The sequence below is a fragment of the Streptomyces sp. NPDC005303 genome, from assembly GCF_040607335.1.
Taxonomy (GTDB): domain Bacteria; phylum Actinomycetota; class Actinomycetes; order Streptomycetales; family Streptomycetaceae; genus Streptomyces.
Window position 1 is genome coordinate 57,672 of record NZ_JBEXGM010000012.1, and the last position, 114,207, is coordinate 171,878.

At 70.8% G+C, this 114,207-nt stretch carries 102 protein-coding genes, 1 tRNA gene and 2 pseudogenes (2 of these 105 running past the window's edge); 59 read left to right on the plus strand and 46 right to left on the minus strand.

Annotated features, from left to right (window positions below; translation table 11 throughout):
- Positions 1-279 carry the final stretch of a dienelactone hydrolase family protein gene (locus tag ABZT93_RS19105; RefSeq protein ID WP_356105855.1) on the plus strand. Its footprint begins 291 nt before the window's first position, so 279 of the gene's 570 nt are visible here — the last part of the coding sequence; its start codon lies beyond the left edge, outside the window; its stop codon occupies positions 277-279.
- Between the two features lie 43 nt (positions 280-322).
- On the opposite strand, the gene ABZT93_RS19110 is transcribed toward ABZT93_RS19105, so the two are convergent.
- The 4 genes from ABZT93_RS19110 to ABZT93_RS19125 form a co-directional block, all read right to left on the minus strand.
- Positions 323-1,978 carry an alkaline phosphatase D family protein gene (locus ABZT93_RS19110; RefSeq protein ID WP_356105857.1) on the minus strand — a complete coding sequence of 552 codons (1,656 nt, stop codon included), beginning with the start codon at positions 1,976-1,978 and terminating at the stop codon, positions 323-325.
- An 84-nt stretch (positions 1,979-2,062) separates the two neighbouring features.
- Positions 2,063-2,878 carry a thioredoxin domain-containing protein gene (locus tag ABZT93_RS19115; protein WP_356105859.1) on the minus strand — a complete coding sequence of 272 codons (816 nt, stop codon included), beginning with the start codon at positions 2,876-2,878 and terminating at the stop codon, positions 2,063-2,065.
- Positions 2,879-2,975: 97 nt separating this feature from the next.
- Positions 2,976-3,668 carry a hypothetical protein gene (locus ABZT93_RS19120; RefSeq protein ID WP_356105861.1) on the minus strand — a complete coding sequence of 231 codons (693 nt, stop codon included), beginning with the start codon at positions 3,666-3,668 and terminating at the stop codon, positions 2,976-2,978.
- Positions 3,669-3,759: 91 nt separating this feature from the next.
- On the minus strand, positions 3,760-5,085 hold the full coding sequence (locus ABZT93_RS19125; RefSeq protein ID WP_356105863.1) for a DUF2252 domain-containing protein: 1,326 nt from the start codon (positions 5,083-5,085) through the stop codon (positions 3,760-3,762).
- Between the two features lie 203 nt (positions 5,086-5,288).
- Here ABZT93_RS19125 and dnaE point away from each other — a divergent pair, with 203 nt between their 5' ends.
- On the plus strand, positions 5,289-8,828 hold the full coding sequence (gene dnaE / locus ABZT93_RS19130) for a DNA polymerase III subunit alpha (protein WP_356105865.1): 3,540 nt from the start codon (positions 5,289-5,291) through the stop codon (positions 8,826-8,828).
- A 91-nt stretch (positions 8,829-8,919) separates the two neighbouring features.
- On the opposite strand, the gene ABZT93_RS19135 is transcribed toward dnaE, so the two are convergent.
- The gene (locus ABZT93_RS19135; protein WP_356105867.1) at positions 8,920-9,084 is read right to left on the minus strand and encodes a hypothetical protein; all 165 of its coding nucleotides are present in this window, start codon (positions 9,082-9,084) and stop codon (positions 8,920-8,922) included.
- A 223-nt stretch (positions 9,085-9,307) separates the two neighbouring features.
- On the opposite strand from ABZT93_RS19135, the gene ABZT93_RS19140 reads away from it, so the two are divergent.
- The 4 genes from ABZT93_RS19140 (at position 9,308) to ABZT93_RS19155 (ending at position 13,230) form a co-directional block, all read left to right on the plus strand.
- The gene (locus ABZT93_RS19140; protein WP_356105869.1) at positions 9,308-10,525 is read left to right on the plus strand and encodes an NYN domain-containing protein; all 1,218 of its coding nucleotides are present in this window, start codon (positions 9,308-9,310) and stop codon (positions 10,523-10,525) included.
- A 105-nt stretch (positions 10,526-10,630) separates the two neighbouring features.
- Positions 10,631-11,605, plus strand: coding sequence for an ABC transporter ATP-binding protein (locus ABZT93_RS19145; protein WP_356105870.1), 975 nt, complete (start codon positions 10,631-10,633; stop codon positions 11,603-11,605).
- A gap of 73 nt (positions 11,606-11,678) precedes the next feature.
- Entirely contained in the window at positions 11,679-12,503 is an 825-nt protein-coding gene (locus ABZT93_RS19150) for an ABC transporter permease (RefSeq protein ID WP_356105872.1), read from the plus strand.
- Positions 12,504-12,537: 34 nt separating this feature from the next.
- Positions 12,538-13,230: an AAA family ATPase gene (locus tag ABZT93_RS19155; protein ID WP_356105874.1), complete on the plus strand. Its 693-nt coding sequence runs from the start codon at positions 12,538-12,540 to the stop codon at positions 13,228-13,230.
- Between the two features lie 185 nt (positions 13,231-13,415).
- On the opposite strand, the gene ybaK is transcribed toward ABZT93_RS19155, so the two are convergent.
- The 4 genes from ybaK to ABZT93_RS19175 form a co-directional block, all read right to left on the minus strand.
- Entirely contained in the window at positions 13,416-13,916 is a 501-nt protein-coding gene (gene ybaK / locus ABZT93_RS19160; RefSeq protein ID WP_356105876.1) for a Cys-tRNA(Pro) deacylase, read from the minus strand.
- 16 nt (positions 13,917-13,932) lie between these two features.
- Positions 13,933-14,673 (minus strand): LON peptidase substrate-binding domain-containing protein, encoded by a 741-nt coding sequence (locus tag ABZT93_RS19165; protein ID WP_356105878.1) that lies wholly within the window; start codon positions 14,671-14,673, stop codon positions 13,933-13,935.
- 11 nt (positions 14,674-14,684) lie between these two features.
- Positions 14,685-15,695: a hypothetical protein gene (locus ABZT93_RS19170; protein ID WP_356105880.1), complete on the minus strand. Its 1,011-nt coding sequence runs from the start codon at positions 15,693-15,695 to the stop codon at positions 14,685-14,687.
- Positions 15,696-15,858: 163 nt separating this feature from the next.
- The gene (locus ABZT93_RS19175) at positions 15,859-17,436 is read right to left on the minus strand and encodes an oxidoreductase (RefSeq protein ID WP_356105882.1); all 1,578 of its coding nucleotides are present in this window, start codon (positions 17,434-17,436) and stop codon (positions 15,859-15,861) included.
- Between the two features lie 171 nt (positions 17,437-17,607).
- Between ABZT93_RS19175 and hisD the strand changes: the two genes are divergently transcribed.
- The 8 genes from hisD to hisF are packed head-to-tail and all read left to right on the plus strand — an operon-like array spanning position 17,608 to position 23,315.
- A complete protein-coding gene (hisD, locus tag ABZT93_RS19180) occupies positions 17,608-18,933 on the plus strand; it encodes a histidinol dehydrogenase (protein WP_356105884.1) in 1,326 nt (441 codons plus the stop codon).
- The gene (locus ABZT93_RS19185) at positions 18,930-20,036 is read left to right on the plus strand and encodes a histidinol-phosphate transaminase (protein WP_356105886.1); all 1,107 of its coding nucleotides are present in this window, start codon (positions 18,930-18,932) and stop codon (positions 20,034-20,036) included. Before hisD ends, ABZT93_RS19185 begins: the two co-directional genes overlap by 4 nt.
- On the plus strand, positions 20,033-20,635 hold the full coding sequence (hisB, locus tag ABZT93_RS19190; RefSeq protein WP_356105887.1) for an imidazoleglycerol-phosphate dehydratase HisB: 603 nt from the start codon (positions 20,033-20,035) through the stop codon (positions 20,633-20,635). The genes ABZT93_RS19185 and hisB overlap by 4 nt, the downstream gene beginning before the upstream one ends.
- Positions 20,632-20,796, plus strand: a complete 165-nt coding sequence (locus ABZT93_RS19195; RefSeq protein ID WP_007381382.1) for a hypothetical protein — start codon at positions 20,632-20,634, stop codon at positions 20,794-20,796. The genes hisB and ABZT93_RS19195 overlap by 4 nt, the downstream gene beginning before the upstream one ends.
- Positions 20,793-21,434, plus strand: coding sequence for an imidazole glycerol phosphate synthase subunit HisH (gene hisH, locus ABZT93_RS19200; protein ID WP_356105889.1), 642 nt, complete (start codon positions 20,793-20,795; stop codon positions 21,432-21,434). Before ABZT93_RS19195 ends, hisH begins: the two co-directional genes overlap by 4 nt.
- Complete coding sequence (priA, locus tag ABZT93_RS19205; protein ID WP_356105891.1) at positions 21,434-22,171, plus strand: bifunctional 1-(5-phosphoribosyl)-5-((5-phosphoribosylamino)methylideneamino)imidazole-4-carboxamide isomerase/phosphoribosylanthranilate isomerase PriA; 738 nt, start codon at positions 21,434-21,436, stop codon at positions 22,169-22,171. Before hisH ends, priA begins: the two co-directional genes overlap by 1 nt.
- On the plus strand, positions 22,168-22,563 hold the full coding sequence (locus ABZT93_RS19210) for a RidA family protein (RefSeq protein WP_356105893.1): 396 nt from the start codon (positions 22,168-22,170) through the stop codon (positions 22,561-22,563). The genes priA and ABZT93_RS19210 overlap by 4 nt, the downstream gene beginning before the upstream one ends.
- Complete coding sequence (gene hisF, locus ABZT93_RS19215; RefSeq protein ID WP_356105895.1) at positions 22,560-23,315, plus strand: imidazole glycerol phosphate synthase subunit HisF; 756 nt, start codon at positions 22,560-22,562, stop codon at positions 23,313-23,315. Before ABZT93_RS19210 ends, hisF begins: the two co-directional genes overlap by 4 nt.
- A 58-nt stretch (positions 23,316-23,373) precedes the next feature.
- Here hisF and ABZT93_RS19220 read toward each other — a convergent pair whose 3' ends face one another.
- Positions 23,374-24,009 (minus strand): TIGR03085 family metal-binding protein, encoded by a 636-nt coding sequence (locus ABZT93_RS19220; protein WP_356105897.1) that lies wholly within the window; start codon positions 24,007-24,009, stop codon positions 23,374-23,376.
- A 118-nt stretch (positions 24,010-24,127) separates the two neighbouring features.
- On the opposite strand from ABZT93_RS19220, the gene hisI reads away from it, so the two are divergent.
- The 10 genes from hisI to lgt all read left to right on the plus strand — a co-directional run bounded on the left by hisI (position 24,128) and on the right by lgt (position 33,050).
- Positions 24,128-24,580, plus strand: coding sequence for a phosphoribosyl-AMP cyclohydrolase (gene hisI / locus ABZT93_RS19225; protein WP_356105899.1), 453 nt, complete (start codon positions 24,128-24,130; stop codon positions 24,578-24,580).
- An 11-nt stretch (positions 24,581-24,591) separates the two neighbouring features.
- On the plus strand, positions 24,592-26,070 hold the full coding sequence (locus tag ABZT93_RS19230) for an anthranilate synthase component I (RefSeq protein WP_356105901.1): 1,479 nt from the start codon (positions 24,592-24,594) through the stop codon (positions 26,068-26,070).
- A gap of 79 nt (positions 26,071-26,149) precedes the next feature.
- Positions 26,150-26,782: a TIGR02234 family membrane protein gene (locus ABZT93_RS19235; RefSeq protein WP_356105902.1), complete on the plus strand. Its 633-nt coding sequence runs from the start codon at positions 26,150-26,152 to the stop codon at positions 26,780-26,782.
- A 188-nt stretch (positions 26,783-26,970) separates the two neighbouring features.
- Positions 26,971-27,219, plus strand: coding sequence for an HGxxPAAW family protein (locus ABZT93_RS19240; RefSeq protein ID WP_031048141.1), 249 nt, complete (start codon positions 26,971-26,973; stop codon positions 27,217-27,219).
- A gap of 78 nt (positions 27,220-27,297) precedes the next feature.
- Positions 27,298-27,738, plus strand: coding sequence for a DUF2752 domain-containing protein (locus ABZT93_RS19245; protein ID WP_356105904.1), 441 nt, complete (start codon positions 27,298-27,300; stop codon positions 27,736-27,738).
- A gap of 137 nt (positions 27,739-27,875) precedes the next feature.
- Complete coding sequence (trpC, locus tag ABZT93_RS19250) at positions 27,876-28,685, plus strand: indole-3-glycerol phosphate synthase TrpC (protein WP_031048148.1); 810 nt, start codon at positions 27,876-27,878, stop codon at positions 28,683-28,685.
- A 297-nt stretch (positions 28,686-28,982) separates the two neighbouring features.
- On the plus strand, positions 28,983-30,269 hold the full coding sequence (gene trpB / locus ABZT93_RS19255) for a tryptophan synthase subunit beta (RefSeq protein ID WP_356105906.1): 1,287 nt from the start codon (positions 28,983-28,985) through the stop codon (positions 30,267-30,269).
- Positions 30,266-31,090 carry a tryptophan synthase subunit alpha gene (trpA, locus tag ABZT93_RS19260; protein ID WP_356105907.1) on the plus strand — a complete coding sequence of 275 codons (825 nt, stop codon included), beginning with the start codon at positions 30,266-30,268 and terminating at the stop codon, positions 31,088-31,090. Before trpB ends, trpA begins: the two co-directional genes overlap by 4 nt.
- A 105-nt stretch (positions 31,091-31,195) precedes the next feature.
- On the plus strand, positions 31,196-31,969 hold the full coding sequence (locus ABZT93_RS19265) for a thioredoxin domain-containing protein (RefSeq protein WP_356105909.1): 774 nt from the start codon (positions 31,196-31,198) through the stop codon (positions 31,967-31,969).
- A 103-nt stretch (positions 31,970-32,072) separates the two neighbouring features.
- On the plus strand, positions 32,073-33,050 hold the full coding sequence (gene lgt / locus ABZT93_RS19270; protein WP_356105910.1) for a prolipoprotein diacylglyceryl transferase: 978 nt from the start codon (positions 32,073-32,075) through the stop codon (positions 33,048-33,050).
- A gap of 57 nt (positions 33,051-33,107) precedes the next feature.
- On the opposite strand, the gene ABZT93_RS19275 is transcribed toward lgt, so the two are convergent.
- From ABZT93_RS19275 to ABZT93_RS19305, 7 genes are read right to left on the minus strand one after another with little or no spacing between them, the layout of a single operon-like run.
- A complete protein-coding gene (locus ABZT93_RS19275) occupies positions 33,108-33,938 on the minus strand; it encodes a CoA ester lyase (protein WP_356105912.1) in 831 nt (276 codons plus the stop codon).
- Positions 33,935-35,125, minus strand: coding sequence for a CoA transferase (locus tag ABZT93_RS19280; RefSeq protein WP_356105914.1), 1,191 nt, complete (start codon positions 35,123-35,125; stop codon positions 33,935-33,937). Before ABZT93_RS19280 ends, ABZT93_RS19275 begins: the two co-directional genes overlap by 4 nt.
- A complete protein-coding gene (gene rbsK / locus ABZT93_RS19285) occupies positions 35,122-36,015 on the minus strand; it encodes a ribokinase (protein ID WP_356105916.1) in 894 nt (297 codons plus the stop codon). Before rbsK ends, ABZT93_RS19280 begins: the two co-directional genes overlap by 4 nt.
- A complete protein-coding gene (locus tag ABZT93_RS19290; protein ID WP_356105918.1) occupies positions 36,012-37,370 on the minus strand; it encodes an ADP-ribosylglycohydrolase family protein in 1,359 nt (452 codons plus the stop codon). Before ABZT93_RS19290 ends, rbsK begins: the two co-directional genes overlap by 4 nt.
- A complete protein-coding gene (locus ABZT93_RS19295; protein WP_356105920.1) occupies positions 37,358-38,524 on the minus strand; it encodes an ADP-ribosylglycohydrolase family protein in 1,167 nt (388 codons plus the stop codon). The genes ABZT93_RS19290 and ABZT93_RS19295 overlap by 13 nt, the downstream gene beginning before the upstream one ends.
- Positions 38,525-38,532: 8 nt before the next feature.
- Positions 38,533-39,912, minus strand: a complete 1,380-nt coding sequence (locus ABZT93_RS19300; protein WP_356105921.1) for an ADP-ribosylglycohydrolase family protein — start codon at positions 39,910-39,912, stop codon at positions 38,533-38,535.
- Positions 39,846-40,943, minus strand: coding sequence for an ADP-ribosylglycohydrolase family protein (locus ABZT93_RS19305; RefSeq protein WP_356105923.1), 1,098 nt, complete (start codon positions 40,941-40,943; stop codon positions 39,846-39,848). Before ABZT93_RS19305 ends, ABZT93_RS19300 begins: the two co-directional genes overlap by 67 nt.
- A 281-nt stretch (positions 40,944-41,224) precedes the next feature.
- On the opposite strand from ABZT93_RS19305, the gene ABZT93_RS19310 reads away from it, so the two are divergent.
- From ABZT93_RS19310 to ABZT93_RS19320, 3 genes are all read left to right on the plus strand, one after another.
- Positions 41,225-41,956, plus strand: coding sequence for a VIT1/CCC1 transporter family protein (locus ABZT93_RS19310; protein WP_356105925.1), 732 nt, complete (start codon positions 41,225-41,227; stop codon positions 41,954-41,956).
- A 379-nt stretch (positions 41,957-42,335) separates the two neighbouring features.
- Positions 42,336-46,943 (plus strand): glutamate synthase large subunit, encoded by a 4,608-nt coding sequence (gene gltB / locus ABZT93_RS19315; protein ID WP_356105926.1) that lies wholly within the window; start codon positions 42,336-42,338, stop codon positions 46,941-46,943.
- Positions 46,936-48,396 carry a glutamate synthase subunit beta gene (locus ABZT93_RS19320; RefSeq protein ID WP_356105928.1) on the plus strand — a complete coding sequence of 487 codons (1,461 nt, stop codon included), beginning with the start codon at positions 46,936-46,938 and terminating at the stop codon, positions 48,394-48,396. Before gltB ends, ABZT93_RS19320 begins: the two co-directional genes overlap by 8 nt.
- Before the next feature lie 119 nt (positions 48,397-48,515).
- Here the strand turns inward: ABZT93_RS19320 and ABZT93_RS19325 are convergent, their stop codons facing one another.
- The 4 genes and pseudogenes from ABZT93_RS19325 to ABZT93_RS19340 form a co-directional block, all read right to left on the minus strand.
- Positions 48,516-49,445: a chitosanase gene (locus ABZT93_RS19325; RefSeq protein WP_356105930.1), complete on the minus strand. Its 930-nt coding sequence runs from the start codon at positions 49,443-49,445 to the stop codon at positions 48,516-48,518.
- Entirely contained in the window at positions 49,442-50,359 is a 918-nt protein-coding gene (locus tag ABZT93_RS19330; protein WP_356105931.1) for a rhomboid family intramembrane serine protease, read from the minus strand. The genes ABZT93_RS19325 and ABZT93_RS19330 overlap by 4 nt, the downstream gene beginning before the upstream one ends.
- A 124-nt stretch (positions 50,360-50,483) precedes the next feature.
- Positions 50,484-51,442: pseudogene (locus ABZT93_RS19335) on the minus strand (acyl-CoA dehydrogenase family protein).
- Complete coding sequence (locus ABZT93_RS19340; protein ID WP_356105933.1) at positions 51,442-52,572, minus strand: acyl-CoA dehydrogenase family protein; 1,131 nt, start codon at positions 52,570-52,572, stop codon at positions 51,442-51,444. The pseudogene ABZT93_RS19335 and the gene ABZT93_RS19340 overlap by 1 nt, the downstream one beginning before the upstream one ends.
- A gap of 48 nt (positions 52,573-52,620) precedes the next feature.
- Here ABZT93_RS19340 and ABZT93_RS19345 point away from each other — a divergent pair, with 48 nt between their 5' ends.
- Genes ABZT93_RS19345 through ABZT93_RS19355 form a run of 3 tightly spaced genes read left to right on the plus strand, consistent with a single transcriptional unit; the run spans position 52,621 to position 55,209 of the window.
- Positions 52,621-53,406: an SDR family oxidoreductase gene (locus ABZT93_RS19345; protein WP_356105935.1), complete on the plus strand. Its 786-nt coding sequence runs from the start codon at positions 52,621-52,623 to the stop codon at positions 53,404-53,406.
- Positions 53,407-53,419: 13 nt separating this feature from the next.
- Positions 53,420-54,034 (plus strand): TetR family transcriptional regulator, encoded by a 615-nt coding sequence (locus ABZT93_RS19350; RefSeq protein ID WP_037719688.1) that lies wholly within the window; start codon positions 53,420-53,422, stop codon positions 54,032-54,034.
- Between the two features lie 17 nt (positions 54,035-54,051).
- Positions 54,052-55,209 (plus strand): acetyl-CoA C-acetyltransferase, encoded by a 1,158-nt coding sequence (locus tag ABZT93_RS19355; RefSeq protein WP_356105937.1) that lies wholly within the window; start codon positions 54,052-54,054, stop codon positions 55,207-55,209.
- Between the two features lie 140 nt (positions 55,210-55,349).
- Here ABZT93_RS19355 and ABZT93_RS19360 read toward each other — a convergent pair whose 3' ends face one another.
- From ABZT93_RS19360 to ABZT93_RS19375, 4 genes are read right to left on the minus strand one after another with little or no spacing between them, the layout of a single operon-like run.
- Complete coding sequence (locus ABZT93_RS19360; protein WP_356105939.1) at positions 55,350-56,399, minus strand: nitronate monooxygenase; 1,050 nt, start codon at positions 56,397-56,399, stop codon at positions 55,350-55,352.
- Positions 56,399-57,115 carry a CoA-transferase gene (locus tag ABZT93_RS19365; RefSeq protein ID WP_356105941.1) on the minus strand — a complete coding sequence of 239 codons (717 nt, stop codon included), beginning with the start codon at positions 57,113-57,115 and terminating at the stop codon, positions 56,399-56,401. Before ABZT93_RS19365 ends, ABZT93_RS19360 begins: the two co-directional genes overlap by 1 nt.
- Entirely contained in the window at positions 57,096-57,917 is an 822-nt protein-coding gene (locus ABZT93_RS19370; protein ID WP_356105942.1) for a CoA-transferase, read from the minus strand. Before ABZT93_RS19370 ends, ABZT93_RS19365 begins: the two co-directional genes overlap by 20 nt.
- Positions 57,914-58,657, minus strand: a complete 744-nt coding sequence (locus tag ABZT93_RS19375) for an enoyl-CoA hydratase family protein (protein WP_356105944.1) — start codon at positions 58,655-58,657, stop codon at positions 57,914-57,916. The genes ABZT93_RS19370 and ABZT93_RS19375 overlap by 4 nt, the downstream gene beginning before the upstream one ends.
- Before the next feature lie 54 nt (positions 58,658-58,711).
- Between ABZT93_RS19375 and ABZT93_RS19380 the strand changes: the two genes are divergently transcribed.
- Together ABZT93_RS19380 and ABZT93_RS19385 are read left to right on the plus strand one after the other, a co-directional pair.
- Entirely contained in the window at positions 58,712-59,452 is a 741-nt protein-coding gene (locus ABZT93_RS19380) for an SDR family oxidoreductase (RefSeq protein WP_356105945.1), read from the plus strand.
- A 1-nt stretch (position 59,453) separates the two neighbouring features.
- Entirely contained in the window at positions 59,454-60,365 is a 912-nt protein-coding gene (locus ABZT93_RS19385; RefSeq protein WP_356105947.1) for an SDR family oxidoreductase, read from the plus strand.
- A gap of 147 nt (positions 60,366-60,512) precedes the next feature.
- Here ABZT93_RS19385 and ABZT93_RS19390 read toward each other — a convergent pair whose 3' ends face one another.
- On the minus strand, positions 60,513-61,400 hold the full coding sequence (locus ABZT93_RS19390; protein ID WP_356105949.1) for a hypothetical protein: 888 nt from the start codon (positions 61,398-61,400) through the stop codon (positions 60,513-60,515).
- Positions 61,401-61,453: 53 nt separating this feature from the next.
- Complete coding sequence (locus ABZT93_RS19395) at positions 61,454-63,247, minus strand: beta-galactosidase family protein (RefSeq protein WP_356105951.1); 1,794 nt, start codon at positions 63,245-63,247, stop codon at positions 61,454-61,456.
- 84 nt (positions 63,248-63,331) lie between these two features.
- On the opposite strand from ABZT93_RS19395, the gene ABZT93_RS19400 reads away from it, so the two are divergent.
- The 7 genes from ABZT93_RS19400 to ABZT93_RS19430 all read left to right on the plus strand — a co-directional run bounded on the left by ABZT93_RS19400 (position 63,332) and on the right by ABZT93_RS19430 (position 72,521).
- Positions 63,332-64,204: an AraC family transcriptional regulator gene (locus ABZT93_RS19400; protein ID WP_356105953.1), complete on the plus strand. Its 873-nt coding sequence runs from the start codon at positions 63,332-63,334 to the stop codon at positions 64,202-64,204.
- 560 nt (positions 64,205-64,764) lie between these two features.
- Positions 64,765-65,115, plus strand: a complete 351-nt coding sequence (locus tag ABZT93_RS19405) for a chorismate mutase (RefSeq protein WP_356105954.1) — start codon at positions 64,765-64,767, stop codon at positions 65,113-65,115.
- 138 nt (positions 65,116-65,253) lie between these two features.
- A complete protein-coding gene (locus tag ABZT93_RS19410; RefSeq protein ID WP_356105956.1) occupies positions 65,254-65,892 on the plus strand; it encodes a response regulator in 639 nt (212 codons plus the stop codon).
- A complete protein-coding gene (gene pepN, locus ABZT93_RS19415) occupies positions 65,880-68,366 on the plus strand; it encodes an aminopeptidase N (protein ID WP_356105958.1) in 2,487 nt (828 codons plus the stop codon). The genes ABZT93_RS19410 and pepN overlap by 13 nt, the downstream gene beginning before the upstream one ends.
- Before the next feature lie 116 nt (positions 68,367-68,482).
- Positions 68,483-69,901 (plus strand): aminotransferase class V-fold PLP-dependent enzyme, encoded by a 1,419-nt coding sequence (locus ABZT93_RS19420; RefSeq protein WP_356105959.1) that lies wholly within the window; start codon positions 68,483-68,485, stop codon positions 69,899-69,901.
- On the plus strand, positions 69,898-71,322 hold the full coding sequence (locus tag ABZT93_RS19425) for a SidA/IucD/PvdA family monooxygenase (protein WP_356105960.1): 1,425 nt from the start codon (positions 69,898-69,900) through the stop codon (positions 71,320-71,322). The genes ABZT93_RS19420 and ABZT93_RS19425 overlap by 4 nt, the downstream gene beginning before the upstream one ends.
- 50 nt (positions 71,323-71,372) lie before the next feature.
- Complete coding sequence (locus tag ABZT93_RS19430) at positions 71,373-72,521, plus strand: GDSL-type esterase/lipase family protein (RefSeq protein ID WP_356105962.1); 1,149 nt, start codon at positions 71,373-71,375, stop codon at positions 72,519-72,521.
- Here the strand turns inward: ABZT93_RS19430 and ABZT93_RS19435 are convergent.
- Positions 72,518-74,317 carry a 5'-nucleotidase C-terminal domain-containing protein gene (locus tag ABZT93_RS19435; RefSeq protein ID WP_356105963.1) on the minus strand — a complete coding sequence of 600 codons (1,800 nt, stop codon included), beginning with the start codon at positions 74,315-74,317 and terminating at the stop codon, positions 72,518-72,520. The genes ABZT93_RS19430 and ABZT93_RS19435 overlap by 4 nt on opposite strands.
- Positions 74,318-74,468: 151 nt before the next feature.
- On the opposite strand from ABZT93_RS19435, the gene ABZT93_RS19440 reads away from it, so the two are divergent.
- A complete protein-coding gene (locus ABZT93_RS19440; protein WP_356105964.1) occupies positions 74,469-75,164 on the plus strand; it encodes an SIMPL domain-containing protein in 696 nt (231 codons plus the stop codon).
- A 144-nt stretch (positions 75,165-75,308) separates the two neighbouring features.
- Positions 75,309-76,745, plus strand: coding sequence for a pyruvate kinase (gene pyk, locus ABZT93_RS19445; RefSeq protein ID WP_356105965.1), 1,437 nt, complete (start codon positions 75,309-75,311; stop codon positions 76,743-76,745).
- A gap of 6 nt (positions 76,746-76,751) precedes the next feature.
- Here pyk and ABZT93_RS19450 read toward each other — a convergent pair.
- A pseudogene (locus ABZT93_RS19450) lies at positions 76,752-77,538 on the minus strand (helix-turn-helix domain-containing protein).
- An 88-nt stretch (positions 77,539-77,626) separates the two neighbouring features.
- Positions 77,627-77,709: transfer RNA gene (locus ABZT93_RS19455), tRNA-Leu, on the minus strand.
- A gap of 101 nt (positions 77,710-77,810) precedes the next feature.
- Here ABZT93_RS19455 and ABZT93_RS19460 point away from each other — a divergent pair.
- Complete coding sequence (locus tag ABZT93_RS19460; protein WP_031041938.1) at positions 77,811-78,467, plus strand: response regulator; 657 nt, start codon at positions 77,811-77,813, stop codon at positions 78,465-78,467.
- Between the two features lie 78 nt (positions 78,468-78,545).
- Here the strand turns inward: ABZT93_RS19460 and ABZT93_RS19465 are convergent, their stop codons facing one another.
- The 8 genes from ABZT93_RS19465 to ABZT93_RS19500 form a co-directional block, all read right to left on the minus strand.
- The gene (locus tag ABZT93_RS19465; protein ID WP_352382729.1) at positions 78,546-79,262 is read right to left on the minus strand and encodes an ABC transporter ATP-binding protein; all 717 of its coding nucleotides are present in this window, start codon (positions 79,260-79,262) and stop codon (positions 78,546-78,548) included.
- The gene (locus ABZT93_RS19470; protein ID WP_356106050.1) at positions 79,259-80,071 is read right to left on the minus strand and encodes an ABC transporter ATP-binding protein; all 813 of its coding nucleotides are present in this window, start codon (positions 80,069-80,071) and stop codon (positions 79,259-79,261) included. The genes ABZT93_RS19465 and ABZT93_RS19470 overlap by 4 nt, the downstream gene beginning before the upstream one ends.
- Before the next feature lie 41 nt (positions 80,072-80,112).
- Positions 80,113-81,882, minus strand: coding sequence for a branched-chain amino acid ABC transporter permease (locus tag ABZT93_RS19475; protein WP_356105967.1), 1,770 nt, complete (start codon positions 81,880-81,882; stop codon positions 80,113-80,115).
- Between the two features lie 5 nt (positions 81,883-81,887).
- Positions 81,888-82,817 carry a branched-chain amino acid ABC transporter permease gene (locus ABZT93_RS19480; RefSeq protein ID WP_037719268.1) on the minus strand — a complete coding sequence of 310 codons (930 nt, stop codon included), beginning with the start codon at positions 82,815-82,817 and terminating at the stop codon, positions 81,888-81,890.
- A gap of 133 nt (positions 82,818-82,950) precedes the next feature.
- Positions 82,951-84,171, minus strand: a complete 1,221-nt coding sequence (locus ABZT93_RS19485; RefSeq protein WP_356106051.1) for a branched-chain amino acid ABC transporter substrate-binding protein — start codon at positions 84,169-84,171, stop codon at positions 82,951-82,953.
- Between the two features lie 226 nt (positions 84,172-84,397).
- The gene (locus ABZT93_RS19490; RefSeq protein WP_356105968.1) at positions 84,398-85,084 is read right to left on the minus strand and encodes a hypothetical protein; all 687 of its coding nucleotides are present in this window, start codon (positions 85,082-85,084) and stop codon (positions 84,398-84,400) included.
- Between the two features lie 849 nt (positions 85,085-85,933).
- On the minus strand, positions 85,934-86,395 hold the full coding sequence (locus tag ABZT93_RS19495; RefSeq protein ID WP_356105970.1) for a hotdog fold thioesterase: 462 nt from the start codon (positions 86,393-86,395) through the stop codon (positions 85,934-85,936).
- A gap of 48 nt (positions 86,396-86,443) precedes the next feature.
- The gene (locus tag ABZT93_RS19500; protein WP_356105972.1) at positions 86,444-88,723 is read right to left on the minus strand and encodes an FdhF/YdeP family oxidoreductase; all 2,280 of its coding nucleotides are present in this window, start codon (positions 88,721-88,723) and stop codon (positions 86,444-86,446) included.
- Positions 88,724-88,890: 167 nt separating this feature from the next.
- Between ABZT93_RS19500 and polA the strand changes: the two genes are divergently transcribed.
- Both polA and ABZT93_RS19510 read left to right on the plus strand, forming a co-directional pair.
- On the plus strand, positions 88,891-91,617 hold the full coding sequence (gene polA, locus ABZT93_RS19505) for a DNA polymerase I (RefSeq protein ID WP_356105974.1): 2,727 nt from the start codon (positions 88,891-88,893) through the stop codon (positions 91,615-91,617).
- Positions 91,618-92,081: 464 nt separating this feature from the next.
- Entirely contained in the window at positions 92,082-92,555 is a 474-nt protein-coding gene (locus ABZT93_RS19510) for a hypothetical protein (protein ID WP_356105975.1), read from the plus strand.
- Here the strand turns inward: ABZT93_RS19510 and ABZT93_RS19515 are convergent.
- Entirely contained in the window at positions 92,488-93,333 is an 846-nt protein-coding gene (locus ABZT93_RS19515) for a DUF4184 family protein (RefSeq protein WP_356105977.1), read from the minus strand. The genes ABZT93_RS19510 and ABZT93_RS19515 overlap by 68 nt on opposite strands.
- A 308-nt stretch (positions 93,334-93,641) precedes the next feature.
- Between ABZT93_RS19515 and ABZT93_RS19520 the strand changes: the two genes are divergently transcribed.
- The 3 genes from ABZT93_RS19520 to ABZT93_RS19530 all read left to right on the plus strand — a co-directional run bounded on the left by ABZT93_RS19520 (position 93,642) and on the right by ABZT93_RS19530 (position 96,664).
- Positions 93,642-95,378 (plus strand): lytic murein transglycosylase, encoded by a 1,737-nt coding sequence (locus ABZT93_RS19520; RefSeq protein WP_356105979.1) that lies wholly within the window; start codon positions 93,642-93,644, stop codon positions 95,376-95,378.
- A gap of 146 nt (positions 95,379-95,524) precedes the next feature.
- Positions 95,525-95,659, plus strand: a complete 135-nt coding sequence (locus ABZT93_RS19525) for an SPW_0924 family protein (RefSeq protein WP_107405601.1) — start codon at positions 95,525-95,527, stop codon at positions 95,657-95,659.
- Between the two features lie 21 nt (positions 95,660-95,680).
- On the plus strand, positions 95,681-96,664 hold the full coding sequence (locus ABZT93_RS19530; protein WP_356105981.1) for a DUF3068 domain-containing protein: 984 nt from the start codon (positions 95,681-95,683) through the stop codon (positions 96,662-96,664).
- Here ABZT93_RS19530 and hrpB read toward each other — a convergent pair.
- Both hrpB and ABZT93_RS19540 read right to left on the minus strand, forming a co-directional pair.
- Entirely contained in the window at positions 96,654-99,128 is a 2,475-nt protein-coding gene (gene hrpB, locus ABZT93_RS19535) for an ATP-dependent helicase HrpB (RefSeq protein WP_356105982.1), read from the minus strand. The genes ABZT93_RS19530 and hrpB overlap by 11 nt on opposite strands.
- Before the next feature lie 39 nt (positions 99,129-99,167).
- Positions 99,168-100,148 carry a class I SAM-dependent methyltransferase gene (locus ABZT93_RS19540; protein WP_356105984.1) on the minus strand — a complete coding sequence of 327 codons (981 nt, stop codon included), beginning with the start codon at positions 100,146-100,148 and terminating at the stop codon, positions 99,168-99,170.
- A gap of 225 nt (positions 100,149-100,373) precedes the next feature.
- On the opposite strand from ABZT93_RS19540, the gene rpsA reads away from it, so the two are divergent.
- The 4 genes from rpsA (at position 100,374) to ABZT93_RS19560 (ending at position 104,171) form a co-directional block, all read left to right on the plus strand.
- The gene (gene rpsA / locus ABZT93_RS19545) at positions 100,374-101,882 is read left to right on the plus strand and encodes a 30S ribosomal protein S1 (RefSeq protein WP_020120009.1); all 1,509 of its coding nucleotides are present in this window, start codon (positions 100,374-100,376) and stop codon (positions 101,880-101,882) included.
- 273 nt (positions 101,883-102,155) lie between these two features.
- Positions 102,156-103,094 (plus strand): PAC2 family protein, encoded by a 939-nt coding sequence (locus ABZT93_RS19550; RefSeq protein ID WP_356105986.1) that lies wholly within the window; start codon positions 102,156-102,158, stop codon positions 103,092-103,094.
- Positions 103,095-103,122: 28 nt separating this feature from the next.
- Positions 103,123-103,740 carry a dephospho-CoA kinase gene (gene coaE / locus ABZT93_RS19555; RefSeq protein WP_356105988.1) on the plus strand — a complete coding sequence of 206 codons (618 nt, stop codon included), beginning with the start codon at positions 103,123-103,125 and terminating at the stop codon, positions 103,738-103,740.
- A 50-nt stretch (positions 103,741-103,790) separates the two neighbouring features.
- Complete coding sequence (locus ABZT93_RS19560; RefSeq protein ID WP_031050570.1) at positions 103,791-104,171, plus strand: tetratricopeptide repeat protein; 381 nt, start codon at positions 103,791-103,793, stop codon at positions 104,169-104,171.
- Positions 104,172-104,184: 13 nt separating this feature from the next.
- Here ABZT93_RS19560 and ABZT93_RS19565 read toward each other — a convergent pair whose 3' ends face one another.
- Positions 104,185-104,451: a DUF6343 family protein gene (locus ABZT93_RS19565; RefSeq protein WP_356105990.1), complete on the minus strand. Its 267-nt coding sequence runs from the start codon at positions 104,449-104,451 to the stop codon at positions 104,185-104,187.
- A 77-nt stretch (positions 104,452-104,528) separates the two neighbouring features.
- Here ABZT93_RS19565 and ABZT93_RS19570 point away from each other — a divergent pair, with 77 nt between their 5' ends.
- From ABZT93_RS19570 to ABZT93_RS19580, 3 genes are all read left to right on the plus strand, one after another.
- Positions 104,529-105,428: an acyltransferase domain-containing protein gene (locus tag ABZT93_RS19570; RefSeq protein ID WP_356105992.1), complete on the plus strand. Its 900-nt coding sequence runs from the start codon at positions 104,529-104,531 to the stop codon at positions 105,426-105,428.
- Between the two features lie 74 nt (positions 105,429-105,502).
- Positions 105,503-106,186: a class I SAM-dependent methyltransferase gene (locus ABZT93_RS19575; protein ID WP_356105994.1), complete on the plus strand. Its 684-nt coding sequence runs from the start codon at positions 105,503-105,505 to the stop codon at positions 106,184-106,186.
- Positions 106,187-106,279: 93 nt separating this feature from the next.
- Positions 106,280-106,738 (plus strand): DoxX family protein, encoded by a 459-nt coding sequence (locus ABZT93_RS19580; RefSeq protein ID WP_356105996.1) that lies wholly within the window; start codon positions 106,280-106,282, stop codon positions 106,736-106,738.
- A gap of 165 nt (positions 106,739-106,903) precedes the next feature.
- Here the strand turns inward: ABZT93_RS19580 and ABZT93_RS19585 are convergent, their stop codons facing one another.
- Positions 106,904-107,740 (minus strand): RNA-binding S4 domain-containing protein, encoded by an 837-nt coding sequence (locus ABZT93_RS19585; protein WP_356105998.1) that lies wholly within the window; start codon positions 107,738-107,740, stop codon positions 106,904-106,906.
- Positions 107,741-108,040: 300 nt separating this feature from the next.
- On the opposite strand from ABZT93_RS19585, the gene ABZT93_RS19590 reads away from it, so the two are divergent.
- Positions 108,041-108,772: a uracil-DNA glycosylase gene (locus tag ABZT93_RS19590; RefSeq protein ID WP_356105999.1), complete on the plus strand. Its 732-nt coding sequence runs from the start codon at positions 108,041-108,043 to the stop codon at positions 108,770-108,772.
- Between the two features lie 179 nt (positions 108,773-108,951).
- On the opposite strand, the gene ABZT93_RS19595 is transcribed toward ABZT93_RS19590, so the two are convergent.
- Positions 108,952-109,620, minus strand: coding sequence for a GntR family transcriptional regulator (locus tag ABZT93_RS19595; protein ID WP_356106001.1), 669 nt, complete (start codon positions 109,618-109,620; stop codon positions 108,952-108,954).
- A gap of 175 nt (positions 109,621-109,795) precedes the next feature.
- Between ABZT93_RS19595 and ABZT93_RS19600 the strand changes: the two genes are divergently transcribed.
- The gene (locus tag ABZT93_RS19600; RefSeq protein WP_356106003.1) at positions 109,796-111,265 is read left to right on the plus strand and encodes an NCS1 family nucleobase:cation symporter-1; all 1,470 of its coding nucleotides are present in this window, start codon (positions 109,796-109,798) and stop codon (positions 111,263-111,265) included.
- 5 nt (positions 111,266-111,270) lie between these two features.
- The gene (locus tag ABZT93_RS19605; protein WP_356106005.1) at positions 111,271-111,993 is read left to right on the plus strand and encodes an aspartate/glutamate racemase family protein; all 723 of its coding nucleotides are present in this window, start codon (positions 111,271-111,273) and stop codon (positions 111,991-111,993) included.
- A gap of 16 nt (positions 111,994-112,009) precedes the next feature.
- On the opposite strand, the gene ABZT93_RS19610 is transcribed toward ABZT93_RS19605, so the two are convergent.
- Entirely contained in the window at positions 112,010-112,465 is a 456-nt protein-coding gene (locus tag ABZT93_RS19610) for a GNAT family N-acetyltransferase (RefSeq protein ID WP_356106007.1), read from the minus strand.
- On the minus strand, positions 112,462-112,875 hold the full coding sequence (locus tag ABZT93_RS19615) for a RidA family protein (protein ID WP_356106009.1): 414 nt from the start codon (positions 112,873-112,875) through the stop codon (positions 112,462-112,464). The genes ABZT93_RS19610 and ABZT93_RS19615 overlap by 4 nt, the downstream gene beginning before the upstream one ends.
- A gap of 170 nt (positions 112,876-113,045) precedes the next feature.
- On the opposite strand from ABZT93_RS19615, the gene ABZT93_RS19620 reads away from it, so the two are divergent.
- Together ABZT93_RS19620 and ABZT93_RS19625 are read left to right on the plus strand one after the other, a co-directional pair.
- Positions 113,046-113,819, plus strand: coding sequence for a nucleotidyltransferase domain-containing protein (locus ABZT93_RS19620; RefSeq protein ID WP_356106010.1), 774 nt, complete (start codon positions 113,046-113,048; stop codon positions 113,817-113,819).
- Between the two features lie 209 nt (positions 113,820-114,028).
- Positions 114,029-114,207: the 5' portion of an FUSC family protein gene (locus ABZT93_RS19625; RefSeq protein WP_356106052.1), read on the plus strand. Its footprint extends 1,723 nt past the window's final position; the window shows 179 of its 1,902 coding nt (coding positions 1-179); the start codon lies at positions 114,029-114,031; its stop codon lies off the right edge, out of view.

The window sequence follows — 114,207 nt, forward strand, 5'->3', positions numbered from 1 at the left end:
CGCGGACTGCTGCTCCTGCACGGCACTTCGGACATCGCGCCGAACGCGACCGCGGACGACCTGCCGGTCCAGCTGCACGTGGCCGAGCCCGACCCCTTCGAGACCGACGACTGGCTGAGCGCCTGGTATCTCCAGATGGGCCGCACCGGCGCCGACGTGGAGGTCTACCGGTACGCCGGGGCCGGCCACCTCTACACCGACCCCGGCCTGCCGGACTACGACGAGGAGGCCGCCGAGGCCACCTGGCGGGTGGCCCTCGGCTTCCTGGAGACGCTCTAGCCGGCTACTCGGAGACGCTCTGGCCCGGCTTCTTCGAGACGGTCTAGACGGGGGTGTACGTCCGCTCGACCTTCTGTGTGCCGCTCCGCGTGCGGTACGAACGCGCCCAGGACGAGGTCGCGTTGGCCTTGGTCTTGTCGGACAGCACGTAGTAGTCCATCTGCGCCCGGTCGGCCGTGATGTCCAGGACGCCGTAGCCGTGCCGGTCGGTGTCGACCCAGTGGACATGCCGGTTGGCGACCTGGATGACCGGCGCCGCGAGCGCGGTGACCGTGCCCTCGGGGACCTTCAGGAGGTCGTCGAGGTTGTCCGAGGTCACCGAGGTGACGACGAACTCCGTGGCGGCCGAGGCCGACAGCGGATAGGTACCGGCGTCCACCGGCACGTCGTTGGCCCAGGCCATGTGGATGTCGCCGGTCAGGAAGACGGTGTTGCGGATGGCGTTGGAGCGCAGGTGGGCCAGGAGTTCGCGGCGGTCGTCGGTGTAGCCGTCCCACTGGTCGGGGTTGAGGGCGAGGCCCTCCTTCGGCAGGCCCAGCAGCTCGGCGAGCGGCCTGAGCAGATCGGCGGAGAGCGAGCCGATCGCGAAGGGCGAGATCATCACGGAGTTGCCGACCAGCCGCCAGGTCGTGTCGGAGGACTTCAGCCCCGTCTTGAGCCAGTCCAGCTGGGCCCGGCCGGTGATGGTGCGGTCCGGGTCGTCGACCGAGCCGTTGCCCACGGCGACCTGCTGCGAGCGGAAGGACCGCAGGTCGAGCAGCGAGAGGTCGGCGAGCTTGCCGAAGCGCAGCCGGCGGTAGGTGGTGCCCGCGAGCGCCGGGCGCACCGGCATCCACTCGAAGTAGGCCTGCTTGGCGGCGGCCTGACGGGCCGACCAGGCACCCTCCGTGCCCTCGGTGTGGTTCTCGGCACCGCCCGACCAGGCGTCGTTGGCGAACTCGTGGTCGTCCCAGATCGCGACGACGGGGGCGACCGCGTGCAGGGCCTGGAGATCCGGGTCGGTCTTGTACTTGCCGTGCCGGATCCGGTAGTCGGCGAGGGTGAGGATCTCGTGGGTCGGCGCGTGCTGCCGTACGACGGTGTCGCGCGTGCCGTAGCCGCCGGTGCCGTACTCGTAGATGTAGTCACCCAGGTGCAGCCAGGCGTCCAGGTCGCCGCGGGCCGCGAGGTGGCGGTAGGAGGAGAAGTAACCGGCCTCCCAGTTGGCGCAGGAGACCACGCCGAAGCGGAGGTTCGTGACGGCCGCGTCCGCCGCCGGCGCGGTGCGGGTGCGCGCCGCCGGGGAGTCGGTGCCACCGGCCGAGAAGCGGAACCAGTAGTCGGTCGCGGGCGCGAGGCCGCGCACGTCCGCCTTGACCGTGTGGTCGGAGGCGGCGGTCGCGGTGACGGAACCCTTGGCGACGACGGTCGTGAAGGCCTTGTCCCTGGCGACGACCCAGCCGACCTCGGTGTCGGGGCCGAGCCCGGAACCGGGTACGGCCTCGGCGGCCGGGGTCACCCGGGTCCACAGCAGGATGCCGTCCGGGAGCGGGTCGCCGGAGGCCACACCGTGCAGGAAGGCCGGGGCCTCGACCGCGCCGGCCGGCCAGGCGGCGGCGAGCGGGGCGCCCAGGACAGCAGTGGCCGCCGCGGCCTTGACGACCGTACGGCGGCGCGGGGACGGGGAGTTGCTCCCGGCTGTGCTCTGTCTACTAGTCACGGCCGATCAGGTTACTGATCGGTATGAACGAGGGCGGGCGAACTCATGAAAGTTCGCCCGCTCTTTGCCCGAAGAGTTCGGGGATCAGCCCTTCAGCGCCGCCTCCAGCGCCGTGTTGAAGTCGGCGACCGTCATCGGTGCGCTCTTGCCGTCGGAACCGGTCAGGTTCTTGCCGTCCATCCTCAGGGTCGGAGTGCCGGTCGCGCCGTCCTTGTTGAACTTCTCGGACATGTCCAGGGCCCACTTGTCGTAGGTGCCGTTCTTCACGGCGTTCTGGAAGGTCTTGTTGTCCTTCAGCTCCGGGACGGTCTGCGCGATCTTGATGAGGTAGGCGTCGTCCTTGAACTTGTCGGGGCCGCTCTCCTCGGGGTGCCACTTCGTGGAGTACATCGCGGTCTTGTACTTCAAAAACGCCTCGGTGCTGACGTTCAGCGCCGCGCCGAGGGCGCTGAGGCCGTTCTTGGAGCCCTCGCCGCCGAGGTTGCCGTCGAGGAAGGTGGCGCCGACGTACTGGAGCTTGAACTTGCCGTCCTCGACGTCCTTGTCGACGGTCGAGCCGACGGTCTGCTCGAACTGGGCGCAGACGGGGCAGCGCGGGTCCTCGTACATGACCAGGGTCTTCTTGGCGGTGCTCTTGCCGATGACGACCGTCGTGCCGTTGGCGCCCGTGCTGTTGGCCGGCTTGACGAGCTTGTCGTTCTTGGCCTCTTCCCAGTAGCTGGGTTTGTTGTTCTGGACGACCGCGTAGCCGATGCCGCCGGCTATCGCCAGGACGCCGACGACGGAGCAGGCGACGATGACCTGCCGCTTGACCTTGTCGCGCTTGGCCTGGCGCTCGCGCTCCTGGCGCAGCCGCTCACGGGCGGCGGTCTTCGAGGCCTGGCTGTTCCGCTTGCTCATGGTGGTGTTCTCCATCAAGGGGACGCGCACACGGGGTGTGCGGGGATACGTAGGTCGGGACTGGTGGTGCGCGGCGGCTGTGGCGAGCGGGTGAGGCTCAGGCGACAGCGACCGAGCACGGCGGTCCACGCCGTCCCAGGGAGTGCACGAGGATCTCGTCGAGTACGACGGACGTACGGCGGCCGGGGCGCACCGGACGGGCAGGTTCCGGCGCCGACCGCACGGTCAGCGCGGCGGCCGCCAGCAGCAGCGGCCGGAAGGTCGTGGTGGCGACGGCCCGCAGCAGCTGGGCCAGGGCCCGCTCACCGCGGCGCAGCCAGGCGGCCGCGATCAGGCCCACGCAGACATGGGCGCCCAGCAGCAGCCAGGCGGTTTGTGGGTCGGCGTGGGCGAGCAGCCCGCCGAGCCGGCCGGGGTCGGTGCCGGTCATCCGGGCCAGCGGTGAGCCGACGCTGGTGCCGTCACCGCAGAACACGTCCCAGCCGACCGAGCGCAGCGGGCCCGCGACGGGGCCGCCCGCGGCGCCGTAGCAGACGTGCTGGCCGGTGGTGAAGACGGTGTCGGCGGCGAGCTCCAGCGGGATCAGCACGACGGCGATCCGCCCGAAGCCGCGCTCCCGGCCGGCCAGCGCGTAGCTGAGGGCGAACACGGCGGCGGCGACCGCCGCCACCGTGTTGAGCGGCAGGGGAGCCCGGGACAGCAGCACGTGCGACGCGGTGCTGAGCGTCACGACGAGTGCCGTGAACAGCGCCGCGCGGAGCGCTCGTAGCTGGGTCCCGGATATGTCCATAGCGTGGAGAGTGTGTCACGCGGGCCTGTAAGGGACCCCTAAAGAATCCCTGTGAGCGGCCCTATCGTTATCGACAGTGGTATGGGGCCTGTCACAGGCCGGGGATACGGCCGTTGCGGAACAGGTCGACGAAGGTCTGGTGGTCGGCACGCGCGCGTGCGCCGTAGCTGTGCGCGAAGTCGACCAGGAGGCCCGCGAAGCCGTCCTCGTCGGCCGCGATCGCCGCGTCGATGGCCCGCTCGGTGGAGAACGGCACCAGGGACTCGCCGGAGGTGTCGTCGGCCGCCGCGTGCATGGTGGCCGTGGCCCGGCCGAGGTCGGCGACGACCCCCGCGATCTCCTCCGGGTCGTCGATGTCGCCCCAGTCCAGATCCACCGCGTACGGCGAGATCTCCGCGACCAGCTGGCCCGCGCCGCCCAGTTCGGTCCAGCCCAGCCACGGGTCGGCGTGCTGCTGGAGGGCGCGCTGGGAGATCACCGTGCGGTGGCCCTCGTGCTGGAAGTAGTCGCGGATCGCCGGATCGGTGATGTGCCGGGAGACGGCCGGGGTCTGGGCCTGCTTGATGTAGATCACCACGTCGTTCTCCAGGGCGTCGGTGTGCCCTTCGAGAAGGATGTTGTACGACGGCAGCCCGGCCGAGCCGATGCCGATGCCGCGGCGACCGACGACGTCCTTGACGCGGTAGGAGTCCGGGCGGGACAGGGACGCCTCCGGGAGGGTCTCCAGATAGCCGTCGAAGGCCGCGAGCACCTTGTAGCGGGTGGCCGCGTCCAGCTCGATGGAGCCGCCGCCCGGCGCGAAGCGGCGCTCGAAGTCGCGGATCTCCGTCATCGACTCCAGAAGGCCGAAGCGCGTCAGCGAGCGGGCGTCGCGCAGCGCGTCCAGGAGGGGGCCCTCAGCGGTGTCCAGCGTGAAGGGCGGCACCTCGTCGCTCTTGGCGCCGGTGGCCAGGGCGTGGATCCGCTCGCGGTACGCGCCCGCGTACACCTCCACCAGCTCGGTGATCTGCTCGTCGCCGAGCGCCTTGGCGTACCCGATCAGCGCGACGGAGGCGGCGAAGCGCTTGAGGTCCCAGGTGAAGGGGCCGACGTAGGCCTCGTCGAAGTCGTTGACGTTGAAGATCAGCCGGCCGTTGGCGTCCAGGTACGTGCCGAAGTTCTCCGCGTGCAGGTCGCCGTGGATCCACACGCGCGAGGTGCGCTCGTCCAGGTACGGGCCGCCCCTCTTCTCGGCGTCGAGGTCGTGGTAGAAGAGGCACGCCGTACCGCGGTAGAACGCGAACGCCGAGGCCGCCATCTTCCGGAACTTCACGCGGAACGCGGCCGGATCGGCGGCCAGGAGCTCGCCGAAGGCGGTGTCGAAGACAGCGAGAATCTCCTCGCCGCGGTGCTCGTCCTTGAGCTGCGGAACCGACATCGCGGGGTGCCTCCTGGTACATGTGTACGACAGCGTTTCTGTCGTCTCTCCAACGGGCGGGTCCCGGCGAAAGTGCCCGCGACCCTCGTTGTGAAGGTACGCGGGGCGGCCCCTTGAGTGTCAGTGCCGAGGCATAGACTTCGACGCTGTCCCCCGAACTGTCCGCCCGTCTGTCGTCGAGTGTTTTCCATGGAGGCCACGCCGTGTCAAAGCCGCCGTTCACGCACCTGCACGTCCACACCCAGTACTCCCTGCTGGACGGTGCCGCGCGGCTCAAGGACATGTTCGACGCGTGCAACGAGATGGGCATGAGCCACATCGCCATGTCCGACCACGGCAACCTGCACGGGGCGTACGACTTCTTCCACTCGGCGAAGAAGGCCGGGGTCACCCCGATCATCGGGATCGAGGCGTACGTCGCGCCCGAGTCCCGGCGCAACAAGCGCAAGATCCAGTGGGGCCAGCCGCACCAGAAGCGGGACGACGTCTCCGGTTCGGGTGGTTACACCCACAAGACGATGTGGGCCGTGAACTCGACCGGCCTGCACAACCTCTTCCGGCTCTCCTCCGACGCCTACGCCGAGGGCTGGCTGCAGAAGTGGCCCCGGATGGACAAGGAGACGATCTCCCAGTGGTCCGAGGGGATCGTCGCCTCCACCGGCTGCCCCTCCGGCGAACTCCAGACGCGGCTGCGTCTGGGCCAGTACGACGAGGCACTGAAGGCGGCCGCCGACTACCAGGACATTTTCGGCAAGGACCGCTACTTCCTGGAGCTGATGGACCACGGCATCGAGATCGAGCACCGGGTCCGCGACGGTCTCCTGGAGATCGGCAAGAAGCTCGGCATCCCCCCGCTGGTCACCAACGACTCGCACTACACGTACGCGCACGAGTCGGTGGCCCACGACGCCCTGCTGTGCATCCAGACCGGCAAGAACCTCTCCGACCCGGACCGCTTCAAGTTCGACGGCACCGGCTACTACCTGAAGTCCACGGAGGAGATGTACGCCATCGACTCCTCGGACGCCTGGCAGGAGGGCTGCGCCAACACCCTCCTGATCGCCGAGATGGTCGACACCACCGGCATGTTCGAGGCCAAGAACCTCATGCCGAAGTTCGACATCCCCGACGGCTACACCGAGGTCACCTGGTTCAAGGAGGAGGTCCGCCGCGGCATGGAGCGCCGCTTCCCCGGCGGCATCCCCGAGGACCGCCAGCGGCAGGTCGAGTACGAGATGGACGTCATCATCCAGATGGGGTTCCCGGGCTACTTCCTCGTGGTCGCCGACTTCATCATGTGGGCCAAGAACAACGGCATCGCGGTCGGCCCCGGCCGAGGCTCCGCGGCCGGCTCGATCGTCGCCTACGCCATGGGCATCACCGACCTCGACCCGATCCCGCACGGCCTGATCTTCGAGCGGTTCCTCAACCCCGAGCGCGTCTCCATGCCCGATGTCGACATCGACTTCGACGAGCGCAGGCGCGTCGAGGTGATCCGGTACGTGACCGAGAAGTACGGCGCCGACAAGGTCGCCATGATCGGCACCTACGGCAAGATCAAGGCCAAGAACGCGATCAAGGACTCCGCGCGCGTCCTTGGCTACCCGTACGCGATGGGCGACCGCATCACCAAGGCCATGCCCGCCGACGTCCTCGGCAAGGGCATCGACCTCAACGGCATCACCGACCCCTCGCACCCCCGCTACTCGGAGGCGGGCGAGGTCCGCGGGATGTACGAGAACGAACCGGACGTGAAGAAGGTCATCGACACCGCCAAGGGCGTCGAGGGCCTGGTCCGGCAGATGGGCGTGCACGCCGCCGGCGTGATCATGTCCAGCGAGACCATCACCGAGCACGTGCCCGTCTGGGTCCGGCACACCGACGGCGTGACCATCACGCAGTGGGACTATCCGAGCTGTGAGTCGCTCGGCCTGCTGAAGATGGACTTCCTCGGCCTGCGCAACCTGACGATCATGGACGACGCCGTCAAGATGGTGAAGTCCAACAAGGGCATCGACCTGGAGCTGCTGAGCCTCCCGCTGGACGATCCGACGACCTTCGAACTCCTCCAGCGCGGCGACACCCTCGGCGTCTTCCAGTTCGACGGCGGCCCCATGCGCTCCCTGCTGCGCCTGATGAAGCCCGACAACTTCGAGGACATCTCCGCCGTCTCCGCGCTCTACCGTCCCGGCCCGATGGGCATGGACTCGCACACCAACTACGCGCTGCGCAAGAACAAGCTCCAGGAGATCACCCCCATCCACCCGGAGCTCGAAGAGCCCCTCAGGGAGGTCCTGGACGTCACCTACGGCCTGATCGTCTACCAGGAGCAGGTGCAGAAGGCCGCCCAGATCATCGCCGGCTACTCGCTCGGCGAGGCCGACATCCTGCGCCGCGTGATGGGCAAGAAGAAGCCCGACGAGCTGGCGAAGAACTTCACCATCTTCCAGGCCGGCGCCCAGAAGAACGGCTACAGCGAAGAGGCGATCAAGGCCCTGTGGGACGTGCTGGTCCCCTTCGCCGGATACGCATTCAACAAGGCGCACTCCGCCGCGTACGGACTGGTGTCGTACTGGACCGCCTATCTGAAGGCCAACTACCCGGCCGAGTACATGGCCGCCCTGCTGACCTCGGTCAAGGACGACAAGGACAAGTCGGCCGTCTACCTCAACGAGTGCCGGCGCATGGGCATCAAGGTGCTCCCGCCGAACGTCAACGAGTCGGTGCACAACTTCGCCGCCCAGGGCGACGACGTGATCCTCTTCGGCCTGGAGGCGGTGCGCAACGTCGGCACCAACGTGGTCGAGTCGATCATCAAGAGCCGCAAGGCCAAGGGGAAGTACGCCTCCTTCCCCGACTACCTCGACAAGGTCGAGGCGGTCGCCTGCAACAAGCGCACCACCGAGTCGCTGATCAAGGCGGGCGCCTTCGACACCCTCGGGCACACCCGCAAGGGCCTCACCGCGCAGTACGAACCGATGATCGACAACGTGGTCGCGGTCAAGCGCAAGGAGGCCGAGGGCCAGTTCGACCTCTTCGGCGGGATGGGCGAGGAGGAGAGCGACGAACCCGGCTTCGGACTGGACGTCCAGTTCACCGAGGACGAGTGGGACAAGACCTATCTGCTCGCCCAGGAGCGGGAGATGCTCGGTCTCTACGTCTCCGACCACCCGCTCTTCGGCCTGGAGCACGTGCTGTCCGACAAGGCCGACGCGGGCATCGCCCAACTCACCGGCGGTGAGCACGCCGACGGCGCGGTCGTCACCATCGGCGGCATCATCTCGGGCCTCCAGCGCAAGATGACCAAGCAGGGCAACGCCTGGGCGATCGCCACCGTCGAGGACCTCGCCGGTTCCATCGAGTGCATGTTCTTCCCGGCGACCTACCAGCTGGTGTCGACCCAACTCGTCGAGGACGCCGTGGTGTTCGTCAAGGGCCGTCTCGACAAGCGCGAGGACGTGCCCCGTCTCGTCGCGATGGAGCTCCAGGTCCCCGACCTGTCCAACGCGGGCACCAACGCGCCCGTGATCCTCACCATCCCGGCGCTGAAGGTCACCCCGCCGATGGTCAGCAGGCTCGGTGAGATCCTCAGCCATCACAAGGGCGACAGCGAGGTCCGCATCAGGCTTCAGGGGCCCAGCAAGACGACGGTCCTGCGGTTGGACCGGCACCGGGTGAAGCCGGACCCCGCCCTCTTCGGTGACCTGAAGGTCCTGCTCGGGCCGTCCTGTCTGGCGGGCTGACCGACCCGGGCTCGGGACAGGCGAAGGGGCGCACTCCTGACGGAGTGCGCCCCTCTGTGTGCCTGGGTCTCAACAACCCTTTATGCAGATGTCAGTTGTGGCCGAAGCTTTTCTGCCGCCCCTTGCGGGCCACGTCGCCGGGGGTCACCTGCTGGGCATGCTGCTCGGTCGGCGTCTCCATCGAGGAGTGCTGGGGCTCCTGCCCGGCGCGCTCGGTCTGCGACGGCTTACGGTTCTGCTTCTTGTTCTTGGCCATGGGGATCTGCCTCCTGGGGAGTTCTAGGGGCCAGGGCCGGGACCAGATTCACATACGCTGACAGCAGGCGCATTTCGGATAATTACCGTGTGTGACAGGGAATGTCGCCGAGCGCTGCCCCGAAACGCCACGCCGAAGATCGAGTTCGGGCCGTTAACCCACGCGTGGTCGGGCAGACTCGAAGGAAGCCCGAAGCAAACCTCCCGGAAAGAGGGTGGATCGCGTGGACCGCTGCATCGTCCTGGTGGACGCCGGGTATCTGCTGGGGGCCGCCGCCAGTCTCCTTGCCGGGGAGCCCTCCCGTTCCCGTATCACCGTCGACCACGCCGCCCTCGTCCAGGGGCTGCGCGACCGGGCCGAGTCCGACACGGAACGGCCCCTGCTGCGTATCTACTGGTTCGACGGCGCCCCCGACCGTGTCCCGCAGCCCGAGCACCGCAGACTTCGGGTGATGCCCCGGGTCACCGTCCGGCTCGGCGCCCTGACCCGCAGCGACGGGCGCTGGGCCCAGAAGGGCGTGGACGCCGCCATGCACGCCGAGCTCACCGAGCTGGCCCGCAACCGCGCCTGCTCCGACATCGTCCTCGTCACCGGCGACGGGGATCTGCTGCCGGGCATGATGGCGGCCAAGGAGCACGGGGTCGCCGTACACCTGTGGGCCGTGCAGGCCGCCGACGGGGACTACAACCAGTCGGAGGACCTGGTCGCCGAGGCGGACGAGCGGCGGGTGCTCGACCGTGTGTGGATCACCAAGGCCGTACGCGCGAAGGAGGTCGGCGGGATCTGCGCGCCGCCGCCCGTGCCGCGGCCCGAGATCGCCGCGATCCTTTCGGCGCCGCTGCCCGAGTCCTCGCTCTCACAGGCCCCCGAGCGGACCTCCGAGGACAGCGAGCACGCCCCGGCGGCCGCCTCCGAGAACGGCACGCAGGAGCGGGTGCCGGCGCCGAAGGGGGTGCCGACGCCCAAGGACCTCGCCGCGCTGCGGGCGCCCGGTGCCCAGCCCGCCCAGCACCCCGCGAGCGCGACCCTGCGCTGGTCCTCCGACAAGGGCTGGGTCGACCGGCCCGGCGGGGCCGCCGAGCCGCCCGAGGTCGCCTCCATGCCGACGCTCGCGCAGCTGACCACGGCGGAGCAGCGGTGGGCCGACCGTGAGGAGGACATCACCACGGTCGGCGGCGACCCGTTCGAGGTGGGGCAGGTCTTCGCGCGCCGGTGGATGGAGCGGCTCGGGGACCAGGCGCATCTGCAGCGGCTGTCCGGGATGTACCCGCGGGTGCCGCACCGGATCGACGGGGAGCTGCTCAGATACGCGGCCCGGTTCGGGCTGCTCGCGCACAAGGACGACCAGATCGACGAGCACGACCGCTATGCGATCCGCGCCGGGTTCTGGCGGGAGATCGATGTGCGGACGGCTGCGGAGCACGCCCCCGCCGGGGAGTGAAGGGCACATATCGCGCCCCAAGGACGAGCAAAGCTCCCCGACCCCGTAGTCTCGTCCTTTGTGAGTACGCGCGCTGCACCGGCACTTCGACACAGTGGGGACGTCGTGTGTGCGGTGCGCGGACTGACCAAGACCTATCCCGCGGTGCGCGGGCGGCGCGGGACGCCGGCGACGCCCGAGGTGCGGGCCACCGACGACGTACGGCTGGACATCCGCCGGGGTGAGATCTTCGGGCTGCTCGGGCCGAACGGCGCCGGGAAGACCACGCTCGTACGGCAGCTCACCGGACTGATGCGGCCCGACCACGGCAGCGTCGAGATCCTCGGGCACGACATCGTGCGCCACCCGGACCGGGCCTCGCGGATCCTCGCCTACCTCGGTCAGGAGTCCACCGCCCTGGACGAACTCACCGTCTCCCTGGCCGCCGAGACCACCGGTCGGCTGCGCGGCCTGGAGGCCAGGAAGGCACGGGCGGAGCGGGACGCCGTACTCGACGAGCTGGGGCTCACGCCGATCGCCGGACGGCCGCTGAAGAAGCTGTCCGGCGGGCAGCGGCGCCTGGCGTGCTTCGCGTCGGCGCTCGTCGGGGAGCGGCCGCTGCTCGTGCTCGACGAGCCGACCACCGCGATGGACCCCGTGGCACGGCGCGCGGTGTGGTCCGCCGTGGACCGGCGGCGGGCCGAGCGGGGGACCACCGTCCTTCTCGTCACCCACAACGTCATCGAGGCGGAGACGGTCCTGGACCGCGTCGCCGTCCTCGACCAGGGCCGTGTGATCGCCTGCGACACGCCTTCCGGGCTCAAGGAACAGGTCGCCGGAGAGGTCCGCGTCGACCTCGTGTGGCGCGAGGCGGCCCCGCTGCACGTCCCCGAGGTCGCCGCGCTCCAGGACCGGGCCGTGGCCGCCGGGCGCCGCTGGACGCTGCGGCTCGCTCCGGAGGAGGCCCGCGCGGTCGTCGCCACCGTCACCGGCGGGGCCGCTTTCGCCGCGCTGGACGACTTCACGCTCGCCACGCCCAGCCTGGAGGACGTCTACCTCGCGCTGGGCGGGGCCGCGCAGCAGGGACTGGTGAAGGCTTGAGCACGTTGAGTACGCGGACGGCCGTGTCCGTACGTCACAGGGCGACCGCCGGAGCGAAGAGGAGCAGAGCCACATGAGTGTCGTACCCGCCGGGGTTCTGCCGGGCGGTGCCCTGGCCGCCGAGGAGACGGACCGGGACGCGGCCGCGGAGCTCGGGCCGCGCGCGCGGCTGTGGCCGTCGCTGGCGGCCGTGTACCGGGCCCAGCTGTCCCGCGCGCGGGTCGCGCGCATCCCGCTGCTGTTCGTGGCGACCTTCCAGTCGATCGGGATCATGATCCTGATGCGGGGGGTCGTGGACGGCGGGGGCGAGGCCCGGTCCGTGGTCGCCGGGGCGTCCGTGCTGGTCGTGGCCTTCGTCGCGCTCAATCTGCTCGCCCAGTACTTCGGGCAGCTGCGGGCGAGCGGCGGGCTCGACCACTACGCCACCCTGCCGGTGCCGCCCGCCGCCGTGGTGCTCGGCGCCGCGGGCGCGTACGCCTCGTTCACCGTGCCGGGAACCGTCGTGACCGCGGTCTTCGGGTGTGTGCTGTTCGGGCTGCCGCTGGCGCACCTGTGGGTCCTGCTGGCGGTGATTCCGCTGGCGGGCGCCGCTCTGGCGGGCCTCGGCGCCGCCCTCGGGCTGCTCGCGCCCCGGCCTGAACTGGCCACCCTGCTCGGTCAGCTCGGGATGTCCGCCGCACTGCTGCTCGGGGTGCTGCCCGCCGACCGGATGCCCGAGGCGGTGCGGTTCGCCCGGGATCTGCTGCCGTCGACCTACGGCGTCGAAGCGTTCGCCCGGACCTTCGGGCCGCATCCCGACTGGGCCTTCGTACTCGGCGACCTCGCCGTGTGCGGGTGCGTGGGCGTGGTCTCGCTGGCCGTCGCCACCTGGGCCTATCGTCGGGCGGCCGTCCGGTGACGCGCCGCACAGGCGGGCCTGGCACGATGTCAGGGTGACCGCTCCGTTGACGCCTCCTCCGCCGCCGCACGAACCGTCCCCGCACGAACCGTCCCCGCACGATGCGTGGCAGGCCCCTGAAGCCGGGTACGCGGCCCCTGCCCAAGCCCCGTACGGGCAGGGCGGGCCCGGGATGAAGACCGAACTGATCGAAGGCGCAGTGATCATGGTCGCCGTGGCGCTCGGCGGAGTGCTGCTCGGGGTGCTGTGGTGGTGGCTGGCGCCGCATGTGCCGCTGGTCGGGGATGTGGACTCGCAGGGGAACTGGGTCGTCTATCTCAAGGACACCGAGGGGGAGCAGGCGGTGGGAGTGGACGGGACGCTCACTCTGCTGGCTCTGGCCTTCGGTTTCGTGAGCGCGCTCGTCGTGTTCCTGTGGCGGCGGCGGGGTGGGGTGCCGCTGGTCGTGGGGCTGGCCGTCGGGGGACTGCTGGGGTCCTTGCTCGCGTGGCGGGTGGGGACATGGCTCGGGCCCACGTCAGATGTGCTCGCCCACGCCAAGGCCGTGGGCAAGGGAGTCACCTTCTCCGCCCCGCTGAAGCTGGGGGCGAAGGGCGCGTTGCTCGCCTGGTCGTTGGCCGGGCTTGTCGTGCATCTGGGGCTCACGGCGTTGTTCGGGCCTCGGGATCCTGAGCCGGTGTACGGGCAGGCGGTGCCGAAGGACGGGTACGGGGCACCTGCGCAGTAGGGCTCCGACAGGGACCTCGTACCCCGGACACCTCGACGGACTTCAGTCACGTGGGCCGCGGGTGCCCCGCTACGCCGGGCGCCTGCCATGGTTGGAGCGGCCCTTCTTCATGCGCCACTTGCGCTTGCGTGTTTTCTTCGACATGCCCCTTCTGCTTAGTCCAGGAAGGGGCCCGCGTCGAGGGGTCACGCGCGGGCGATGGGCGCGAGGACCGCGTTCGTGAGATCGGCCAGGTCCTTCGGCGCGAGTTCCACCTCCAGGCCCCGGCGGCCGGCCGAGACGCAGATCGTGTCGTGGGTGGAGGCGGAGGCGTCGAGGACCGTGGGGAGTTTCTTGCGCTGGCCCAGGGGGGAGATGCCGCCCCGGACATAGCCCGTGGTGCGTTCCGCCAGGGTCGGGTCCGCCATGGCCGCGCGTTTGCCGCCCGCTGCCGTCGCCAGGGCCTTCAGGTCCAGGGAGCCCGCCACCGGGACCACCGCCACGGTGAGGGTGCCGTCCACGTCCGCCACCAAGGTCTTGAAGACGCGGTCCGGGGAGACCCCCATCGCCTCGGCCGCCTCCTCGCCGTAGGAGGGGTGGGAGGGGTCGTGGTCGTAGGCGTGCACCGTGAAGGGCACGCCCGCCGACGTCAGAGCCACCGTCGCCGGGGTGCCCCCCGGCTGTTGCTTCTTCGACTTCTTCGCCATCTGACGGGTTCCGGCCTCAGTTCAGACTCGTCGGGCCGAGCGTCAGGTCCGACGCCGGCAACGACGGAAGATTACGGATGATCGCCGTCTCCGCGCGCAGGAGTTTCAGTTCGTCGCGGAGACGGGACGCGGTGTCGGGGGCCTGGAGCAGGCGCTGCTTGGTGGGGGTGTCCAGCACCATCGCGGCCGCCACCAGGTACGAGACCACCGACGGTTCGTCGGGGAGGTCCGCACCCGACGACAGGGATCGCTCCCTGGCTCCCGCCAGGCGCTTCTGATACTGGCGGAAGGCCCGCAGGACACCTTCTGCCAGCGGCCCGGACTCGTCGCCCGCCTCCTCCGGCAGTTCCTCCAGCTCGGCCGTCAGATACGGGCCCGAGGCGTCGACGGACAGGAGCCGGACCCGGGTCGTCCCCGTCGCCAGCACCTCGAACGTGCCGTCCGCCCGCTCCCGTACCGTCGCCGCGTCCGCCACACAGCCGACCGCGTGGAACGCCTTGACCGGGTCGTCACCGAAGCCGGCCGCGGGGCCGCCGTCGGGCACGGCCGTGCGGTCCGGCAGGCCGGTGGCGCTGGGTGCCACCTCGTGGCCGTCGCGGATCGCCACGACGGCGAACCGGCGCGGTTCCTCCTCGGGGGTCTTCAGCAGTTCGCGCATCATGGCGCGATAGCGCTCCTCGAAGACGTTGAGAGGAAGCACGAGCCCCGGGAACAGCACGGAGTTCAGGGGGAAGAGCGGGAGCCGCACGGTGGTCACGGCGCCAAAGCCTAATGGCCCCAGGAGCGGACACGTCCCCCGTGCCCACTTCGTGGATGGATCAAGGCGTGCCGCCGGACCTCCTCACGGACCTCGAGGAAGCGGCCCAGCGGGTCCTCCGACTCCCGGCTCCACGGGAACGAGGTCGCGTACGGGCCGAGCATGCGCAGCTGCTCCAGGGCGTCCGGCCAGCGGCCGAGGCGCACCAGGACGTACACCAGCTTGTTGCGGATCTCGGCCGGCCAGGGGTCGGCCGGCGCGAACGTGGCGGACAGCTCGATGGCCCGGTCGGCCGCCGCGTCCAGCCGCTCACGAGGCACCACGTCGGAGCCGGCCTCGGTCAGACACGCGAGGGCCGCCCGCGCGGGCAGCGCCTGGATGAGAGAGCCGGGCGGGGCGTCCTGCGCGGCCCGGTCGGCGAAGTCGAAGCACTCGCGGTACGAGCCACGCCAGGAGGCCGCCAGATAGCGCAGGGCGGCGACATGGCAGCCGTAGTGCAGCGGGGCGCGCCGGAGGGCCGCCTCCCACAGCTCACCGAAGTAGGTGTGCCCGGCCTGCGAGCCGCGTGCGTGGTCCAGTGCGATCCGCCACGGCACCGGGTCGCGGTCCTCGCCGCGCGCCGCGGCCGTGATCAGCGGGCTCACCTCGCGCAGCAGCTCCGCCCGGGCCGGTGAGTCCCACACCCGGTCCACGGCGAGCTGGGCGCCGAGCAGCAGCTGGTCCGGCTCGTGGGGAGCCTCGGCGCGCCAGGTGTCGTACCACTCGGGGCGCGAGCGGGCGAAGGCGGAGAGCCGCCGTACGTACCGGTCGCGCAGCTCCCAGGCGGCGTCCTCGCGGGTCGCGCGGAGCAGCTCGGCCGCGCGCCCGTACGTGCCCTGTCCGGCGGCGACCAGCGCGGGCCCGAGCCGGTCGTCGGGCGCGTCGAGCAGTACCTCGTCGTCGGCGGGCAGACCGCCGGTGAGGTACGGGGGCACCCGTGACGCGCGGATGAAGGGGGGCAGCAGAGCCATGGTGTCGACCATTGAAAGTCGGCAGGCCGAGGCTGCGCCAGTGCGAACGTGCAATTCGTGGAAAGTTGTACGCCGCAGGGTCAAGGGACGTTAAAAAGGTGAACGTTGAACAACACTCTGACCAGCGGTCTCACCAGTCCCTCCCGGTGTCCTGCCGATTTCTTCACACCGCTCGTCAGTTCCGCCGCAGCAGTCGCGTGGCCCCCGCCGCCACCGCCGTCGCCAGGACCCAGCCGAGGAGGATCATCGCCGTGGCCAGCCACTGCCAGCCGCCGCGCAGCTGCCAGAAACCGACCTGCCCCAGGTCGATCACCGGGAGCAGCAGGTCGAGGGCGAAGAGGGCGGGACTCCAGACCGGATGGTCGCCGCCCTTGAGCGGCGGATGGCTCGCGTGTGCGAACGCCAGGGAGCCCGCCGCCCACAGCACCGCCATCCATACCGCGGCCCGGCCGGGCCGGTACCCGTAGGCGACCGTCCAGTCCTGTACGTATCCCCACAGCTTGGCGGCCGGCGGCAGGCTCTCGCGGCGCCGGCGCTGCTTGGCGAGCAGCACCTCTCGCGCGTCCTCGTCCTCGCCGCCGGCCCGCAGCACGGCGGCGAGCCGCTCGTACGGCTCCGGGTTGTACTCGGCGGTCGCGGCCGCCACCCACTCCAGCCGCTCGGCCAGGGGGAAGGGGCCGTGCGGCACGAGGTTCTCGTAGGCGAAGCCGCCCATGTGCAGATTGCCGGGCCCCGGCCAGGCGCTCGCCCGGTCCACGAGGTTGCCGACCCGCGCGCCCGACAGCACCACCTTGCCGCGCTGCGGCTTCTCGCCGAGGAAGCGCAGCTCGGGCGCCTGGATGCGGCGCAGCGACAGCTCCTGCTCGTCGGTGAAGACGAAGCGGGCCCGCTCCAGGTCCACGGCGTCCCCGAACCGCCCGTCGTCCAGCCGTACACCGCCCTGGCACTCGAAGCGCTGGATGCGCGTCCCGCGCGCGGGAGTCGCCCCGCTCAGCATGGCGGCGCCGACGCCCGCCGGCGTCAGGTACAGCGTGCGCTCGACGGTCAGCTGGGGGGCGTTCAGCGCGAGCCGGGTGTACGGGTTGTTCAGCCGGGCGCCGCGCAGGCTCAGCGACACGCCGATCGTCGCGCTGCGCAGGCTCAGCTCGCCGTGCGACTCGAGGAGTTCGACCTGGAGGTCCTGGCCCACGGTCATGCCGTCGGCGGCGATCGAGCGGCCGCTGCGGTCGCGGTAGACGATGGCCTGGTTCATCAGCAGGTCCGTGCCGATGTGCGCGTCGGTCAGCCGTACCCCGTTGTGGAAGCGGCAGCGCGGCAGATGCAGATCGCCCTCCGTGTGCACCCGAGCGGCCTCCAGGCGCGGCACCGAGCAGTCCACGAACCGCGCGGTGGTGAAGTGGGCCTCCGGCAGCAGGATCTCCCGCTCGAAACGGCAGCCCTTCATCTCCAGGTACGGCTCCACCGTGCCGCCCGCGAGGTCCAGGGTGCCGCTGATCTGCACGCCGGTGAGCTTCAGGGACGACACCCGGCCCGCGAGCGCGGGCGGACCGTCCAGGAGCAGCCAGCACACGATCCGCGCGCGTACCGTCCGGTCGGGGCCCCAGGGGTGCCCGCCGTGCGGATCGTCGACGACGGTGTCGCCGCTGCTCAGGTCGTACACGGTGCCGTTGCGGAAGGCCTGCCACATGCCGGCCTCGGCGGCGGTCAGATCGTCCGGCAGGTCTCCGTCGCGGATGCCGGCCCCCTCGGTCACGTCTCTTCCATCCCCCTCATCTACTCGCGGGTTTCGTACAACCGTTCATGCCCGCTGAGTGACGTACGGAACACTAGACGTGAAGGCGATCTTCCGGGTTCCGCCGGGGGTGCGTATCAGCCACTGGAATGCGCGGACGGGCCGTGACGGCGGTCTGAGAGAATTGACCACGTGATCTCCCGAATCGATCTGCGCGGCGACGCCCTCCCCGAGGGCCCGGCCCTGCGCGACCTGCTGCCCCGAGCCGACTTCGACGTCTCGGCCGCCCTGGAGAAGGTGCGTCCGATCTGCGAGGCCGTGCATCATCGGGGTGACGCGGCGCTGATCGACTTCGCCGAGAAGTTCGACGGGGTGCGGCTGGAGCGGGTGCGGGTGCCCGCGGAGGCTCTCACGCGCGCGTTGGAGGAGCTCGACCCGGCCGTGCGGGCGGCCCTTGAGGAGTCCATCCGCCGCGCCCGGCTCGTCCACCGCGAACAGCGCCGTACGAACCACACGACCCAGGTCGTGCCCGGCGGCAGCGTGACCGAGAAGTGGGTACCGGTCGACCGGGTCGGGCTGTACGCGCCCGGCGGCCGGTCGGTCTACCCGTCCTCCGTGATCATGAACGTGGTGCCCGCGCAGGAGGCGGGAGTCGAGTCCGTCGCGCTCGCCTCGCCCGCCCAGGCCGAGTTCGGCGGCCTCCCGCATCCGACGATCCTCGCCGCGTGCGCGCTGCTCGGCGTCGACGAGGTCTACGCCGCCGGTGGCGCGACCGCCGTCGCGATGTTCGCGTACGGCACCGAGTCCTGCCCGCCGGCCAACATGGTCACCGGCCCCGGCAACATCTGGGTCGCCGCCGCCAAGCGCTACTTCACCGGCAGGATCGGCATCGACGCCGAGGCGGGCCCGACCGAGATCGCCGTCCTGGCGGACTCCTCCGCCGACCCGGTGCACGTGGCGTCGGACCTGATCAGCCAGGCCGAGCACGACCCGCTGGCCGCGGCCGTCCTGGTCACCGACTCCGTCGAACTCGCGGACGCCGTCGAGAAGGAGCTGGAGCCGCAGGTCGCGGCCACCAGGCACATCGATGACCGGATCGTGCCCGCCCTGAAGGGCAGGCAGTCCGCGATCGTCCTCGTCGACGGCATCGAGGAGGGCCTCAGGGTCGTCGACGCGTACGGCGCCGAGCACCTGGAGATCCAGACGGCCGACGCCGCCGCGGTGGCCGACCGGGTGCGCAACGCCGGTGCGATCTTCGTCGGCCCCTGGGCCCCCGTGTCCCTCGGTGACTACGCCGCGGGGTCCAACCACGTGCTGCCGACCGGCGGCTGCGCCTGCCACTCCTCGGGCCTGTCCGTCCAGTCCTTCCTGCGTGGCATCCACATCGTCGACTACACGAAGGACGCGCTCGCGGACGTGGCGCACCACGTGGTGACCCTGGCGGAGGCGGAGGACCTGCCGGCCCACGGGGCGGCGATCAAGGCACGGTTCGACTGGAAGGTTCCCGAGAGCAAGTGACCGGCATCGACGATCTTCCCGTACGGGACGAGCTGCGCGGCAAGTCCCCCTACGGCGCGCCCCAGTTGGACGTCCCCGTACGGCTGAACACCAACGAGAACCCCTACCCGCTGCCCGAGCCGCTGGTCGAGCGCATCGCCGAGCGCGTCCGCGAGGCCGCCCGCGACCTCAACCGCTACCCGGACCGGAACGCGGTCGAGCTGCGCACCCAGCTCGCCAAGTACCTCACCGACACCTCTGGGCACGAGGTCGGCCTCGCCAACGTCTGGGCGGCCAACGGCTCCAACGAGGTCATCCAGCAGCTGCTGCAGACCTTCGGCGGACCGGGCCGCACGGCGATCGGCTTCGAGCCGTCGTACTCGATGCACGCGCTCATCGCGCGCGGCACCGGCACCGGCTGGATCTCGGGCCCCAGAAACGACGACTTCACCATCGACGTCGAGGTGGCCGCGCAGGCGATCGCCTCGCGGAAGCCGGACGTCGTCTTCATCACCACCCCCAACAACCCCACCGGCAACGCCGTCCCGCCCGAGACGGTCCTCGCGCTGTACGAGGCCGCGCAGGCGGCGAAGCCCTCCATGGTCGTGGTCGACGAGGCGTACATCGAGTTCAGCCACGGCGACTCGCTGCTGCCGCTCATCGAGGGACGCCCGAACCTCGTCGTCTCGCGGACGATGTCGAAGGCGTTCGGTGCGGCCGGCCTGCGCCTCGGCTACCTCGCCGCGCACCCGGCGGTCGTGGACGCCGTCCAGCTCGTACGGCTGCCCTACCACCTGTCGGCCGTCACCCAGGCCACCGCGCTGGCCGCCCTGGAGCACACCGGCACGCTGCTCAAGTACGTCGAGCAGCTCAAGGCCGAGCGGGACCGGCTGGTGAGCGAGCTGCGCGCGATCGGCTTCGAGGTCGTGGAGTCGGACGCGAACTTCGTGCAGTTCGGCGTCTTCGAGGACTCCCACACGGCCTGGCAGAAGATCCTCGACCAGGGTGTCCTGGTCCGGGACAACGGCATCCCGGGGTGGCTTCGGGTCAGCGCCGGAACCCCGCAGGAGAACGACGCGTTCCTCGACGCGGTACGTGAACTGAAGAAGGAGCAGAGCACATGACTCGCGAGGTCCGCATTGGAAGAGTCGAGCGGGTCACCAAGGAGACCTCGGTGCTCGTCGAGATCGATCTCGACGGGACCGGCAAGGTCGAGGTGTCGACGGGCGTCGGCTTCTACGACCACATGCTCGACCAGCTCGGCCGGCACGGTCTGTTCGACCTGACCGTGAAGACCGAGGGCGATCTGCACATCGACGCGCACCACACCATCGAGGACACCGCCCTCGCGCTCGGCGCCGCCTTCAAGCAGGCGCTCGGCGACAAGGTGGGGATCTATCGATTCGGGAACTGCACGGTTCCCCTGGACGAGTCGCTCGCCCAGGTCACCGTCGACCTCTCCGGCCGCCCCTACCTCGTGCACACCGAGCCCGAGAACATGGCGCCGATGATCGGCGAGTACGACACCACGATGACCCGCCACATCCTGGAGTCCTTCGTGGCCCAGGCGCAGATCGCCCTGCACGTGCACGTGCCCTACGGGCGCAACGCCCACCACATCGTGGAATGCCAGTTCAAGGCGCTGGCCCGGGCCCTGCGCTACGCCTCCGAGCGCGACCCGCGCGCGGCGGGCATCCTCCCCTCCACGAAGGGCGCGCTGTGACCGGCCTCTCGACCCTCCTGATCGTCGTCGGCCTCTTCCTGGCCGGCGGCATCTACTCCTTCGTCAAGCAGCAGATGCCCAAGGGTCTGATCGTGCTGCTCTCCATCGCCGCCGGGATGTGTCTCGTCGCCGGTGTCATGAGGCTGGAGGTGTGGAATTGAGCGGCTCCAGGCGAGTAGTCGTCTTCGACTACGGCTTCGGCAACGTGAGGTCCGCCGAGCGCGCTCTCGCGCGCGCGGGCGCCGATGTCGAGATCACGCGTGACTACGACAAGGCCATGAACGCCGACGGCCTGCTGGTGCCGGGCGTCGGCGCCTTCGCCGCCTGCATGAAGGGCCTGCACGAGGCTCGCGGCGACTGGATCATCGACCGCCGGCTGTCCGGCGGGCGCCCGGTCATGGGCATCTGCGTGGGCATGCAGATCCTCTTCGCGCGCGGCATCGAGCACGGCGTGGAGACCGAGGGCCTCGACGAATGGCCCGGCTCGGTCGAGCCGCTGAAGGCCGACATCGTGCCCCACATGGGCTGGAACACCGTCGACGCCCCTGCCGGCTCCCAGCTCTTCGCCGGCCTGGACGCCGACGCCCGCTTCTACTTCGTGCACTCCTACGCCGTCCACGACTGGTCGCTGGAGACGCACAACACGGCGATGACCGCGCCCAAGGTCACCTGGTCGACCCACGGCGAGCCCTTCGTGGCCGCCGTGGAGAACGGTGCCCTGTGGGCCACCCAGTTCCACCCCGAGAAGTCCGGCGACGCCGGTGCGCAGCTGCTGAACAACTGGATCGGAACCCTCTGATGCCCTCGAACCCCTCACGGCTCGAACTCCTGCCCGCCGTCGACGTCCGCGACGGCCAGGCGGTCCGGCTCGTGCACGGCGAGTCCGGCACGGAGACCTCGTACGGCTCCCCCCTGGAAGCCGCCCTGTCCTGGCAGCGGGCGGGCGCCGAGTGGCTGCACCTGGTCGACCTGGACGCGGCGTTCGGCACCGGCGACAACCGCGAGCTGGTCCGCCAGGTCACCGAGGCGATGGACATCAAGGTGGAGCTGTCCGGCGGCATCCGCGACGACGCCTCGCTGGCCGCCGCGCTCGCCACCGGCTGCACCCGGGTGAATCTCGGCACCGCCGCCCTGGAGAGCCCGGAGTGGGTCGCCAAGGTCATCGCCGAGCACGGCGACAAGATCGCGGTGGGCCTGGACGTGCGCGGTACGACCCTGAAGGGCCGCGGCTGGACCAGCGAGGGCGGCGACCTCTACGAGGCGCTGGAGCGGCTCGACAAGGAGGGCTGCGCCCGATACGTCGTCACCGACATCGCCAAGGACGGCACGCTCCAGGGCCCCAACCTGGAGCTGCTGAAGAACGTCTGCGCGGCGACCGACCGCCCGGTGGTGGCCTCGGGCGGCGTGTCCTCCCTCGACGACCTGCGGGCCATCGCCGAGCTGGTGCCCCTCGGTGTCGAGGGCTCCATCGTCGGGAAGGCGCTGTACGCGAAGGCGTTCACCCTGGAAGAGGCCTTGGAGGCGGTGGCTCAGTGAGCGATCTGCGACGCGTCACGACCGGTGCGCCCTGGGAGGACACCTTCGGGTACTCCCGCGCGGTGGAACTCCCGAACGGCCTGGTGCTGGTCTCCGGCTGCACCTCGGTGGTGGACGGCGAGATCGTCGCGGGCGATCCGTACGAGCAGACGGTCAACTCCTTCAACGTCGCCCTCGCGGCGCTGAAGGAGTTGGGGCTCGGCCGGGACGACGTGGTGCGCACGCGCCTGTACATCACCCACGCCCGGGACGTCGAGGAGGTCGGACGCGCTCACAAGGAGCTGTTCGACACCGTCCGGCCCGCCGCGTCCATGATCATCGTCTCCGGCTTCGTGGACCCCAGCCTGGTCGTCGAGGTCGAGGTGGAGGCGTTCCGAGGAGCCCCCGCATGACCCTCGCCGTACGAGTCATCCCCTGCCTGGACGTCGACAACGGCCGGGTCGTCAAGGGCGTCAACTTCCAGAACCTGCGCGACGCGGGCGACCCCGTCGAGATGGCCAAGGTGTACGACGCCGAGGGCGCCGACGAGCTGACGTTCCTGGACATCACCGCGTCCTCCGGCAACCGCGAGACGACCTACGACGTGGTGCGCCGCACCGCCGAGCAGGTCTTCATCCCGCTCACGGTCGGCGGCGGGGTCCGCACGGCCGAGGACGTGGACAAGCTGCTGCGGGCCGGCGCGGACAAGGTGGGCGTGAACACCGCGGCCATCGCCCGCCCCGACCTGATCCGCGAGATCGCCGAGCGGTTCGGCCGGCAGGTGCTGGTGCTGTCGGTGGACGCGCGCCGCACTTCTGAAGGCTCCTTCGAGGTGACCACGCACGGCGGCCGCAAGGGCACCGGCATCGACGCCGTCGAGTGGGCGCACCGGGCCGCCGAGCTGGGCGCCGGTGAGATCCTGCTCAACTCGATGGACGCGGACGGCACCAAGGACGGCTACGACCTGGAGATGATCGAGGCCGTCCGTAAACACGTGACCGTCCCGCTGATCGCCTCCGGCGGCGCGGGCAGGCTGGAGCACTTCCCCCCGGCCATCGGCGCGGGCGCGGACGCGGTACTGGCGGCCTCGGTGTTCCACTTCGGCGATCTGCGCATCGGCGAGGTGAAGCAGACGCTGCGAGGGGCGGGGCACCCGGTGCGGTAGCCGGCGACCGAGCCCCCGTCACCCGGTGACCGGGGCTCGTGCACCGGCCCGGGACCCCTCAGATCCCGAGTTCCTTCGCCTCGTGCAGCTTGGCGATCGCCTCCTTGTCGCCGTCCAGCTCCACCTTGGCCGCGCTCTGCCGCCCGTACAGGAACAGCAGCAGTTCCGAGGGCTCGCCGGTCACCGTCACGACCGGGGTGCCGCGGTGCGCGACCGCCGTCTGGCCGTCCGGGCGGCGCAGCACCAGACCGGTGGGGACACCGCGGCCCATCAGCCGGGCGGTGCGCTCCAGACGGGACCACAGGGTGTCCTGGAAGACCGGGTCCAGCTCGCGCGGCGTCCAGTCGGGGCGGGCTCGCCGGACGTCCTCCGTGTGGACGTAGAACTCCACCGTGTTCGACAGCTCCTCGACCTGCTTGAGCTGGAACGGCGAGAAGCGCGGCGGACCCGTACGAATGAGCTGGATCAGCTCCGCGTAGGGCTTCTCGGAGAACTCGGCCATCACCCGGTCCAGGCGGGACGCGAGCTGCTTGATCAGCAGACCGCCGGCGGCGTCGGGACGGCGCTCTCGCACCACCACGTGCGCCGCGAGATCGCGGGTGAGCCAGCCCTCGCAGAGGGTGGGGGCCTCCGGGCCCTCCGCCTCCAACAGGTCGGCGAGGAGAAGTCGTTCACGCTTGGCGAAAGTCGACATGCAGTCAGCCTACGGCCGCCCGGCAAGTCCGCCCAGTGGACACCCCACCCGGCTTCCCCGGGTCCGCCCAGTGGACACCGGCCCGGTTCTGTCAGTGGCGCGCGGCACAATGGCACCCATGACCAGCACGCCCCCGCCCGCCCGTCACCCGGCCACCGCCCCTCATCGAGGCGCTTCGCGCCACAGTGCTCCATCCAGTCGCCTCGCCCCCGAGATCGCCGCGCGCCTCAAGCGCAGCGACGACGGACTCGTCCCCGCCATCGCCCAGCAGTACGACACCGGTGAGGTGCTCATGCTCGGCTGGATGGACGACGAGGCGCTGCACCGCACGCTGACCACCGGCCGCTGCACCTACTGGTCGCGCAGCCGCCGGGAGTACTGGGTCAAGGGCGACACTTCCGGGCACTTCCAGTGGGTCAAGTCCGTCGCCCTGGACTGTGACGCCGACACCGTGCTGGTCAAGGTGGACCAGGTCGGCGCCGCCTGCCACACCGGCGCGCGGACCTGTTTCGACGAGGACGTACTCCTCAAGGACGGCGCTGATTCCGGTGCCGCCGCCTCGGATCAGTAAGGTCAGCCGCCATGGACATCGAGGCCTTCCGCAAGCTGGCCACCGACCGCCGTGTCATCCCCGTCACGCGCAAGCTCCTGGCCGACGGCGACACCCCGGTCGCCCTCTACCGCAAACTCGCCGCCGAGCGCCCCGGCACCTTCCTGCTGGAGTCCGCGGAGAACGGCCGCTCGTGGTCCCGCTACTCCTTCGTGGGCGTGCGCTCGGCCGCGGCCCTGACCGCGCGTGACGGACAGGCGCACTGGCTCGGCACCCCACCGGTCGGCGTCCCCGTCGACGGCGACCCGCTGGCCGCCCTGCGCGCCACCGTCGAGGCCCTGCACACCCCGCACCAGGAAGGCCTGCCGCCCTTCACCGGCGGCATGGTCGGCTATCTCGGCTACGACATCGTCCGCCGCCTGGAGAAGATCGGACCGGGGGAGCGGGACGACCTCAACCTGCCTGAGCTGACCATGCTGCTCACCAGCGACCTCGCCGTCATGGACCACTGGGAGGGCTCGGTCCTGCTGATCGCCAACGCGATCAACCACAACGACCTCGACACCGGCGTCGACGAGGCCTACGCGGACGCGGTGGCCCGCCTGGACGCCATGGAGGCGGACCTGTCCCGCGCGGTGGCCCAGCCCCCGGCGGTCCTGCCGCCCTCCGAGCTGCCCGAGTACACCGCGCTCTGGGGCGGCCCCGACTTCCAGGAGGCCGTCGAGGACATCAAGGAGCGCATCCGGGCCGGGGAGGCCTTCCAGGTCGTCCCCTCCCAGCGCTTCGAGACGCCGTGCACGGCAAGCGCGTTGGACGTCTACCGGGTCCTGCGGGCCACGAACCCCTCCCCGTACATGTACCTGTTCCGCTTCGACGGCTTCGACGTCGTGGGCTCGTCCCCCGAGGCCCTGGTCAAGGTCGAGGACGGGCACGCGATGGTGCACCCCATCGCCGGCACCCGGTGGCGCGGGGCGACCCCGCAGGAGGACCAGGCCCTCGCCGACGAGCTCCTCGCCGACCCGAAGGAGCGCGCCGAGCACCTCATGCTGGTGGACCTCGGCCGCAACGACCTGGGGCGGGTCTGCGAACCCGGCTCGGTCGAGGTCGTCGACTTCATGTCCGTCGAGCGCTACTCCCACGTGATGCACATCGTCTCCACGGTCACCGGCAAGGTCGCGCCGGACCGCACCGCCTTCGACGTCCTGACCGCCTGCTTCCCCGCGGGCACCCTCTCCGGCGCCCCCAAGCCGCGCGCGATGCAGATCATCGACGAACTGGAGCCGTCCCGGCGCGGGTTGTACGGCGGCTGCGTCGGCTACCTCGACTTCGCGGGCGACTCCGACACCGCGATCGCCATCCGTACGGCCCTCCTCCGCGACGGCACGGCCTACGTCCAGGCCGGCGCCGGCATCGTCGCCGACTCCGACCCGGTCGCCGAGGACGCCGAGTGCCGCAACAAGGCCGCGGCAGTCCTGCGGGCGGTCCACACGGCGAACCGGCTCGGCAAGTAGGGGCCTTCGGCGCCGAATGAGGCGCTTCTCACGGAACCCCGGGTCACCGTTCGCCCGGGGTTCGGGTGATAGTGGGGTAGTGACTGCTGTACCGCACCCCCGTTCCGAAGCCGCCGGACCCGCCAGGGCCGGACGTCTGAGTCTCGCCGTCGCCCTGCTGTGCGGCGCGCTCGGCGCCGCCGTGGCGCTGCTGGCCACCCGTCAGCAGTGGGCCGAGGGCACCGCGACCGTGGCCGGCGGCGCCTTTCCCCTGACCGCCAAGGGCAGCGACGTCACCAGCGTCCCCGCCGCCCTGGCCATAGTCGGCCTCGCCGCGCTCGTCGCCGTCTTCGCCGTCCGCAAGGCGGGGCGTTTCCTGGTCGCCGCGCTGCTCGCGCTCTCCGGCGCGGGAATCGTCACCGCGGCACTGGTCGGGGCGAGCGATTCGTCCGCGCTGGACGAGCAGGCGGCCAAGGCCTCCGGCGACACCTCGGCGACCGTCGCTTCCCTCTCGCACACCGCCTGGCCGTATGTCGCCCTGGTGGGCGGTGCGCTGATCCTTCTGGCCGGGCTGCTCGCTCTGCGGTACGGGCGGTTGTGGCCCGCGATGTCGGGGCGGTACGAGCGGGACGGGGCGCCCCGGGTGCGGCGCAAGGCCGCTGTGGTGGATCCCGACCGGCCCGAGGACATCTGGAAGGCGCTCGATCGCGGGGAAGATCCCACGGGGGCGTAGCGGTCGGATCGTGGCCGTGGGCCGGTGCAGGCTGGTCGCGCCCACGCGGCGGAGCCGCACCTCGATGCAGCCCCGCGCCCCTGGGGGGTGCGTGCAGGTGCCCCCCGAGCACATCGCGCCCTCGCGTGCGGAACAATGGACCCCGAGCGTCCGGCTCAGTCACGTACTTCAGCACCTAGGAGCAAGCAATGGCGGGCAGCAGCCACGGTCACACCCCGGCCGCCTGGACCGGTGTCACAATCGCCTTCATCGGTTTCTGCGTCGCGGGCGCCTTCATGGTGATGGCCCAGCCGGCGGGCTTCTGGGCCGGTATGGCGATCGTGGTCATCGGCGGTGTCGTCGGCTGGATCATGAGCGCCATGGGGATGGGCATGCCCAAGGACGCCCACAAGCCGCTCGCCACCTCGCGGCCCGAGTCGGCGGACGCCAAGAGCTGACACACGGACCACGTGAAGGGGCGGCCCGGCGAAACTGCCGGGGCCGCCCCCACGCGTTCGGGGGGAGGGCGGGGGACAATGCCGGACGTGAACGCCGACACTCAGCGTGTGCTGTCCCGAACCGGTCTGCCGGGGCGCCTGGCCGTCCCGGGCGGAATCCTCGCGGCCGTCGCCGGGGCCTTCGCGTACGTGGGGACCGTGGACCCCAACCAGCCCGGCCACTACCCCGTCTGCCCGCTCTACCGGATCACCGGCCTGTACTGCCCCGGCTGCGGCGGCCTGCGCAGCGCGCACGCGTTCATCCACGGCGACTTCCTGGGCGCCCTCCAGGACAACGCGATGGCCGTGGTGGGCTATCTGGGCTTCGCCGTGCTGTGGACCGTCTGGGTGGTCCGGGCGGCGCGCGGACGGCCGCTGAACCCAGGTCTCGGGCCGGTGCACCTGTGGACGGCGGGGGCGTTGCTGCTGGTCTTCACGGTTGTCCGGAACCTGCCGTTCGGTGGCTGGCTGCATCCTTGATCACCGGCGAACGTCCAGGTAGTGGGACCGGTGTCAACCGGATGTGAGGCCTACGCCCTCCTGCGGATACCATCGCAGTGACCACTTGTTCTCATCGGTCGCTGGAACTGTCAACCGTCTGGAAGGGGGCCGCTCGCGTGAGTGTGCTCGACGAGATCATCGACGGAGTCCGTGCCGACCTCGCGGAACGGCAGGCGCGCGTCAGCCTCGACGAGCTCAAGGAGCGCGCGGCGAAGGCTCCCGCGGCCAAGGACGGGGTGGCCGCACTGCGCGGCGACGGCGTCAAGGTCATCTGCGAGGTCAAGCGCTCCAGCCCCTCGAAGGGCGCGCTGGCCGCGATCGCCGACCCGGCGGGCCTCGCCGCCGACTACGAGGCGGGCGGCGCGGCCGTCATCTCCGTCCTCACCGAACAGCGCCGCTTCGGCGGCTCCCTGGCCGACCTGGAGGCCGTCCGCGCGCGCGTGGACATCCCGGTCCTGCGCAAGGACTTCATCGTCACGTCGTACCAGCTGTGGGAGGCCCGGGCCTACGGCGCCGACCTCGCGCTGCTCATCGTCGCGGCCCTGGAGCAGCCCGCCCTGGAGTCCCTGATCGAGCGCGCCGAGTCCATCGGCCTCACCCCGCTCGTCGAGGTCCACGACGAGGACGAGGTCGAGCGCGCGGTGGACGCCGGAGCGAAGATCATCGGCGTCAACGCGCGTAACCTCAAGACCCTCGAGGTCGACCGCGGCACGTTCGAGCGCATCGCCCCCGAGATCCCCGCCCACCTGGTCAAGGTCGCCGAGTCCGGCGTCCGCGGCCCGCACGACCTGATCGCCTACGCCAACGCCGGCGCCGACGCGGTCCTGGTGGGCGAGTCCCTGGTCACCGGCAAGGACCCGAAGACGGCGGTCTCCGACCTGGTGGCGGCCGGCGAGCATCCGGCCCTCCGCCACGGGCGCGGCTGATCTTTCGCTAGGCTTCCCCCGATGACGCTCACGACGACGACCACGGACAGGTACGCCCGCCTCGCGCGCGGATGCCGCCCCCGTGGTTGCCGTGCGCCCGCGCGGCGCGTCCATGGTCGCCGGGTGCGGTACGTCATCGGAGACGAACCCGGACAAGTGAACGGCATGCGATGGCAGCGCCCCTTCGGGGGCGCGGGGAACTGCGCGACCAGCCACTGACGGCCTGCAGTCGACCAGCAACTTCCCGCCCCCACGGCGATTAGTGCACTCAACACACACTCACCGTGAGGTTCAGCCATGCCCAGCGAGTTCTTCATCCCCGACCCCGAGGGTCAGGTCCCCAGCGCCGAGGGCTACTTCGGCGCGTTCGGCGGCAAGTTCATCCCGGAGGCCCTCGTCGCCGCCGTGGACGAGGTCGCCGTCGAGTACGACAAGGCCAAGCACGACCCCGAGTTCGCCCGCGAGCTCGACGACCTGCTCGTGCACTACACGGGCCGCCCTTCAGCGCTCACCGAGGTGCCGAGGTTCGCCGAGCACGCCGGTGGCGCCACGGTCTTCCTGAAGCGGGAGGACCTCAACCACACCGGCTCCCACAAGATCAACAACGTCCTCGGTCAGGCCCTGCTCACCAAGCGCATGGGCAAGACCCGGGTGATCGCGGAGACCGGCGCCGGCCAGCACGGCGTCGCCACCGCCACCGCCTGCGCGCTCTTCGGCCTCGAGTGCACCATCTACATGGGCGAGATCGACACCCGGCGCCAGGCCCTCAACGTGGCCCGGATGCGCATGCTCGGCGCCGAGGTCATCGCCGTGAAGTCCGGCAGCCGCACGCTGAAGGACGCCATCAACGAGGCCTTCCGCGACTGGGTCGCCAACGTCGACCGCACGCACTACCTGTTCGGCACGGTCGCGGGACCGCACCCCTTCCCGGCCATGGTTCGCGACTTCCACCGGGTCATCGGTGTCGAGGCCCGCCGCCAGCTCCTGGAGCGGGCCGGCCGGCTCCCCGACGCGGCCATCGCCTGCGTCGGCGGCGGCTCGAACGCCATCGGCCTGTTCCACGCCTTCATCCCGGACACCGGCGTACGCCTCATCGGCTGCGAGCCCGCCGGGCACGGGGTGGAGACCGGCGAGCACGCGGCGACCCTCACCGCGGGCGAGCCCGGCATCCTGCACGGCTCCCGCTCCTACGTCCTCCAGAACGAGGAGGGCCAGATCACCGAGCCCTACTCCATCTCGGCCGGTCTGGACTACCCGGGCATCGGCCCCGAGCACTCCTACCTCAAGGACTCCGGACGCGGTGAGTACCGCGCGGTCACCGACGACGCGGCCATGCAGGCGCTGCGCCTGCTGTCGCGCACCGAGGGCATCATCCCGGCCATCGAGAGCGCCCACGCGCTGGCCGGCGCCCTGGAGGTCGGCAAGGAGCTCGGCAGGGACGGGCTGATCGTCGTCAACCTGTCCGGCCGCGGCGACAAGGACATGGACACGGCCGCACGCTACTTCGGCCTGTACGACACCGACGCCGAGGTCGCCGCCGACCAGGACGCCGAGACCGCCGAGATCGAGGGGGACGCCAAGTGAGCGGGAACATTCAGCTGCTGTCCGACACCCTCGCCGCCGCCAAGGCCGAGGGCCGGTCCGCGCTCATCGCCTACCTCCCGGCCGGGTTCCCGACCGTGGACGGCGGCATCGAGGCGATCAAGGCCGCCTTCGACGGCGGCGCGGACGTCGTCGAGGTCGGTCTGCCGCACAGCGACCCCGTCCTCGACGGCCCCGTCATCCAGACCGCCGACGACATCGCCCTGCGCGGCGGCGTCAAGATCGCGGACGTCATGCGGACGGTCAAGGAGACCCACGAGGCCACCGGGAAGCCGGTGCTCGTGATGACGTACTGGAACCCCATCGACCGCTACGGCGTCGAGCGCTTCACCGCCGAGCTCGCCGAGGCGGGCGGCGCGGGCTGCATCCTGCCCGACCTGCCCGTCCAGGAGTCGGCGCTGTGGAGGGAGCACGCTCACAAGCACGGGCTCGCCACGGTCTTCGTGGTCGCGCCCAGCAGCAAGGACGCGCGGCTCGCCGAGATCACCGCGGCCGGCAGCGGATTCGTCTACGCCGCCTCGCTGATGGGCGTCACGGGCACGCGTGAGTCGGTCGGGGCGCAGGCGCAGGACCTGGTCGAGCGCACCCGGGCCGCCGGTGCCGGGGCCGATCTGCCCGTCTGTGTCGGGCTCGGTGTCTCCAACGCCGAGCAGGCCGCCGAGGTGGCCGGCTTCGCCGACGGCGTGATCGTCGGCTCGGCCTTCGTGAAGCGGATGCTGGACGCGCCGGACGACAAGGCGGGCGTCGAGGGCGTCCGCGCACTCGCGGGCGAGCTCGCGAAGGGCGTGCGCCGACAGGCGTAGGCCGGCCGTACGCCTGTCAGGGCATCACGGAAGAATTCGGTCACTCGAACGGGTGGACCTGGGGCCGGGGAGGCGCGGTGCGCCTCCCCGGTTCGTTCTGCGGGTGTGAGCGAGAAGAACCGTGAGGGAAAGCGCACCGCCCGCGAGCGGCTGGCGGAGGAGCGCGCGAAGCAGAAGTCCGCGGAGAAGCGGCGCCGGGTGCTGATCGTGGGCGCGAGTGTGGTGTGCGTCCTCGGTCTCGCGGCGGTCGTCGGCGTCGTCGCGGCCAACGCAGGCAAGGACAAGGACAGCAAATCGGGCCCGGTCGTGGCGCCCTCGGGGGCCAAGGGGCAGGACAGCCTCGCCATCCCGGTCGGCAAGGAGGGCGCCAAGTCGACGCTCGTCGTCTGGGAGGACTTCCGCTGCCCGGCCTGCAAGGCCTTCGAAGCGGCGTACCGCCCCACCGTCCATGAGCTGACCGAATCCGGGAAGCTCAAGGTCGAGTACCACCTGGCGACGATCATCGACGGCAACATGGGCGGTACCGGCTCCCGCACCGCGGCCAATGCCGCGGCCTGCGCACAGGACGCGGGGAAGTTCCCGGCGTACCACGACGTGTTGTACGAGAACCAGCCCGACGAGACCAGCGACGAGTACGCCGGCACCGAGAAACTCCTCGAACTGGCGAAGAAGGTCGACGGTCTCGACACGCCCGCCTTCCGGTCCTGCGTCGAGAAGGGCACCCACAACAGCTGGGTGGACAAGTCCGCGGCCGTCTTCCGCCACGGTGGCTTCTCCGGCACCCCGACCGTGCTGCTCGACGGCAAGAACATCTACCAGGACCGGTCGATGACCCCGGCGAAGCTGAAGCAGCAGGTGGAGGCCGCCGACAAGGGGTGAGGGCCGGTAAGGGGGCGGGCGCCTTCTCTCACCGGCCTGTTATGGACCCGTTGCCGGGCCGCCCGCCGTGGGCCCGGCCCGGCAGGGTAGCGTCGACCCTGCCATGGAACTTGCCTACATTCCCAGCCCGTCGCGCGGGGTGATCCACCTCGGTCCCATCCCGCTGCGTGGCTACGCGTTCTGCATCATCATCGGCGTCTTCGTTGCCGTCTGGCTCGGCAACAAGCGCTGGCTCGCCCGCGGCGGGCGAGCCGGCACGGTGGCCGACATCGCGGTCTGGGCCGTGCCGTTCGGACTGCTCGGCGGCCGCCTCTACCACGTGATCACGGACTACGAGCTGTACTTCAGCGAGGGCCGTGACTGGGTGGACGCCTTCAAGATCTGGGAGGGCGGTCTCGGCATCTGGGGCGCGATCGCGCTCGGTGCGGTGGGCGCGTGGATCGGCTGCCGCCGCCGGGGCATCCCGCTGCCGGCCTACGCCGACGCCATCGCCCCCGGTATCGCCCTGGCGCAGGCCATCGGGCGCTGGGGCAACTGGTTCAACCAGGAGCTGTACGGCAAGCCGACCGACCTGCCGTGGGCCCTGCACATCACGTCCTCCACGGACGGGCGGGTACCGGGCTACTACCACCCGACCTTCCTGTACGAGTCGCTGTGGTGCGTCGGCGTCGCGCTCCTCGTCATCTGGGCCGACCGCCGCTTCAAGCTCGGGCACGGACGGGCGTTCGCGCTGTATGTCGCCGCATACTGCACGGGGCGCGGCTGGATCGAGTACATGCGCATCGACGACGCCCACCACATCTTCGGGGTCCGGCTCAACGTCTGGACCGCGATCATCGTGTTCCTGCTCGCGGTGACGTACATCGTGGTGTCGGCGAAGAAGCGGCCGGGGCGTGAGGAAGTCGTCGAGCCGGGCGCGGATGCCGCCGACGACGAGGCCGAAGAGGACGCGAAGACCGAGGACGCGAAGACCGAGGACGCGAAGACCGAAGGCGCGCAGGCCGACGGCGGGAAGAAGACCGAGCCCGCCTCCGCCGAGGTGACGGACGAGGCCGAGGCCGAGTCCGCGAAGAAGACCTGACGGTCGGTCGTACGTCGACGAGGGCGCCCCGGATCGCCGGGGCGCCCTCGTCGTGTGTCAGCCGCGGTGGGCGAGGGACAGGGTCCGGTGGGCCTGGGTCACCACCGCCGCGTCGACGAAGGTGCCGTCCGGGAGGGCCTGGGCCCCCTGGTGGGCCTCCGCCGCCTTGATGATCGTCTCCGCGTGCTCGATCTCCTCCTGCGTGGGGAGGTAGGCACGTTCGATCACCGGGAGTTGGCGGGGATGGACGGCTGCCCGGCCCAGGAAGCCCAGGGCGCGGCCGTGGGCGCAGGAGGATCTCAGACCCTCCAGGTCCCGGATGTCGGGGTGGACCGACTGGGACGGGGGAGGAAGGGCCGCCGCTCTCGCCGCCACGACCACCCGGGAGCGGGACCAGTCCAGGCCTCCGTCGTGCCGTACGCCCAGGTCGGCGCGGAGGTCCGCCTCACCGAGGGCGATGCCTCGCAGGTTCGGGTGGGCGGTGGCGATGGCGTAGGCGTGCTCGACGCCCAGGGCTGATTCCAGGAGGGCGTACAGGGGTGGGGCGCCTCCCGCGGACCGGGCCGTCGTCCGTACGACGTCGATGATCTGCGCGGGGGCGGTGACCTTGGGCAGGCGCAGGCCGGAGACGCCAGGGAGGGCGGCGAGCGCTGCCAGGTCCGCTGCCGCCCAGGGGCTGTCCAGGGCGTTCACCCGGACGTGGACCGGGATCGGCTGGGGGTCGCCGAGACGTTCGGCGGTTGCCTCGCGGGCGTACCGCTTGCGGTTGGGGGCGACCGCGTCCTCCAGATCGACGACCACGACGTCGGCCCCGGCCGCCAGCGCCTTGGTGACGATCTCCGGGCTGTCACCGGGGACATAGAGCCAGGTCAGAGGGTACGGCCTCACAGGGCGCCCTCCGTGCGCAGCGCTTTCAACTCGGCCTCGGTCAGGCCCAGTTCCGTCAGGATCTCATCGGTGTCCGCGCCGTGCGGACGGCCCGCCCAGCGGATCGCGCCAGGGGTCGAGGAGAGCCGGAACAGGACGTTCTGCATGCGCAGCGGGCCGAGTTCGGGGTCGTCGACCGTGGTGACGGTGTCGAGCGCCTGGTACTGCGGGTCGGTCATCACGTCCCGGATGTCCTGGATCGGCGCGATGGCGGCCTCCGCCTTCTCGAAGGCCGCGAGGACGTCGACGCGGGTGCGTGCGGCGATCCAGGAACCGACCGCCGCGTCGAGGATGTCGGCGTGGGCGGCCCGCTGGGCGCCGGTCGCGAACCACGGTTCGTCGATCAGTTCCGGGCGGCCCACCAGGTGCATCACGCGTTCGGCGATGGACTGGGCCGAGGTGGAGACGGCGACCCAGGTGCCGTCGGCCGTGCGGTAGGTGTTGCGCGGGGCGTTGTTGGCGGAGCGGTTGCCGGTGCGCTCCTGGACGTGACCGAGCTGGTCGTACCAGGTCGGCTGGGGGCCGAGGACCGTCAGGATCGGCTCGATGATCGCCATGTCGACGACCTGGCCCTCGCCCGTGCGGTCGCGGGCCGCGAGCGCTGTCATCACCGCGTACGCCGTGGCCAGGCCCGCGATGCAGTCGGCCAGGCCGAAAGGCGGCAGGACCGGGGGTGCGTCCGGTTCGCCGGTGATCGCCGCGAAGCCGCTCATCGCCTCCGCGAGGGTGCCGAAGCCGGGGCGACGGGAGTAGGGGCCGAACTGTCCGAAGCCGGTGACGCGGGTGAGGACCAGGCGGGGGTTGACGGCGGAAAGCTCGGGCCAGCCGAGGTCCCACTTCTCCAGGGTGCCGGGGCGGAAGTTCTCGATGACCACGTCCGCCGAGGCGGCCAGCTTGAGGAATGTGGTCCGGCCGCCCGGCTTGGACAGGTCCAGGGTGATCGTGCGCTTGTTGCGGCCCAGGACCTTCCACCACAGGCCGATGCCGTCCTTGGAGGGGCCGTGGCCGCGGGAGGGGTCCGGTTTCGTGGGGTGCTCGATCTTGACGACCTCCGCGCCGAAGTCGCCGAGCAGGGTGGCGGCGAGGGGGCCGGCGAAGAGGGTGGCCGCGTCGAGCACGCGCAGGCCCTCGAGGGGGGTCTCGGTCATGACGTGTACCGGGCCTCGATCTCGGAGCGGTAGGGCATCGACGCCGAGGCGCCTTCCCGTTGGACGGAGAGCGCGGCCGCCGCGGCGGCCCAGGCCATCGCCTCCCGGATCGGCCGTTCCTCGCCCAGGGCCACGGCGAGTGCGCCCACGAACGTGTCGCCCGCACCCGTGGAGTCCACCGCGCTGACCTGCGGGGCGGGGACGACGAGGGGTTCGGCGTCCCGGGTCAGATACAGGCTGCCCGCCGCCCCCAGGGTGATCACCACGCGCGGGACCCGGTCGAGGAGGGCGGCGCCCGCGGCGAACGGGTCGGCGAGGCCGGTGAGGGTGGCCGCCTCGTGCTCGTTGGGGACCAACAGGTCGGTGGCGGCGAGGAGTTCGGGCGGCAGGGGCTGGACCGGGGCGGGGGTGAGGATCGTACGGACGCCGTGGCCGCGAGCCGTCTGCGCGCCCGCGAGGACCGCTGCCAGGGGGATCTCCAGCTGGAGGAGCAGGGCGTCCGCCGAGGCGATCAGGCCTTCGTCGCCGGGGACGAGATGGTCGACGGTGCCGTTCGCACCGGGGACGACGACGATCGCGTTGCCGCCCTCGTCGTCCACGACGATGTGCGCGGTGCCGGAGGGGCCCTCGACGGTGCGCAGGTGGTCGGTGGTGACGCCGGAGTGTTCGAGGGTGGAGCGCAGGCGGGTGCCGAAGTTGTCGTGGCCGACCGCGCCGATCATCGAGACGGTGGCGCCGGCGCGGGCCGCGGCGATCGCCTGGTTGGCGCCCTTGCCGCCGGGGATCGTACGGAACTCCCTCCCGGTGACGGTCTCCCCGAGCCGGGGTGCTTTCTCGGCGTAGGCGACCAGGTCCATGTTCGTGCTGCCGAGCACGGCGATGTGGGTCATGAGCGAGCAGCCTCCCGGTGGGTGAGGTGGGCCAGGGTGTCGAAGCCGGTGCCGTTGAAGTCGGCGACGGAGGTGGCCAGGCGGTTCTTCAGGGGGGTGGTCCAGCGGTCGGGGAGGTTGTCGGGGGCGCCGGCCAGGAGGGCGGCGATGCTGCCCGCGGTGGCGCCGTTGGAGTCGGTGTCCCAGCCGCCGCCGACCGCTCTGCGGACGGAGCCGGTGAAGTCGCCGTTCGCGTGGGTGAGGGCGGCGGCGATCAGCGCGGTGTTGGGTACGGCGTGGACCCAGTGGTGGGTCGCGGTGTGGGTGGCGTGGAGTTCGTCCACGACCGTGTCGAAGTCGTCGTGCTGTCCGGCCAGTCGGACGGCGTGGGTGATGGCTTTGGCCAGACGGGAGTTCGGGGGGATCACGGTGAGGCCGGTGCGCAGACAGGTGTGGATGTCGGGGGTCGCCGCCGCCTGGGCGATCACGGCTGCCGTGAACATCGCCGCGTAGACGCCGTTCGCCGTGTGGGTGAGGGTGGCGTCCCGGTGGGCCTGTTCGGCCGCACCCGCCGGGTCGCCGGGGTTGGTCCAGCCGTGGACGTCCGCGCGGATCAGGGCGCCGATCCATTCGCGGAAGGGGTTGCGGTGGCGGGCCGTTCTGGGGGGTTCCAGGCCCTGGAGGAGGTTGCGGTAGGCGATGCGTTCGGCGGTGAAGGTGCGGCCGGCGGGCAGTTCGTCGAGCCAGAGCCGCGCCACGTCCGTGGTGGTGAAGTGCCTGCCGTGGCGTCGGAGCAACAGCAGGTTCAGCAGGGGGTAGTTGAGGTCGTCGTCCTCGGGCATGCCGTCGATGTTCTCGGCGAGGGAGGTGGCCGCCGAGCGGCGGTTCCAGGGGTGGGCGGCGAGGAGTTCGGCGGGGACGCCCTTCGCGGTGAAGTAGGTGTTCAGGGGCCAGTTTCCGGTGGACCGGGCCAGTGCGCGGATGGCTTCGAGGGGGAGCTTCTCCACGGGTTTGCCCAGCAGGCAGCCCACGGCCCGGCCCAGCCAGGCAGCTTCCAGCCCGGCCTGGGTGAGGGGGGCCGGGGAGGCGGGCGCCGGCCAGTTCCGGCAGCGGGCCTTGATCCTCGCGAGGTCGGTGGGCTCGTCGTCCTCCAACGCGCTCGGGAGGTCCGCCAGTTCGTCCAGCAGGTCCTCCGCGAGCTGCCGCAGATACCTGGACGCGGGCTCCGCCGAGGCGCCCGCCCGGGTCGGCGCCTGTCTGCCTCCCGCCGCTCGCCACCTTGCCGCGACCGCCGACGGCTCCCTGCCGTCCTGGGCCGCCTGGCGCAGTTCGTGGCCGATTAGGTCCTCCGGCTGGACCCAGGTCAGTCGGAGCATCCCGGGCCCCCCAGTTCCGCGAAGGCCGCCTCGCGCGCCCTGCGGCGGTCCACGTCCCTCTCGAAGATCTCCCTGGTCACTGTGGTCAGCGTCGCCGCCGGTTCCCACAGGTCCAGGCGGCTCGCCTCCGAGACCGTCTTCGCCCAGTCGTCCGGGACCGGGGAGCCGAGGGCGCCCGCCATCGCACCGGCCATGGTGGCGATCGAGTCGCAGTCCCTGCCGTAGTTCACCGCGCCGAGGACCGCTTGGCGGTAGTCGCCCGCGGCCACGAGCAACATGCCCAGGGCGATGGGGAGTTCCTCGATGGTGTGGAGCCGGGAGGGGCGGCGGGCGCCGAGGGAGGGGCTGCGGTAGTCGGGGCCGACCGTGTCATAGGGAGCCACGGCGGCCCGCAGGGGTCGTAGGGCCGATTCGAAGTCCGTGTGGCGGGTGGCCACTTCGCAGACCTTCTCGATCGCCGTCCTCGTGCCGTCCTTCGCCAGCCGCAGACAGGCCGTCACGACCGAGTCCGGGGTCGCGCCCGGCTCGCACGCCGCCGCCACCGCCGCCGCGAGGACTCCCGCCGCCTCTCGGCCGTACGACGACTGGTGGGCGCCCGCGATGTCCAGGGCCTCGGTGTAGGCGGCCCGCGGGTCGGCCGCGTTGACCAGGCCGACCGGGGCCATGTACATCGCCGCACCGCAGTTGACGACATTGCCCACGCCTGCTTCCCGGGGGTCGACGTGGCCGTAGTGCAGGCGGGTGACCAGCCACTTCTCCGCGAGGAAGATGCGGTGCAGGGGGAGGGCCTCCGCCTCCAGTTCCGGGATCCAGCGCGGGTTCGTCATCAGGTCGGGGACCAGGTGGTCGGCGACCGCGTAGGCGTCGAGGTGGTCCCTGACCCGGTCGTACACGCGGATCAGCGCGTGGGTCATCAAGGTGTCGTCGGTGACGTGGCCGTCGCCCTTGTGGTACGGGGCGATGGGGCGGGCGGTGCGCCAGGCGTCGCCGTTCCAGGGGCCGACGATGCCATGGACGCGGCCGGCGTGGCGTTCGAGGATCTGGTCGGGGGAGTAGCCCTCGACGGGGCCGCCGAGGGCGTCGCCCACCGCCGCTCCGACGAGGGCTCCGGTGATGCGGTCTTCGAGACTGCTTTCTTGGCTTTTGGGCGTCATGCCCGGAATCATCCTCCTGGGAGGGGTGGTTGTGCGGCTTCCAGGAGTTCGGCGAGTTCCACGAGGTCCGTGCCGGTGAGACGGGGCAGGGCGCAGCCGGAGAGGGTGCGGCAGGAGTCCCGCCAGGCGGCGGGGATCGCGGTGGCGCCGCCGAGTGCGCCGGTCAGGGCGCCCACCAGAGCCGGGGCCGAGTCGGCCACCCGGGAGAGGCAGGCGGCCGCGGGGATCGCCTCGGCGATACGGCCCTGTGCGGCGGTTGCCAGGGCGAGGGCCACCGGGACGGTCTCGGCGGCGGCGATGCCGTAGCTGTAGACGTGGTCGACGATCTCGTGTTCCAGGGTGGGGATCAGGGCGAAGGCGGTGCCGGCGGTTCGGGCGAGGTGCAGGGCGTGCCGGGCGTTGCGGCCGATCTCCGTCTCCTCGGGGAGCTCGGTGAGGGCCGCCGTCACACAGGCGTCGACGCAGGCGCCGGCCAGCGCCATGGAGACGGCCGCGGCCATCGCTCGCGCGCCGTGCACCCCGTCTCCGTCCTGGGAGTAGCGGGCGTCGAACTCGGCCAGGTCCGCGGCGAGTTCGGGGCTGCCGGGGTGGGCGACCGCGAGGACGCAGGCCCTGATGCAGGCGGCGTCGTCGAAGTAGTGCGGGTTGTCGTGGCCGGTGGCGGGTGGGCGCAGACCGGTGGCGAGGTTGCCGAGTCCCGCTCGCACGGAGATACGGGCGCGCAGGGGGAGGACGGCGGACTCGATCTCGGGGGCCCGGCCCGCCGCGGCGGCCACTTCGGCGGCGAGGGCGTTCCAGGTGAGGTCGATGGCGGCTCTCGTACGGCGTTCTCTGGTCAGGTCGCCGAGGGCGGTGTCGTCTCCTGCCCTGAGGAGGGCCTCCGCGGTGAAGGCCGCCCATTCGGCGTCGTCGGAGGGGCCGAGGCGGAGGGGTTCGGGGGGCTGGTTGAGGGCGATGGGGACGGGGAGGGTGGTGGTGGCGTTCTGTTCGGCGAAGGTGTCCAGTTCGCGGGTGAGGCGGCGGGTCCAGTCGGGCATGCGGGCGGCTCTGTGGCGGGCGGCGGGCCAGCCGGCGGCGTCGCCTGCGGCAAGGCCCAGGAGGAGGCCGGTTACTCTCCGAACGGCCTCAGCAGCCTCGGCTTCGCCTTCGGCCTTTGTGTTCCCACCCGCACCACCCGTGCGACTTTCGTGGTCGGGTGCGGGTGGCCCCGACGGGGCGAACTCGCCGTCGGCGGACGCGGGAGCGTTCGGTTTCGCCGTGCACCCGAGATCGGCAGCACCCGACCTGTTCGTCGAGCCCTCGCCCCACGGTCCCGGCGGCCTCACCGGCCCGCCCCCGGTTCCTCGCCCGCCGCCAGGGCGAAGGCGTCCGGGTCGGGTGGGGGCCACTCCTGCGCGAGACCGGTCGTGCCCCACTTCCCGTCCTCGCCCGCCACCAGCAACTCCGCCACGTCCAGCACGTGATGGCCCGCCATGGAGGGCAGACAGCTGCCTCTCGCCGGGCCGATCGCCGCGGCCCACGCCGCCGGGATCGCCGAGGCACCCTTCGTCGCGCCGGCCAGCGCCCCCGCCACCGCAGCCGTCGTGTCCGCGTCTCTCCCCATGTTCACCGCCGTCAGCACCGCCTCGCGGAAGTCGCCGTCCGCCGCCGCGTACGCGCCGAAGGCGAGGGCCACCGCCTCCGGGGCCAGGTCGGTCCACGGATAGCCGCCGATCACCACCGCGGAGCGGACCGCCTTTTCGCCCCTGTGGGCCACCGCCACGGCGCGGCGCAGGGAGCGGGCGGTCCAGCTGTCGTCCGGGATCACCGCCAGGGCGGAGGCGACGACCGTGATCGTCGGGGCGCCCGCCATCGCCGCCGCCACTCCCGCGGCGACCGCCTGGCCGCCGTAGATGCCCTCGCCGTCGTGGCTCACCGAGCCGTCGACGGCCACCAGGCGGGCCGCCTCCGCGGGGCGGCCCGCCGCGAAGACGCCGAAGGGGGCCGCCCGCATGGCCAGGCCGTCGCTCCAGGCGTGGCGGTGCTGGGCCGAGATCGGGGCCGCCAGGCCGCGGCGGAGGTTCTCGAGGGTGCCGCGCTCGCTGAAGCCCGCCCCCCGGAAGGGGCCCTCGTCGCGGTCCGCGATCCACTCGTGCCAGGCCGCCTCCACATGGGAGGGGGCGAGGGCCGAGCCGTGGCGGGCGAGGAGCAGGCCGGAGAAGATCGCGTACTCCGTGTCGTCCGTGCCGGTCGGCTCATCCACCACGTACCCCTCGATACGGCCCCAGCGGGCGCGGATCTGCGAGGGCTTCAGGTTCTCGGCGGGGGCTCCGAGAGCGTCCCCGACCGCCAGGCCCAGCAGGGCGCCGCGGGCCCGCTCACGGAGTTCGGCGGCGTCCTGGGGCGCCGGGACCGAGGAAACGCGGGCGATCGATGTCATGCGCGGCCTCTCCGGGGAGCAGAGGAGGTTCTGCGCCGAGCGCGGAACCTTTTGCTGCATATGTCCCACCATCGGCGGTTGACCGCAGCCTCCCTGCCCTCAACGTCACCCGGTCGACATCTGAGCGCGCTCATGATCGTCTGCGCATTCGAAGGTAAAGCCGCAGGTTAGCCGAGCCTTTCCTTGCTGGCGGAGGGGAATGGGGCGACGTACTGTGGGCGTTGTTGAGAATTAGAATGTGTCCAAAGTTAGCTTTGGCTTAGCTTCCCTGGGGGACCGGAATGGCCGTCATCGACATCGAAGCGCCGCTGCACGAGGCCCACCGCGACAACCACACGCATCGGGACGTGAACGGCGGCTGGCTCAGGCCCGCCGTCTTCGGCGCCATGGACGGACTGGTCTCCAACCTCGCGCTCATGACCGGAGTCGCCGGTGGGGCCGTCGGCCAGCACACCATCGTGCTGACCGGACTCGCGGGGCTCGCCGCCGGTGCCTTCTCCATGGCCGCCGGCGAGTACACCTCCGTCGCCTCCCAGCGCGAGCTCGTCGAGGCCGAGCTGGATGTGGAGCGCCGGGAGCTGCGCAAGCACCCGCAGGACGAGGAGGCCGAGCTCGCGGCCCTGTACGAGGGGCGCGGTGTCGAGCCCGAGCTGGCGCGCGAGGTCGCCCGGCAGTTGTCGAAGGACCCCGAGCAGGCCCTTGAGATCCATGCCCGTGAGGAGCTGGGGATCGATCCGGGAGATCTGCCCTCGCCGCTCGTCGCCGCCGTGTCCAGCTTCGGGTCCTTCGCCCTGGGTGCCCTCCTCCCCCTGCTCCCGTATCTGCTCGGCGCCACCGCGCTCTGGCCGGCCCTGCTGCTCGCCCTGATCGGGCTCTTCGCCTGCGGTGCCGTCGTGGCCAGGGTGACCGCGCGGACCTGGTGGTACAGCGGGCTCCGGCAGCTCGTCCTGGGAGGCGCGGCGGCCGGTGTGACGTACGCCCTGGGCAGTTTCTTCGGAACGGCCGTAGGATAGATCGGCTGCTACTTATGCGTTGGGCAGCATAAGTAGCCGTTACTCGCTGGTTTCGAATGCTTAACCACTGGGCATGAGCCGTAAGCGCTGCGGGCAATGACGCTTGCGGTGCGCTCGCGGGGTCGGCGACGACGCCTTCGCCGCCCCTTGGACCGATGGACCACGATCTGACCGATCGGTCCAGCTCGGCCCCCACATACTTCAAGCCACGTGTGCGACACCCCCCTCGCACCGCGTGGCGTCCGCATGCTGGAACGGAGTATCCGGTTCCCGAGATCCGTCCCATCATGTAACCTGCACGAAATTTTGCACTCACGCAGAGGGCCAACGTCGTCCCTCGGCAATCTGCATATGCCACTTGACGACGACGGGAGAGCCGATGCGTACGCCGCGCCAGCCGTCCCAGCACTCCACGAATGGCCAGAAGTGGTCCTTCATGGATGCTCGCCCTGCTGCGCAGGGTATGTACGACCCCCGCAACGAAAAGGACGCCTGTGGCGTCGGCTTCGTGGCCACCCTCACCGGCGAGGCGAGCCATGCGCTGGTCGAGCAGGCGCTCACGGTTCTGCGCAACCTGGAGCACCGCGGTGCCACCGGATCCGAGCCCGACTCGGGTGACGGCGCCGGCATCCTGTCCCAGGTTCCGGACGCCTTCTTCCGTGAGGTCGCCGGCTTCGAGCTGCCCGCGGCCGGTGGATACGCGGTAGGTATCGCCTTCCTTCCGGAGGACCGACTCGAGGACGCCGTCTCGAAGATCGAGACGATCGCCGCCGAGGAGGGCCTCACCGTCCTCGGCTGGCGCGAGGTCCCGGTCGCCCCCGAGCTGCTCGGCGCCACCGCCCGCTCGACGATGCCGGCGTTCCGCCAGATCTTCGTCAGCGACGCCTCCGCCGCGCCCACCACGGGCATCGACCTCGACCGCAAGGCCTTCGTGCTGCGCAAGCGCGCCGAGCGCGAGGTCGACGTCTACTTCCCGTCGCTGTCCGCGCGGACCATCGTCTACAAGGGCATGCTGACCACCGGTCAGCTGGAGCCCTTCTTCCCGGACCTGTCCGACCGCCGCTTCGCCTCCGCGATCGCGCTCGTGCACTCCCGGTTCTCCACGAACACCTTCCCGTCGTGGCCGCTCGCGCACCCGTACCGCTTCGTCGCGCACAACGGTGAGATCAACACCGTCAAGGGCAACCGCAACTGGATGGCGGCCCGCGAATCGCAGCTGGTCTCCGACCTGTTCGGCAACGACAGCAAGGCCATCGAGCGCGTCTTTCCGATCTGTACGCCGGAAGCCTCCGACTCGGCGTCCTTCGACGAGGTCCTCGAACTCCTGCACCTGGGCGGCCGTTCGCTGCCGCACTCCGTGCTGATGATGATCCCGGAGGCGTGGGAGAACCACGACTCCATGGAGTCGGCACGCCGCGCCTTCTACCAGTTCCACTCCAACCTGATGGAGCCCTGGGACGGTCCGGCCTGTGTCACCTTCACCGACGGCAAGCAGGTCGGCGCGGTCCTCGACCGCAACGGCCTTCGCCCCGGCCGCTACTGGGTCACCGATGAAGGCCTCGTCGTCCTCGGCTCCGAGGTCGGCGTCCTCGACATCGATCCCGCCAAGGTGGTCCGCAAGGGCCGCCTGCAGCCGGGCCGGATGTTCCTCGTCGACACCGTCGAGCACCGCATCATCGAGGACGACGAGATCAAGGCCGGCCTCGCCGCCGAGCAGCCCTACGCGGAGTGGCTGGAGGCCGGCGAGATCGAGCTCGGCGACCTGCCCGAGCGCGAGCACATCGTGCACACCCACGCCTCGGTCACCCGCCGCCAGCAAACCTTCGGCTACACCGAGGAAGAGCTCCGTGTTCTCCTCGCGCCGATGGCCAAGGCCGGTGCCGAGCCGATCGGTTCGATGGGCACCGACTCGCCGATCGCCGCGCTGAGCGAGCGTCCGCGACTGCTCTTCGACTACTTCACCCAGCTCTTCGCGCAGGTCACCAACCCGCCGCTGGACGCGATCCGCGAGGAACTGGTGACGAGCCTGCGCTCCTCGCTGGGCCCGCAGGGCAACCTGCTCGACCCGAGCGCCGCCTCCTGTCGTTCCGTCGTGCTGCCCTTCCCGGTGATCGACAACGACGAGCTGGCCAAGCTCATCCACATCAACGCCGACGGCGACATGCCCGGCTTCAAGGCCGCGACCCTGTCCGGCCTGTACCGGGTCTCCGGTGGCGGCGACTCCCTCGCCGCGCGCATCGAGGAGATCTGCGCCGAGGCCGACGCAGCCATCGACAACGGCGCCCGGCTGATCGTCCTGTCCGACCGCCACTCGGACGCCGAGCACGCGCCGATCCCGTCGCTGCTGCTCACCGCGGCCGTCCACCACCACCTCATCCGCACCAAGCAGCGCACCCAGGTGGGCCTGCTGGTCGAGGCCGGTGACGTCCGCGAGGTCCACCACGTGGCCCTGCTGATCGGCTTCGGCGCCGCGGCCGTGAACCCGTACCTGGCCATGGAGTCCGTCGAGGACCTGGTCCGTGCGGGCACCTTCCTCTCCGACATCGAGGCCGAGCAGGCCATCCGCAACCTGATCTACGCCCTGGGCAAGGGCGTGCTGAAGGTCATGTCGAAGATGGGCATCTCGACCGTCGCGTCCTACCGCGGCGCCCAGGTCTTCGAGGCCGTCGGTCTCGAAGAGGGCTTCGTCCAGAAGTACTTCAGCGGTACCGCCTCCAAGATCGGCGGCGTCGGCATCGACGTCATCGCCAAGGAGGTCGCCGCCCGGCACGCCAAGGCGTACCCCGCTTCCGGCATCGCGCCCGCGCACCGCGCCCTCGAGATAGGCGGCGAGTACCAGTGGCGCCGTGAGGGCGAGCCGCACCTTTTCGACCCGGAGACGGTCTTCCGCCTCCAGCACTCGACGCGTGCGAACCGCTACGACATCTTCAAGAAGTACACGGACCGCGTGAACGAGCAGTCCGAGCGCCTGATGACGCTGCGCGGCCTGTTCGGCTTCAAGAGCGACCGTCAGCCGATCTCCGTCGACGAGGTCGAGCCGGTCTCCGAGATCGTCAAGCGCTTCTCCACCGGCGCCATGTCGTACGGCTCCATCTCCAAGGAGGCGCACGAGACACTCGCCATCGCCATGAACCAGCTGGGCGGCAAGTCCAACACCGGTGAGGGCGGCGAGGACGCGGACCGGCTGTACGACCCGGCGCGGCGTTCGTCGATCAAGCAGGTCGCCTCCGGCCGCTTCGGTGTGACCTCCGAGTACCTGGTCAACGCGGACGACATCCAGATCAAGATGGCCCAGGGCGCCAAGCCCGGCGAGGGCGGCCAGCTGCCCGGCCACAAGGTCTACCCGTGGGTCGCCAAGACCCGGCACTCGACCCCGGGCGTGGGCCTGATCTCCCCGCCGCCGCACCACGACATCTACTCGATCGAGGACCTGGCCCAGCTGATCCACGACCTGAAGAACGCGAACCCGCAGGCGCGGATTCACGTCAAGCTGGTCTCCGAGGTCGGCGTCGGCACGGTCGCGGCGGGTGTGTCCAAGGCGCACGCGGACGTCGTCCTGATCTCCGGTCACGACGGTGGTACCGGTGCCTCCCCGCTGACCTCGCTGAAGCACGCGGGCGGTCCCTGGGAGCTCGGTCTCGCCGAGACCCAGCAGACCCTGCTGCTCAACGGCCTGCGCGACCGGATCGTCGTCCAGACCGACGGTCAGCTCAAGACCGGCCGTGACGTCGTCATCGCCGCGCTGCTCGGCGCCGAGGAGTTCGGTTTCGCGACCGCGCCGCTCGTCGTCTCCGGCTGCGTCATGATGCGCGTCTGTCACCTGGACACCTGCCCGGTCGGCATCGCCACCCAGAACCCGGTGCTCCGCGACCGGTTCACCGGCAAGGCCGAGTACGTCGTGAACTTCTTCAAGTTCATCGCCGAAGAGGTCCGCGAGATCCTCGCCGAGCTGGGCTTCCGCTCCATCGAGGAGGCCGTCGGCCACGCCGAGACGCTCGACGTCGAGCGCGCGGTCAACCACTGGAAGGCGCAGGGCCTGGACCTGGCCCCGCTCTTCTACGTGCCCGAACTGCCCGAGGGTGCCGCGCTGCACCAGGTCATCGAGCAGGACCACGGCCTGGAGAAGGCGCTCGACAACGAGCTCATCAAGCTCGCCGCCGACGCCCTGGCCGCCGACTCGGCGACCGACGCCCAGCCGGTGCGTGCCCAGGTCGCGATCCGCAACATCAACCGCACGGTCGGCACCATGCTCGGCCACGAGGTGACGAAGAAGTTCGGTGGCGCGGGCCTGCCCGACGACACCATCGACATCACCTTCACCGGCTCGGCCGGCCAGTCCTTCGGCGCCTTCCTGCCGCGCGGTGTCACGCTGCGCCTGGAGGGCGACGCCAACGACTACGTCGGCAAGGGCCTCTCCGGCGGCCGGGTGATCGTCCGTCCCGACCGGGGCGCCGACCACCTCGCCGAGTTCTCCACGATCGCGGGCAACACCATCGCCTACGGCGCGACCGGCGGCGAGCTGTTCCTGCGCGGTCGTACCGGTGAGCGGTTCTGTGTCCGCAACTCCGGCGCGACGGTCGTCTCCGAGGGCGTGGGCGACCACGGCTGCGAGTACATGACCGGCGGTCGCGCGGTGGTCCTCGGCGAGACGGGCCGCAACTTCGCGGCCGGCATGTCCGGCGGCATCGCCTACGTGATCGACCTCGACCGGGACAACGTCAACGTCGGCAACGTGGACGCCGTGGAGGCGCTGGACGACACCGACAAGCAGTGGCTGCACGACGTGGTGCGCCGCCACCAGGAGGAGACCGGATCCACGGTCGCCGAGAAGCTCCTGGCCGAGTGGGACACCGCAGTGGACCGCTTCAGCAAGATCATCCCCAGCACGTACAAGGCAGTGCTCGCCGCCAAGGACGCCGCCGAGCAGGCGGGACTCTCCGAGTCCGAGATCACCGAGAAGATGATGGAGGCGGCGATCAATGGCTGACCCGAAGGGCTTCCTGAACCACGGCCGTGAGGTCGCCAAGTCCCGCCCGGTCGACGTACGCCTGAAGGACTGGAACGAGGTCTACGTCCCCGGCTCCCTGCTGCCGATCATCAGCAAGCAGGCTAGCCGCTGCATGGACTGCGGTATCCCGTTCTGTCACAACGGCTGTCCGCTCGGGAACCTCATCCCCGAGTGGAACGACTTCGCCTACCGCGAGGACTGGTCCGCCGCCTCCGAGCGTCTGCACGCGACCAACAACTTCCCGGAGTTCACCGGTCGGTTGTGCCCGGCGCCCTGTGAGTCGGCGTGTGTGCTCGGCATCAACCAGCCGCCGGTCACCATCAAGAACGTCGAGGTCTCGATCATCGACAAGGCGTGGGACAGCGGCGATGTCGAGCCGCAGGCCCCCGAGCGCCTGTCCGGCAAGACCGTCGCGGTGATCGGCTCCGGCCCCGCCGGTCTGGCTGCCGCGCAGCAGCTCACGCGGGCCGGTCACACCGTCGCCGTCTACGAGCGCGCGGACCGCGTCGGAGGCCTCCTCCGGTACGGCATCCCCGAGTTCAAGATGGAGAAGCGGCACATCAACCGGCGTATCGAGCAGATGCGCGCGGAGGGCACCCGCTTCCGTACCGGCATCGAGATCGGCCGCGACCTCAGGGCGACCGACCTGAAGAAGCGCTACGACGCGATCGTCATCGCCGCCGGTGCCACGACCGCCCGTGACCTGCCGGTCCCCGGCCGCGAGCTCAAGGGCATCCACCAGGCCATGGAGTACCTGCCGCTGGCCAACAAGGTGCAGGAGGGCGACTATGTGGCGCCCCCCATCACGGCCGAGGGCAAGCACGTCATCGTCATCGGCGGTGGCGACACCGGCGCCGACTGCGTGGGCACCGCCCACCGCCAGGGCGCGGCCTCGGTGACGCAGCTGGAGATCATGCCCCGTCCGGGCGAGGACCGTGCCCCGCACCAGCCGTGGCCGACCTTCCCGATGCTCTACAAGGTCACCTCCGCGCACGAGGAGGGCGGCGAGCGGGTCTACTCCGTCTCCACCACCCACTTCGAGGGCGACGAGGACGGCAACGTCCAGTGGCTGCACCTCACCGAGGTCGAGTTCATCGACGGCAAACTGACCCCGAAGCCGGGCACGGAGCGCAAGATCCCCGCCCAGCTGGTGACACTGGCCATGGGCTTCACGGGTACGGACCGCGAGAACGGTCTCGTGGATCAGTTCGGTCTGGAGCTCGACGAGCGCGGCAACATCGCCCGCGACGCCGACTTCCAGACCAATGTGCCGGGCGTCTTCGTCGCCGGTGACGCCGGCCGCGGCCAGTCGCTCATCGTGTGGGCGATCGCGGAGGGCCGCTCGGCCGCCCGCGGCTGCGACCGCTTCCTGACCGGCGCGAGCGAACTGCCCGCGCCGATCCGGCCGACCGACCGGTCCCTGATGGTCTGACGGTCACCACGGGGACCTGACGGTCCCTCACAAAGCGTCCCGTACAAAGGCGTACGGAACACTGACGGCGCCTGCCTCCACGTCCCCGACCGGACCGGAAGCAGGCGCCGTCGCCTTTCCTACGGCACCTTGTACGTCTCCCCGTACACCTGCCACTCCAGCGGTCTTCTCAGGTCCAGGTTCCCCTCGTCCAGGAACCGCCGTTGCGCGGTGTCGACGCGGGAGGTGTCGATGTCCGCCTCGCGGGTCTTCATGGCCGCCCGGCGGACGTCCAGGAAGGCGTCCAGGTATGCCTTCTCGGAGCCGCCCTCGGTGGGGCTGTGGGCCTTGTGGAGGGCGCTTTCACGGATGCCGTAGAAGCTGGTGGCGTCGGTGCCGGGGCCGTGGAAGACCATGGCGTCGTAGTAGACGAACTGGCCGAGCGCGCCGAGACCGTCGAGCTTGGCGAGGCGGACCGCGGGGTCGAAGTAGACCCGGTCGCGCTCCGCGTCCTGGGCCCTCTGGAAGGCCGGCCGGGTGGCCTCCGTCTTCCAGGCGGCCGGCAAGCCGGGGTCCAGGCCCTCGTGGGAGTCGGTGCCGTCGACCTCGCGCAGGGCGGGGAGGTACTTCGCGAGACCGTTGCCGGGGTGGGCCTTCGTGTAGCGCTCGACGAGGGTGAGCAGATCGTGGGTGCCGGTGCAGAAGCCGATGAGGCCGGCCGTGTAGCCCTGGCCGTCGCCGATGTCCTCGACGTAGGCGTAGGCGCTGCGCCAGTCGAGGGTGGAGTTCTCGGCACTCGCGACGAGTTGCTGGGCGAGGTCCTTCCCGGCGGGGGCGGCGAGGCCCAGCGGCTGGTCGGCGAGCACCTCGTCGGTGGCGCCGTCCGTCTCCTCGGCCCAGACCTTGGCGCCCTGGGCGCCCTTGGCGTCCTGGGCCGCCTGCGCGCGGTAGGCGGCGGAGAGGTCGGGGCCCGCCCCGCCGGCCCGGGGGTCCTCGGGCGCGAGGACGTAGACCGACGCCGTGACGAGCACGGGGACGGCCGCGAGGAGCAGCAGGCGGGCCCGCCTCACCGCGCTCCCGTCAGTTCGGCGACCTTGGCCCAGGTGGCCACCAGGAGCACGAGCAGCAGTACGGCGCAGGCTCCGGCCTGCACCAGGGCGCGGCGGCCGTCCCGGGGAGCGTAGGCGTAGGCGAGGGTGACGACGGCTCCGGCGAGCAGACCGCCGAGGTGACCCTGCCATGACGTCAGCCCCGCGGAGATCAGCAGCCACAGCAGAAGCCCCGCCATGAACCGGTTGACCTGGGCCATGTCGGCGCCGAGTCGGCGGGCCATCACGTAGTACGCGGCACCGAGCCCGAAGATCGCGCCGGACGCGCCGAGCGTGGCCTCGGTCGGTGCGACCAGCAGGACCAGGACCGAGCCGCCGAGCGCGGAGAGCAGATACAGGACGACATACCTGAGGCGGCCGAGCTGGACCTCGACCACGCGGCCGATGTTCCACAGCGACACCATGTTCATCACGATGTGCAGGATCCCGAACGTGCCCCCGGTGGGCGGCAGATGAAGGAAGGCGCCGGTCAGGAGCCGGTACCACTCGCCTTCGGCGACACCCTCGGCATGGAAGTCGGCGGGGTATCCGGACTGCCACACATAGTGGCCGCCGTCCGGGCCCACCAGGCCGACGCCCAGCATCTCGAACCGGTCCACGATCGCCGGGCGCACCAGCTCGCCGAGGTAGGCGAGCGCGTTGAGGCCGATGAGGACGTACGTCACCAGGGGGACGGCCGTGATGCGCCCGCCGAACGCGGTCCGGGCCCGCCGCACCGTCCGCGCCCCCTCCCGTACGCAGTCGGGGCACTGGTGGCCGACGGCCGCCTCCCGCATGCAGTCCGGGCAGATGTACCGCTCGCAGCGGGTGCAGCGGACGTGGGACTCCACCCTGGGGTGGCGATAGCAGGTGGTGACGGCGGATTCGGGTTCCACGGCCGGCTCTCCTCGGAGTGACAGGGGTGATCTTGAGCCGGTGGGGACGGCGGCGAACAAAATATCGAACCTTGGGGGCGGGGTGGGTGGAGGGGCCCGGTCGGACGAGATGTGTACCGGGAACTCACCGGCGGCGGCCACCAGCGCTGAGGACCGTGTCGCGGCACTCGTCGGGGCCGCCCCAGGCGGTGCGCAGGGCGCGGGCCCTGGTGAGCCACAGGGACAGGTCGTACTCGGCCGTGTACCCGATCGCGCCGTGCAGCTGGAGCGCGGTACGGGCCGTCCGGTACGCCGCCTCGCACGCGGTGACCTTGGCGGCGGCGACATCCTCCTCGGCCATCGTCAGGGCGGCGCCGAACAGCAGGGGGCGGGCGAACTCCAACGCGATCTTCGCGTCGGCCAGTCGGTGCTTGACCGCCTGGAAGGAGCCGATGGGGGCGCCGAACTGGGTGCGCTGCCTGACGTGGGAGACGGTCCGGTCGAGGAGGGCGAGGCCCACGCCGAGGGCCTGGGCGGCGGTCGTGAGGCGGGCGAGGAGGAGGGCGGCGGTGACGGGCGGGTGCCCGGTGAGCAGTTCGCCGCCCGAGCTCAGCCGGGTGAGACGGCGGGCGGGGTCGAGCGAGAGGTGCGCCGGGCCGTGGCCGGGGGCGAGGTACAGGCCCTCGGCGGTGAGGGAGAGGCAGATGTCCGCGACCTGGCCGTCCAGGGCGTACCCGCCGTCGCGGGCGACGGTGGCCATGGTCTCCCCCGAGGCCAGCGCCGGGAGCAGTCGCTTCGCCACCCCCGCTCGGTGAGCAGCGCCGCCGCCGTCACCGTCTCCACCAGGGGACCCGGTACCGCGTGCCGCCCCAACTCCACGAAGGCGAGTGCGAGTTCCACGGGGCGAGGGCCCAGCCCCTCGTAGGCCTCGGGCACCGCCAGTGCGAAGACGCCCGCCTCGGCGACACGGCGCCACAGCGCACGGCCACTGCCGTGGTCGCCGTGGCTCCAGTCCCGTACGACCGACGGGGTGTCCGCGGCCGTCAGCATGGCGTTCAGGGAGTCGGCGAACTGCCGCTGCTCGGGGTCGAGGCGGAAGCGCATCAGCGGCGTCCCTTCGGCAGACCCAGCAGGCGTTCGGCGATGATGTCGCGCTGGATCTCGTTCGTGCCGGCGTAGATCGGGCCGGCGAGGGCGAAGACATAGCGCTCGGACCAGTCGGGGTCCTCTTCCTCACCGAGGAGATCCAACGCCGTCTCCGTGAGCGCGATGTCGTACTCGGACCAGAAGACCTTGTTCAGGCTGGACTCGGGGCCGAGTGTCTCGCCGTCCAGGAAGCGGGCGGCGGCCGCGTAGGTGAACAGCTGGTAGGCGCGGGCGCCGATCAGGGCGTCCGCGACCCGGACCCGCTCGCTCCCCGGTTCGCCGCGGGACTCCCAGAGCGCGGCCAACCGGTCGGCGGCCGCCAGGAAACGGCCCGGCGAGCGCAGCATCAGGCCCCGTTCGTTGCCCGCCGTCGACATCGCGATCCGCCAGCCCTGCCCGGGCCCGCCGATGACGTCCTCGTCCGGCACGAACACCTCGTCCAGGAAGAGCTCGGCGAAGGCCGGCTTGCCGTCGAGACGGCGGATCGGGCGGACGGTGACACCGGGGGCACGCAGGTCGAACATCAGGTAGGTCAGGCCCTGGTGGGGTCTCGGGGTGTCCGGATCGGTGCGGAAGAGGCCGAAGGCGCGGTCCGCGAAGGCGGCCCGGGAGGACCAGGTCTTCTGGCCGCTGAGCAGCCAGCCCCCTTCCGTGCGCACCCCCCTGGACCTCAGGGACGCCAGGTCCGAGCCCGCCTCCGGCTCCGACCAGGCCTGCGCCCAGATCACCTCACCGGTGGCCATCGGCGGCAGCACGCGCGCGCGTTGCTCCGGGGTGCCGTGGTCGAAGAGGGTCGGGGCGAGGAGGCTGACGCCGTTCTGGTTGACGCGTCCGGGCGCCCCGGCCGCGTAGTACTCCTCCTCGAAGACCAGCCAGCGCACCAGCCCGGAGTCCCGGCCGCCGTACTGAACGGGCCAGTTGACCACCGACCAGCGGTCCGCGGCGAGTTCGGACTCCCAGACGCGGTGGGCCGCGAAGCCCTCCTCGGTCTCCAGGGAGGGCAGCGGGGAGGCGGGCAGATGCGCGCGCAGCCATGCCCGGGCCTCGGCGCGGAAGGCCTCATCCTCCTGCGTGAACGCCAGATCCATGGACACCCGTCCTTCCCTAACAAGTGTTTGGTAGGTTAGCGTGGCGCTATGACAGGCGTCGAGAGTCCGGTGTACGAACCGGGGCACGGGCTGCTGAAGGGGCGCACCGCCGTCATCACCGCCGCCGCGGGCGCGGGCATCGGCGGGGCGACCGCGCGCCGCTTCCTGGAGGAGGGCGCGCGCGTCCTGATCAGCGACGCGCACGCGCGGCGGCTGAAGGAGTACGGCGCCGAGCTGGCCGGGGAATTCCAGGGCGCGGTGACCTCCGTGGCGTGCGATGTCACCGACGAGGCGCAGGTCGGCGCACTGTTCGACGCGGCCGTGCGGGAGCACGGACGGCTGGACATCGTCGTCAACAACGCCGGTCTGGGCGGGACTTCGGCGCTTGTCGACATGACCGACGACCAGTGGACCCGAGTCCTGGACGTCACGCTCAACGGCACCTTCCGGTGCACCCGGACGGCCCTGCGGCACATGCGGGACTCCGGCGGCGGCGTGATCGTCAACAATGCCTCCGTCGTCGGCTGGCGTGCCCAGGCCGGACAGGCGCACTACGCCGCCGCGAAGGCCGGAGTCATGGCGCTGACCCGGTGCGCGGCCCTGGAGGCGGCTGAGTACGGCGTCCGTGTCAACGCCGTCTCGCCCAGCCTCGCCATGCACCCGCACCTGGTGAAGGTGACCTCGGCCGAACTGCTGGAGGAGCTCACCGCGCGCGAGGCCTTCGGACGCTACGCCGAGCCCTGGGAGGTGGCCAACGTGATCGTGTTCCTGGCGTCCGGCTACTCCTCGTACATGACGGGCGAGGTCGTCGCCGTCAGCAGTCAACACGCCTAGGACAATGGACGATGTGCCGACCAAGAAGAAGCCCCAGGTGAGCGCCGCAGCGCCCGCGCGCCGCCGTGAACTCCTCGACACCGCCGCCGAGGTCTTCGCCGAACAGGGCTACAACGCCACGACCGTACGCAAGATCGCGGACCACGCGGGCATGCTCGCGGGCAGCCTCTACTACCACTTCGACTCCAAGGAATCGATGCTGGAGGAGATCCTGCGGACCTTCCTCGACGAGCTCTGGGACGGCTACGACACCGTCCTGGGCGCCGAGTCGGGGCCGCGCGAGACGCTGGAGGCCCTGGTCACCGAGTCGTTCCGGGAGATCGACCGGCACCGCGCCGCCGTCGCGATCTACCAGAAGGAGAGCAAGCAGCTGGTGGCGCAGGAGCGGTTCGCGTTCCTCGCCGAGTCGCAGCGCAGGTTCGAGAAGGCCTGGCTGTCCACACTGGAGCGCGGGGTCGCGGCCGAGGTGTTCCGGGCCGACCTCGACGTGCGGCTGACCTACCGGTTCGTGCGCGACACCGTGTGGGTCGCCGCGTCCTGGTACCGGCCCGGCGGACAGCACAGCCCGGAGGAGATCGCCCGGCAGTACCTGTCGATGGTGCTGGACGGGATCGCCGTACGTACGTAACTCACTGGGGAGTTGCCATGGCCGAGGCCTACATCGTCGAAGCGGTCCGTACGCCCGTCGGGCGGCGCGGGGGAGGACTGAGCGGGGTCCACCCGGCCGATCTGGGCGCGCATGTGCTGCGCGCGCTGATCGAGCGGGCAGGGGTCGATCCCGGCGCCGTCGAGGACGTGGTCTTCGGGTGTCTGGACGCGGTCGGTCCGCAGGCCGGGGACATCGCGCGGACCTCGTGGCTCGCGGCCGGGCTGCCCGAGGAGGTGCCCGGGGTGACCGTGGACCGGCAGTGCGGGTCCTCGCAGCAGGCCGTGCACTTCGCCGCGCAGGGCGTGCTGTCCGGGACGCAGGACCTGGTGGTCGCCGGCGGGGTGCAGAACATGTCGATGATCCCGATCGCCTTCGCGACCCGGCAGGCCGCCGAGCCGCTCGGGCTGACCCAGGGGCCCTTCGCGGGCAGCGAGGGGTGGCGGGCGCGGTACGGGGACCGGGCGGTGAACCAGTTCGTCGGCGCCGAGACGATCGCAGGGAAGTGGGGGATCAGCCGCGAGGACCAGGAGGAGTTCGCGCTCCGGTCCCATCGGCGGGCACTGCGGGCCATCGACGAGGGGCGCTTCGAGCGCGAGACGGTGGCCTACGGTCCGGTCGCGGTCGACGAGGGCCCGCGCCGGGACACCTCCCTGGAGAAGATGGCCGGCCTCAAGCCGGTGATCGAGGGCGGCACCATCACCGCGGCCTGCTCCTCGCAGGTCTCCGACGGCGCGGCGGCCATGCTGCTGGCCTCGGAGCGGGCGGTGCGCGAACACGGCCTCACCCCACGCGCGCGCGTGCACCACCTCTCCGTCCGCGGCGAGGACCCCATCCGCATGCTCACCGCGCCCATCCCGGCCACCGCGCACGCCCTGAAGAAGACCGGCCTCACCATCGACGACATCGACCTCGTCGAGATCAACGAGGCTTTCGCGCCCGTGGTGCTGGCCTGGCTGAAGGAGACCGGGGCCGACCCGGAGAAGGTCAACGTCAACGGCGGCGCGATCGCCCTCGGTCACCCGCTGGGGGCGACGGGCGTGAAGCTGATGACGACCCTGCTGCACGAACTGGAGCGCAGGGGCGGCCGGTTCGGGCTCCAGACGATGTGCGAGGGCGGGGGACAGGCGAACGTGACGATCATCGAGAGGCTGTGAGGCGGTGGGACGCTCGCTTCGGCGGACGGAGTCCGGCGCAGGCTCTCGAAGCCCGTGGGGCCCCCTGGGGCCGAGCGGTGCGAGGGGGCCGTCGGGGATGGTGCCGATGTGCGAGGGCGGGGGACAGGCGAACGTGACGATCATCGAGAGGCTGTGAGGCCCCGAAGAACCCCCTCCGCCTCCTTCATGACCCGCTCCACCAGCTCCGCGCACGACGGCAGGTCGTCGATCACCCCGGCGACCTGCCCGCAGGCCATCACCCCGAGATCCGTACGGCCGTCCACCATCGCCGACCTGAGAAGCATCGGGGTGTTGGCGGCGAGCAGGACCTGGCTCCAGGTGAGGTCCTTGCCGTGGCGCATCGCGAGGCCGTCACGGAGAAGCTGCCGCCAGGTCAGGCCGGAGAGCCTGCGGAAGGCGGCGGCGTGCCGGCCGGCGCGCAGCAGGGTGCGTGCATGGCCCGTGTTCTCCAGGGAGTCCACCAGGTCCGTGCGGAGCATCCGGTGCGGAAGGCCGTCGACCGCCCGGGTCACCGTCACGTCCTTGACCGTCGCCGCCAGATAGCGCGCCTTCACCGCCTCCGGCACCGTCGAGTCGGAGGTGAGCAGGAAGCGGGTGCCCATGGCGACGCCCGCCGCCCCGTACGCCAGCGCCGCGACCAGACCCCGCCCGTCGAAGAAGCCGCCCGCCGCCACGACCGGGATGTCCACCGCGTCCACCACCTGCGGCAGCAGGACCGTCGTCGCCACCTCCCCGGTGTGCCCGCCGCCCTCCCCGCCCTGCACGATCACCGCGTCCGCGCCCCAGGCCGCGACCTTCTCGGCATGCCGCCGGGCACCGACGGACGGGACGACGACCACCCCCGCCTCCTTGAGCGTGCCGATCAGCTCGGCGGAGGGCGCGAGGGCGAAGGACGCCACCCGCACGCCCTCGTCGATGATCACGCGCACCCGGTCCCCGGCGTCCACCGCGTCGGCCCGCAGATTGACCCCGAAAGGCGCGTCCGTACGGGACCTGACCTCCCGTACGGCGTCCCGGAGCCGGTCGAGCGTCATGGTCGCGGAGGCCAGGATGCCGAGCGCCCCCGCGTTCGCCGTGGCCGAGACCAGGCGCGGGCCCGCCACCCACCCCATCCCGGTCTGCACGAGGGGATGCCGGACCCCGACCAGCCGGGTGAACGCGGTCTCCATCAGGCACCCACCTCCCGAGCGCGCGTGCCGGCCGGGTCGAGCACCTCTCGGATCAACTCCATTTCGTGGACGGTCGGTTCGCGGGTGTACGGCACCTCGCCCGGGACCACCGGATCGAAACCGGTGGCCTCCCGCACCTGTTCCACGGTGACCCCCGGATGCAGCGAGGCCAGCCGCATCGAGTGGTCCGGGGTGTCGAAGTCGAAGACGCCCAGATCGGAGACGACTCGCGGGATGCGGTGGAAACGTGCCCCGGCGGCGTGGTCGTACCCGACCCCGCAGACCATGTCGACCTTCTCGACGAAGACCCGTCTGGAGTGTTTCGGGACCCAGTAACTGGTCGGGTTGTTCAGGGTGTTGACCGGTGCGCCCCGCACCCCGAGCAGCTGCCGCTTGGGCCTCGCCCAGTCGCCGATGCAGGAGATGTTCTGGTTGCCGTACCGGTCGATCTGGCTCGCGCCCATCATCACGTGCCGCCGCCCACCGGTGACCAGGGCGAGGTGCTGACGGTAGGGCAGCCAGCCCTCGGGGGTGCCGTCCGGGCGGACCAGCAGGGCCTCGCCGTCGGTCAGCAGCAGGTCGGGGGAGAAGGTGAGGCGGGCGAGCCTGGCTCCGATCGAGGGGATCAGTCCCATCGGGCTCGCGAGGATCTCGCCCTCGTCCCGCCAGGCCTCGGCGCAGGCGATCACGCAGTACTCACTCCGGGGCGCGGTCATGGAGTCCTCCCCCGGGATACCGTGCGGCGAACTCGGGCCAGGGGGTGCTCGCGTACTCCCGCTGAACGGCCTCGTCCCGGCCGTAGTCGGGGGCGCAGGAGGTGAAGTGCGCGCCGCCCGGAGCCTCGACCACACCGGTGACCGTGTGCCGTTTCACCAGCAGCGACTGCGGCGGCGCCTCCTTCGTCAACTCCGCGGTGTCCACGATCCGCTCGCAGGAGACGTACGCGGTGTCGGCCGCCTCGCAGAACAGGTCGTCGAAGTACGGGTCGGGTCCGAGGTACTGGCCGTTGCCGAGCCGGTCGGCGCGGTTCAGGTGCACCAACGCGGCATCCATACTGAGCGCGGGCATGGCCACGAACGTCTCCTGGTCGTCGTACGGCGAGGTCACCGTCCGCAGACCGGGGTTGACCCGCATGACGTCCGAGCCGATGCCTGCCCGCACCGGCAGGAACGGCAGCCGGTTCGCGGCTGCCCGCAGGCCCCACATGAACATCGCCTCGTCGACCTCCATGAGCTCGAAGGCACCGGCCTCGCGGGCGGCCCGGTAGTGGGGTTCGAGCGGGATCGAGTCGAGGGTGACGAAGGCGGCGACGAGCTTGCGGATGCGCCCGGCGGCGGCGAGCATGCCGACGTCCGGGCCGCCGTACGAGACGATCGTCAGGTCGGTGACGTCCGAGCGCAGCAGCGCGCGCACCAGCGTCATCGGCTTGCGGCGCGAACCCCAGCCGCCGATGCCGAGGGTCATACCGCTGCGCAGCCGGGAGACGACCTCGTCGGCCGTCATGGTCTTGTCGCTCACTCGGCCTCCCCGCCGAACCTGTCACGGACCCGGTCGGCGACCCCGCTGACGCTCGCCTCGTAGGTGAAGCCCTGCTCGAAGCGGTAGCCGCGGCGGACGTCGACCGGGTCGATGCCGTTGATGGCGGCCTTGGCCAGGCGCAGCAGCTCGCCGTCCTTGGCGGCGATCTCGCGGGCCGACTCCAGGGCCGCGGCGGCGAGTTCGTCCCTCGGGACGACCTTCCACACCGAACCGTGCCGGTGCAGTTCGGCGGCGGTGACCGTGCGGGAGGTGAAGTACAGGGCGCGCATGAGGTGCTGGGGGACCAGGCGGGCCAGGTGCGTGGCCGCGCCGAGGGCCCCGCGGTCCAGCTCGGGCAGGCCGAAGGTGGCGTCCTCGCTCGCCACGATCACATCCGCGTTGCCCACCAGGCCGACGCCGCCGCCCAGGCAGAATCCCTGCACGGCGGCCACCACGGGCACCTCGCAGTCGTACACCGCCGAAAACGCCTCGAAACAGCCGCGGTTGGCGCCGACCAGGGCGGCCGGGCCGCGCTTCTGGATCTCCTTGATGTCCACGCCCGCGTTGAAACCACGCCCCTCGGCCGCCAGGACCACACACCTGACCTCCGGATCGCGGCCCGCCGCGCGCACGGCGTCGGCCAGGGCGAACCAGCCGTCCACCGGGAGGGCGTTCACCGGCGGGAAGTCGACCCCGACCAGGACGATCCCCTTTTCCGGGGACGAGGTGGAGACACCCATCGCTGCATCAGCTACCTTTCCACCAAACGTTTGTTAGGTGAAGGGTAGCGGTGAATGGAGCTGAGCGGGAGGGTCGTGGTCGTCACCGGCGGCACGCGCGGAGTCGGCGCCGGGATCGCCCGCTCCTTCGCACAGGCGGGGGCGGACGTCGTCGTTTGCGCGCGCAGGCCGCCCGAAGTCCCCTTGCCGCAAGCGCGGTTCGTGGAACTGGACGTCCGGGAACCCGACGCCGTACGGCACTTCTTCGCCGAACTGCCGCGCCTGGACGTCCTGGTCAACAACGCGGGAGGCGCGCCCTATCGGCTGCTCACCGAGGCTCGCGCCGAACAGCACGCCCGGGTACTGGAGTTGAACCTCCTCGCCCCCCTGACGGTGTCCCTGGCCGCCTACGAGCACCTGAAACGGACCCGCGGCTCCATCGTCATGATCGGAAGCGTCAGCGGCGGCCGGCCCTCACCGGGCACGGCCGCGTACGGGGCGGCCAAGGCCGGCCTGGAGAACCTGGCCCGCTCAATGGCCGTGGAGTGGGCACCGGACGTGCGCGTGAACACCCTGGTCGTCGGCATGGTCCGCACCGAGCGGTCGCATCTGCACTACGGCGACGAGGCGGGCATCGCCGCCGTCTCCCGCACGGTCCCGCTCGGCCGTCTGGCCGAGCCCTCGGACGTGGGCGCGGCCGCCGTGTTCCTCGCCTCGGACGCCGCCGCGTACATCAGCGGGGCCTCGCTGCTGGTGCACGGCGGCGGGGAGCGGCCGGCCTTCCAGGAGGCCGCAACTGTCAACAAGGAGACGTGAGATGACCGGAATCTGCGACGGCCGGGTCGTCGTCGTCACCGGCGCGGGCCGCGGTCTCGGCCGCGCCCACGCGCTCGCCTTCGCCGCCGAGGGCGCCCGGGTCGTCGTCAACGACCTCGGCGTCGGCCTCGACGGCACACCGGGCCCCGACAGCCCCGCTCTCCTCGTCGCCGAGGAGATCCGTGCGGCGGGCGGCGCGGCCGTCGCCCACGGCGGCGACATCGCGACCCCCGCCGGCGCCGCCTCCCTCGTCCGGGCCGCCCTGGAGACGTACGGCCGCCTCGACACCCTCGTCAACAACGCCGGGTTCCTGCGCGACCGGATGCTGGTGAACCTGGAGGAGGACGACTGGGACGCGGTGATGCGGGTCCATCTGAAGGGCCACTTCCTGCCGCTGAAGCATGCGGCCGCGCATTGGCGGGGGGAGACGAAGGCGGGACGTACGCCTGTGGCCAGGGTCGTCAACACGTCCAGCGGGGCGGGCCTGCTGGGCTCGGTGGGACAGGGCAACTACAGCGCCGCGAAGGCCGGAATCATAGGCCTCACCCTGGTCGCGGCGGCCGAACTCGCCCGCTACGGCGTCCAGGTCAACGCGATCGCCCCCGCGGCACGGACGAGGATGACCGAGCGGACGTTCGCCGACACGATGGCGGCCCCGTCCGACGGCTTCGACGCGATGGCCCCGGAGAACGTGTCCCCGCTGGTCGTGTGGCTGGGCTCGGAGGCGAGTGCGGGAGTGACGGGCCGGGTCTTCGAGGCCGAGGGCGGGCGGATCACGGTGATGGAGGGCTGGAGGCCGGGCCCGACCACCGACAGGGCCGCGAGGTGGGCCCCGGCGGAGGCGGGAGAGGCGGCGCGGAAGCTGTTGGGGGAGGCAGAGGCTCCGGCTCCGGTACATGGAGCGCCAACATGATCACCTTAGGGGCGCGGGGAACTGCGCGACCAGCCACGACGATGCGGCAGACGGCAGACGGCAGACGGCAGACGGCGGACGGCAGACGGCAGACGGCAGAGGGCAGACGGCAGACGGCAGACGGCAGACGGCAGACGGCACACGACGCTACGTATCACACTCCAGCACCGTCCGGCACAGCGCGCAGCGAGCTCGCACCCGCCCCCGCACCGGAACCCGGATCCGCTGGTGACAGGTGGGGCACGGGAACGAGACGCGCAGGCGCCCGGGGCCGTCCGGGGTGAAGGTGTAGGGGACGGGGGCTCCCGGCTGGGGGCCGGGGGCGTGGCGGCGGTCGCGTGCGTAGCGGCGGCGGCCCGCCCAGCCCGCCGCGGTCAGAGGTGGCTGTTCGGAGTCCTGGCGGGCCTGCGCCATCCCCTTCACATACGCCGTATAAGCCTGCGCACTGGTGAACCACACCGAGGGATCCTCCCCGAACACCAGGGACCGCTTCGCCAGCACGTACCCGAACTCCTCCGGCGTGAGATACCCCAGCTTCTGCGACGACGCCGCGTCCTCCCGGTAGGCGTCCAGCAGCAGCCACCCCGCCCCCAGATACGTCGTCGCCGTGTCCGTGAGGATCTCGTTCTCCCGCACCCCGGGGAAGGAGAGGTCCAGCCGGTGCAGATACACGTGCATGACCTCGTGGGCCAGTGCCGCGCCGATGTCCCGCCGATGGGTGCGGAAACGGTCGTTCAGCTCGACGAAGTACTCGGGGCCCGCGGTGAGTTCGACGTTCGCCGCGTGGGTCATCTCGCGGAAGCTGACCACGAACCGGGCGTCCGGCAGCCGGTAGTGCCGCACCAGCTCCCGGGCCACCCGCTGCGCCCCGAGATAGAGATCGTCGGTGTCGCAGAACGCCACGTCCACCGGCGCCACGCTCGTCGCGAACGTCTGGACGGTGTCGTAGGAGAGCCGCTTGTAGAGCGCGTTGATCGAGGCCCGCACCGTCTCCAGGTGCGGGTAGCCGTGCTGGACCGGTCCGTCGTTCGTCACGCCCGTACCCCCAAGACGCCCTGAACCCGATTCCACTCTACGAGGTCGAGTGTCTACGAGGTCCCGTGCGGATTCTCATGAGCCGGATCCTCGTGGGCCGGATCCGGGGCGCGGAGCCGGAGCGCGGGCCCGCGTTGCGGTGCCTCCTCCAGCTCCAGCACCCACACGTCGTTGCCGCCCTCCCGCAGCACCGGCCCGGGCACGTACAGCGTCCGCTGCGGGCCCTTGGACCAGTACCGGCCGAGGTTGAAGCCGTTGACCCACACGAACCCCCGGGTCCAGCCCGGCAGCTCCAGGACCGCGTCCCCGCAGCCCCGCACGCTCACCTCACCCCGGTACAGGCCCGCCGAGCCGTCCCCGGGGACCTCACCGAAGCCGATCCCCGCCAACGAGTCCGAGGAGTCCAGCGCGTCCAGCCGCAGCCCCCGCGCCCGCACCCCGTGCAGGAACTGCCGCTCGTGCCGCAGCCCCCCGGTGATCCCCTTGGCCTCCCCGCTCCTGGGCCCGTAGTTGACCCGCCCCAGCGACTCCACCCACAGCTCCACGCGCGCGTACCCCGCGACCGGCTCCTTGAGCTCCACGTCGTCCTCGGTGAGCACCCCGGCCCGCTCCCCGTCGACGTACACCACCGCGAGATCCCGCAGCCCCCGCGCGGTCAACGGGTACGGCTGCCGCGGCCCCGGCACGCTCACCTCGTACCGCACCAGCCCCCGGTCCACGTCCAGCTCCTCGAAGGTCGGCGGGACGGGACCCTCGTGGAGCGGCCCGCCGCGCTCCTCCAGTACGGCGGACAGGGCCGCCCACTCGGGCAGGTGCACGTCGGCGGCCGCCCCCAGCACCCCCGGCGCGGGCGGAAGGTCCGCCACCGGACCGTACGCGGACAGCACCTCACGGAAACGCCAGAACTTCTCTGTCGGCCTGCCGTACTCGTCGATCGGCGCGTCGTAGTCGTACGACGTCACATCCGGCTCCAGCGGACCGTCGTGCAGCGCGCCCCCGCCCCGGTTGGCACCCGCCCAGCCCGCGAAGTTCGTGCCGCCGTGCGCCATGTACAAGTTCACCGAGGCCCCGCACTCCAGGATCTCCCGCAGCGCCGCGGCCGCGTCCCCGGCATCCCGTACGACGTGTTCCCCACCCCAGTGCTCGAACCAGCCGCACCAGAACTCCATGCACATCAGCGGGCCGTCCGGCCGGTACCTGCGCAGCGTCTCGAAGGCCGTGCGGGCGTCGGAGCCGAAGTTCACCGTGGCGAGGACACCGGGGACCGAACCGCCGCTGAGCATGTGGTCCTCGGGGCCGTCCGAGGTGAACAGCGGGACCGTGATCCCCACCGCGCGCAGCACCTCGGTCAGCCGCAGCAGATAGGCGGCGTCCGAACCGTAGCTGCCGTACTCGTTCTCCACTTGCACCATGAGCACCGGGCCGCCGCGGTCGATCTGCCGCTCCACGACCTGCGGCAGCAGCCGCCCGAACCAGCGCTCGACCGGGGTGAGGTACCGCTCGTCGCTCGTGCGCGCGTGACCCTGCAGCCAGTGCGGCAGACCGCCGTTCTCCCACTCCGCGCAGATGTAGGGGCCAGGGCGGACGATCGCCCACAGCCCCGCCTCCCGGGCCGCGTCCAGAAACCGGCCCAGCGCCTCCACGTCCCGGAACTCGCCCGGGTGCGGCTCGTGCAGGTTCCACGGCACATACGTCTCCACGCAGTTGAGGCCCATCGCCCGCAGCATCGCCAGCCGCTGCCCCCACTGCGCCTCGTGCACCCGGAAGTAGTGCAGCGCCCCGGACAGCAGCCGCACGGGCCTCCCGTCCAGCAGGAAATCGGTTTCACCCACCGTGAACTCACTCATAGGCTCCACCCTCGCCACTGGCGACGATCACGTCCATGGACAAAGATCGGCGCTGCTTGGACCGAAGCGCATGCAAGGAGCGCGATGTACCACACCTGGATGCGATTCCTCACCCCCAGCCCCGTCCACCACCGCCTGGGCCTGGTCTGCCTGGGAGTCGGACTCCAGTACGGCGCGCTGCCCACCGTCGGTCCCCGCACCCTCGACAGCCACGTCGCCGTCGTCATCAGCACCGGCACCGGGTGGTACGAGACCCCCGACGGCCGCCGTACGACGGTCACCGCGCCCTCCCTGCTGTGGCTCACCCCCGGCATCCCCCACCACTACGGGCCCGACCCGGAGACCGGCTGGGACGAGGGCTTCGTCGGCTTCACCGGGCCCGCCACCGCCACCTACGCCGAACTCGGTTACATCGAACCCGACCGCCCCGTCGTGCCCCTGTCCGACGCCACCGGCCCACGCGCGGTCATCGCCCGCATCGCCCGCGCCGCCCGCCGCGACAACCCGCTCCTGGAGGTCGAGACCGGCGCCGCCGTCCACGAACTCCTCGTCGCCCTGCGCCGCGCCCGCGCCGACCTCGCCCCCGACGGCGACCCCGTCCTCAAGGCCCTCGCCCGCGACGCCTTCAAACCGATGTCCGTCGCCGACCACGCCACCCGGCACGGCATGACCCTCGCCGAACTGCGCACCGCGGTCCGCCGCGGCGCCGGCTCCAGCCCCAAGGACTACCTCCTCGGCATCCGCCTCGACCGCGCCAAGGAACTCCTCGCCGCCACCGAACTCCCCGTCTCCGCCATCGCCCGCCGCGTCGGCTACGACGACCCCGCCTACTTCTCCCGCCTCTTCACCCGCCGCGTCGGCATGGCCCCGATCCGCTTCCGCGCCCAGGAAAGCCGGACCCTGCCGGGGGGCTGGAGCAACCAGGTCCCTGATCCGGAGGATCCGCCGAGGGTTTGAGGACGGGGGCGGGAGGGTTTGAGGACGGGGACTGAGGTGGGGATTGGCTGAGCGGGTGGGGGTGTGGTGTCTGGGGTTCGGGTGCCGGCTGTGGGGGTGGGGGACGGGTTCTGGGGGATGGCGTCCGGTGGGGGTGTGACGGTCCGGGTTCGGGGTCTGGGCGGGCGGATGTGGGGGTTGGTTCTGGCTGTCGGCTGTCGGCTGTCGGCGTGGGCTGTGGGGCGGGAGGCTGGTGCCCGGGTCAGTTGATCGGGGGCGTGTGATGGTCCGGGTCGGGGGGCCGGGGTCCGGGCTGTGGGCCTGGAGACCGGGTTCGGAGCGACCGAGCCTCCGAGGACCGAGCCGCCGAGGACCCGGGCCGCCAAGGACCCGGGCCTCCAAGGGAAGTCGATCGCCCAGCCCCCCCGTCCGGCCCCTCCGCCGGAAAGCCGAACACCCGCCCCCCGGATTCGGTCGTTCCGTCGGAGAGACGATCACCCGGGGCACCGACCTACCCGCTCGGGCCGCGCCGCTCGATCCGCCGACCGTCCGCTCCCCCCGCCCCCGTAGGGTTGTCACTCATGACCACCAGCAACACCGGATCCGGTGACGTCGACCCCGCCGTCCGCGAAGAGCTCGCCCGGCTGCGCGACAGCATCGACAACATCGACGCGGCCGTCGTCCACATGCTCGCCGAGCGCTTCAAGGCCACCCAGCAGGTCGGCCACCTCAAGGCCCACCACCAGCTGCCGCCCGCCGACCCGGCCCGCGAAGCCCGCCAGATCGAGCGCCTGCGCACCCTCGCCGAGAACGCCAAACTCGACCCGGCCTTCGCTGAGAAGTTCCTGAATTTCATCATCGCCGAGGTGATCAGACACCACGAGCGCATCGCCGAGGACACCGTGAACGGCTCCGCCCCGCTGGCCGATTGACCTCCGCCGACGCCCCGTGGAGGTGACACGGCGACCGGCACACGGCATGCTGCGCTGTGCACTCCTTGTCAGTCCACGAGCACACCGCGTCAACACGCGGGAGTAGGCTGACCGTCCGCGAGGGAGGGACGTCGGGCCATGCCTTCGGATGCCAAGATCCTCATCGTCGACGACCACGAGGACACGCTCTACGCCCTGGAGAGCGCCCTGGCCCCGCTGGGCTACCGGCTCGCCCGCGCCACCAGCGGTGACGAGGCCCTCAAGCAGGTGCTCCGGGGCCAGGTCGGCCTCCTGCTCCTCGACGTACGGATGCCCGGCGTAAGCGGCCTCGACGTGGTCCGCTACATGCGGCGCCTGGAGCAGACCCAGCACATCCCCGTCGTCCTGCTCACCGGCTTCGGCCCCGACCACGAACTGACCTCCGCCGCCTTCGGCCTCGGCGTCGCCGACCTCCTGATGAAACCCATCGACCCCTGGGCCCTGCGCACCAAGGTCCGCTACCTCTTCGACGCCCACCGCCGCCACCTCGCCCTCGAACACGAGGTGCGGGAGTTAAGGGCTCTCGTCAAGGACCACACCGAGGAAAAGGGCCACGACGAGGACGGCGGCCTCGCCGCCCACCGGGCCCTGCCCCACCCGGACGCCAGGGTTCCGGTGCAGCGCGGCGAAGGGGCGCACACCGGGGAGCTCGAACAGGACCGGACAAAAGGCGTGTACCGATCCGCCTCTGTGAGTTGCCCGTGCCATCAGGCAGCATGTCCTGCATGTCCGTACTGACGCGCGACGAAGCGCAGACCCGTGCCAAGCTCCTTGACGTTCACCGCTACACCATCGCGCTCGACCTCACCACCGGCGACGAGACCTTCGCGTCCCAGACCGTCATCCGGTTCACCGCGCGCACGCAGGCGGACACCTTCGTCGAACTCAAGCCGGCCGAACTGCGGGAGGCCACCCTCGACGGCCACCCCCTCGACCCGGAGACCCTCGAGGAGAACCGGCTGCCCCTCAAGGCACTGACCGCCGGCGAACACGAACTGCGCATCGACGCCGTCATGCGGTACTCCCGCACCGGCGAGGGCATGCACCGCTTCACCGACCCCACCGACGGCGAGACCTACGTCTACACCCAGCTCTTCCTCGACGACGTCCAGCGCGTCTTCGCCGCCTTCGACCAGCCCGACCTCAAGGCCGTCTTCGACCTGTCCGTGAAGGCCCCCGAGAACTGGACCGTCCTCGCCAACGGCATCACCACGGACCTCGGCGACGGCCACTGGCAGGCCACCCCCACCCCCCTCATCTCCACCTACCTCGTCGCCGTCGCCGCCGGCCCCTGGCACTCCGTACGCACCGAACACCGCGGCCTGCCCTTCGGCATCCACTGCCGCCGCTCGCTGGCGCCCCACCTCGACCCGGACGCCGACGAACTCTTCGAGATCACCAAGCAGTGCTACGACCGCTACCACGAGAAGTTCGAGGAGCCCTACCCCTTCGACTCCTACGACCAGGCGTTCGTCCCCGAGTTCAACGCCGGCGCCATGGAGAACCCCGGCCTCGTCACCTTCCGCGACGAGTTCGTCTACCGCTCCGCCGTCACCGACACCGAACGCCAGACCCGCGCCATGGTCATCGCTCACGAGATGGCCCACATGTGGTTCGGCGACCTCGTCACCCTGCGCTGGTGGGACGACATCTGGCTCAACGAGTCCTTCGCCGAGTACATGGGCTACCAGACCCTCACCGAAGCCACCCGCTTCACCGACACCTGGGTCGACTTCGGCGTCGTCCGCAAGGGCTGGGGTTACGACGCAGACCAGCGCACCTCCACCCACCCCGTCGCCCCCGACGCCGTCGACGACACCGCCTCCGCCCTCCTGAACTTCGACGGCATCTCCTACGCCAAGGGCGCCTCCGCACTGCGCCAACTGGTGACCTGGCTCGGCGAGAAGGACTTCCTCGCCGGCATCAACACCCACTTCGCCCGCCACAGGTTCGCCAACGCCGCCCTCGCCGACTTCATCGACTCCCTCGCCTCCGCCACCGAACGCGACGTCCACGCCTGGGCCGACACCTGGCTGCGCACCACCGGCGTCGACACCCTGCGGCCCGTCGTCACCCGCGGCGAGGAAGGCACGTACACCCTCCAGGTCGAACACAAGGGCAGCCGCCCGCACCGCATCGCCGTCGGCCTATACGACCAGGACGTCGCCGACGAGGGCCGCCACCTCGTCCTGCGCGACCGCCTCGACCTCGACATCCCGCAGAACACCCCGCACCCCATCGGCAAACGCCCCGCACTCCTCCTCCTCAACGACGGCGACCTCACCTACACCAAGGTCCGCTTCGACCCCGAGTCCTTCTCAGCGGTCACCCAAAGCCTCTCCGGTCTGCCCTCGCCACTGACCCGCGCCGTCGTCTGGAACGCCCTGCGCGACGCCGTCCGCGACGGCGAACTGGCCCCCACCGCCTACCTGGAAGCGGCCCGCACCCACCTCCCGCACGAAACCGACCTCGCCCTCGTCCAGGGCGTCCTCGCCTTCACCTCCACCTACGTCGCCGACCGCTACGTCACCCCCGAACAGCGCCCCGCCGCCCTCACCACCCTCTCCTCCCTGTGCCGCGACCTCATCCGCCGCACCGAGGACGGCGACAACCCCGGCCTGCGCCTGATCGCCGTCCGCCACTGCATCGACGTCGCCGCCCACCCCGACACCATCGCCGCCTGGCTCGCCGACGGCACCGTCCCCGGCGGCCCCGAACTCGACCCCGAACTGCGCTGGCGCGTCCTCGCCCGCCTCGCCGTCCTCGGCGCCACCGACGAGAGCGCCATCGCCGCCGAACTGGACCGCGACCCCTCCGCCACCGGCCAGGAAGGCGCCGCCCGCTGCCGCGCCGCCCTGCCCACCGAGGAGGCCAAAGCACAGGCCTGGGAAGCGATGTTCACCCGCGACGACCTCTCCAACTACCTGTTCACCGCCACCGCCCAGGGCTTCTGGCAACCCGAACAGACCGACCTCGTACGGCAGTACGTGCCCCGCTACTACGAGGACGCCGTCGCCCTCGCCGCCCGCCGGGGCCCCGCGATCGCCGACGCCGCCGGCCGCTGGGCGTTCCCCGCCCACGCCATCGACGAGGACAACCAGGCTCTCGGCCAGGCCTGCCTGCGCGACGCCGACCCCATCCCCTCCCTGCGCCGCAAACTGGTCGACCAACTCGACGACCTGGGACGGGCCCTGCGGGTGAGGCAGGTCTAGAGCGGGTTTTCCCCGTACGGGAGTACCCCCTTTCGGGTCAGGATCGTTGAACTCTCCGGGCGCGCCCAGGCAACCGCGTCCAAGCTGGAAGTCCCCAGCGCCCCCGGAGGTCGACGATGAACACGCCGCCCCTGGCCTCGGGCCCCGAAGGCCGTGAAGTCCTGCGCCCGCTGCTCGACACGGTCCTGGACGCGCTGGAGGAGGGGGCACGGGGGCGGCGAGGACCGCTGCCCACCGGGGGACCGGACGCGGTCGCCGCCCGGATGCACGATGCGCTGGGGGACGTACTCCCGGACGAGGGCGACCCGCAGGCCCTACGGCACCTGGTACGCGCCTTCGCGGAAGGCGCGGCCGACCCCGCCGACCCCCTCTGCGCAGCCCACCTCCACTGCCCACCCCTCGCGGTGGCAGCAGCAGCCGACCTGGCCGCTTCAGCCCTGAACCCATCCCTCGACTCCTGGGACCAGGCCCCGGCAGCCTCGGAGCTCGAGTCACTGGTGACACGGCGACTTGCTGAAGAGGTGTACTTCGAGACACCTAGGGGCGCGGGGCTGTATCAATCTGCGGCTCCGCCGCGGGGCGCGACCAGCCCCCACCGGCCCGACGCTTTGATCACAACCGGTGGCACGGAAGCAAACCAACTCGCCCTCCTCCTGGCCAGAGAGACACATGGTCCCGGCGTCCGCCTCGTCTGCGGCGAGAACGCCCACCACTCCCTCCCAAGGGCCGCCTGGCTCCTGGGCCTGCCGGAGCCGGTGATCGTCCCCGCCCCCCAGGGCACCCTCGATCCCGCAGCCCTGGACACACTCCCGCCCGGCCCGCTGCTCATCGCCGCCACCGCGGGCACCACCGACGCCGGCCTCATCGACCCCCTGCCCGAGATCGCCGACTGGTGCGCACACCGCGGCGCCCGCCTGCACGTGGACGCGGCCTACGGCGGAGGCCTCCTCTTCAGCACCCGGCACCGAGACAAGCTCACCGGTCTGAGCGCCGCGGGCACCGTCACCCTCGACCTCCACAAACTCGGCTGGCAACCCGTCGCCGCAGGACTCCTCGCCGTCCGCGACGCCCAAGACCTCGCCGTCCTCCACCAGCACGCCGACTACCTCAACGCCGACGACGACACCGAAGCCGGCCTCCCCGACCTCCTCGGCCGCTCCCTGCGCACCACCCGCCGCCCCGACGTCCTCAAGATCGCCGTCACGCTGAAGACCCTCGGCCGCACAGGACTTGGCGCACTCGTGGACCAAGTCTGCGCAACAGCGCAGCAGTTCGCGGAGCTTGTCGACAGGCACCCCGGGTTCGAACTCCACGCCCCGCCCACCATCAGCACGGTCCTGTTCCGACCCACCGGCGCCACCGACGACGCCGTAGCCGCCGTACGCCGAAAACTCCTCACCGACGGCCGCGCCGTCCTCGGCCGGGCCCGCGCAGCAAACCGGCTCTGGCTCAAGGCAACCCTCCTCAACCCCACCACCCGGCCGGCCGACCTCGCCGGACTCCTGCACCTCGTGGAAGGAACCACCCTCCGATGAAGCCCCACCCCCCACACCACGAGCCCGACGCACCCCGCGACCTCGTCGGCATCGGCATCGGACCCTTCAACCTCTCCCTCGCCGCCCTCGCCCAGCCCCTCACCGCCCTCGACACCGTCTTCTACGAACAGCGCCCCGCCTTCGGCTGGCACCCCGGCCTCCTCATCGACGGAGCCACCGTCCAAGTCCCCTTCCTCGCCGACCTGGTGACCCTCGCCGACCCCACCAGCCACTGGACCTTCCTCAACTACCTCAAAGCCCGCGAGCGCCTCTACCCCTTCTACTTCGCCGAGCGCTTCCACATCCAGCGCGCCGAATACGACGCATACTGCCGCTGGGTCGCCGAGCGCCTCCCCGGACTCCACTTCAACCACCAGGTCGACGCCGTCCGCTTCAACCCCGAACGCGACGTCTTCGAGGTCGACTTCACCCAACTCGACACCGACGGCGAAGCCGAAGCACTGGGCCGCACCTACACCAAGAACGTCGTCCTCGGCATCGGCACCGAGCCCTACGTGCCGGAGCCGTTGAAGCCCCTCGTCGAAGCCCCCGGCGTGCCCGTCATCCACGCCACCGACTACCTCGCCCACCGCGAGAGCCTCCTCGCCGCCGACCACGTCACCGTCGTCGGCTCCGGACAGTCCGGCGCCGAGGTCTTCCTCGACCTCCTCCGAGGCCGCCCCACCGGCCGCGAGGGACTCCACTGGCTCGGCCGCACCGAAGCCTTCGCGCCCATGGAGTACTCCAAGCTCGGCCTCGAACACTTCACCCCCGACTACACCCGCTACTTCCACGCCCTGTCCGAAAGCGTCCGCGACCGCCTCGGCACCACCCAGTGGCAGCTCCACCGCGGCATCGACGCCGACACCATCGCCGCCATCCACGACGAGCTCTACCGCCGCACCCTGCACGGCGGCTGGCCCGACACCGTCCTCACCCCCGGCGTCCGCGTCCGCACCGCGGGCAGAATCGCCACCACCAAGATCGAACTCCATCTCGAACACATCCAGCAGGGCAGCCGCTCCCGCCTCACCACCGACGCCGTCGTCCTCGCCACCGGCCACCGCGAACGCCCCCTCGACCGCATCCTCGCCGGACTCGACCCCTACCTGCGCCGCGACAGCCGCGAACGCCCCCGCGTCGACGAACACTTCCGCCTCGCCCTCGACCCCTCCGTCACCGGCGCCGACTGCCACATCTACGTCCAGAACGCCGAACGCCACACCCACGGCGTCGGCACCCCCGACCTCGGCCTCGCCGCCTGGCGCAGCGCCACCATCCTCAACACCGTCACCGGCAAGGACGCCTACCCGCTCCCCACCCGCACCGCCTTCACCACCTTCGGCCTCGAAGACCGCCTCCCACACATCCCACCCGCCCGCAACGCCCCCGTCCTGACCCCCCTCGTCGAGGGACGGTAAAAACCCGGCGGCGCCGGAAGAACCCGGGACCCGGACCGGTTGGCTCCCACATGACGACCACCTGGACCGCCGCCCACCGCGCCGCCGCCATCAGCCCCCACGAGAGCCTCGCCCTCTTCGAGTCCCGCGGCTTCACCGACCAGACCGTCCGCCAGTCCCTGCGCCTGGCAGGCGGCGGCGACGCCGTCCGCATCCGCCTGACCAACCGCTACGGCCACAAGCCCCTGGAGATCGGCGGCGCCCACCTCGCCCTGCGCACCAAGGGCAGCGGCATCGACCCCGGCAGCGACACCCGACTCCTCTTCTCCGGCGCCCCCACCGTCACCCTCCCCGCCGGCGAGGAAACCGTCAGCGACCCCGTCGAGCTACCGGTGACCGCCGGAGAAGAACTCTCGGTGAGCCTCTACCTGCCCGGCGACACCGGACCCACCACCTTCACCGCCATCCCCTACGACACCGGATACGCCGTCCCCGGCAACCAACTCTCCGCGCAACTCCTCGAAGACCCCGAGGAGTTCGCCACCGGCCACCTCCTCGCCGGCGCCGACGTCCTCGCCCCGGCCGGCACCCGCATCGCCGTGGCCTTCGGCGACTCCTGGATCGAAGGCGCCGCCACCACCCCCGGCACCGACAACAGCTTCCCCGGACAGCTCAGCCGCCGCCTCAAGCACGGCTGGATCGTCAACGCGGGCATCTCCGGCAACCGCCTCCTCACCGACGCCATCGGCGAACACCTCCTCGCCCGCATCGACCACGACGTCCTCGCCGTCCCCGGCGTCAGCCACGTCATCATCCACATCGGCCTCAACGACCTGGGCCTGCCCGGCCACTTCGCCCACCCCGAACCCGCCGAAGGCCCCACTGCGGCCGAGTTCAAAGCCGGCCTCACCACCCTCGCCGACCGCCTCCACAGCGCCGGACTCACCGTGATCGGCTCCACCATCGGCCCCTACAAGGGCACCGTCCACGACGGCTACGACACCCCACGCGGCCAAGCAGTCCGCCACGAGGTCAACACCTGGCTCCTCGGCGACACCCACCCCTTCGACGCCGTCATCGACGTCGCCGCCGCCGTCGCGGACCCCGCCGACCCCGACCGGATCCACCCCGACTTCAACGCCGGCGACGGCCTCCACGTCAACGACGCCGGCGCGAAAGCCATCGCCGACGCCGTGGACGTAACCCTCCTGGACCTCTAGAACACCGGCGTACCGTCCCGCGTGAGCTTCCAGTCCACCGACGCGAAGTCCTTCGGGTCCAGCACACCCTTCGCGGTCACCCACTCCGCGATCCGCGTGCGGATCTCCGTCGACTCCGACCACAGCTCGGTGGCGGAGGCCACGTGCGGGAACGCCCCGCCGCCGTTCGCCCGGTAGTTGTTCACCGCGAACACGAACTTCTGCGCGTCGTCCAGCGCGGCACCGTTGTAGGTCAGGTTCTTGATCCGCGACCCCGCCGCCTGAGCGATGTCGATGTCGTACGACAGCCCCGACACGTAGTCGTAGTTGTAGTCCGGACGACTGCCCGCGTTCGTCAGCTTCTCCACGTCCACGACCGCGCCCGCCGCCGTCTGCACGAAGTACGCCGCCGAGTACTCCAGGTACGCCCTGACCTGCGCACCCGTCAGCAACTTCGCCACCAGCGTGTTGTCGTACACGTACAGGCTCGACAGATCCCGGATCGTCACGTTGCCGGCCGGGATCTCCGAGGTGCGGGAGAAGGGAGAAGCCTGCGCGATGACCGGCAGCGAGGCGTACTCCGTGCCCGCCAGCGCCGCCCTGACCACGTCCTCCTGGACCTTCGTGATCAGGTCGATGATCGGGGCGTCCTTGTAGCGTGCCTCGACCGTCGTCAGCGTCTCGGTCGCCGTACCGACCACCTGGTTCACATACTTCACGACCACGTCGTGGTCGGCCTTCAGCAGCTTGGTGATCTTCGGGTCGTCGGCGACCGAGTTCGAGTTCAGCACCTTGGACGACACCGACTCGACCGACCAGCGCCCCTTCGCGAAGACCAGCTCGATGTCGAACAGCGACAGCCGCTCCGCGTACGCCAGCGGCTCCGACAGCACGACCGTCTTCCCGGTCTTCGTGTTGGTGACCTTCAGCTCCGGGATCTCCACATGCGCGTGCCCCACCAGGATCGCGTCGATCCCCGGCACCTGCTGCGCCACCAGCGCCGCCGAGTTCTCGACGTACGGCAACTGGTCACCGTACGACGACGTCCCCGACGAACCCGAGTGCGCCGACACGACCACGACGTCCGCGCCCATCGACCGCAGCTTCGGCACCCACTTCGCCGCCTGCTCCTCAAGCCCCGGGAACGTCAGCTTCCCCTGCACATACGCCTTGTCCCAGATCGCGATACCGGGGTTGGTCAGACCCAGCACCGCCACCTTCACCGGCGGCGCGCCCTTCACATGGAACTTCTTGATGAAGTACGGCGGGAAAGCGGGCTTCTGCGTCTTCGCGTCCAGCGCGTTGGCGCCGAGGAGCGGGAAGTCGCACTGCTCCTCGAACTTCCGCAGCGTCTCGATGCCGTAGTTGAACTCGTGATTGCCCAGCGCCACCGCGTCGTACCCGATGGCGTTCATGGCCGCCGCCATCGGGTGCACCGGCCCGCCCTTGGCGGTGATCGGGTCGACCTTCGCGTAGTAGTACGTCAGCGGCGTCCCCTGGATCGTGTCGCCCGCGTCGAGCAGCAGCGTGTTGCAGCGGCCCTTCTCCGCACGCACCTGGTTCACCAGCGTCGAGATCCGCGACAGACCCTGCGCGTTGCCCGCGGTGTCCTTGTACTCCGCGTCCTTGAAGTAGTCCCAGTTGAAGACGTGACCGTGCAGGTCGGTGGTGCCCATCACGGTCAGCGAGTACCGCTTCTCGCGCCCCTTCCCGGCCTCCGCGGCCTGGGCGGCCGGAGCACCCACCGCACCGGCCAGCGCCACACCCGCACCGGTCACGGCGGACTTCTCCAGGAACTTCCTGCGGTTCAAGGCCATGTCTTGATCTCCTCGGGGAACGGTCAACAACGCGCGTAGATTCTGACCCGCACATGGCGAACGGCAACAGCCCCCGCAGGTTTCGATCTGATGACCCAAGCGGCGACCGACCGGGTCCTTAACCGGCCAAGAACTGACACAGTGGGTCGTTATGGCCACCGACTCCGTTCCCTACGGCACCCCCGACGCCCCCCGCATCGCCGTACGCGGCGAAGCCCACCTCGAAGTCGACCCCGAGATCGCCCGCATCAGCGTCACCGTCGCCTCCCGCGGCAAGGACCGCCGCACCGCCCTCGACGACCTCACCCGCCGCAACACCACCGCCCTGGACCTGCTCAAGTCCTACGGCGACGCAGTCGAACGCCTGGAAACCGGCTCCTTCTCCGTCACACCCGAACTCAAGGAACACGGCCGCGGCGAACGCGTCCACGCCTACCACGGCCGCGTCCACATCACGGCCGAGCTCACCGACTTCACCGCACTGGGCGAACTCACCACCAGACTGGCCGACCAGGAGTTGACGCGGGTCGACGGACCATGGTGGGCCCTGCGCCGAGACTCACCCGCCTACCGGGAGGCCCGCCAACAGGCCGTACGGGAAGCCGTCCAGCGAGCCAAGGAGTACGCCGAGGCACTGGGCACCTCCCTGGCCTCCTTGGTGGAACTCGCCGACATCGGCGCCGAGGACCCCGAACCCCGCTTCGTCGGCAAAGCCAGCCGCGCACGCTCCATGGCCTACGAGGCCCAGGACGACGCGGGAGCCGCCCCACTCGACCTCGAACCCCAACGCCAACACGTCCACGCGCAGGTCAACGCACGCTTCACGATGGCACCCCCCAGACTGTGAGAGCCACTCGAATTTGCATTCGGAATGCTCATCGGAGCGGAGTGGCGCACACTTCAACCCTTGTCAACAACCCTTCACCCAAAGGTTGTTGAGTCGTCATGCCCACCCAAGTCGCTACCCGCCGGTAAGGTCTAGGCTCGAAACATGCGCCGAGCAAAGATCGTCTGCACCCTGGGCCCCGCCACCCACTCGTACGACCAGATCAAAGCCCTGGTCGACGCCGGAATGGACGTAGCCCGCTTCAACCTCAGCCACGGCAGCTACACCGAGCACGAGGAGCGGTACCACCACGTCCGCAAGGCCTCCGACGAGACCGGCCGCAGCGTCGGCCTCCTCGCCGACCTTCAGGGCCCGAAGATCCGCCTCGGCCACTTCACCGAAGGCCCCGTACTCCTTGAACGCGGCGACACCTTCACCATCACCGTGGAAGAGGGCGCGCAGGGCGACCAGCGGTCCTGCGGGACGACATACGCCGGACTCGCCGACGATGTCTCCGCAGGCGAGCGCATCCTCGTCGACGACGGCAAGGTCTGCCTGGAAGTCACCTCGGTGGAGGGCCCCCGCGTCCACACCCGGGTGGTCGAGGGCGGCATGGTCTCGGACCACAAGGGCCTGAACCTCCCGGGCGTGGCGGTTTCCGTCCCGGCGCTCTCGGGGAAGGACGAGGAGGACCTCCGCTGGGCCCTGCGCATGGGCTTCGACGTGATCGCCCTGTCCTTCGTGCGGTCGGGCCGCGACATCAAGGGCGTCCACCGGATCATGGACGAGTCGGGACGCCGGCTGCCGGTGATCGCCAAGGTGGAGAAGCCGCAGGCGGTCGAGGCCATCGACGACATCGTGGCCGCCTTCGACGGCATCATGGTCGCGCGCGGGGACCTGGGCGTGGAGATGCCGCTCGAACAGGTGCCGATCGTCCAGAAACGCGCGATCAAGCTGGCGAAGCGGAACGCCAAGCCGGTGATCGTGGCGACACAGATGCTGGACTCGATGATCGAGAACTCCCGCCCGACGAGGGCTGAGGCATCGGACGTCGCGAACGCGGTCATCGACGGCACGGACGCGGTGATGCTGTCCGGTGAGACGAGCGTCGGGAAGTACGCGGTCGAGACGGTCCGGACGATGGCCAAGATCGTGGAGGCGGCGGAGGAGGACATCCTCGCCAAGGGCTTGCCGCCGCTGACCGAACGCAACAAGCCCCGCACCCAGGGAGGGGCTGTCGCCCGAGCGGCGGCGGAGATGGGGGACTTCCTCGGCGCGAAGTTCCTGGTCGCCTTCACCCAGTCGGGCGACACGGTCCGCCGGCTCTCGCGGTACCGGTCCCCGATCCCCCTCTTGGCGTTCACCCCGGAGCCTGCAACTCGCTCGCAGCTGAGTCTGACGTGGGGTGTGGAGACGTTCCTCGGCTCGCAGGTCGACACCACGGACGCGATGGTGGACCAGGTGGACGAGCTGCTCCTGCAGTACGGCCGCTGCGAGAAGGGCGACGTGGTCGTGATCACGGCCGGTTCGCCGCCCGGGGTGTCGGGGTCGACGAACCTGGTCCGCGTGCACCACATCGGGGAGGACGACAGTCCCAAGTAGGGCGGGCTAGTGCTTGGGGCCTACGTGGGTGTCCATGAGGGCTACTGAGGCTTTGCGGGCAACGGAGATGTTGTACGGGTTGCCGTGCCGGGTGCAGTGCGTCCAGTCGATGCCGAGCTTGTCGAGGGTGTCGGTGAAGAGCTTCCGGATGTCATCGGACACGTTGGTGAAGAAGTACCGAGGGTATTCGTAGCGCTTCCGCTCACCGGCTACGAGACGGGTCGTCCAGTTGGTGATGCGGCATCCGTCGGAGTGGATGAGACCTCGGATGAACTCCCAGGGGTGGTCGTCGACGATGGCCTGCTGCCAGGGAGCGAGGGCGATGGGGCGCTCGTGCTTCTTGCCGGGGCCATGCTGGGGGAACAGGCAGTGCAGGTGCTTCGAATAGACCTTCACGTTGCGGCAGCCGGTCTTTCGGACGCGGCAGACGGCATTGTCGGGGAACACCTTGCGCATGGCCTGCTCGCAGGCGTCCATCAGGCCGGGCCAGGAGTCGTCGCACGTGATCATGAGGTTGGGCACCCGGTGTTCGGAGTAGCGGCTGATGTGGCCATCGCCCAAGTAGAGGCCGAGCAAGTAGCCGTAAGCCGCTGCGTCGAGGTCTCTGCCATCGCATCGCGGACACTTCGGATCATGCTTACCCGGGCACTCGCCGCGCTTCGCTCGGTCCAGGTGCTTCCAGTAAGCGATGGTGCCCGGCGGAATGTTGAACTGGCGAGCGACTTCTGCGTTGGTGATCCCATCGCAGCAGTGTGAGCGCCTGCTGTCGAACCTCAGTACCGTGAAAATTCATACGGCTACTCTGAGTGAGTGATCGCGACTGTGTGCAGCATAAAGCGGATGTTCACGAGAACGTGGACATCCGCTTTATGCGTTGGAAGTGCCGGGTGCGGGACTCGAACCCGCAAGCCCTCTCGGGCAGATGTGTTTGAGACATCCGTGTATGCCATTCCACCAACCCGGCAGGACTGGCTGCACGGAAGCATACCGGGTCACCGCAGCCCCCCGCCTCTAGGTAGGCTGCACAAGCAGCAGTACCTGCCCGGCCCGTAACAAGGAGCCCCCGTGACCGCCCCCGAGTCGCCCCAGCCCGTAGACGCGCCCGACGACGACAAGTCGCACGTGCCTCCGCTGACGACCCGTGTCGTCATTGCCGAGGACGAGGCCCTGATCCGGCTCGACCTCAAAGAGATGCTGGAGGAAGAGGGCTACAGCGTCGTAGGCGAGGCTGGCGACGGCGAGCAGGCCGTCGAGCTCGCCCGTGAGCACAAGCCGGACCTCGTGATCCTCGACGTGAAGATGCCCAAGCTGGACGGTATCTCCGCCGCCGAGAAGATCGCCGAGGAGCGGATCGCCCCGGTGCTGATGCTCACCGCCTTCTCGCAGCGTGACCTCGTCGAGCGGGCGAGGGACGCCGGTGCGATGGCGTACCTGGTGAAGCCGTTCAGCAAGAGCGATGTCGTGCCGGCGATCGAGATGGCCGTTTCCCGGTTCACGGAGCTGCGGGAGCTGGAGAACGAGGTCGCCGACCTGACCCTGCGTCTGGAGACCCGCAAGCTCGTCGACCGGGCGAAGTCGATTCTTCAGACGTCGTACGGTCTGACGGAGCCCGCCGCGTTCCGGTGGATCCAGAAGACGTCGATGGACCGGCGCATGTCGATGCAGCAGGTCGCCGAGGCGGTCATTCAGGATGCCGATGAGAAGAAGGCCAACAAGGGCTGAGGCAAGCCCGGCAGCAGCCAGGAGTGAGGCCCGCGTCCCCAGGAGGGGGCGCGGGCCTCGGTCGTACACCCGAATGGATCAGTCCTCGCCGAGGTACGCCTTGCGGACGGACTCGTCGTGGAGGAGGTCCTGGCCGGTGCCGGAGAGGACGATGTTGCCGACCTCCATGACGTGGCCTTGGTCGGCCAGCGACAGGGCGGCCTGGGCGTTCTGTTCGACGAGGAGGATCGTCGTGCCCTGGGACTTCAGCTCCACGATGGTCGACATGATCTTCTGCATCATGATGGGGGAGAGGCCCATGGAGGGCTCGTCCAGCATCAGCAGCTTCGGCTGGGACATGAGCGCGCGGCCCATGGCGAGCATCTGCTGTTCGCCGCCGGAGAGGGTGCCTGCGGCCTGGTTGCGGCGCTCTCCCAGGATCGGGAAGAGCTCGTAGGCGCGCTGGATGTCCTTCTCGATCCCTTCCTTGTCCTTCCTGAGGAACGCTCCGAGTTGGAGGTTCTCGAAGATGGTCAGGCGGGGGAAGATGTGCCGGCCTTCGGGGGAGTGGGCGAGTCCGAAGGAGACGATCTTGTGGGCGGGGACGCCGCTGAGCGGCTTGCCGTCGAAGAGGACCTTGCCGGAGGTCGGCTTGAGGAGACCGGACAGTGTCCTGAGGGTCGTCGTCTTGCCGGCGCCGTTGGTGCCGATGAGGGTGACGACCTGGCCGGCTTCGACGCTGAAGGAGATGCCCTTGACGGCTTCGATCTTGCCGTAGGAGACCCGGAGGTCCTCGACTTCGAGGAGTGCGGTCACTGGCCTTCTCCCTTGGTGCTGGTGGTGCTCTGCGCTTCGGCCGCGTCGACCTCGGTGGTTTCCGCGGCACCGGGGTCGCCCTCGAAGGGTTCGCCGAGGTAGGCGGCGATGACGCGTTCGTCGGCCTGGACGACGTCGGAGGTGCCTTCGACGAGTTTTTCGCCCTGGACGAGGACGGCGACGCGGTCGGAGAGGTTGAAGACGAAGCGCATGTCGTGCTCGATGAGGAGGACGGCGACGCCCTTGTCACGGATGGCGAAGACCAACTCCTCGGTGGCCCGCGTCTCCTGGGGGTTCATGCCGGCGGTCGGCTCGTCCAGGAGGAGCAGGCCGGGCTCGGAGGCGAGTGCGCGTGCGATCTCCAGCTTGCGCTGTTCGCCGTAGGGGAGGTTGCGGGCGAGGTGGTCGCGCTTGGCCTCCAGGCCGATGAACTCGAGGAGTTCCATGGCGCGTTCTTCGCTGGCCTTCTCCGCCTTCTTGAAGCCGGGGCCGCGCAGGAGGGCCGACCAGAGACCTTCCTTGGTGCGGGTGTGGCGGCCTACGAGGACGTTCTCGAGGACCGTCATGTTGGCGAAGAGGCGGATGTTCTGGAAGGTGCGGGCGATGCCGGCCTGGGTCACCAGGTGGGGCTTGGGCGGGAGGACGGTGCCCTTGTAGGTGACCGTGCCTTCCGTGGGGACGTACAGGCCCGTCAGGCAGTTGAAGAAGGTGGTCTTGCCGGCGCCGTTGGGGCCGATGAGGCCGACGATTTCGCCTGCGTTGACGGTGAAGTCGACCGAGCGGACGGCGGTGAGGCCGCCGAAGCGCATGGTGACGTTGCGGGCTTCGAGTACAGGTGTCGTCACGGTGCTCACGCCCCCGCCTTGGTGACGGCGGCCGGTTCGCCGGTCAGCGTCGTTGTTTCTGGTACGTCGAGTTGGCCGGTCTCGTGGAATTCGAGTTGGCGGCGGCGGTTGGCGATGATGCCTTCGGGGCGGAAGCGCATCAGGAGGATGAGGGCGATGCCGAAGGCGAGCAGCGACTTGTCCTGGAGGAAGACGAGCTTCTCCGGGAGCAGGTAGAGGAGTGCGGCGCCGAGGATGGGGCCTGCGACCGTGCCCATGCCGCCGAGGACGACGGCGGCGAGGAGGAAGGCCGAGTTGGGGGGTGTCGAGCCCGCGAACTGGTACGGCGTCGGGACGACGCTGTAGGTGACGTGGGCGCTGACGGTGCCGGCGAGGCCGGCGAGGGAGGCGCCGAGGGCGAAGGCGATGAGCTTGACGCGGAAGCCGTTGATGCCCATGGCGGTGGCGGCGGTCTCGTCCTCGCGGATGGCGATCCAGGAGCGGCCGATGCGGGAGTCGGCGGCGCGGGTGTAGACCAGGACCACGAGGGCCATGATCAGCACCATGAGCAGGTAGTAGTTGGCGAAGCGGCCGATGGTGAAGCCGGCGATGTCGTGGGCCTCGCCGAGGTTGAACCCGAAGAAGTTGAGGTCCGGGATGGACGGGATTCCGTTGGGTCCGTTGGTGATGTCGGGGCCGGATTCGCCGTCCATGTTGTTGACGGCGATGCGGAAGATCTCTCCGAAGCCGAGGGTGACGATGGCGAGGTAGTCGCCGCGCAGTCGCAGGGTGGGGGCGCCGATGAGGACGCCGAAGATCAGCGATGCGGCGGCGCCGGAGAGTGCGGCGGCCCAGAAGGGGAAGTGGACGCCGGAGAAGCGGGAGAACTCGGAGCCGGAGACGAGGGCGGCGGTGTAGGCGCCGACGCCGAGGAAGGCGACGTATCCGAGGTCGAGGAGTCCGGCGAGGCCGACGACGATGTTGAGGCCCAGGGCGACGGTGCCGAAGATCAGGATGTTGACGCCGATGTTGGCGTAGTGGTCGTCGGTCTGGGTGAAGGGGAACGCGATGGCGGCGGCGAAGCCCATGGCGAGCGTGAAGCTGCGGTTGCGGGCGACGATCCGGGAGAAGCGGTCCATGAGGCCCGCGGTGTGCAGGGCCCAGACGGCGAAGACGACGACGATGAGGAAGCCGACGAAGAGTTCGCCGTATTCGGTGTCGATGCCGTAGGTGAAGACGGTCAGGCCGACGATGGTGGCGAGGGTGATGATCGCGCGCTCGACCCAGGGGCTGATGGGTGCGGGGGCGGGGATGTTGTCGGGCTTGGCGAGGTATGCCTTGAGGTTGCCCTTGGCGTTCGCGGTGCGGGGCTCGGGGAGGACGAAGGCGCCGATGACGGGGAGGAGGGAGGCGATGGCCGCGACCCAGCCGCCCGGTTCGAGGTTGGCGAGTCCGCCGAGTTCGGCGGCGATCGAGATGACGGTGTACCAGGTGACGCCGAAGCCGCCGAGGGCGGTGAGCACCAGGGGGGCGTTGTTGCGGGCGGGGATGAGGCCGCGCAGGCCGGGGATGTCGTAGGCCGCGAGGGCGAACACCGTGATGAGGAGGCCGGCGATGAGGGTCAGCCACTGGAGGCCGCCGGGGTAGCCGGTGATGGTGAGGTCGCCGGGGAACTCGCTGGTCCAGGTCCAGGCGAGGAAGGCGGAGGCGGCGGTGGCTATGCCTCCGGCGAGGAGGAGTGCGCGGGCCGCGGCGAGCGGCAGGGGGATCAGGCCGCGAGTGGTGGTGTCGGTCATCGTGATCACGCCCTGTCCGCTACGCGTTCGCCGAGCAGGCCTTGTGGCCTGACGAGGAGGACGATGATGAGGAGGGCGAAGGCCCAGACGTTGGCCCAGCTCTGGCCGCCGAGCTTGTCCATGCCGGGGATGCCGTCGATGTAGGCGGAGGCGAGGGTCTCGGCGACGCCGAGGACGAGGCCGCCGAGCATGGCGCCGTAGATGTTGCCGATGCCGCCGAGGACGGCGGCGGTGAAGGCCTTGAGGCCCATCAGGAAGCCCATGCGGTAGTCGATGTTGCCGTACTTGAGGCCGTAGGCGACGGCTGCGACCGCGGCGAAGAAGCCGCCGATGGCGAAGGCTATGACGATGATGCGGTTGGTGTCGATGCCCATCAGCTGTGCCGTGTCCGGGTCCTGGGCGGTGGCCTGCATGGCGCGGCCGGTGCGGGACTTGCGGACGAAGAAGGCGAGGGCGGACATGCAGATGATGGCGGCCACGATGAGGAATATGTCGGCGTCCTTGATGGTGACGGAGCCGATGTCGTGGGTGGCGTCGAGGCCGGGGAAGGCGACGGCGCGGTCGGCGCCGGGGTAGAAGTTGCGGACGACTTCCTGGAGGGCCAGGGAGAGGCCGATCGCGGTGATGAGCGGTGCGAGCCGTGGTGCTCCGCGCAGGGGTCGGTAGGCGAACCGTTCCGCTCCGACCGCGATGAGGATCGCGACGATGCCGCCGCCGACCAGCATCAGGGGGACGGCGACGGCCATCGAGACGCCGTCGGGAAGGATGTAGAAGTAGACCGTGAAGGCGCCGAAGGCGCCGGTCATGAAGATCTCGCCATGCGCGAAGTTGATGAGCTGGACGATGCCGTACACCATCGTGTAGCCGATGGCGATGAGCCCGTACATCGAGCCTAGAAGCAGCCCGTTGGCCAGCTGCTGCGGCAGGGTGTTCACCGCGTGGCCTCCATTGTCGCTGGTGGTCGTGTGCACAGATCGCGTGCAGGGGTGGGGTGTGGCAAGGGCCGCGCGGTCGGGGTCCCCTTCCGCGCGGCCCGTGTGGGTGGTGCTGTTGCCGTCGAGGCCGGGACTAGCTGGCGGTGCCGGTCTTCACAGCCTTCCAAGCACCCTTGGTGACCTGGTAGACGGTGAGCTGCTTGTTGGTGGTGTCGCCGTACTGGTCGAAGGAGACCTTGCCGGAGATGCCTTCGAAGTCGGACTTCTGGACACCGTCGACGACGGAGGAGCGCAGCGCGTTGATGTCGCTGGGGACCTTGCCGCCGTTGGCGTCGACGGCGGCCTTCACGGCCTTGATGATGGCGGTGGTGGCGTCGTAGGAGTACGCGCCGTAGGCGCCGTAGTCACCCTTGTAGCCCTTGGACTTGTACGTCTCGATGAACGTCTTGGCGGCGGGCAGGGTGTCGGCGGGGACACCGACGGCGGTGGCGAGGTCGCCCTCGGAGGCGGCGCCCGCGGTCTCGATGTAGGTGGAGGCGAACATGCCGTCGCCGCCGAAGAGCGGGATCTTGACTCCGCCGTCCTTCATCTGCTTGGTGATCAGCGACGACTCGTCGTACTGGCCACCGTAGTAGAGGAGGTCGGCGCCGGAGGTCTTGATCTTGGTGACGAGGGAGCCGAAGTCCTTGTCGCCGGTGTTGACGTGGTCGGTGCCGACCACGGTGCCGCCGAGCTTCTTGAACTGCTCGTTGAAGATCTTGGCGAGGCCGGCGCCGTAGGTCTGCTTGTCGTCGACGACGAAGACCTTCTTCTTCTTGAGGCCGTTGTACGCGTAGTCGGCGGCGAAGCTGCCCTGGAGCTCGTCGGTGGTGGCGGTGCGGAAGTACGTCTTGTAGGGACGCTTCTTGGCCGTCTGCCAGTCCTTGCCCTGGGTCAGGGCGGGGTTGGTGTTCGAGGGGGAGATCTCGACCATGTTGGCCGAGGCGAACACCTGCTGCATCGACTGGGCGACGCCGGAGTTCAGCGGGCCGACGGCGCCGACGGCGGTCTTGTCGCCGGTGATGGCCGTGGCGTTGGACTGGCCGGTGGCCGGCTGCGCCTTGTCGTCGAAGGCCTTCAGCTTGAAGGTCACACCGGGGACGAGCTTGTTCTTGTTGGCGTCGTCGACGGCGATCTGGGCACCGTACTGGATACCGAGACCGGTGGTGGAGTTCTCACCGGACAGGGGGGCGTCCACTCCGATGGTGAGGGTGGTGCCACCCCCGTTGTCGCCGTCGCCGCCCTTGTCGTCTCGGGAGCCGCAGGCGGTGAGTGTGAGAGCCCCCGTCGCCATGACGGAGGTCAGGATCACCATGGAACGTCGCACAATCAGTCCTTTCCGCAGGCACGCGCGCCCTCGTGGGTGCGGCTGGTGCCCGCGCTTTACCGAACTCCCGATGGAGCGGTGACTGGCCGTGACTCTAAGCCCGGTTTGCGGGCAGGGGCATCGCTGTGAGCTGGCTTGTGACTTTCTTGTTATGACGTGGTGGATGGCGGGCTTCCGTGGAGGGGGGTCTCAGCCGGTTTGGCGGAATATCCACTCAGTCCGCATTTTGAGAACCTGCACTTCCGCTTGGCCGTCCGGGCTGTGGCGGCGGTGTGGTGGCGCAGGCGCCCCGGAGGAGCTGGAAAAGGTCGTGGGAGTACGCCCGGCCGAAGATGAAACTGTGATGCTGTATTGCGCGCGCGTTACGGAGGGTTACGTCAAGAAAAGGTAGGTCGGCATTCAGGGGCAGACCCGAGCAGTCGGAAACCGTTATTTCCACGGTGACCCGGCGTGTGGTCCCGGGGTGGACGGTGAAGGTCTCGGGGAGGGCGTGGGCGGTGAGGCCGGTGAAGGCGGCGCCGGTGACCTGGAGGGTGACGGGGGGCCCGTGGTGGACGTCGACGGCGAAGCGGAAGCGGCCGCTGGTGGGGTGGGTGCCGGGGGTTGTGGGGAGTCCGGCGGGCCCGAGGTACCGCCAGGCGGTGACGTTGGCGGGCCAGGGGACGGGGGTGTGCTCCGGTTCGGGGTGAGGGTCCTCGGAGAGGGTGCGGGGGACGAGAACTCCGGCCGCGAGCAGGGCGATTGCCGTGGTGGTCAGGGTGGCCCTGCGGGCGCGGGGTGGCATGCTGTGCCACCGCGCGCTCCAACGGTCCGTCAGGCGGGGCTCGTCTGTGCCGATGACGTCGTAACTGTCCTTGGAATCCGGCGAGTCGACGGGCTCGACGGGGCCGATGCCGGTCATGGGAGCACGGTAGGGGAGTCGGGGGTTCGTGCGCAGCCGGTGTACTCCCCGGGCCTGTCCGGCTGACCCGGTCGGCGAGGGAAAGAAGGCCTGCGTCCGGGGCCGGTCCGAGCGGGGCTGGTGCGTCGGGGCGGCACAGGGCGGACGGGGCGCCATGCCGTTCTGGGCTGTCCGGGCGTGGGGGAGTCGGCAGCGGGCGTCGGGGCGGCGGAGCGGTGAGGTGGTCCGCCGGATGCAGGCATGGGCAGTTCGGCCGGTTTCTTACGGCTTGGGGTGTCTGGGGCGTGGGGGAGGCCGGGAGTCGGCGTCGGGGCCCTGAGTGGTGGGCTGGGGCGTGGCGATGCCGGCCTGGCCCACCGGGCGAATTCTGCACCGGGGGTGTCCTGTGCGGGGCATGCCCGGGTGGGCGTGGACGGAGGTCCGGCGGTCGGAGTCGGGGCCGTGGAGAGGCGGGCCGAGCCTCGCGATGCCGGCCTGGCTCGTCGGGCGCGTTACGGCTGGGGGTGTCCCGTGCGGGGCGCGTCCAGGCGGGCGGGAGGTCCGGCGATCGGGGTCGGCGCCGCAGGGTGGTGGGCCGGGGATCGCGATGGAGGCTTGGCCCGTCAGGCGAATTCTTGCGCCGGGGTGTCCTGTGCGGGGCATGACCGGGTGGGCGTGGACGGAGGTCCGGCGGTCGGAGTCGGGGCCGTGGAGAGGTGGGCCGAGCCTCGCGATGCCGGCCGCATGGCCCGCGGGGCAATTCTTGCGGCTGCGGGGTGTCCCGGGTGGGTGGGAGGGCCGGCAGGCGAGGTCGGCGCCGCAGCGTTGTGGGTCGGCACCCGCGATGCCGGCCTGGTTCGCGGGACAGGCCTAGCGGGCGGGGGCGTCGCGCAGGAGGCAGGTCAGGCGGGCGGTGCAGACGCGGCGCTCCTCCTCGTCGCTGATCACGATCTCGTACGTCGCGGTGGACCGTCCGCGGTGCACCGGTGTGGCCACCCCGGTCACCAGGCCCGAGCGCACCCCGCGGTGGTGGGTGCAGTTCAGGTCCACGCCCACCGCGATCTTCGAGCTCCCGGCATGCAGCATGGAGCCGACCGACCCGAGGGTCTCGGCGAGCACGGCCGAGGCGCCCCCGTGCAGCAGGCCGTACGGCTGGGTGTTGCCCTCGACCGGCATGGTGCCGACGACGCGCTCAGCCGAGGCCTCGACGATCTGCACGCCCATGCGGGTGCCCAGGTGCCCGGCGGAGAACATGGCGACGAGGTCGACGCCGAGCGCCGCGTACTCGTCGATGACCTCCTGCGGGAACGTGGCGTGCTGCTGCTCACCCATGGGCGGGCTCCGTCCTGGTCGCTACGACTGTCTGTGCTGAGCAAACGCTCAGTCGGTTGCCGATTGTTCCAGACGTACGACGACGGACTTGCTGGCCGGGGTGTTGCTGGTGTCGGCGGTGGAGTCCAGCGGCACCAGGACGTTGGTCTCGGGGTAGTAGGCGGCCGCGCATCCCCGGGCGGTCGGGTAGTGCACGACCCGGAACCCGGGGGCCCGCCGCTCCACGCCGTCCTTCCACTCGCTGACGAGGTCGACGTACGACCCGTCGGCGAGCCGGAGCCGGTCGGCGTCCTCGGGGTTGACGAGGACGACCCGGCGGCCGTTCTTGATCCCCCGGTAGCGGTCGTCGAGCCCGTAGATCGTGGTGTTGTACTGGTCGTGCGAGCGCAGCGTCTGCAGCAGCAGCCGGCCCTCGGGCAGTTCGGGGTACTCGACGGGCGCGGCGGTGAAGTTGGCCTTGCCGGTGGCGGTGGGGAAGCGGCGCTCGTCGCGGGGGGCGTGGGGGAGGGTGAAGCCGCCGGGCCGGGCCACGCGCGCGTTGAAGTCCTCGAAGCCGGGGATCACTCGGGCGATACGGTCGCGGATGGTGGCGTAGTCCTTCTCGAACTCCTCCCACGGCACCCGGCTCTTCTCGCCGAGCACCCGGCGGGCCAGCCGGCACACGATGGCCGGTTCGGACAGCAGTTGTCCGCTCGCGGGCTCCAGGCGGCCCCGGGAGGCGTGCACCATGCCCATGGAGTCCTCGACGGTCACGAACTGCTCGCCGCTGCCCTGGAGGTCGCGCTCGGTGCGGCCGAGGGTGGGCAGGATCAGGGCACGCGCGCCCGTGACCGCGTGCGAGCGGTTGAGCTTGGTCGACACGTGCACGGTCAGCCGGGCCCGGCGCATGGCGGCCTCGGTGACGTCGGTGTCCGGGGAGGCGGAGACGAAGTTGCCGCCCATGGCGAAGAAGACCTTGGCCTCGCCGTCGCGCAGGGCGCGGATGGCGCGCACGACGTCGAAGCCGTGCTCGCGCGGCGGCGCGAAGCCGAACTCCTTCTCCAGGGCGTCCAGGAAGGCGGGCGCGGGGCGCTCGAAGATGCCCATGGTGCGGTCGCCCTGGACGTTGGAGTGGCCGCGGACCGGGCAGACGCCGGCACCGGGGCGGCCGATGTTGCCGCGCAGGAGGAGGAAGTTGACGACCTCGCGGATGGTCGGCACGGAGTGCTTGTGCTGGGTGAGTCCCATGGCCCAGCAGACGATGGTCCGCTCGGAGGCGAGGACCATGGAGAGGGCTTCCTCGATCTCCGCGCGCGTGAGACCGGTCGCGGTCAGCGTCTCGTCCCAGTCGGCGGCGCGGGCCGCCTCGGCGAACTCCTCGTAGCCGTGCGTGTGTTCGCGGACGAAGGCCTCGTCGACGGCCCCCTGCGTCTGAAGGATCAGCTTGTTGAGGAGGCGGAACAGGGCCTGGTCGCCGCCGATGCGGATCTGCAGGAACAGGTCGGTGAGCGCGGCGCCCTTGAGCATGCCCTGGGGGGTCTGCGGGTTCTTGAAGCGCTCCAGGCCGGCCTCGGGCAGCGGGTTGACGCTGATGATCTTCGCGCCGTTCGCCTTGGCCTTCTCCAGCGCGGAGAGCATGCGGGGGTGGTTGGTCCCGGGGTTCTGTCCGGCGACGATGATCAGGTCGGCCTGGTAGAGGTCGTCGAGCAGGACGCTGCCCTTGCCGATGCCGATGGTCTCGCTGAGCGCCGAACCGGACGACTCGTGGCACATGTTGGAGCAGTCCGGCAGGTTGTTCGTGCCGAGCTCGCGGGCGAAGAGCTGGTAGAGGAACGCGGCCTCGTTGCTGGTGCGGCCCGAGGTGTAGAAGACAGCCTCGTCGGGGGAGCCCAGGGCGGTGATCTCCTCGGCGATGATGTCGAAGGCGCGCTCCCAGGTCACCGGCTCGTAGTGGGTGCCGCCCTCGGGGACGTACATGGGGTGGGTGAGCCGCCCCTGCTGGCCCAGCCAGTAGCCGCTCCTGGTGGCGAGGTCGGCGACGGGGTGCGCGGCGAAGAACTCCGGGGTGATCCGGCGCAGGGTGGCTTCCTCGGCGACCGCCTTCGCGCCGTTCTCGCAGAATTCGGCCGAATGCCGGTGCTCGGGCTCCGGCCAGGCGCAGCCGGGGCAGTCGAAGCCGTCCTTCTGGTTGACGCGCAGCAGCGTCAGCGCGGTGCGCTTGACGCCCATCTGCTGCTGGGCGATCCGCAGGGTGTGGCCGATGGCCGGGAGGCCGGCCGCCGCGTGCTTCGGTTCGGTGACCTGGGGAGCGTCCTGAACCGGATCACCCTTGGGCGGCTTCGTGGCCATCGGACTCTCTCCTTCGCACACACCTGTGAGGTACGTCTCCGATCCTCGCACGCGCCGGTGACAACGCCGTCTGCCGGGCGGGCGGGAAGCGGCGGCGAGGCCGACCTCTGCGTGCCGTCGGCGGCGGGCGGGTCTGACTGTCAGTGGGGCGTGGCAGGATCGGGGGCGTGGCAGAGACAGCAGCGAAGAAGACCGACAGCAGCCCCGGCAGCCGCGCGCGCCTGATGCTCATGGACGGGCACTCGCTGGCCTATCGCGCGTTCTTCGCGCTGCCCGCGGAGAACTTCACCACCGCGACCGGCCAGCCGACGAACGCGATCTACGGCTTCGCGTCGATGCTGGCCAACACCCTGCGCGACGAGGAGCCCACGCACTTCGCGGTGGCCTTCGACGTGTCCCGCAAGACGTGGCGTTCCGAGGAGTTCACGGAGTACAAGGCCAACCGCTCCAAGACCCCCGACGAGTTCAAGGGCCAGGTCGAGCTGATCGGTGAGCTCCTCGACGCGATGCACGTCTCGCGCTTCGCCGTCGACGGCTTCGAGGCCGACGACGTCATCGCCACACTCGCCACACAGGCCGAGGCCGCGGGCTTCGACGTGCTGATCGTCACCGGCGACCGCGACTCCTTCCAGCTGGTCTCCGAGCACACCACCGTGCTGTACCCGACGAAGGGCGTCTCGGAACTGACCCGGTTCACCCCGGAGAAGGTCTTCGAGAAGTACGGCTTGACGCCCGCGCAGTACCCCGACTTCGCGGCTCTGCGCGGCGACCCGTCCGACAACCTCCCCGGCATCCCCGGCGTCGGCGAGAAGACCGCCGCGAAGTGGATCAACCAGTTCGGTTCGTTCGCGGAGCTGGTCGAGCGCGTCGAGGAGGTCAAGGGCAAGGCCGGGCAGAACCTCCGCGACCACCTGGAGGCCGTCAAGCTCAACCGCCGTCTCACCGAGATGGTGCGCACGGTGGAGCTGCCGAAGACGGTCACCGACCTGGAGCGCGCCCCCTACGACCGCAAGACGCTCGCGATGATCCTCGACACCCTGGAGATCAGGAACCCCTCCCTGCGGGAGCGGCTCCTGGCCGTCGACCCGGGCGCGGAGGAGGCCGAGGGGGCCCCTGTCGTCGCGCCGGGCGTGGAGGTGGACGGCAAGGTGCTCGGCACCGGCGAGCTGGCCGACTGGCTCGCCGAGCACGGCGCACAGCAGCCCCTCGGCCTCGCCACCGTCGACACCTGGGCTCTCGGCACCGGCTCGGTCGCCGAGGTCGCGCTCGCCGCGTCCGGCGGGGCCGCCGCCTGGTTCGACCCGTCCGAGCTGGACGAGGCCGACGAGCGGGCCTGGACCGCCTGGCTCTCCGACGCCGGCCGGCCCAAGGTCCTGCACAACGCCAAGGGCGCCATGCGGGTCTTCGCCGAGCACGGCTGGAGCGTCGCCGGCGTCACCATGGACACCGCGCTCGCCGCGTACCTCGTCAAGCCGGGGCGCCGGTCCTTCGACCTGGACGCGCTGTCACTGGAGTACCTGGGCCGGGAGCTGGCGCCCGCCGCCACGGCCGACGGGCAGCTCGCCTTCGGCGCGGACGAGGGGGCCGAGGCCGAGGCGCTGATGATCCAGGCCCGCGCCGTCCTCGATCTGGGCCTGGCCTTCGAGGGCCGCCTGGAGGAGGTCGGGGCCGCGGATTTGCTGCGGGACATGGAGCTGCCCACCTCCGCCCTGCTCGCGCGCATGGAGCGGCACGGCATCGCGGCCGACCGGTCCCACCTGGAGGCCATGGAGCAGATGTTCGCGGGCGCGGTCCAGCAGGCCGTGAAGGAGGCGCACGCGGCGGCCGGGCACGAGTTCAACCTCGGCTCGCCCAAGCAGCTCCAGGAAGTCCTCTTCGGCGAGCTCGGCCTGCCCAAGACGAAGAAGACGAAGACCGGGTACACCACGGACGCCGACGCGCTCGCGTGGCTGGCGGCCCAGACGGACAACGAACTGCCGGTGATCATGCTCCGGCACCGTGAGCAGGCCAAGCTGCGGGTGACCGTGGAGGGCCTGATCAAGACGATCGCCGCGGACGGCCGTATCCATACGACCTTCAACCAGACGGTCGCGGCGACGGGCCGACTGTCGTCCACGGATCCGAACCTGCAGAACATCCCGGTCCGTACGGACGAGGGGAGGGCGATCCGGCGGGGGTTCGTGGTCGGGGAGGGCTTCGAGTCCCTCATGACCGCCGACTACAGCCAGATCGAGCTGCGGGTGATGGCCCACCTCTCCGAGGACGAGGGGCTCATCGAGGCGTTCACCTCGGGGGAGGACCTGCACACCACGGCTGCTTCCCAGGTCTTCGCGGTCGAGCCCGGCGCGGTCGACGCGGAGATGCGGCGCAAGATCAAGGCGATGTCGTACGGGTTGGCGTACGGGTTGTCCGCGTTCGGGCTCTCGCAGCAGCTGAACATCGAGGCCGGGGAGGCCCGGACCCTGATGGACGCGTACTTCGAGCGGTTCGGCGGAGTGCGGGACTATCTGCGCCGGGCGGTCGACGAGGCGCGGGCCACGGGGTACACGGCGACGCTCTTCGGGCGCCGCCGCTACCTGCCCGACCTCAACAGCGACAACCGCCAGCGGCGTGAGGCGGCCGAGCGGATGGCTCTCAACGCACCGATCCAGGGCACGGCGGCGGACATCGTCAAGATCGCGATGCTCAAGGTGGACGGCGCGCTGCGCGAGGCCGGCCTCGTGTCCCGCATGCTGCTCCAGGTCCACGACGAAATCGTGCTGGAGATCGCGCCGGGGGAGCGGGCTGCCGCGGAGGAGATCGTCCGCAGGGAGATGTCCGACGCCGTGGTTCTCCGGGTTCCGCTGGGTGTGTCGGTGGGGGACGGCCCGGACTGGGAATCCGCCGCGCACTGACCTCCGGCGGTCGGGCTGGCGGGCGGCGTTGCCGTTCGTCCGCGGGCCGGCGGGGGCCGTACGCGCAGTTCCCCGCGCCCCTGACGCCTGCGGCGGCCCGGGCGGGTTCGGGGTATCCGTCCTCGGCCCGTCGGGGCGCGGGTCACTGCAACCCCCTAGGGGCGCGGGGAACTGCGCGACCGGCCCCATCGGACCCGCACCCGCCCGACAACCCGCCCCGGCACCCCCCTAGGCGCCCCGCTCCAGCCCGACCCCGCACCCCCCTAGGCGCCCCGCCCAAGCCCAGCGCAGCTGCCCGCACCCGCCCGACAACCCGACCCCGCACCCCCCTAGGCGCCCCGTCCAAGCCCCGCGCAGCTGCCCGCACCCGCCCCGACCCGGCATCCCCGTAGGCACACGCCACGCGTCACTCACGTGGACGCCACAACAACGCCCCCGACCGCGCCCCCGGCCAGGATGCGCTCATGGGTATACGCATGCTCCACCGCCGGTCGGCCCCCGCACAGGCGTACGCCGACCAGGCACGGTTCTCCGCGCAGCGTCCCGTTCCGGCCCACGCGGCCGCCGCAAGCACCGCCCGCATCCCCTTCGACCTGGCGACACTGTTGCGCCGGGCGCGAGCCAGGGCGGCGAGCCCGCGGATCCCGGCCCGCCTCACCACCCCCCTGCGTCACGCCGCCACAGACCTGCGGCACCGTGTCACCCGCCGCGATCAGGGCGCCGTAGAGGACGAGGAACCGTCGCGCTGTCGGCTGTGGGCCGAGCTGGCCCTCGGTTACCTCGCTCTCGCCCTCACCCTGCTGCCCGGGTCCCGTCCGATGTCCACGATGACGGTGTTCGTCGCGGCCGTGGTCGCCGAGGCGGACGCCGTCAGCGAGCGAGCGGGAGACCGGCGTCTTCCCGGGCGTCGGGGGCCGGGGCCGGGCGCCACAGCCTGACCCCCGCGGCATACAGCAGGACCCCGAGGACCAGGCCGGCGCCCGCGCCGAAGCACAGGGCAGGGATCAGTTCCCAGGGTTTCGCGGTGGAACCCCAGTACGCCCACCACCGCGAGGCCCGCTGCAGCGCGCCCACCGTCACACACCCGCCGATCACGGCCACGGCCCACCACCTGTCCCGTACCGACAGCGCGGGGACACCCCGCGGCTCGGCCGCCACGGATGCCCGGCGCAGGGCGTTCAGACAGAACACGGCGATGACCATCGCGGCCAGCGCCGAACCGCCGTACTGCAGGTACCAGTACAGAGGCGACCCGTCCACCTCCCGGCCCAGGACGGGGAACAGCCGCACCCCCCACCGGTCGTGATGCGTGAACGCGTCCCACACGACGTGAGTCAGCGCTCCGAGGGCTGCGGAGACATACCAGCGCACGGCCAGTGACATGCGCACACGCGCGCGTGGCGTGCCGCAGCGCAGCAGCGCCGCCGGCCTGCCCTGTCGCCTTCGTGGCAGCAGGGCCACCAGTGGTTCTCGCAGCAGCAGCCACAGGGCCACCAGGGCCCAGGCGACGAGCACGTCGATCGTGAAGACGCCCGCGAAGGAATGCGTGACGGTGCCGAACTCCATCGCCCCTGACACGACACTTGCCGCGTAATAGGTCATGTCGGGCGAGAAGGATCCGGCCACGAGCGCGGCCGGAACCAGTCGGCCCCGCCCCGTTCCGTCGGTGCGCACCGCGGGCAGCACCGCCGCCGCATGGCTCAGGGTGAACGGCAACGGGGCTCCTCGCGGCGGGTGTTGGCCGGGCTTCGGCCCGGGACGTCGGTCGCGTCCAGTATGAGCGACGCGAGCCCGCACCGATCGAACATGGCCAACCGGTGAATATCGGGCATGAACCGGTGTCCGCGAAAAGGAAGTTGTCGTAGGGTCACACGGGTCACCGCGCCGGGGAGCTCGGTCGAACGTGCGAATCAGGAATTGCCGCGCGTCACAGGGGCAACCTCCAGGCCGGTTCGACTGTCACTACTGGACGAGAGCGACAGACGGAGACGGGCGCTCCGGCGTCCACAGGAGGGGTTCACTTTATGGCGGCGCAATTCGGCAGGAGGCTGGCCAAAGGGGCGACGACCACCGCCGTGGCAGCACTCGCGGTCGCGGCCCTGTCCGCCTCCCAGGCCCCGGGGGTGACGGCCGACGACAACGGCAGATCGACCGCCGCCGGTGCCGAGGCCTCCCCCGACCCGACCTCCGGGAACGGCGCGACCGGCAAGTCGCCGTACTACACGGACCTGCCTCCGCTGAACACCCCGAGCCCCGCGCCGAGTGTCGGCACCCCGGCCTCCACGCCGGTCGAGACCGAGGCGGGCATACCCGCGACCGTCCTCGACGCCTACAAGAAGGCCGCGGCCGAACTCCAGGAGTCCAAGCCCGGCTGCAACCTGCCCTGGCAACTCCTCGCCGCCATCGGCCAGGTCGAGTCGGGCCAGGCCGGCGGCGGTCGCGTCGACGCGGACGGCACCACGACCTCCAGGATTCTCGGCCCGCAGCTCGACGGCAACGGCTTCGCGCTCATCAAGGACACCGACAACGGTGCCTACGACGGCAACAGCGCCTACGACTCGGCCGTCGGGCCCATGCAGTTCATCCCGTCCACCTGGGCGTGGGCCGGCCGGGACGGCAACGGCGACGGGGTGAAGGACCCGAACAACATCTACGACGCCTCCCTCGCCGCCGGCCACTACCTGTGCCGCAACGGCTGGGACCTGTCGGACGCGGGCGATCTGAAGAAGGCGATCCTCAGCTACAACCCCTCGCAGGACTACCTGAACACGGTCCGGTCGTGGCTGGAGTACTTCCGCAAGGGCACCTACGAGGTCCCCGACGGCACCGGCACGATCCCGGGCAACCGCAGCGACGGCAGCAGCGGCAGCAGCGGCAGCAGCGGCTCGACCCCCTCGCCGTCGTCGCCCTCGACGCCGCACACGTCGAAGCCGGGCAAGCCCGGCTTGCCGAGCCCGACGCCGCCGTCGACCACCCCGCCCCCGTCCGGGACACCCACCACACCGCCCCCGACGACTCCCGCCACCCCCACCCAGTCCGTGGACCACCTGGAGGACTCGGGCACCGGGAAGCTCGCCGCCATGGCGGGCGACGCGTTCACCGAGAAGATCAGCACCAAGGCGGAGAACGCCTCCGGCAAGGGCGTCGCCAAGGTCCGGATCCGCTACACGATCCTCGGTGACACCGACGCCACCTTCACCGGCGGCGAAAAGGTCGCCACCGCGCTGACCGACAGCTCCGGAGTGGCCACCGCGCCCGCGCTCCAGGCGGGCGAGACCACCGGCACCTTCGCGGTCCGCGCCACCCTCATCGGCCGTACCGTCACCGGCCCGATCTACTCGGCCACCGTCACCCAGCGCGTCGCCGACACCCTCGTCCGCACCGCCGACACCGCTCTGACCTGCACCCCGGGCGGCGAGTTCGCCGACGCGGTCCAGATCAAGGCCACCTACAAGGACGCCGTCGCCGACAAGGTCGCCGCCACCGCCACCCTGATCAAATCGGCCGACGACGCGACCGAGAACGACAAGGGCCCCTACTTCAAGGACGCCGACGGCAAGACCGTCCGCACCCTGACGGGCCTCACCACCGACGCGGACGGCCTGTTGAAGCTGCCGCAGCTCTACGCCGACGACACCACCGGTACCTACGTGCTCCGTATCACCACCGCGGGAGGCGCGACGCTCGACGTGACGCTGACCGTGGCGGCGGCCGCTGACACCTCCGCGAGCCCCTCGCCGAGCCCCAGCGCGAGTTCGTAGCACGCGGACCCACCACGGAGGGCGTCCTTTCCGCTACGGCGGACCGGGCGTCCTCCGTGCGTGTGCGACCTGTTCTCATCTCGCCCGGGCGTTGCTACGGTGCCGGACCTGACGATGTATCAGTTCCCGTCCGCAGGGAGGCAGACATGCGCGCCCTGATCGCCGCCGCGACCGGTCTCGCCCTCGCGTTCGCGCTGGTCCTCACGATCACCGCGCTGGGCACGCCCACCGGCAAGACATCCCCCAAGCCGCTGTTGACCACGGTGCCCGCACACCCGTAACCGTCCGCCCGGGAGGCCGAGATGCGCCGCAAGACCAGCCTGGTCCTGCTCGCCCTCGCCGTGTTCTTCGCGGCGCTGTCCCCGCTGCTGCGCTGGTACGCCTTCCCGCGCCTGGCCAAGATCCCCGCGAACCAGTACCAGGACATGGTCCTGGAGGCCAAGGACGCGACCCTCCTCGACTACGGCTCGATGACCGCGAAGAAGGTCTCCAAGGTCACCATCGTGCAGACCCTCAAGGGCAATGTGGAGGCCTCGGAGCAGATCGAGAAGACGGCCGGGAAGGACGTCGTGGTCTGGGACGGGCTGTCCTATGTCGTCGGGCCCGACGGCAAGATGGTCTCCAAGATCCCCGAGCGCTACATCTTCGACGCCCACACCCAGGACCCGGTCCACGCCACCGGCGAGATGGTCGACGGCGACCCCGTGACACGTGCGGGCATCGAGTTCAAGTGGCCCTTCCTCACCGAGAAACGGGACTACGTCTACTTCGACGCCCAGGCCCGCACCTCGGCCCCCATCCATTACAAGGGCACCCGGAACTTCCGCGGCCTCGACGTCTACTACTTCGAGCAGACCATCCCCTGGACCAAGGTGCCCTTCCCGAAGACCATGCCGATCCAGGGCATCACCCCCGCGTCCATCGCCAGGACCGGCACCACCCGCTGGTACACCACGGTCCGCAAGTTCTGGGTCGAACCCCTCACCGGGGCCCCGGTGTACGGCGAGGAACTCCACAAGGAGGAACTACGCGGCGGTACCCTCCTCGGCGGCCGGGACAAGGTGACCGTCTTCGCCGGCGACGTGAAGATGCGCGAGGACTACATCCGGCACACCGTCGACCTGGTCAAGTCGAACCGCACCCTCGTCCTCCTCATGACCTCGTACCTGCCGTGGGGCTTCCTGATCCTGGGCCTCCTGCTGCTGGCGCTGTCACTGTGGCTGGAAGCCCGCAGCCGCCGCCCGGCCGCCACGAAGGTCGAGGAACCCCAACCGGTCACGGCCTGAGGCGTGCCTTGGTGTGCCGCGTCGGCTCGGCGCCCGCCGGGTCCTCGGGCCACGGATGCTTCGGATACCGGCCGCGCAACTCCGCGCGGACGCCCTTGTAGCCGTCCTTCCAGAAGGACGCGAGATCGGCGGTGACCGCCGCGGGGCGGCCCGCGGGGGAGAGGAGATGGACGAGGAGGGGCATGCCGGCGATCCGGGGCGACTCCTGCAGCCCGAACATCTCCTGCAACTTCACCGCGAGGACGGGCTGTTCGGGAGCGCCGTAGTCGATCCGGACCTTGGACCCGCTCGGTACGGCGATCCGCTCGGGCGCCAGTTCGTCCAGCCGCGCGGCCTCGCCGGAGGCCCACGGCAGGAGCCTCTGCAGTGCCTGTCCGGCGTCGATGCGCGCCAGGTCGGCCCGGCGCCGGGCGCGGCCCAGCTCGGGCTCCAGCCATTCGTCCACGCGCGCGTGGAGCGCGTCCTCGCGGACCTCGGGCCACGGGTCGCCGAGGTGATGGCGCAGGAACGCGAGCCGCCGGCGCAGGTTTTCGGCGTCGGGCGTCCACCGCAGCAGCCGTAGCCCCTCCTGCCGCAGCCCTTCGAGGAGGGCCTCGCGTACGAGGAGGGGGTCCGCGTTCTTCAGTGGTCGTACAGCGAGCTCGATCGCCCCGAGCCGCTCCACCCGCCGGGCCACCACGTCCCCGTCGGCCCAGTGCACCTCCTCGCGCGCGGAGTAGAGGGAGGCGGCCGCCGACCGGGCGGTGTCCTCGTCGATCACGGCGGCGAGCTGCACACGCGCGTGCCCCTTTCCGACGGGCCGGTCCGCCACCGCCACGGCGATCCAGGGCGAGCCCCGGAGCGGGGAGCCGTCGGAGAGTTCGGCGCGGGTGCCGGAAGCCATGAGATAGGAGCCCGAGTCGGCCCTGGCGACCCGTTCGGGAAAGGCGAGCGCAGCGACGAGACCGTCACCCCCGTCATTCGCTCGTGTGAACTCCGCCGCGGCGGACCGCAGCCGTCGCACCTCCGTCCGCCACCGTGCCGCGTAGGCGTCGCCGCCCCGCCGCGCGGTCCGTACGGCGGCTGCCAGATCGTCGCCGTACTCCCGCGGCGGCTGCTCCGACAGCAGCGCGACCGCCTCGGCGCCCGCGCCGGAGGTGTCCAGCAGTGCTCGTCCCAGCCGGGGATGCAGGCCCAGCCGCGCCAGCCGTGCCCCGCGCTCGGTCGCCCGTCCGTCCGCGTCCACCGCTCCCACGGCCGTCAGCACGTCTCGCGCGGCCGCCATCGCCCCGACCGGCGGCGGATCCAGCAGGGCGAGGCCGGACGCGTCCGGATCGCCCCAGCAGGCCACCTGAAGCGCGAACGCCGTCAGGTCGGCCACCTTGATCTCCGGCGACGGGAAACGCGGCAGCCGGGCGTCCTCGGCCTCCGCCCAGCACCGGTACACCGCACCCGGCGCCTCCCGCCCGGCCCGCCCCGCCCGCTGCCGACCGGCAGCCTGCGAGGCCCGCACGGTCGCGAGCGCGCTCAACCCGCGCGCGTGGTCGACGCGCGGCTCCCGCGCGAGCCCCGAGTCCACGACCACACGCACCCCCGGCACGGTCAGCGACGACTCGGCCACAGAGGTCGCCAGCACCACCCGACGCCGCTCCCCGCCCGCCAGCACCGCGTCCTGTACGGCCGCCGGCGCCCGCCCGTGCACCTGGAGCACCTCCACGTCACCGAGACCGCCCAGCTGCCCGGCCACGCGCCCGATCTCGCCCACGCCGGGCAGGAAGCACAGCACGTCGCCCGCCCGCTCGGACAGCGCCCGCCGTACCACCGACGCCACATGCGTGAGCAGCGCGGGATCGACTCGCATACCGTGCGGCGGCCGTACTGGACGGGACGGTGGCGCCCACACGACCTCCACCGGATGCGAGACACCCTCCGCCTCGACCACGGGCGCGTCGCCCAGCAGCCGCGCCCACCCGCGCGCGTCGGTCGTCGCGGACGCGGCCACCAGGTGCAGCTCCGGGCGCAGGGTCTGCCGTACGTCCCACAGGAACGCCGCCGTCGTGTCCGCGTCCAGATGCCGCTCGTGGCACTCGTCGAGCACCACCACGTCGACGCCCGTCAGCTCCTGGTCGCGCTGGAGCCGCTGGAGCAGCACACCCGTCGTGACGACCTCCACGCGTGCGTGCGGCCCGACCACCCGCTCGCCGCGCACGGTGTAGCCGACGCTCGCGCCGACCTTCTCGCCCAGCAACCACGCCATCCGCCGGGCGGCCGCGCGGGCGGCGATACGGCGGGGTTCGGCGACGACGACCCTCCGCGCGGGTGCGCCGGGATCCAGCAGGCCCGCGAGCACCAGCGGGACGAGGGTCGTCTTGCCGGTGCCCGGCGGTGCCACGAGGACCGCCGTGCCGTGCCCCTCCAGGGCGTCGCCCAGCGCGGACAGGGCACTGCGTACGGGAAGGGCGTCCAGGGCGTCGTAACGGATCACGTCACCAGTGTCGTACGGCCGCCAGGGCCCCTTCGTACGTCAGTCCCGTTCGCACACGAAGATCGCGGTGCCGGGGATCAGGTTGCCGCGCAGCGGGGACCAGCCGCCCCACTCCGAGGTGTTCCAGACCGGCCACTCCGGCTCGACCAGGTCGACCAGGCGGAAGCCGCCGGCGACCACGTCGCGCACCCGGTCGCCGATCGTGCGGTGGTGCTCGACATAGACCGCGCGGCCCTCCTCGTCCTGTTCGACGTAGGGCGTGCGGTCGAAGTAGGAGGCGGACACGGACAGGCCCTCGGGGCCCGGTTCGTCCGGGAAGGCCCAGCGGATCGGGTGCGTCACCGAGAAGACGAAGCGGCCGCCCGGGCGCAGGACGCGGCGCACCTCCTTGAGGACCTGTACCGGGTCGGCGACGAACGGCAGCGCCCCGTACGCCGAGCACGCCACGTCGAAGGAGCCGTCCGCGAAGGGCAGGGCGCCCGCGTCGGCGCACACCAGGGGGAAGGACGTACCGATGCGCAGGGCGTGCTGGAGCTGGCGGTGGGAGATGTCGAGGGCGACCGGGCGGGCGCCCTGCTCGGCCAGCCAGCGCGCGCACTGGGCGGCGCCGGCGCCGATCTCCAGGACGTCCCTGCCCTTGAGGTCCTCGGCCGGGCCCAGCAGCTCGGCCTCCACCTCGTCGAGGCCCTCGGGGCACCAGACGAAGCGGTCGTCGCCGAGGAACGTGCCGTGCTCGACCTGGTACTCGTCCGCGTTGCGGTCCCACCAGCCCCGGTTGGCGCGGGCGCTCTCGGTGACGTCCGCGTCGCGGCGCGTGGCCTGCGACTCCGCGTCCGGTCCGGACTCCTGCGGGTGTGATGCGGACTCTTGGATGATCGGCTCCCTCGTACTAGTCTGCGGGCTCTTCCGTCCGACCCGTCGGGCGTCACGAACGGGACGTCGGCGGGCCCGCGTGGCCTCGTGAGACAGGTTTTGTGCCGGGTATGCGGCGATCCGCCCCGGGTGTGCGCCTTCGCGCATTGACCCTGCCCGGCTGCCCCCGTATGCTACAAGTTGCGCTGCGGGCCTGCGCACCTCAGACGTAGCAGGTCGCGCTCGCATCTGTTGTATGTCCCCTCGGTTGTCGAGGCGCCACCAGTGGTTTTGTGTGGCGCTTCCTTGGCTGTCCGGCTTCTTCAGAGCGAAACGGGCTCCCGGCGTAAGCAGTACCTACGACTCACTGTCCGTACCGGAGCCCTTTCCCACATGACGAGCAGCACCGAGACCACCTCTACCACTCCGCAGGTAGCGGTCAACGACATCGGTAACGAGGAAGCCTTCCTCGCCGCGATCGACGAGACGATCAAGTACTTCAACGACGGCGACATCGTCGACGGCGTCATCGTGAAGGTCGACCGGGACGAGGTCCTGCTCGACATCGGTTACAAGACCGAAGGTGTCATCCCGAGCCGCGAGCTCTCGATCAAGCACGACGTCGACCCCAACGAGGTCGTCGCCGTCGGTGACGAGATCGAAGCCCTTGTTCTCCAGAAGGAGGACAAGGAAGGCCGCCTGATCCTCTCGAAGAAGCGCGCCCAGTACGAGCGTGCCTGGGGCACCATCGAGAAGATCAAGGAAGAGGACGGCATCGTCACCGGTACCGTCATCGAGGTCGTCAAGGGTGGTCTCATCCTCGACATCGGCCTCCGTGGCTTCCTGCCGGCCTCCCTCGTCGAGATGCGCCGTGTCCGCGACCTCCAGCCCTACGTGGGCAAGGAGCTCGAGGCGAAGATCATCGAGCTGGACAAGAACCGCAACAACGTGGTCCTGTCCCGCCGCGCCTGGCTCGAGCAGACCCAGTCCGAGGTTCGCCAGACGTTCCTCACCACCCTGCAGAAGGGTCAGGTCCGCTCCGGCGTCGTCTCCTCGATCGTCAACTTCGGTGCCTTCGTGGACCTGGGTGGCGTCGACGGTCTGGTGCACGTCTCCGAGCTCTCCTGGAAGCACATCGACCACCCCTCCGAGGTTGTCGAGGTCGGCCAGGAAGTCACCGTCGAGGTCCTCGACGTCGACATGGACCGCGAGCGTGTCTCCCTGTCGCTGAAGGCGACCCAGGAAGACCCGTGGCAGCAGTTCGCCCGCACCCACCAGATCGGCCAGGTCGTGCCCGGCAAGGTCACGAAGCTGGTTCCGTTCGGTGCGTTCGTCCGCGTGGACGAGGGCATCGAGGGTCTGGTCCACATCTCCGAGCTGGCCGAGCGCCACGTGGAGATCCCGGAGCAGGTCGTCCAGGTCAACGACGAGATCTTCGTCAAGGTCATCGACATCGACCTCGAGCGTCGTCGCATCAGCCTCTCGCTGAAGCAGGCCAACGAGGCGTTCGGCTCCGACCCGGCCTCGGTCGAGTTCGACCCGACGCTGTACGGCATGGCCGCGTCGTACGACGACCAGGGCAACTACATCTACCCCGAGGGCTTCGACCCCGAGACCAACGACTGGCTCGAGGGCTACGAGTCCCAGCGTGAGGTGTGGGAGAACCAGTACGCCGAGGCGCAGACCCGCTTCGAGCAGCACCAGCAGCAGGTCATCAAGTCCCGCGAGGCCGACGCCGCTGCTGCGGCCGAGGGCGGCGACGCTGCCGGTGCGGCTCCGGCCGCGGGCGGTGGCGGCGGTGGCGGTTCGTACTCCTCCGAGGGTGCGGACACCTCCGGTGCGCTGGCGTCGGACGAGGCGCTTGCCGCGCTTCGCGAGAAGCTTGCCGGTGGCCAGAGCTGAACGCTGGCTCGCTGAGGCCTAGCAGGTAGCTGAGGGGCCGTACCTTTCGAGGTGCGGCCCCCCAGTGTTGTCCGGGTTCCAGTGTTGTCCGGGTTCGTTTTCGGCTGCGGGTCCGGGGGCTTCTCGCGCAGTTCCCCGCGCCCCTTCCGGGGCGCGTTGTGCTTACCCCTGCCATGAAAAGGGCGTAAGAGATGGCCTGATCAAGCGCGTGGGTGGGAATGCCGCTGTTCCAGGGCGTGTTGTGCAGTATGAACACGAGGAGGAGCGGTCACTGTGCTTGATCCGCAGGGTTTGTACGCATGGGAGCCCAAGGGCCTCGCCGTTGTCGACATGGCGCTCGCCCAGGAGTCGGCCGGCCTGGTCATGCTCTACCACTTCGACGGATACATCGACGCGGGCGAGACCGGCGACCAGATCGTCGACCGGCTGCTCGACTCGCTGCCCAATCAGGTCGTGGCCCGTTTCGACCATGACCGGCTCGTGGACTACCGCGCCCGCCGTCCGCTGCTCACCTTCAAGCGCGACCGCTGGACGGAGTACGAGGAGCCCACGATCGACGTGCGGCTCGTCCAGGATGCCACCGGGGCGCCCTTCCTGCTGCTGTCCGGCCCGGAGCCGGACGTGGAGTGGGAGCGCTTCGCGGCGGCCGTCCAGCAGATCGTGGAGCGGCTCGGCGTCCGGCTGTCCGTGAACTTCCACGGCATCCCCATGGGTGTCCCGCACACCCGCCCCGTGGGCCTCACCCCCCACGGCAACCGCCACGACCTCGTCCCCGGGCACCGCAGCCCCTTCGAGGAGGCCCAGGTGCCCGGTAGCGCCGAGGCACTGGTGGAGTACCGGCTCATGGAGGCCGGCCACGACGTCCTGGGCGTCGCGGCGCACGTCCCGCACTACATCGCGCGCTCGCCCTACCCGGACGCCGCCCTGACCGTCCTGGAGGCCATCACGGCCGCCACCGGCATGGTCCTGCCCGGTATCGCCCACGCCCTGCGCACCGACGCCCACCGCACCCAGACCGAGATCGACCGCCAGATCCAGGAGGGCGACGAGGACCTCGTGGCCCTGGTCCAGGGCCTGGAGCACCAGTACGACGCGGCGGCCGGCTCGGAGACCAGGGGCAACATGCTCGCCGAGCCCGTGGAGATCCCGTCGGCGGACGAGATCGGGATGGAGTTCGAGCGCTTCCTGGCGGAACGGGAAGGCGACAACTGACACGCGCGGAGCGTCTAGGCTTCCGGTCATGCTGAAGGTGGGCCTGACCGGCGGTATCGGCGCCGGCAAGAGTGAGGTGTCCAGGCTCCTGGTGGAGCACGGTGCCGTCCTGATCGACGCGGACCGCATCGCGCGCGAGGTCGTCGCCCCGGGCACGCCCGGCCTCGCCGCGGTCGTGGCGGCCTTCGGCGAGGACGTACTCGCCGAGGACGGCAGCCTCGACCGCCCCAGGCTGGGCTCCATCGTCTTCGCCGACCCGGACCGGCTCGCCGTACTGAACTCGATCGTGCATCCCTTGGTGGGCGCCCGCTCCCGGGAGCTCGAATCAGCGGCCTCCGAGGACGCCGTCGTCGTCCACGACGTCCCGCTCCTCACGGAGAACGCCCTCGCGCCCCTCTACGACCTCGTCGTGGTCGTCGACGCGAGCCCCGAGACCCAGCTCGACCGGCTCGTCAGGCTGCGCGGCATGACCGAACAGGACGCACGCGCGCGCATGGCCGCCCAGGCCCCGCGCGAGAAGCGCCTGGAGATCGCGGATGTCGTGATCGACAACGACGTACCCCTGGAAGATCTGCGCCGACGCGTTCAGGAGGTGTGGGGCGGTCTCCTGCGCCGGGCGCACGCGTCCCGGACGTCTCCGGAATAGCGTCCCTCGGTCCGGGCGTTGAACCCTTCCAGTGAGGGAAGGACTTTGCCGTGCCCGAGATCAGCGGATCGACCGGACGTACTCCGGAGACGCATGTCATCGACTACCGCGCAGCCGAGCAGTTGCTCTCCGCGCGGGACCCGCGGGGCGCGGTGAAGCTGCTCGACTCCGTCATCGCCGCCCACCCGGAGAACACCGCGGCCCGGCTGCTGCGCGCGCGGGCCTTCTTCGCCGCCGCGCAACTGCGGCCCGCCGAGCTGGAGTTCACCATCGTCCTGGAGCGCGAACCGGACAACGCCTTCGCTCACTTCGCGCTCGCCCGCACCTACGAACGACAGGGACGGCCCGACCAGGCCAGGCGCCACTTCCGGCTGGCGGCCGCGCTGGACCCGAACCCGGAGTTCCTGAAGGCGGCGCGGTTCGACTCCTGAGCGAGTCGCCCCGCTAGCCGGGTCGGTTCTCCGGCGGCCGGTACGGCGGGATGTCGGGGCCCGGCTGGTAGTGCGGGCCCTGCCGGATGTGCCGGAGGATCACCGCCGTGTCGACGGTGATCACCAGCCAGAGCACCCCGCAGGCGATCGCCCACCCGGGGCGGCCCGCCAGCGCGAACGCCGCCGTGCCGAAGATCGCCCAGACCAGCCCCCACACGCTCAGCCAGAACCGCGCCCGCAATGCACTGCGCGCTGTCGTCGGCTCACTGCCTGTACGCATCAGGATCACCCACTCCTTACTCGCAACGTACTCTTCGGAACGGACGCTGACCAAAGGGCCGAAGAAAGGGTCGCCGCGTGCTTCCGGAAGCCGACGAACTGGCCGAGGTGCTGGTGGAACTGGCCGTGCCGCATGAGGACGTCAACGAACTCGTACGGATGGGCCGACGGGTCATGGACGACCCGGAGCTGCGGCGGTTCCTGGAACACTCCGTCGACGAACTGGTCCGGGACATGGGCAGGGCCGACGATCCGGTCGTCCTGCCCGAGCTCGACTGGCCGGCCGGCGCCCTCCAACGCTGCTTCCCCGTCTACGTGTTCGTGGCGGCGCTGCCCCACACGCGCGCGTACCACCGCTCGCGCGGCATCCCGGCCGAGGTGTCCCGGCGCACCCTCGCCGACCTCGGACGCAACATGGCCGTGCATCGCAGGCGGTACGGCAGGGCGGGCGTGCAGTCGCCGCGCTGGCTCACCCGGCACTCGCGGGGCGAGCTGTACCAGCTGGGGCGACTCCAGTTCGAGCGGACGCGGTACGGGCCCTGGAACAGGAGGACGTTCGCGGCGGCCGGACCCGACATCGCTCCCGGCACGCCCTGTCTGAGCCTGCACATCCCCGACTTCCTCGGCCCGCTGTCACCGCAGGCCTGCGATCGCTCGCTGGCCCTGGCCGCCGAGTTCTTCGCCCGGCACTTCCCGGAGGAGCCGTATCGTGCCGCGCTGTGTCATTCCTGGCTGCTCGATCCGCAGTTGAAGGAGTACCTGCCCGCGGACTCCAACATCGTCCGGTTCCAGGAGCGTTTCCGGCTTGCGCCCGATGACCGGGAGCCTGAGGACACCGAGCCGGTGCAGTTCGTGTTCGGGGACCCGGAGCTGGCGGTGGAGAAGCTGCCGCGGCGGACGGCGCTGGAACGGGCCGTGGGCGATCACCTGCGGGCCGGCCGGCACTGGTACATCGGGCGCGGCTGGTTTCCCCTGTAACTCGGACGGGTGAACCTGTGCGACTCGGGAACGGCCGTGCGCATACGGGCCGTTGGACGGGCATGGCACTGAGGATGCGAGCGGGACATCAGGGGACGGGACCGGGGGTGATCACCCCGGACGGATGCGCGGTCGAGCTGTACTCGCGGCTGCCCGTGGGAGCGGAGCCGGAGATCATCGCGGGGGCGGTGCCGGTGGGGGCGCACATCCTGGAGCTCGGCTGTGGCGTGGGGCGTATGACAGGCCCGCTCCTGGAGCGGGGGTTCACGGTCACTGCGGTGGACGAGTCGGCCGAGATGCTCGAGCGCGTGCGAGGGGCGCGCACGATACGCGGCCCGATCGAGAACCTCGACCTGGGCGAGACGTTCGACGTGGTGCTGCTCGCGTCGTTCCTCGTGCACAACGCCGACCTGGAGGTGCGGCGAGGGATGCTGCGCGCCTGTGCCCGGCATGCGGCGGACGGCGGCTGCGTGCTGATCCAGCGGGAGGGCGAGGACTACCACACCGATCTGCCGCGCGAGCGCGTCGACCCCAGCGGGTTCACCGTACGGATCGTCTCCTCGGAACCGGTGGCGCAGGGCGTCAACTCGGTGCACGCGGAGTACGAGTTCCCGGACGCCACGTGGACCCAGACCTTCCGGGTGCGTCCCCTGACGCGACAACAGTTCGAGGAGGCGCTGGGGGAGGCGGGGTTGAGAGTGGACCGGTATCTGACGGAGGACCAGACATGGGTGCGGGCGGTGCCGGTGACGGGGTGAGGAAATCGGTCGGGCGGCGGCGATGAGTTCGGGTACGGGCGCGGGTCTACCTCTCTGACAGCACCACGGGACCGCTTCCCACAGGAGACCCTGATGTCCGAGACCACCGTCCCCGTCACCCCCACCGCTGCCTCCGCCCCTGTCATCGCCGAGTCCTCGACCGCCCGAGGCCGCCGGGCCCGGATCGCCCTGCGCACCCTGCAGGTCGTGCTCGCCCTCTTCTACGTGATCGCCAGCGCGCTTCCCAAGCTCATCGCACACCCCTCGGCCGCCGAGGGCTTCGACAAGATGGGCTGGGGCAGCACGGGGATGTACACCATCGGTGTGCTCGAACTGGCCGGTGGGATCGCCCTGTTGATCCCGGTGCTGCAGTCGGTGGCAGCCGTGGCGCTGAGCGGGCTGATGGTCGGCGCGTTCGTCGTCCAGCTGACCTACTTCGACGGGGAGAACGCGGCGACCCCGCTCATCCTGATCATCCCGCTCGCCCTGATCGCCTGGGCCCGGCGACAGCACAATGCGGACCTGCTGCGGCTGGTACGACGACGGTCATGAGGAGATCGGCCCACGGTCGGTGCGGTGAGGCCGGTGCCTGCCCTTCGGGGAGGGGACCGGCCTCAGCGTGGTGACCGATGGGGGGGATTCGGATCGGCCGGGTTCGGGTTCGGATTCGGGTGCGGTCTCCGGTGCTGGGGATCGGCTGCTGGTCGGGTGTTCGGCTCAGTGCGAGCGCCTGCCTCTGCCTGCGTTCCCGCCCCTGTCCGACCGGCGGGTCGTGTCCGAACGCCGGGTCGTGTCCGAGCGGCGTGCCTTGCCCGAGCCGCCGGGGCCACGGGAACGGGAACCGGTGGGCTGAGCAGAACCAGTAGGGCTGCCCGAGCCGGCCGTCGCGCCTGAGTCGGCTGTCCCGTCCGAGCCGGCTGCCGCTTCCGCGCCGCCTGGGTCCTCCCGGCCGTCGGATCCGGGCACGCCGCTCGGTCCGGCGAAGCGGCCGCGGCGGTTGCCTTCCGTGAGGCCGCGGAGGCGTTCCAGCTCGCGGCGGTCGCGCTTGGTCGGGCGGCCGGTGCCGCGGTCGCGGATCCCGGCGGGGGCGAAGGCGGCGCGGGGCGGGGGCGGGGGAGAGTTGTCGACGTAACACTGGGCGGCCACGGGGGCACCGACCCGCTTGCGGATCAGACGCCTGACGATGACGATCCGCTCCCGGCCCTCCTGACGGACGCGCACCTCGTCGCCGACGCGCAGGGAGTGGGCGGGCTTCACGCGCTCGCCGTTCACATGCACATGTCCGCCCCGGCATGCGGCGGCTCCCGCGGAACGGGTCTTGACCAGGCGTACGGACCAGATCCAGCTGTCGATCCGCACGGTCTCGCCGTTCTGCGGCGCGGCGGCCTCCGCGGCGGCGACGGCGGCGGCGACCTTCGGGTCCGGTGCCTCGGGGGCCGGGGCAGCGAGAGCCGAGGGGCCCCGGTCGGCGACCTGCGCGCCGGGACCGTCGGCCGTCGTACCGGCCCGGTCCGTCCCACCGGTCTCGTTGTCGTCCGTACGTTCCACAGCCATGGTTCCGACCTTAGTACCCGGGACCGAATGCCCCGGGTGGGTTTTCCTGTGGGTGCCCGGTGCCCGGTGCCCGGTGCCCGGTGCACGCCCGGCCGTCCTTGGGCCCGGGTCCGGGTCCGGGTCCGGCGCCATCGGGCCGAGACGGGCCGGGGGGCCTCGCGCGGTCGGCCGCCGGGGACGCGCGAGCCGAGTGCAAGGTGTCCGGTCTGCCGGAGCGGTTCCGGCCCGGACGACCTCGAGCCCGCCCGGAGCGTTCCACCCCTGACCGCCGCGCCCCCGGCGCCCCCGTACCGTGGACCCGTGGACGCCCTCGCCGATCTCGACCGCCGGATCTCGGGCTGTCGCGCCTGTCCGCGGTTGGTCGACTGGCGGGAGGAGGTGGCCCGGACCAAGCGGGCCGCGTTCGCCGACTGGACGTACTGGGGGCGCCCGGTGCCAGGGTTCGGGCCGGCGGACGCGCGGATGCTGATCGTCGGGCTCGCTCCGGCCGCGCACGGCGGGAACCGTACCGGGCGGATGTTCACCGGCGACCGTTCCGGGGACGTGCTGTACCAGGCGCTGTACGACATCGGGCTCGCCTCGCAGCCGACCGCCGTCACCGCGGACGACGGGCTGGAGCTGCACGGCGTGCGGATCACCTCGCCCGTGCACTGCGCCCCGCCCGCCAACAAACCCACCCCCGGCGAGCGCGACACCTGCCGCCCCTGGCTGGTCCAGGAGCTGAATCTGCTGCGGCCCACCCTCCGTACCGTGGTCGTGCTCGGCGCCTTCGGCTGGCAGGCCGCGCTGCCCGCGTTCGCGGAGGCGGGCTGGAGCGTGCCCCGGCCGCGGCCCGTCTTCGGACACGGCGCTCGCGTCCCGCTCGACGGACTCGAACTCTTCGGCTGCTTCCACGTCAGCCAGCGCAACACCTTCACCGGCAAGCTCACGCCCGAGATGCTGCGGGACGTGCTGCGCACGGCGGCCGAGGCGGCGGGTCTGCGCGGCCTCACCGGCGAGAACGAGACGACGAGGCCGCCGTACGACGGTTAGGGTCGCCGGATGCCCTGCCGCCGCGGTAGGTGCCGCGCTACGAGGACCCGGTGTTCCGTCAGGGCTTCGCCCCGGGCAGCGAGTTGACGGTGATCGACGGCGGTGGGGCACAGCGTGGGGGAGCGGGGGGTGGCCGCGATGGTGGCGGCGACCGACGAGTACGCCCGCCGCTCGCACGGCTAGACCATCTCGGCGGAGTCCCCGAACAGCTGCCGTACCGTCGACTCGTAGTTGGTCCGTACATGCGCGAGGGCATGCGCGCGGGCCCGGTCCGGGTCGCCCGAGGCGATCGCCTCGTACAGGTCGCGGTGTTCGACGAGGAGTTGGGGCCATTCCTCGTTGCGCCGGGTCATCCAGCGCAGCCGCCCCGCAACCGGTTCCAGGGCCTCGACCAGCAGGCTGTTGCGGGCCATCGCCACGATGCTGTCGTGCAGACGGCTGTTGACGTCCGTGATGGTCTCCGCGTCGCCCGCCTCGGTCGCGGTCGCCGCGAGGTCGAGGAGCCGCTCCACCTCGGCGAGATCCTCCGGGGTGGCCCGGGCCGCGGCCAGACCGGCCGCGTAGACCTCCAGCGCCTCGCGCAGTTCGAAGAGTTCCTTGACGTCGTTCGGGGTCAGCCGCCGTACGACCGTGCGGCGGGGCGTCTCGAAGTGGATGAAGCCCTCGGCGACCAGCGCGCGGATCGCCTCGCGGACGGGCACCCGGGAGACCCCGAAGCGGTCGGCGAGTTCCCGCTCGACCAGCCGGTCGCCCGGCCGCAGCCCGCCCGCGATGATCTCCTGCCGCAGGGTGGTCAGGACGCGTTCGCGGACGGCGCCGAGGGGCTCGGTGTTCGTCGTGGAGCTCATGGAGCCATCTTCTCCGACGCGGAAGCCGTCGTTGACGCGGGAGCTGTTTTACGGATCCTTAACAAACGCGACATCGGCCGGGACTCTTGACGGCGGGACCATGTCGGCAGTTTGGTATACCAAAACCGGATGCCAGGCGGCCGCCATCCTCCTGTCCCCCGTCCTTGGAGGCCCTGTGTCCCTCGCCGACAGTGTCGAAGCCACCGGCACACCAGCGTTCGTCCCCGATCCCCGCCTCACCAACGAAGACCTGGCGCCCGCCGACAAGCGGAACTGGAAGGTCTTCGACCTCTTCGCCATGTGGATGTCCGACGTCCACAACCTGGGCAACTACACCTTCGCGGCCGGTCTGCTGGTCCTCGGCATGAACGTCTGGCAGGTCTTCACCTCCCTGCTCGTCGGCTTCGTGCTGATCTACGTCGGCATGAACTGGATGGGGAAGATCGGCCAGCGCCACGGCGTGCCGTTCCCCGTCGTCAGCCGCATCAGCTTCGGTGTGTGGGGCGCGAACATCCCGGCACTGATCCGGGCCGTGATCGCCATCATGTGGTACGGCATCCAGACCTACCTGGCCTCCGTCGCGGTCAACGTGATGCTGCTGGCCGCCTGGCCGGGCCTGGAGTCCTGGACGCACAGCTCCTTCCTCGGCCTCGACGCGCTCGGCTGGGTCTCCTTCCTCTCCCTCTGGCTCGTCCAGGCGCTGATCATCAGCCAGGGCATGGAGTCGGTGCGCAAGTTCCAGGACTTCTGCGGCCCGGCGATCTGGCTGGTCATGATCGCCCTCGCCGTCTGGGTGCTGGCCAAGGCCGGCTGGAGCATCTCGCTCACCAGCACTCCGCACCCGGTCTCGGTCGGTGAGCAGTGGCGGCAGTGGTTCGGCGCCATCGGTCTGATCCTCGCCACGTACGGCACGCTGATGCTCAACTTCTGCGACTTCTCCCGCTTCGCCCCCGACTACAAGACCGTCCGACGCGGCAACTTCTGGGGACTGCCGATCAACTCCACGGCCTTCGTGGTCGTCTCCGTGATCGTCACCGCGGGCTCGCTGGAGGTCTGGGGCCAGGCCATCACCGACCCCGCCGAACTGGTCGCGAAGGTCGGCAACACCTGGGTGATGGTGCTGGGCGCGCTCACCTTCGCCGTCGCCACCATGGGCGTCAACATCGTCGCCAACTTCGTCTCACCGGCGTACGACCTCGCCAACGTCTGGCCGCAGAAGATCAGCTTCAAGGTGGGCGGCATGATCAGCACGGTCGCCGCGCTGGTCGTGACCCCGTGGAACCTCTTCTCCAACCCCACGGTCGTCAACTACTTCCTCGGCGGTCTCGGCGCCTTCCTGGGCCCGCTGTTCGGCGTGATCATGCTCGACTACTACTGGGTCAAGAAGGGCCGCGTCGACGTCGACGAGCTCTTCAAGGCCGAGCCGGGATCCCGCTACTACTACCGCAAGGGCGTCAACCCCAAGGCTCTGTGGGCGTTCCTCCCGGCGGCCGCCGTCGCGGGTGTCCTCGCCCTGGTGAAGACGTTCAGCGACGTGGCCCCGTACTCCTGGTTCATCGGTACGGCCCTCGCGGCCGGGCTGTACGCGCTGCTGTGCCGGAGCGAGCGAGCGATTCGTGAGGTCCCCGAGGCTGTGGAGGTCTGAGAAACGTGCGAATCGTCGTCACCAACTGCAACACCACGCAGGAGATGACCGAGGAGATCGTACGAGGTGCCCGGGCCGCCGCAGGCCCGGGCACCACCGTGCTCGGGCTCACCCCCGCCTGGGGCCCCGAGTCCGCGGAGGGCTGGCTCGACAGCTACCTCTCCGCGGCGGCGGTCATCGACCTGCTGCGCACGCATGAGGGCCCTCCCTACGACGCGGTGGTCATGGCCGGCTTCGGCGAGCACGGACGGGAGGGCGTCCGGGAGTTGGTGGACGTGCCGGTCGTCGACATCACCGAGGCGGCCGCCCATCTGGCCTGTCTGCTCGGCCGGCGCTACGGCGTGGTGACCACCCTGGAGCGGTCCTGCGGGCAGATCGAGGACAGCCTGGAGCTGGCCGGGGTGGGGCGCAACTGCGCCGCCGTCGTCGGGACCGGGCTGGGAGTTCTCGACCTGGGCGACGCGGACCGCACGGAGGCCGCTTTCCTGGCGGCCGCGGAGCGGGTGCGGGAGGCGGGTGCCGAGGTCCTGGTCCTGGGGTGCGCGGGGATGACCGGGCTGCAGCGGACGGTGGGGGAGAAGCTGGGGCTTCCGGTGGTCGACGGGGTGGGCGCGGCGGTGAAACTGGCGGAGTCGCTGGTGGCGCTGGGACTGAGCACAAGCCGGGCCGGCGCTTATGCGAAGCCGGTGCCGAAGAAACGGGTGTGGGGATCGCCCGTGGCGCAGTGACCTGCGGGGTTCGGCCTCAGGGCCGCCACACGTAGCGCACGTCCGGCTCCCGCTCCTCGTTGCCGCTGCCGTCGGTGCGTTCGGCCTCGACGAAGCCGTGGCGTTCGTAGAAGCGGTGGGCCGGCTTGTTGACCTGGAAGGTCCACAGACTCAGCCCTCGCGGACTGCGTGCCTTGGCGAGCGCGACGAACCGGTCGCCGATGCCGCGGCCCCGCCAGTCGGGGTCGAGATACAACTGGGACAGCAGATCACCGGCCAGCACCATCAGCCCGACGATCGCTCCGGTCCCGGAGTCCTCGGCGACCCAGGTCTCCCGCTGCGGCACGACGACGTCCCGTAGGTACGCGCGCACCTCGTCGTCCGACCGGGGCCGTACCACCGTCGGCAACGCGGCGGTGAAGGAGCGCAGATAGACGTCGGCCGCGGCGGAGGCGTCGGGGGCGGTGGCCCGGCGGATGACGACCGCGCTCACCGTGCCGCGACCTCCGGCACCACGGCCGTCGCCGTGATCTCCACCAGCTGACCGGTGTACCCGAGGCAGGCGACGCCGATCAGCGTCGACGAATGCGGACCGGTGCTCAGCCCGGACGCCTCGACGACCTCCCACACGGTGGACAGCACCGCGGGCTCGCTGCTCACGACATGCACATCGGTCGCCAGCACATGCTCCAAGTCGCTGCCGACCGCGTGCAGTTGCTCGCGGAGGTTGGCGATCACCTGCTCTGCCTGGCGCGCGGGATCCCCTTCCCCCACGAGGTTGCCCTTGGCGTCCAGCGGAACGGACCCGGCGAGGAACGCGAGCTTCGTCCCCGCCTCGACGACCGAGGCGTGCGAGTAGGTCGGCGGCGGGAACAGAGCCGGGGCGGTGACGCGCTGGATCACGTGAACTCCTCGGGTGGACGGCGGACAACCTTTCGATCATCGGGGGCGAGGGGGTGGGGCGCACCTGATTTTCCGGGCCCGGCCGGCGTGCGCACCGCGGCCATGGCCTCCGGAGGCGCGGGCCGCGTAATCCCGTGGAGGGACGCCCCCGGGCTTCGTACGCTGCGCCCATGCCCCCCACACTCTCCGACGCCGTCTTCCTCGACACCACCGCCGACCGCCTCGCCGCCCTCCCCACGGTCCGGGCCGTGACCCTCGGTGGCTCCCGCGCCCAGGGGACCGCACGCCCGGACAGCGACTGGGACCTGGCGGTCTACTACCGGGGCGCCTTCGCCCCGGCCGATCTCCGCGCCGTCGGCTGGGCGGGCCAGGTGTCCGAGATCGGCGGCTGGGGCGGCGGGGTGTTCAACGGGGGTGCCTGGCTGACGATCGACGGGCGGCGGGTAGACGTCCATTACCGGGACCTCGACGTGGTGGAACGGGAGTTGGCGGAGGCGGAGGAGGGGCGGTTCCGGGTGGAGCCGTTGCTGTTCCATCTGGCGGGAATCCCCACCTATCTGATCGTGGCCGAACTCGCCGTCAACCAGGTCCTGAGGGGGGAGTTGCCACGCCCGGCGGCCTACCCGGCGAAGCTCCGCGAGTCCGCCGCCACCCGCTGGCGGGACACCGCTCGCCTCACCCTCACCTACGCCGAGACCAACCACGCCCCGGCCGGCCGTCTCATCGAGACGGCCGGCGCCCTCGCCACGGCTGCCGTGCAGATGGGGCACTCGGTGCTGGCGGCGCGAGGGGAGTGGGTGACCAACGAGAAGCGGCTGCTGGAGCGGGCGGGGCTGCGGGAGGCCGACCGGATCGTCGAGTCGTTGACGTCGGCACCCGGAGCGGCCGTGCGTGCGGCCGCCGCGCTGCGGGAGCTGTTCGACCGGGCGGACGAGCGGTCGTAGAGCTGCGTACGGGCCGGTACTCCCGGTTGTGTTCATAAAGAACGTGGCTTCTGCATGCATCGTCACACGGGGGTAACACAAGAGGCCCGGACCGTCCAAGAACGCGGCCTAACGTGGAGAACCACACCCCAACGCCCGGCCACCGTCGCCCGAAGGCACACCCCGCCTCCCCAGACGACAGGAGCCCAGTGTCCCGCCCCGCCGTACGGATGCACCTACCGCCCTGGCTCGCCCACGCCCTCCGTGCCCAGCGAGGACCGATCCCCTGGAACGCGGTCGCGCGAGGGGCCTTGTCCGCCGGACCCCTCCTTCTTGCCGCGGTGCTCGTCGAGCAGACCTCGGTCGGTGTCGTCGCCGCCATCGCCGCCATGCTGGCCGGGATCAACGA

What these genes read in the sequence shown, in the direction of transcription:
- ABZT93_RS19365 (WP_356105941.1), bottom strand. Translation starts at nt 57,115, where the DNA reads ATGACCGCGCCCCGGAGTGAGTACTGCGTGATCGCCTGCGCCGAGGCC.
- pyk (WP_356105965.1), top strand. Translation starts at nt 75,309, where the DNA reads ATGCGCCGAGCAAAGATCGTCTGCACCCTGGGCCCCGCCACCCACTCG.
- ABZT93_RS19420 (WP_356105959.1), top strand. Translation starts at nt 68,483, where the DNA reads ATGAACACGCCGCCCCTGGCCTCGGGCCCCGAAGGCCGTGAAGTCCTG.
- ABZT93_RS19410 (WP_356105956.1), top strand. Translation starts at nt 65,254, where the DNA reads ATGCCTTCGGATGCCAAGATCCTCATCGTCGACGACCACGAGGACACG.
- ABZT93_RS19125 (WP_356105863.1), bottom strand. Translation starts at nt 5,085, where the DNA reads ATGTCGGTTCCGCAGCTCAAGGACGAGCACCGCGGCGAGGAGATTCTC.
- ABZT93_RS19345 (WP_356105935.1), top strand. Translation starts at nt 52,621, where the DNA reads ATGACAGGCGTCGAGAGTCCGGTGTACGAACCGGGGCACGGGCTGCTG.
- ABZT93_RS19475 (WP_356105967.1), bottom strand. Translation starts at nt 81,882, where the DNA reads ATGACCGACACCACCACTCGCGGCCTGATCCCCCTGCCGCTCGCCGCG.
- gltB (WP_356105926.1), top strand. Translation starts at nt 42,336, where the DNA reads ATGCGTACGCCGCGCCAGCCGTCCCAGCACTCCACGAATGGCCAGAAG.
- ABZT93_RS19525 (WP_107405601.1), top strand. Translation starts at nt 95,525, where the DNA reads ATGCGCGCCCTGATCGCCGCCGCGACCGGTCTCGCCCTCGCGTTCGCG.
- ABZT93_RS19595 (WP_356106001.1), bottom strand. Translation starts at nt 109,620, where the DNA reads ATGAGCTCCACGACGAACACCGAGCCCCTCGGCGCCGTCCGCGAACGC.
- rpsA (WP_020120009.1), top strand. Translation starts at nt 100,374, where the DNA reads ATGACGAGCAGCACCGAGACCACCTCTACCACTCCGCAGGTAGCGGTC.
- ABZT93_RS19360 (WP_356105939.1), bottom strand. Translation starts at nt 56,399, where the DNA reads ATGGAGACCGCGTTCACCCGGCTGGTCGGGGTCCGGCATCCCCTCGTG.
- trpB (WP_356105906.1), top strand. Translation starts at nt 28,983, where the DNA reads ATGCCCAGCGAGTTCTTCATCCCCGACCCCGAGGGTCAGGTCCCCAGC.
- ABZT93_RS19150 (WP_356105872.1), top strand. Translation starts at nt 11,679, where the DNA reads ATGAGTGTCGTACCCGCCGGGGTTCTGCCGGGCGGTGCCCTGGCCGCC.
- ABZT93_RS19425 (WP_356105960.1), top strand. Translation starts at nt 69,898, where the DNA reads ATGAAGCCCCACCCCCCACACCACGAGCCCGACGCACCCCGCGACCTC.
- ABZT93_RS19395 (WP_356105951.1), bottom strand. Translation starts at nt 63,247, where the DNA reads ATGAGTGAGTTCACGGTGGGTGAAACCGATTTCCTGCTGGACGGGAGG.
- ABZT93_RS19540 (WP_356105984.1), bottom strand. Translation starts at nt 100,148, where the DNA reads ATGCGCGAAGGCGCACACCCGGGGCGGATCGCCGCATACCCGGCACAA.
- lgt (WP_356105910.1), top strand. Translation starts at nt 32,073, where the DNA reads ATGGAACTTGCCTACATTCCCAGCCCGTCGCGCGGGGTGATCCACCTC.
- rbsK (WP_356105916.1), bottom strand. Translation starts at nt 36,015, where the DNA reads ATGACCCACATCGCCGTGCTCGGCAGCACGAACATGGACCTGGTCGCC.
- hisI (WP_356105899.1), top strand. Translation starts at nt 24,128, where the DNA reads ATGACCAGCACGCCCCCGCCCGCCCGTCACCCGGCCACCGCCCCTCAT.
- ABZT93_RS19585 (WP_356105998.1), bottom strand. Translation starts at nt 107,740, where the DNA reads ATGGCTGTGGAACGTACGGACGACAACGAGACCGGTGGGACGGACCGG.
- hisB (WP_356105887.1), top strand. Translation starts at nt 20,033, where the DNA reads ATGACTCGCGAGGTCCGCATTGGAAGAGTCGAGCGGGTCACCAAGGAG.
- ABZT93_RS19295 (WP_356105920.1), bottom strand. Translation starts at nt 38,524, where the DNA reads ATGACGCCCAAAAGCCAAGAAAGCAGTCTCGAAGACCGCATCACCGGA.
- pepN (WP_356105958.1), top strand. Translation starts at nt 65,880, where the DNA reads ATGTCCGTACTGACGCGCGACGAAGCGCAGACCCGTGCCAAGCTCCTT.
- coaE (WP_356105988.1), top strand. Translation starts at nt 103,123, where the DNA reads ATGCTGAAGGTGGGCCTGACCGGCGGTATCGGCGCCGGCAAGAGTGAG.
- ABZT93_RS19400 (WP_356105953.1), top strand. Translation starts at nt 63,332, where the DNA reads ATGTACCACACCTGGATGCGATTCCTCACCCCCAGCCCCGTCCACCAC.
- ABZT93_RS19340 (WP_356105933.1), bottom strand. Translation starts at nt 52,572, where the DNA reads ATGGATCTGGCGTTCACGCAGGAGGATGAGGCCTTCCGCGCCGAGGCC.
- ABZT93_RS19220 (WP_356105897.1), bottom strand. Translation starts at nt 24,009, where the DNA reads ATGTCGACTTTCGCCAAGCGTGAACGACTTCTCCTCGCCGACCTGTTG.
- ABZT93_RS19240 (WP_031048141.1), top strand. Translation starts at nt 26,971, where the DNA reads ATGGCGGGCAGCAGCCACGGTCACACCCCGGCCGCCTGGACCGGTGTC.
- ABZT93_RS19495 (WP_356105970.1), bottom strand. Translation starts at nt 86,395, where the DNA reads ATGGGTGAGCAGCAGCACGCCACGTTCCCGCAGGAGGTCATCGACGAG.
- ABZT93_RS19290 (WP_356105918.1), bottom strand. Translation starts at nt 37,370, where the DNA reads ATGCTCCGACTGACCTGGGTCCAGCCGGAGGACCTAATCGGCCACGAA.
- ABZT93_RS19135 (WP_356105867.1), bottom strand. Translation starts at nt 9,084, where the DNA reads ATGGCCAAGAACAAGAAGCAGAACCGTAAGCCGTCGCAGACCGAGCGC.
- ABZT93_RS19230 (WP_356105901.1), top strand. Translation starts at nt 24,592, where the DNA reads ATGGACATCGAGGCCTTCCGCAAGCTGGCCACCGACCGCCGTGTCATC.
- ABZT93_RS19485 (WP_356106051.1), bottom strand. Translation starts at nt 84,171, where the DNA reads ATGGTGATCCTGACCTCCGTCATGGCGACGGGGGCTCTCACACTCACC.
- hisF (WP_356105895.1), top strand. Translation starts at nt 22,560, where the DNA reads ATGACCCTCGCCGTACGAGTCATCCCCTGCCTGGACGTCGACAACGGC.
- ABZT93_RS19280 (WP_356105914.1), bottom strand. Translation starts at nt 35,125, where the DNA reads ATGACCGAGACCCCCCTCGAGGGCCTGCGCGTGCTCGACGCGGCCACC.
- ybaK (WP_356105876.1), bottom strand. Translation starts at nt 13,916, where the DNA reads ATGGCGAAGAAGTCGAAGAAGCAACAGCCGGGGGGCACCCCGGCGACG.
- ABZT93_RS19320 (WP_356105928.1), top strand. Translation starts at nt 46,936, where the DNA reads ATGGCTGACCCGAAGGGCTTCCTGAACCACGGCCGTGAGGTCGCCAAG.
- ABZT93_RS19355 (WP_356105937.1), top strand. Translation starts at nt 54,052, where the DNA reads ATGGCCGAGGCCTACATCGTCGAAGCGGTCCGTACGCCCGTCGGGCGG.
- ABZT93_RS19470 (WP_356106050.1), bottom strand. Translation starts at nt 80,071, where the DNA reads ATGCGCTTCGGCGGCCTCACCGCCGTCCGCTCGGTCGACTTCACCGTC.
- ABZT93_RS19500 (WP_356105972.1), bottom strand. Translation starts at nt 88,723, where the DNA reads ATGGCCACGAAGCCGCCCAAGGGTGATCCGGTTCAGGACGCTCCCCAG.
- ABZT93_RS19580 (WP_356105996.1), top strand. Translation starts at nt 106,280, where the DNA reads ATGTCCGAGACCACCGTCCCCGTCACCCCCACCGCTGCCTCCGCCCCT.
- ABZT93_RS19380 (WP_356105945.1), top strand. Translation starts at nt 58,712, where the DNA reads ATGGAGCTGAGCGGGAGGGTCGTGGTCGTCACCGGCGGCACGCGCGGA.
- ABZT93_RS19575 (WP_356105994.1), top strand. Translation starts at nt 105,503, where the DNA reads ATGCGAGCGGGACATCAGGGGACGGGACCGGGGGTGATCACCCCGGAC.
- ABZT93_RS19565 (WP_356105990.1), bottom strand. Translation starts at nt 104,451, where the DNA reads ATGCGTACAGGCAGTGAGCCGACGACAGCGCGCAGTGCATTGCGGGCG.
- ABZT93_RS19430 (WP_356105962.1), top strand. Translation starts at nt 71,373, where the DNA reads ATGACGACCACCTGGACCGCCGCCCACCGCGCCGCCGCCATCAGCCCC.
- ABZT93_RS19305 (WP_356105923.1), bottom strand. Translation starts at nt 40,943, where the DNA reads ATGACATCGATCGCCCGCGTTTCCTCGGTCCCGGCGCCCCAGGACGCC.
- ABZT93_RS19520 (WP_356105979.1), top strand. Translation starts at nt 93,642, where the DNA reads ATGGCGGCGCAATTCGGCAGGAGGCTGGCCAAAGGGGCGACGACCACC.
- ABZT93_RS19170 (WP_356105880.1), bottom strand. Translation starts at nt 15,695, where the DNA reads ATGGTCGACACCATGGCTCTGCTGCCCCCCTTCATCCGCGCGTCACGG.
- ABZT93_RS19490 (WP_356105968.1), bottom strand. Translation starts at nt 85,084, where the DNA reads ATGACCGGCATCGGCCCCGTCGAGCCCGTCGACTCGCCGGATTCCAAG.
- ABZT93_RS19405 (WP_356105954.1), top strand. Translation starts at nt 64,765, where the DNA reads ATGACCACCAGCAACACCGGATCCGGTGACGTCGACCCCGCCGTCCGC.
- ABZT93_RS19310 (WP_356105925.1), top strand. Translation starts at nt 41,225, where the DNA reads ATGGCCGTCATCGACATCGAAGCGCCGCTGCACGAGGCCCACCGCGAC.
- ABZT93_RS19530 (WP_356105981.1), top strand. Translation starts at nt 95,681, where the DNA reads ATGCGCCGCAAGACCAGCCTGGTCCTGCTCGCCCTCGCCGTGTTCTTC.
- ABZT93_RS19375 (WP_356105944.1), bottom strand. Translation starts at nt 58,657, where the DNA reads ATGGGTGTCTCCACCTCGTCCCCGGAAAAGGGGATCGTCCTGGTCGGG.
- ABZT93_RS19435 (WP_356105963.1), bottom strand. Translation starts at nt 74,317, where the DNA reads ATGGCCTTGAACCGCAGGAAGTTCCTGGAGAAGTCCGCCGTGACCGGT.
- ABZT93_RS19120 (WP_356105861.1), bottom strand. Translation starts at nt 3,668, where the DNA reads ATGGACATATCCGGGACCCAGCTACGAGCGCTCCGCGCGGCGCTGTTC.
- ABZT93_RS19620 (WP_356106010.1), top strand. Translation starts at nt 113,046, where the DNA reads ATGCCCCCCACACTCTCCGACGCCGTCTTCCTCGACACCACCGCCGAC.
- ABZT93_RS19440 (WP_356105964.1), top strand. Translation starts at nt 74,469, where the DNA reads ATGGCCACCGACTCCGTTCCCTACGGCACCCCCGACGCCCCCCGCATC.
- ABZT93_RS19385 (WP_356105947.1), top strand. Translation starts at nt 59,454, where the DNA reads ATGACCGGAATCTGCGACGGCCGGGTCGTCGTCGTCACCGGCGCGGGC.
- ABZT93_RS19245 (WP_356105904.1), top strand. Translation starts at nt 27,298, where the DNA reads ATGCCGGACGTGAACGCCGACACTCAGCGTGTGCTGTCCCGAACCGGT.
- ABZT93_RS19115 (WP_356105859.1), bottom strand. Translation starts at nt 2,878, where the DNA reads ATGAGCAAGCGGAACAGCCAGGCCTCGAAGACCGCCGCCCGTGAGCGG.
- ABZT93_RS19510 (WP_356105975.1), top strand. Translation starts at nt 92,082, where the DNA reads ATGGGTATACGCATGCTCCACCGCCGGTCGGCCCCCGCACAGGCGTAC.
- priA (WP_356105891.1), top strand. Translation starts at nt 21,434, where the DNA reads ATGCCCTCGAACCCCTCACGGCTCGAACTCCTGCCCGCCGTCGACGTC.